Raw genomic sequence first — 115,343 nt, 5'->3', positions numbered from 1 at the left:
ATGGAAGGTGCGATATTTCAGTTTACCTTCGTTTGCACTGGCATAGAGCGCCTCGGCTTGACGAATTTCTTCGGGTGAGGCAACGGTCCGCACAGACATATAACCAGCAATTTCACCGCCTTTTCTCAGCGGCGTGGTGCTGGATTTTACCCAGTAATGGTCGCCATTTTTGCACCGATTTTTCACAATTCCCGTCCAGATATTGCCTGCGCGCAGCGTTTTCCACATATCCGCGAAGGCGGCTGGTGGCATATCCGGGTGTCGGATAAGATTATGGGGCTGCCCCATCAGCTCATCAGTGGTATAGCCACTGACATCAATAAAATCTTTGTTCGCGTAGGTAATATGACTTTCTGGCGTGGTGACAGACATGAGTCTGGTTTTTTCAGAAAGAGGGAGTTGGCGGTCGGTTACAGGGGTGTTATTACGCATAAAGCAGTCCTTGATATGCTGTGTCCGAATACTGATTTAACATGAGGCATACCCACGACAATGAATCAGCGGATAGCGGTAATGGTTCAGGTTGCTCATTGCTTTTTTAAGGCGATGCGGGCAGAAGGAGATAATCCTGATATCCACCCGTAAACGCTTTGTTCATGATGAGATAACGTGATTCATTACAAAATATAACCTCACTTAAACATTTTACCACGAAAGGGTAATGAGTAAGTACGCACAATAGTGGTAAATGTGAGTTGGATAGGATTGTTTGTTAACAAAAAGAGCGATTTGTGAATGAATAATCGGCAGAGTCATACAGGACGAATTTTACCGCTATTGAACAGGATGCTTAACTCGCGCTAATGATTAAAAAACGTGCACTTTCAGTTGCTTTCCTGCTCGCCGCCTTGCTGTTTCTTTCCTGGCGAGCACTGCCGCAGTGGCTACCGCGCCTTGCTAACCTCTGGCTCCCGACGGAGATGTCTTTGACCGTGAATGGGACGCCTGGGTGGCAGGGCGGTGGGCTGCATAGCGCGGGGTTCAGTCTTATGGCCGGGGAGTGCACACTCGTTGACGTACGGAATATGGCGCTGCGTTGGGATAGCTGGCGATGGCATGTCGATATTGATGCCGTGACGGTAAACAGCGACTGCCTACGGTATGTGCCAGCAAGCAGCAGCACTGAGCCAGCGGCGCAGTTGGCGCAATGGCAGCAGCGATTGCCTGCGGCCGATATTCAGGTGAAGACGTTTACGCTACAGCCTTGGCAGGATTACGCCGGACAGGTGCGACTCAGCAGCGACGGCAAGCGGCAACAAACGCTGGATTATCAGGGCGATCAACTGGCGTTTAAGGCAGAACTGAACGATCAGCGTCTGACCCTGCATGAGAGCATGATCGCAACGCCAGCGGGGTTCGCGCGCCTGCTAGTCAGTGGTGAGATGGAGCTGGCCGATACGCTGGATGCCGCACCGGTGCAGGGGCGGCTCACCGGAAAACTGGATTCAGGGCAAACGCCCGATCCGCTTTCGCTCCTGCTGGATTGGCATCATCAAGCGGGTGAACTGGTACTGAATGCGGCGAATGATGAGACACCGCTGATATCGCTGCCGTGGCAACTGACGGATGAGGTGATTCAGGTGACTAACGGTGTCTGGCGCTGGCCTTATGCCGATCAGCCCCTCTCCGGACAGATAGCCATGACATTACAGCACTGGCGACAAGGGCTGGATGCCACCACGATTAATGCGCGGTTGAACATGCTGACCCAAGGGCATAATGGCAAGGCGAACGCCGTGTTGGTGCTGGGGCCGGGCAATATTGGCCTGCTCAACAGCGAATTGCGCTTTCAGCTTACCGGGCAGGCAAACTTACCCGCACTCTCCCTGACGGCGACGCTGCCGGGGGTGTTGCAGGGCTCTATTCTCAATCCCGAACTTTCTCTTTTACCCGGGGCGCTGCTGCGTGCCTGGGGAACGCCTGCGCCGCAAATTTATCTTGAAGAAGCACGCTGGCCGCTGGCGGGCGTCCGAGTCAGTGCGACGGGCGTGAATGGACGACTACAGGCGATTGTGAAAGCGCGGGAAGCATACTGGGGGCGTTTCAGCCTGCACCTTGACGGTCAGGCACAGGATTTCTGGCCGGATCAGGGGCAGTGGCAATGGCGTTATTGGGGCAATGGCCAGCTACCGCCGCTGAAAGGTCAGTGGGACGTGGCTGGTCGAGGCCAGTGGCAGGATACCCTGATAGAAGTCACCCAGCTGTCGAGCGGCTTGGATCAGTTGGGTTATGGCATTGTGACGGTACACCAGCCCCGCCTGACGATCACTGAGCCGATCCGGTGGCAGCGTGCTCGTTCCGGTGAACATTTTCAAGGTGCGCTGCAACTGGCTTCCGAACGGGCGCACTTCAGCAACGGGGGCTACTTGCCGCCTTCGTTGCTAACGCTGACGATGCAGGGGCGTAGCCCGGATGACTTCCAGCTACAGGGGCAGTTACAGGCTGAAGATATCGGGCCGGTTAGGCTGCGTGGCCGCTGGGATGGAGAGCGACTGCGCGGGGGGCGTGGTGGCCGACACAGCCGCTTAAGGTGTTTCAGCCTCTGCTTTCTCCGCTGTTGAAAATGAACATTCGTGCCGGGCAGTTTTACGCGCAGGCGGCATTCTCTGCCGCACGTAAAGAAGGGTTCAGTGCGGGCGGACATTGGGTCGTGAAAAATGGCGGACTGTGGCTACAGGATGGTGAAGTTAGCGGCGTCCACTTTGTCTTGCCTTATCGTCTGAAAGATCAGCGCTGGCAACTGGGCGTCAAGCAGCCTGTTGCGCTGCGAATTGACGTGCTGGACAACCTGTTTCGGATGAGCAATATCCGCGTCGATCTCCAGGGATTTTACCCGTACAGTGAGCGACAGCCGCTGGTTATGTCTCAGGCCGATATGGATGTATTGGATGGGCATATTGGTCTGTCTACGCTACGCTGGCCACAGCGGGAACCTGCGCTATTCACCGTTAAGAGTGTGGATCTTAGCGAACTCATGACGGTGCTGAAGCAAAAGCAGTTTGCTCTGTCCGGGCGCGTGAGCGGCACGCTTCCGCTGAATTTTAATCACCCGACCACGCTGATTGAAGGCGGACGGATTACCAATGATGGCTTCCTGACGCTGCGGCTGGATAACCAACTGGCCGATGAGTTAGCGAGTAAAAATCTGGCAGGCGGGGCGGCGATTGGCTGGCTGCGCTATCTGGAAATTGGACGTTCCTATGCCACGCTTGACCTGACCAATCAGGGCGAGCTGACATTAACGTCGCAGGTGCAGGGGAAAAACCCGCAGCTCAGCGCGAAACGCCAGGTGATTCTCAACTATCGCCATCAGGAGAATATCTTCCAGCTATGGCGCAGCTTGCGTTTTGGCGATAACTTGCGGGATACGCTGGAGCAGCAGGCCAATGAATAAATTCAAGGTAGAACAATGAACAAGTGCGAGACATTGCTGGCGGTAGGTTGCACGGTCGCTTTTCTGACGGGATGCGTGCCGCGTATCGAAGTGGCTGCGCCCAAAGAGCCGATCACCATCAATATGAACGTGAAGATCGAACATGAGATTCACATCAAAGCGGATAAAGAGGCGACGCAATTGCTGCAAAGGTCGGACAATGCGGCTGGCGATGAGATAAAGAAAAGCGCGCCGGAAGGCGCGCAATAATTAAACCAAGTCAATCAATGGCAAGGTTGGTAACACTTATTCGTATGAACAAGGATTCTTTATGCGGTGACCAACTGAGACAGTTGAGTTTTTGCCGCGTCGGTGGCTTTCTGTGCCACATCCGGGCCGTAGCCGTAGCCTTCAGCGAACACAAACTCAAGGTCGGTCAGGCCGAGGAAGCCCAGGAATACGCGCAGGTACGGTTCCAGCAGATCGGTTGGCGTGCCTTTATGGATGCCGCCACGGCTGGTTAATACGATAGCGCGTTTACCTTTCACCAGACCTTCCGGGCCTTGCTCGGTGTAGCGGAACGTCACACCAGCACGGGCAACCAGGTCGAAGTAGTTCTTCAACTGGGTAGGAATGTTGAAGTTATACATTGGTGCAGCGATCACGATAATGTCATGTGCTTGCAGTTCGGCGATCAGTTCGTCGGACAGTGTCAGGGCTTCTTGTTGACGTGGGGTCAGGGCAGCATCGGAAGGACGCAGTGCGCCGACTAATTCGCCATCAAGAACCGGAATCGGTTGAGCAGCCAGGTCGCGGACGGTGATACTGTCGCTTGGATGTGCAGACTGCCACTCGGCGGTGAAGTGGTCGGCCAGTTGGTTTGACTGAGAATAACCTGCCAGAATGCTTGATTTCAGAACCAATACTTTGCTCATTGCCAATTCCTTTAGTGATTAGAAGTGGGCGACAACATAACGCCCCTTGATGTGTCACATCTTATGCGGTGATCTGCAAAGAGAAAAGTGCAAATATTCGAGGTCTTTATTCGATTTTCTTGAATAAGACAAAATGGTGCTATTAGAGCCGTTTATGACAATGTGCTACTATCCACGGCTTAAAAATTTCGTGCCTTGAAAGTAGATTAGGCTCCATCGAGCCAGATTCGGCGGCGAGCATCGCCCCGGCAGAGACAAGAATTAGAGAAAACGATTAAGGAAGAGCAACGTGAAATCACCTCTCAGTGCATTATCTACGCAGTTAAGTGAGCTAATGCTTAGCGATCGGCAACGTCTGCGCCGCCGTTTACAAGGTGCGGCGAAGGTCAGCAGCCCGCAGGCTCAGGCGGCGATCGCTCAGGAAATTGAGGGGGAAATTGCTGCTGCGCGCCAGAAAGTCGAGAACCGACGGGCAAGCTGTCCGGCGATTCACTATCCTGAACAGCTGCCCGTTAGCCAGAAAAAAGACGAGATACTGGATGCGCTGCGTCATCATCAGGTGATTATCGTCGCGGGTGAGACGGGATCGGGTAAAACCACGCAGTTGCCGAAAATCTGTCTCGAACTGGGGCGCGGGGTGCACGGTCTGATCGGTCACACGCAGCCGCGTCGTCTGGCTGCCAGAACCGTTGCTGACCGCATTGCTGCCGAGTTGGAAACGCCGCTGGGTGACAGTGTCGGTTATAAAGTCCGATTTAACGATCAGGTGAGTGACAATACGCTGGTCAAACTGATGACCGACGGTATTCTGCTGGCGGAAATTCAGCAGGATCGCCTGTTGATGCAGTACGACACGCTGATCATCGATGAAGCGCACGAACGCAGCCTGAATATCGATTTTATCATGGGCTATTTGTGCCAACTGTTGCCAAAACGTCCTGATTTAAAAGTAATTATCACATCGGCGACCATCGATCCGCAGCGCTTCTCTCGCCATTTTAATAATGCGCCAATCATCGAAGTGTCCGGCCGGACCTATCCGGTGGACGTGCGCTATCGTCCCGTGGTGGAAGACGCCGATGACAGCGAACGCGATCAGCTACAGGCGATTTTTGATGCGGTCGATGAACTGACGCGCGAAGGGCCGGGGGATATTCTGGTCTTCATGAGCGGTGAACGAGAAATTCGCGATACGGCAGAGGCGCTGACCCGTCTGGACTTGCCGCATACCGAGATCCTACCGCTGTACGCGCGCCTGTCGAATCAGGAGCAGAACCGCGTCTTTCAGTCACATCACGGCCGCCGTATCGTGCTGGCGACCAACGTGGCGGAAACCTCGCTCACCGTGCCGGGGATTCGCTATGTGATCGACCCAGGTACCGCGCGTATCAGCCGCTATAGCTTTCGCACCAAGGTACAGCGCCTGCCGATTGAACCTGTCTCGCAGGCGTCGGCGAATCAGCGTAAAGGGCGCTGTGGCCGTGTCGCTGCTGGGGTGTGTATTCGTCTCTATTCCGAGCAGGATTTCCTGTCGCGGCCTGAATTTACCGATCCCGAAATTCTTCGCACCAATCTGGCTTCCGTTATTCTGCAAATGACGTCGCTGGGGTTAGGCGATATCGCCGCGTTCCCGTTTGTTGAAGCGCCGGATAAACGCAATATTCAGGATGGCGTGCGGTTGCTGGAAGAATTAGGCGCGATTAATCTGGCAGAGAACGGGCATTACCGCCTGACGCCGCAGGGGCAACAGCTGGCGCAATTGCCTATCGATCCACGTTTGGCGCGAATGGTGCTGGAAGCGCGTAAAACCGGCTGTGTGCGTGAAGTGATGATCATCACTGCGGCGCTGTCGATTCAAGATCCGCGCGAAAGGCCGATGGATAAGAAGCAGGCATCGGATGAGAAACACCGCCGTTTTGCCGATAAAGACTCCGATTTTCTGGCTTTCGTCAATCTGTGGGACTATCTGCGTGACCAGCAAAAAACGCTGTCTTCCGGCCAATTCCGCCGCCAGTGCCGCACAGATTTCCTTAACTACCTGCGCGTGCGCGAATGGCAGGATATTTATACGCAGCTGCGTCAGGTCGTGAAAGAACTGGGGCTGCCGGTCAACAGCGAGCCCGCCGATTACCTGAGTATTCACTGCGCGCTGCTTACCGGCTTGTTGTCGCATGTCGGGCAGAAAGATATTGAGAAACAGGAGTTCAGCGGTGCGCGTAACGCGCGGTTTGCGATTTTCCCTGGCTCGGGGTTATTCAAAAAACCGCCTAAGTGGACGATGGTCGCTGAACTGGTGGAAACCAGCCGTCTGTGGGGACGCATTGCTGCACGTATTGAACCCGAGTGGATCGAGCCGCTGGCCCAGCATCTGATTAAACGGAGCTACAGCGATCCTCATTGGGAGAAAGCGCAGGGCACCGTGATGGCGCAGGAGAAGGTGACACTCTTCGGGCTGCCGATTGTCGCGGCGCGCAAGGTGAACTACAGCCAAATCGATCCGACGCTGGCGCGTGAAATGTTCATTCGCCACGCGCTGGTGGAAGGTGACTGGCAAACGCATCACGCCTTTTTCCGCGCCAACCTCAAGCTGCTGGCGGAAGTGGAAGATCTCGAACATAAATCGCGCCGCCGCGACATTCTGGTGGATGACGAAACGCTGTTTGCTTTCTATGACCAGCGGTTGCCGCACGATGTGGTGTCGTCACGCCATTTTGACACATGGTGGAAAGCCGCCAGCCGGGATAATGCCGACCTGCTTAATTTTGAAAAGAGCATGTTGATCAAAGACGGCGCAGAGAAGGTGAGCGCGCTGGATTATCCGAACTTCTGGCATCAGGGCAGCTTGAAATTACGCTTGTCCTATCAGTTTGAACCGGGCGCGGATGCGGATGGTGTCACGGTACATATTCCTTTGCCTATTCTCAATCAGGTGCGTGAAGAAGGTTTTGAGTGGCAGATTCCCGGCGTGCGCCGCGAACTGACGATCGCGCTGATTAAGTCATTGCCTAAACCGTTACGTCGTAACTTCGTACCCGCGCCGAACTATGCCGAAGCGTTTCTGGCTCGCACCACGCCATTAGAGAAAGGACTCTTGGATGCGCTGGAGCGTGAACTGCGGCTGATGACGGGCGTCACGGTGCCACGCGAGGCGTGGCAGTGGGATCAGGTGCCCGATCATCTGAAAATCACGTTCCGCGTTATCGATGAGAAGAATCGGACGCAGCGGGAAGGCAAAGACCTGAATGCGCTGAAAGATCAGCTCAAGGATAAAGTGCAGCAAACGCTGTCATCCGTAGTGGATGACGGGCTGGAGCAGCGCGGTCTGCACGTCTGGAGCTTCGGTTCGCTGCCGGATTGCTATGAGCAGAAGCGTGGCGGCTACTCGGTTAAAGCCTATCCGGCATTGGTGGATGAAAAGGATAGCGTGGCGATTCGTCTGTTTGACACGCCGCACCAGCAACAGCAGGTCATGCGGCAAGGGCTGCGCCGCCTGTTACTGCTGAACATTCCGTCGCCGATTAAGTATCTGCATGAAAAGCTGCCAAACAAGGCGAAACTCGGCCTCTATTTCAATCCGTACGGCAAAGTGTTGGATCTCATCGATGACTGCATCGCCTGTGCGGTGGATAAGCTGATTGAATCATCCGGTGGCCCGGTCTGGCAGGAAGAGGCCTTCCAGCAACTGCATGAAAAAGTGCGTGCGGAGTTGAACGATACGGTGGTGGATATCGCCAAACAGGTTGAGCAAATCCTGACGGCGGTCTTCACCATTAACAAGCGTCTGAAAGGGCGTGTAGACATGGCGATGGCGCTGGCGTTAAGTGATATCAAGAGCCAGATGACCGGTCTGGTGTTCCGTGGTTTTGTGACCGCAAACGGCTGGCAGCGCCTGCCGGACGTACTGCGTTATCTGCAAGCGATAGAGCGCCGTCTGGAGAAACTGGCGCAGGATGTTCACCGTGATCGAGCGCAGATGCTGAAAGTGGAGCACGTTCAACAGGCGTGGCAACAGTGGTGGAATAAGTTGCCTGCGGAGCGACGTGACGACGACGATGTGAAAGCGGTGCGCTGGATGCTTGAAGAGCTGCGCGTCAGCTACTTTGCTCAGCAGCTAGGAACGCCGTTCCCGATCTCGGATAAGCGCGTATTGCAGGCGATGGAGCAGGTGGAAGGATAATTTTCTCGGTATCACATCAGGTCGGCAAGGGCTGCTTTTTGATCTCAAGGTAAGCCGACCTGATGGCTTCTTCACCATACTGCTGTTCCAGACGTTTTATGATGAAATGACCTTTCGCCATGTTTTGGTAGTGGTGAATAAACAGCGTATTAATGGCCGCACCGCTGGCGGCACCAATCACCGGAACAATCTGTGCGGCCATTTTTTCCGTCATGGTTACGCCCAGTCTGGTGGCGACCGCATCAATCAATTTTGCCAGCGTTTTTCCTGCCTGTGAGGTGCTCATTCGAGCAGACGCTTTCCCTGCGCTTTTCTTGCCAGCAATGCCGATTAATTCGCGGCTGGCATGTCGGGTGATATCGGCCAGAACGGCGCGTGACGTGTAATAGGCAGAATCGGCAGCGTCGTCGCTTTCTTGTGTCCCGCCGAGCGCGAAAACTTCTACACAGGCAGCTTTGACGGAAAAATCAGTGAGGGAGAAACCTTCGCCACGGAACGCATCATGATGGTGGTGCTGATAGGCAGTTCAACTAGCAGACCCGCTGCGCCAAAAAAACCGCTGACTGCACCGGAAGCGGCGACGGCCAGCTTGTGTGTTTTTGGTGATGCTACGCGAGCAGGATCATCGTCCAACGTATAGAGTGCGGCGTCTACCGCTTTGTAGAGCGCGGAATGAACCACATCCTGTATTTTGTTTTTCACTAGGGCGGGTAGCTTCGACAGACTCCATTCAATCGGTTTTCCAACCAGATTCGCTGCCTGTATGGTAAAAGAAGGGGCTTCCAGCAGCGCTATGGCCTGTCTGATGGCGAGCGTATCCTGCTGAGTAAGAAGAGTCATAGGCGTTCTCCGTACCGTTGGTTGAATAACCTACCTGACGGGATTGTTATGCAGATGTTTGTGACGAGCGCGCCGCTAACCAGGCGGTAAAAGCGTCGGGTGGGATAGGTCGGGAGAAATAGTAACCCTGTACTTCATCACACCCGAAACGAGCCAGATGTTCGAGCGTTTCTTTATTTTCTACCCCTTCCGCTAGCACAATGTAATTCAGTTTGTGCAGCATGCTGATAATGGATTGCACAATGACACGGCTTTTGCGGTCAGTTTTTATATCTTTAATCAGCGATTTATCCAGCTTTATCACCGTAGAGGGAATATTGCGCAAATAGCTTAAGTTGCTATATCCCGTACCGAAATCATCAAGCGCGATAGTAAATCCGAGCTGTTGCAGCGTTTGGATGGTGGCGAGCGTTTCGGTGCTTCCGATAATGTCCTGCGTCTCGACACACTCGATGTCAATGTCCTGAGGGGTAAGACCGTGATTTTCCAGAATGGTGATGAGACGTGGGATAAAGTCATTCTCGGAAAAATTTCGGGCAGAAACGTTAATCGATACGGGGAACGTTAGTCCCTCCTGACGCCACTGCTTCACCTGACATGCCGCTTCTCGGGTGACCCAGTCCGTTAACGGACGCATCAGCGTAGTACCTTCCGCGAGCGGAATAAACTGGTCGGGATAAATCTCACCTAATTCAGGGTGTCGCCAGCGAATCAGCGCTTCGGCACCAATCACAGTGTTGGTCTTGATACTTAATTTCGGCTGATAAACCAAATAGAGACCCGGCTTCTTGTTCTGTAGCACATCGGCTAGCTCATTGAGCAAGGTAAAGGCGATTTGCTGCGCTTTATCGGCCTCTGGGTCGTAGGCAAACTGGCGAATATTCTTGGTGATGGCAGTGCGCAGTGCGCTCATTGACTCACGCAAGATTTGCTGCGGCTCTTTGGCCGGAATCTGGAATTCGGTGTAGCCAACAAAAAGTTCCAGTTTGAGCGGAATATGGCTGGCGATACTTTCATGGATCCGCTCAGCACAGGCGTCGAGTTCCGCCAGAACTTGATCTTTCCTATCGGCCTTCACCAGTAGCGCGAAACGGCCTACGGCGGCAGAGTACAAATTGTCTGATGAATTTAAGCTAAGACGTAAAAAGACCCCGATATCTTTCAGCAGGCCTTCTACGGTCGGCATACCCAGCGCACACCCCATTTCATAGGCGTAAGAAATGTCGATGGTATCAATCAGAATAAGCAGGTAGGGCTCGTGAATGTCGGTAATGTGGCTAATGTCGTCAATCAGGCGCTGGCGATTGGGCAACAGCGTGACGGCATCAATCAGCCCAATCGCGTTGCGGTATTCCATTAGCACCATCGCAATGGTCGCTAAATCATGCAGGAGCCGCAGTTGGACCTTGCTGAAGGTGCGTGGGATATAATCGATGACGCTGAACGTACCGATGGAATAGCCGTCTTTGGTTTTCAGCGGTACACCCGCGTAAAAACGGATAAAAGGTTCGCTGGTTACGTAAGGGCTGTCTTTAAAACGGTCGTCCTGAGTGGCATCGGGGCAGATAAAGGATTGACCCGTTTGTACGGTAAAATGATCGAAGGAACCGATTTTATCCATATCATCCAAAGGAAAATGGGTTTTCGCTTTAACATGCAGAGATTTGGAACCGGTTAGCGTCACGAGAGCCGTCGGGGTTTCAAGGAGTTGGCAGGCTAATTTCGTGAGTTTGTGAAGAATATCGTCTTGAGATGTATCGGTTTTCTGTAATTCGTCGAGAGTCTGCATGCGTTTTTTTTCGTCATGGCTCAAATGTTTTAACATGTAGACTCTTCCTTTCCGCAATAATAATCGCGACAACATCAATTTAATTTAACGGCGACACAATAACATAGAGGCTAAAAATTGAGGTAACTTATTATATCGCCTTTATCTTTCCGTTAAGGTTCAGACGTTTTTTTGTCTTAAATCATGTTTTCGGTTTTCAGTGTGCTGTATGGATTTATGATATTTCTCCGTAAGTTACAAGTAGAGGTAAGCGGTCTGGCTGAGAAAGTACTCTGCAAATAAAGGGGGAATCCAATTATAAAAAACGGTCGCTTCCATAAGATAAAAATAGCATCCTGATAATTGTTATACCCATTGTAGGGTGACAATATGGATGATTAACCTATCTCTCTGATAAGAATAGAACAGATATTTTTTTATACCATGAAATTGGCGGAAAACGATGTTGCCAGGCGGTATCCCGAATAATGATTTCCGCCTGACGGTGAGGTTCTGTGGGGCGTTAGCGTTACTTTGTTGCCTGCTGTTTTGCCAACGTTTCTAACTGCTGACGAATGGCGGTAACGGAAACGGCGCGATTATCGGCTCTATCGCGTTCACTGGCATCGGGCGCGGAACTTTGGATGCCCATGAGCACCCAGCCTGCTGCTGAATTCAGCATCAGCGGGGAGCCGCTATCGCCAGGCAGCGTGTCGCACTGGTGCGATATAACGGCGGTGTGAACCCAGCCGGTGATCAAACAGTTTTGATGGCGATAAAGCGTTTCCTGATGATCCTCTGGATAACCGGCCTGCGTGACGCGCTGACCGTTGTCCTTCAAAGCCTGCATCAATTCCTGCCGGCTGCCTTGCCAGAGCGGGAGCGGACGAATGTCCGGTGGCGTTTGCTTTAGCCGAATCAGCGCATAATCCAGCGGTGCAGCTGAAGGCGGAACGATCCACCCCTCGCCGTCGGCTTTCAGTTTTTTGGCGAGCGTGTTATTCGCCAGCACTTCAATTTCCGTTGTTTCATACCGCCAGCCATTTTCTGTCGCCAGAAAGCGCAGCGCGACGGGTTTATCTATCTCACCTTTCGGTGGCGTGACTACGCAGTGCCCGGCTGTCAGCGCCAGATGCGGGGAAATCAGCGTTGCGGTACAGAGGTTACCACTGGCGGTTTCCAACTGCCCAATCGCTTGCCACGGCCAGATCGCCGTGTCGGGAACGACATCTCGATCGTCATGGTTAAAAAATAAGATTTGTTGCTGCTTCTGCGCGGCGGTATCCGTCGGTGAGGATTCTGCCCAACTGAGCGGGGCGATAAATGATAATGAACATAACAACCAGGCTGATATGCGCATGCAGTGAATAAACCTTATGAGAGAAACCATCTTGAGGCGCTAAATATAGCGCGTTGAATTAACTATAGATGTATTTGTTGGTGAGGGACTGAAAATTAAAATGTTATCGAGTGTAAAAGGCGTCGGATAACATCATTGCGCTTATTTCATCATAATACCCCTATGCTCAAAACGTGACGCCACGATCTGAAGTGGCGTCGCGTTTTTACATCAACAGTACAGCGAATGACACCTGTTTTATTCGTAGCTGACGATCACGACACGCGCATCTGAACTTAACATTTTCGAACTCACCGAGCCGATGCCTTGCGGCAAAACAGCGTGTTGCGAGCTGTTTTTCATGTGTAGCGTTTGTATTTCACCTTGTCGTTCACAGCTGACGGTCACATTATTTGAGCGTGTTGTCACATCACAGACCGGTTCGACGATGGCACCCGAAAAGCGGATGATACCGGACGATGAAGAGGAAGAGGCGAAGGCATACGATGTTGCAGCCAGCGTGCTCAGCAATAGGGCAGATATTTGCAGGGTTCTTTTCATTATACAGTTCTCGGTATTGCCCGGAGTGTAATGATATAAACGGCGCTGAGTGATAAAACTTTACTGCTCTACAATCTTTATTTGGCGAGCGGTCTGCATTTTTGACGTTTACTGTTTTGGACGTTCAATAACCTCATGATTAATAGCGGTGCGATTAATCACGGCGTGATGCAGCCCCTGCAACTAGAGGAAAAAACTCAGGGTGACAATGCCACAGAGCAGAACGAGGGATAACATAATTTCAAATGAGTAACGTCGCATCATTCTCCCGTCCCCCCATGAAATAAACACCCGGTAAACCGGGTGTTTGATTATTGTTCTACGGCAAGCTCTTAGCGATAGATTTCAAATAGGGCTAACCGAAAGTGACGCCTTCCCCGTAGGGAAGGCGTGGTGCTTACCGATTACGCTGCTGGCGTAGTGGTCGCTGGTTTTGCCGTTTTCGCTTTCTTCACGTGTTTCTTGGCAGCCTGCGCTTTCTGTGCAGGAGCTGGTTTGGCTTTCTTCACGTGTTTTTTAGCAGCCTGCGCTTTCTGGGCAGGAGCAGGTTTGGCTTTCTTCACGTGTTTCTTGGCAGCCTGTGCTTTCTGAGCAGGGGCTGGCTTGGCTTTCTTCACGTGTTTTTTAGCGGCCTGCGCTTTCTGGGCAGGAGCTGGTTGGGCTTTCTTCACCTGTTTTTTATGGTGAGCGGCTTTAGCCGGAGCAGACGTGGTCGCCGTAGGCTGAGCTGGTGCGCTGGTTACGGTATCCGCGGCAAACGCTACAGAGGACAGACCCAGTGCCGCACCTGCGATCATAACTAATACTTTATTCATCTTCATTTCCTCGTTATCTCATTCACGTTTCGTAGCCCTCAGCTGGGCCGGTAGAGAGAGAATAGGAGAAACAGCGGACGGCTTCAGTGAGTGATTGGTTTCGGCGTGTAACCTAATGTACAAGCCAGAAAAAGTGGGAAAGACAGGGAAAAACGGCGGGGTTACCGCCGTCTCGGTGCTAGTGCTGAACGGCGATTGCGGCCTGCGTTGTTGCGGTTTTTACCGGCCAGCAAAAGCGGAAACGGGCACCGCCGAGCGGGCTGTCATCCACGGTAATGCTGCCGTCGTACGCCCGGGCGATAGCATGAACAATCGCCAGCCCCAGCCCACATCCGCCGCTGCTGTTCTCGATACCCGCTTCCAGCCGGACAAACGGTTCAAACACGCTTTCCCGGCTGTCGGGCGGAATACCGGGGCCGTCATCTTCGACGTGCAGACACGCGATGTGCTCGGCGTCGGATGTTAGGCTGATATGCAATCGGCTGTGGCAGAAGCGTAACCCATTGCCGATCAGGTTATTCAGCACTCGTTCCATCAGGCGTAAATCGAGCGCGCCAATCCGTGCCGAATGGGGCATGTCCAACGAGATGTGTTTGTCAGGGTGGATCAGGCGGAAATCGTCAACTTTTGCCTGTAGCCACGAAGGAATATCAATATCGGCAAGATGCAACGTCACCTGCGGTCGGTCGAGTCTGGCATACGTCAGCAGTTCGTCAATCAGCGCTTCGAGTTGGCCAATATCCCGGTTTAACGCCTGCTGTTCGTCTTCTGTCAGGTTGTCGCTCATCGCCAGTCGATAGCGCAGCCTGACCAGCGGCGTACGCAGTTCGTGCGCAATGTTGTCAATCAGCTGCTTTTTACTGTTGATGAGCTGATTCAGGTTATCCGCCATACGGTTGAAGGCGACGCCAAGCCGGTACAGGCTTGAGGTGCTATCGAAGTGAATGCGTTCCTCCAGATGACCATCCCCGAGGCGCTGCGCGGCATTCTCCAGTTTTAGCATGGCCTGCCAGTGTGGCCGCATCCACAAGAAAACCGGCAGCGCCAGCGATAGCCCTATGAGCATCACCAGCAGTAAATCCAGCAGCCGCATTTCATGCAGGAAGAACAAATAAGGAATAGGGCCGACGGCAAGAACATAGTGGCTGCGGGGAATGCGTTGGATAAACGTGTATTCATCATCCAGCGCGATAATCTCTCCCTGATTCAGACGCTGCCGATTCTTGGGGCTCAGCGCATATTTGCTCACCGGTTCGATGTGCAGTTTGAATGACAGGTTTAAATCAAGCTGGCTGATGGTTTTATGCCAGTCGCGAGGCGGAATCGCGCGCAACTCATTACGAATGAGATACAGCGAGCTTTTCATCAGGTCATCCATGGACTGACGCCCGGCGCGTTCGGCTGTGACTTTATAGACCAGCCCGACCAGAAGTGTCATGACGACAAAGCAGGCGAACAGCAATAGAAAAAACTGGACGAACAGCTTTCTCATAGCGTGACGCTCTCCCAGGTATTGGGGGCAAACAGATAGCCTTTGTTGCGCACCGTTTTAATACGGAACGGTTCCAGCGGGTTGTCGTACAGTTTCTTACGCAGGCGGGAGATCGCGACGTCAATGCTGCGGTCCATGCCGTCGTAGGTCACGCCGCGCAGATTTTTCAGCAGCGCATCCCGATCCATGATGTGACCAGCATGGGTCGCCAACTGCCAGAGCAGATCGAAATCCGCGGTGGATAATACAATGTGTTCTTGCCCTAATGTCACTTCCCGATTGACCGGATCGATACAGAGCAGGCCGAAGTGCAGGGATTTGTGCACCTGTAACGCAGCGGGCGCGGCGTTTTCCGTCACGGCCAGTGGCGTCGCAGCGTATTGCCGCAAATGCAGACGCAGGCGGGCGAGCAACACGGCGGGCGGTGTAGTTTTCAGAATGTAATCATCGGCACCCATTTCCAGCGCCAGAATATGATTCATATCGCTGTCCAGCGAGGTCAACAGCACAATCGGGCCGCTGTACTGTGGCCGCAATTCCCGACAGATGGTCATGCCGTCTTTGCCGGGCAGCATGATGTCCAACAGCACAAGGTCGGGCTGCTGCTGTTCAATAAAGGCCAATGCCTGATCGCCCCGCGCTTCAACCTGAACATCAATGTCATGCTTGCCGAGGTAAGCGGCGATCAATTTTCCCACCTCGGTATCATCTTCTATAAAAACAATCTTATGCATGGTATCTACGTTATCCCCAACTCACTGTTGATAGCATAGCCTGATGATAGGCGATAAACGAGAAATGAAGCGTAAATGGGTGTTAAGTGTTTGTTTACTTGCCCAAATTAGATAAGCTGCGGGGCGTGCTTTTTTTAGGCGATATCGCACCTGACTCTCGGCATTTAACGAGAGCAGTCACGACATAATGACCGATTATTCCACTGGGAACCGCGCTGAAGATGAAACCGATTGACCAGATAAACAGCTGGATGCAGGAAGCCTTACGCCCTTATTTTGGGCTAGAACCGCTCTCGTCTGAATGGGATATTTTAACCGTACGTGACGGCTATTTTATCTGCTTTGATGGCGACACGATCCGCAAACGCATTACCGCCACCGAGCTAGATTATCAGGAAGAAGATGTCATTATTCACACGCGTGGCCGTGACGTTATTCTGCCGAGAACCGCGCGCAGTAAAGAAAAAAAGCTGACGTACACCAGTGTTTCTAGCGTCACGGCCGATGGCATTGTGTTTTCCGCGGGCGTCAGAACGCTGAATTCGGGAAGCTACGGTTATATCAGCGCCAGCAATTACCGCAACTCAATCGGACTACCGTTGCCGGAATGCCGTCATTTGACCAGCAAAGCAGAGATTGTCGAGTGGCTGCGATCTTATCGTGAACAATTACCGTCTGACTATGCGCACAAACTGGAACGGCTGATGAGTATGAAAAATCAGCAGCATAAAACGGTTCCAGGCGACATCTTCCGGGTCGAAATAGACTTACATACCGATGGGTATGTTTTGGTTATTGGCAACCTGCGTCAGATGCAAAAGGACGAGCTGTTTGCGGAACACAGCATCTGGAATGATGTGATGACGATGCCGCTGTTTGTCCGACCTTATCTTCTTCGCACAACCGAGCGTAATCTCCCTCTGTCGGAGATTGTGGCATCGTCCTTGTCTGAGAAGTGCTGGATTGTTATGGATAACTCGTTTCTGCGCGGTAACTATGAGTATGTGGGATCGAAAACGTTGTTGGAAGATGACATTCTGTTCCCCGTTGGCTATGGCCCAAGCATCAGTGCACAGAAAAGCGACTATCGTCTGTCGTGGGGACCTTGCTCGATCAATAAAGCCAGTCAGGATACCGCTTTTAAAGCCGGGCGCAGCTATATGAACAATGGGGCTTATAGCAGCGTATCAGCCGAATGCTTCGCTGATAAAGGCTTCTCTGGCTATGATAAAACGCTGCACAACCTGGAGCATCGTGAAGCATGGGAACAGGCACTGGCCGAGTTTGGTTTTCCATCGGATACGACCTACGATGCTTTTGCCCAGCGTACTGGCGGGCTGACACGTACGGCTTATCTGGCGTATGTCGCCGATAATAAAGCGTACCAGCGTAAGGCGCGAGTGAAGAAAAAAGAGACGAAATAATACCTGCTATCTCGGTGCACGTGCTTTCGGGTGCGTGCATGCCAGTGGACTGCGGTGGTGCAATAATTATCGCTAATAATGTATATAGAATACATTAATGTGTGACTGGTTGGTTATTTCTTTATGTAATCAAATGGTTACTCACATGGTTTTTTAATCGATATTGCTTAATAAAATGGAGCTGATTTATTAACCGCAGTGAATTATAAAAACGTGCTAATTTTAACGGTGTGTTTTTGAAAGAACTGGACACGAAAATTTCATCTGGTTACTATCGCTGGCCTGGATTTAAATGCTCTTTTGAGTATTAACTGACATTGGACTGCGATGCGTTTTTCAGGATTTAAAAAGATAACAACAACCATTTTCATGATGGTTATTATCTCATCTTCTTTTTTATTTTCATTAAATGAATTATTGGTTAACCATCAGGAAAGTAAATTAACATTGCGCTCTGAAAAGTTACGCTTCCAGGCTGAAATGTTAGCAGAGCAGGCACTGTCTGCGTTGGGTGATATTAACGCTATTGATGATGATATTTGTTCGCCAAACTACATTGAACAATTAAGAATGATAAGATGGCGTCATCTCAATATTGAAGATGTTGCTTCTTTAAAAGAAAATCGTATTTATTGCAGTGCCTTTTGGGGGAAGTGAATCCTCCTCTGCATATTACTGTGAAAAATGAAACTGAAAATAATAAGCCAGCATTAATTGAAGTGAAAAACAATAGCAAAACGCTGTATAACAATATCGGCCTCTATCAAGGTCATGCTGCGGTATTTGTCGCGCGGGGAACCTATGAAGGTATATTGAATACGGTCACTGATGGATATTTCGTTATGACATCAGTGGATAAAACGCAAAAGTATTTTGAATCGAATTCGAAGGAATATATTGCTTCGGGTAATCCGTTACTGAGTAAAATATTTACCGCCAACACCAGCCTGTGTAGTCCCCAATGGCTGTTTTGCGTGATAGCTCAAAATGCGCGCAGCGGACTGCTGTCGCTCACACCTGGTCTCCTGTCTTTTGTCATGGTGGTTGCATTGATGCTGGGTGGGTTTCTGACTTTCTTCTGTTTAAATATTGTCGATAAAAGACAATCGCTGAAATCTCGCTTGAAGAAATCCATCAAGAGAGGGGATGTGTTTCTTGAATATCAACCGATGGTGAACGCCATTGATGGGAAAATAGCGGGTCTTGAGGCGCTAGTCAGATGGCGTGATAGCGTACATGGCTTTGTTTCTCCTGAGGTCTTTATAAAGGTTTCGGAAAAAATCGGGTTTTACGCAAAAATATCTGATTTTGTAATAAAAACTTCAGTGAAAGAAATGGCTGCTGTTCTCAATGAAAACAGAGAGCTGACGCTGTCTATAAATATAACCGATCATGAAATTAACGAACCGACTTTCATAAGCCGATTGATTGAGGTATGCGCTTTACATGGTGTTGAGCCTGCTCAGATAAAGTTAGAAATATCAGAACGCTGCCAGCTATCGCAAAAGGAAATCCAGCTTTTTGCCGAGCGTGTGGCAAACATGAACATCAAACTGGCGATTGATGATTTTGGCGTGGCGAATTCGAACTTAGCATGGCTTACCGGTTTCAGATTTGATGAAGTTAAACTTGACGGTTCGTTAATGAAAAATCTGGATAACAAGAATAAAGAAAAGATATTGCATGCGATCTGTTTGCTCATTAAAGATATGGGGAAAGACATTGTTTTTGAAGGCGTTGAAGATGCTGAACAATTAGCGATTGCCAGAGAAATTGATGCGGATTGCTTAATTCAGGGGTGGTTTTTTTATCGCTCACTGTCAGCAAAAAATATTGAAAACCTGTTAATCACTCAGGAAAAAAATCACGTAGTGTGTCCCTGATTTTTATACTTGTCCTCCTCACGTTAAGAGCATTAACTTAACGGCCGCACAAGATGCAAGAGAAGAAGACATGGCGTGAAATATCCTGCCATGTCTTTGTGGCGGGGCTTTAACGCAAAGCCCGTCTACCTTCAACGCTCGGTGTTTTCTCCGCATCGAGAAAAATAATGGAAATTGGCCGAATAAATTCGTTCGTTGGTGCGTTTACACGTTGTCTACTTTTAGGAGAACCCTGTTATGACGCGCATCGTTCCCGTTCTGGCCGCCGGGCTGCTCATCAGCCCACTGTTGCACGCTATGCCTCTCAACTACACCATTGCCACGGATAAAACCGCCATCGCGCTTTCATGGCAAGCATTTGGTCACCTTTCACAGGCTTCTCTCGACGGGGTAACGGGCAACATCACACTGGATGCGGAAAAGGAAATAAATGACCGTATTGATGTGAAAATCCCCATCACGACGCTACAGGCTTCCAACGGCTTGCTGACTTACCAGTTAAAAAGCAGCCTGTTTTTTGATGCTGAGCACTATCCCGATATCACGTTCACCAGCAGCAGGGTGGTGGCGCTAGGTCATGGCCATTTTCGGGTTTTTGGTTCACTGTCGGTAAAAAATATTCAACGCCCAGTTATTCTGGACGCCACGCTGGAAGAACATGGCGGAAACGCATCTGGAGAAGAGGCGTTGTCTCTCCATGCCACCACGGCGATTTCTCGCTCGGCCTTTAATATGGATCGCTTTACCGGGGTGGTTGATGATCGCGTGGCAATCAGTATTGATATCCAGGCGAAAGCGCGACACACCGCATAAACGTTTCCCGCCACTCAGGGGAATCAGCGAGTGGCGGGAGCATCAATGGCTAGGCCAGAGCGGTTTGCAACCTGCGCGCGCTTTCAGTCAGTTGCGGTACAGGGTTACGGCCAATTAATACAAACTGATAGCCACGATTGTGCCACCAGACGACATGCATATTATGGCGCTGCTCATTGTTAAGCGCAGAGGCGGTTGCTCCCCGAACGGGAGAAATGCACAACGCCATAGGGCCATGCTCGGCATGCATCCAGGCAATCTGTGCAATAGCGGTGCTGTCATAGCGCAGCATACGCACTATTTTCAGCTCCGCGCCTTGAAGCGTCAGTTGCCGTTCATTGAGTGGCAACCCAATCTCTTGAGTGGCACGAGACAGCCCGCGCTGTAAGGTGGGTAAGGAACTGTCTGCATCAAGCAGGGTTTCGGGGCTGTACAGTGACATGTACTGCGCTTCAAGATCGCGAATTTTCTCACTGTCGTTACGAACAATCGAAACAGGACGCGCAAGGTAGCCTAGCCCCGAGCCAATCACCAGAAAACTGAGTGAGGCTGCAATGAGCGAGCGGCGACTGACATCGGCATGCGATGGCGATTCTACGGATGCCGGATGCGTCGTCAGCAGTTCCTCAAGCCGGGCCTGCATCTTCGCCTGAGGCGCTTTGTTGAGTAACGGCGCGAAAGCCTCTTCAAGATCGAGATGGCTTTTCATCAGCTCGGCGGTGCGCTCGGCAAGTTGTTCGTCTTTCTCCAACTGTGCCGCGAATTGTTGCGCATCGTCGTCATCCATCTCACCATCCAACCAGGCAACGATGGCTTCATCACTGTAGGGGGGTGTAAAACGCATGGGTTTCAAGACCGTTTCTCCTTTGCAGCAGGCAGAGCATCAACTGGTTTTGCCAGCGTACTTCGTGCGGTGGCCAGTCGGCTCATAATGGTGCCGATGGGTACCGATAGCGTGTCTGCTGCCTCCTGATAGGTAAATCCTTCGACGTAAACTAAAAATACGGTATTGCGCTGCGCTTCTGGTAAGGCGCTAACGCGCTGCATGATTTTCTGGTAATGCCGATAATCATCATTCTGCTCTTGGGTATCCGGGGCCAATAGGGCTTCGCTTTCGACAAAACCTTGGCCCAGACGCACGCGACGGGCGCGCAGTTCGGAAATCCATATCGAATGAAGAATGGAGAACAGCCATCTGTCGATTCGAGTGCCCGGGGTAAATTGCTCGCTTTTTTCGAGTGCACGAACACAAGTGGACTGGACTAACTCTTCGGCAACCTCATGGCTGCGCGACAGCACCAGTCCATAGCGCCACAGGCGCGTCAAATGAGCAGTAAGCTGCTGGCGAACGTCGCTGGTGGTGATTGGCTTATCCTCACATTGATACTCAGGGAATTAACGCAACGCCCGTCCACCATCAACGCCTAGCGTTTTCCCGGTGACGTAGCGGCTGCTGAGCAGGTAATCCACCAGTCGGACAATTTCTTCTTCACCGGGGGCAATTTTCATCAATGATTTTTCCAGCGCCTGCTGACGATAGGATTCGTCATCCTTTTCATTAAACAGGATGAGACCGGGGGCGATCGCGTTGACTTTCACCTCGGGTGCCAGCTTGCGGGCAAACGACCGCGTCATGTTATCCAGCGTCGCTTTGCTGGCGGCATAGGCAATGTGCTTATCGCTGCCTTTTTCTACCACGTAATCGGTCAGATGAATGATATCCGCACCCGCGATGCCTTGCCCACGCAGACAAGATTCCAGCAGTTGGTTGAGTAAATAGGGCGTATAGACATGAATTTGCAGCATATCGGCCAGCGTTTTTTCTGGCGGTGTGGTGGGGCTTTCAGGCTCCCAGCGGCTGGCATTGTGAATAATGGCGCGCAACCGCGGCGTGAGCGCCTGGATTTGCTCCGCAAACGCATAGATGTTTTCCGTGGTGGAAAAATCGGCGGTCAGACAAACGGCGCCATCTTGCTGTAGCGTCTCCAGCTCAGGATAAGGTGTGCGATAGCTGATGATGACCGGAATCGACTGGGCCAGAAACGAACGCGCCAGCGCCAGCCCAATACGCCGTGCGCCGCCGGTAATTAACACGGGAGCAGAAGAAAAAGTTGTCACAATTAGGTCTCCTCAACACGCTAGTCAAAAGGGGGCGAAGCGTGACAATATACCTGAATTAACCACCATATAGTTTACGGTTTTATACCCGTCAGGGTAGTGCGCGGCAAACCACTGGCGAAGAGGAGAAAAGGGAATATGGAAAAGTCCCCTGAGTCTACAAGTTCCAGTGAACCACTCTGTCTGGACTACACGGATTATTTAGCAGCATTGTGCAAGAAACGTTGGCGTTTCGTGGATGCGATGTACGGCGTGATGCCGATTTTTGGCATGGTAACCAAGATGGCACCGACTCGGCAGATCGCGCCGAAAGAGCGGCTGAAGGGACTGGCGCTACAGGTGCTTTCTACGCAGGTGAGTGACGAAACCAATATCACCAGGCTGATTACGCTGGCACGTCAGCAAGGTCTGACCGCGTTTGATATCCAACTGCCTTATTCGCTGACGAACGAGCAACTGAGCGCCATTAGCCGCGAATGTGACGACGCGCTGGATTTAACGCTGCGGGACGAACGCCTGTCCGTCCGATTCAAGATGCCAGCCGTGCAGCATTAGCACGGCGTGGCCAGCACGATATTTTACTCTGTTTCTGCTGTGTTGGGGCGTACCGTCGTCGCCTCAATCGCCTGTGCGAGTGAGCCGTAGAAACTGAGCCGCCCTTCAATCGGATGAACCTTCGCCCGCGCCAGCGTTTTTAACGGCTGGAAGGGAATATCGGTGATGATGAGCTGTTTACCTTCAGGTAGCGTTTCACTAAAGCGCAGGAACGCATTGAGTCCGCCAGCATCCAACACTGGCACCGCATCCCACTGTAAGATGATATTTTGATAGCCTTCGCTGCGCACGGTCAGATCGTTGAAGATGCGTTCGGCCGCGGCGAAAAACAGCGGGCCGTTAACGCGCAGCACCAGATGATCTGGGATTTTGGTGTCCGGCAGTTCGCTCAGACGGGTCATCTGCGCGATGCGACGCATGAAGAGCAGGGATGCCAGTACGATGCCGACGGTAATCGCGATCACCATATCGAACAGCACGGTCAGCGACATGCAGAGCAGCATCACGATAATGTCGTCTTTCGGCCCGTGTCGCAGCAAATCCACCACCTTGTGCGCTTCGCTCATGTTCCAGGCGACGATCAGCAGCAGCGACGCCATTGCCGCCAGCGGCAGATAAGACAGCCACGGCGCAAGGATCAGCAGCGCCAGTAACACCAGCAGCGCATGGATCACGGCGGAGATCGGCGAGTTTGCGCCCGCGCGCACGTTAGCGGCGGAGCGGGCAATCGCGGCGGTCGCGGTAATGCCACCAAAGAAGGGGGCGATGATGTTACCGAAACCCTGACCCATCAGCTCCGCATTAGAATTGTGTTTTTTGCCCATCATCCCGTCGAGCACGACGGCGCACAGTAGCGACTCAATCGCCCCCAGCATCGCCATTGAGAACGCCGCAGGCAGCAGCGCGGAAATACTTTGCCAATCCAGCGTCATCGTCTTCCCATCCGGCGACGGAATATCCCACGGCAGGATGAGCTGCGGCAGGATAGGCGGAATCCCTTGCCCCTGCGAACCGTCCGCCAGCATATAGCTGAATCGGGAACCGATGGTGGCCACATTTTCACCAAGCAGCGACATGATCCCCATCACTGCGACGCCTGCCAGCAGCGCAGGCAAATGGCCGGGCAGGCGAATACCGAGTCTGGGCCAGACGATGAGAACCAGCAGCGTCGTTGCGCCAATCAGCGTATCAGCAAGATGCAGGGTCGGCAGCGATTGCGCCAGCGCCGCCACTTTTTCGACGTAATGCTCGGGGACTACCGCCATCTGCAAGCCGAAGAAATCCTTGATTTGCATGGTACCGATGGTGATAGCGATTCCGGAGGTGAATCCCAGCGTCACGGAAAGCGGAATGTATTCAATCAGGCGGCCAAAGCGGCAGAGCCCCATCAGCAGTAGAAAGACGCCGGACAGCAAAGTGGCAACCAGCAGGCCGGATAGCCCGAACTGTTGCGACACCGGATACAAAATGACGACGAAGGCGGCCGTCGGGCCCGAGACGCTGTAGCGTGAGCCGCCGCTGACGGCGATGACAATCCCGGCAATGGCTGACGTATACAGTCCGTACTGCGGAGGAACGCCGCTGGCAATGGCCAGTGCCATCGCTAGCGGTATGGCGATGATGCCGACGGTTACGCCAGCGATAATGTCGTGGGTAAAACGTTGTAGCGTATATTTTTCGCGCCAGCACGCATCGATCAGTGCGCTGAACGGCCTGACGCCGTTAATTCCGTGCGTTTTCATCTAAGCAGAAACCAAAGTAAGGAAGTAAATCAATATGGCGGGCCTGCCGGTCCGTCGACGACAGCCTTACGATACGCCGGACGCGCTCAGAAGATCCAGATATACATCAAGAGAAGTGGTTTTTGGCGAGGCCGACGCGGCGAAAACCGCGTCGGCAGGGGAATTACAGCGTGATGGTGATCAGATAGGCGGCAAAGAGCGCCAGATGCGCGCTGCCGCTCAACACGTTGGTTCTACCGGTGGAGAACGTAATGTGGCACAGCACCAGTACCGACAGCATCACGACAATGTGCGGCATATCCAGACCGAAGTTCAGCGTACGGCCGGTCAGCATGGCGATGATCGTAACGGTAGGAACCGTCAGTGAAATGGTTGCCAGCACGGAACCGAAAAACAGATTCATGGCACGCTGCACCTGATTTTTCAAGACGGCGCGGATCGCTCCCAACCCTTCAGGTGAGAGGATTAATAGCGCGACCAGGAAGCCCGTAAACTGCGTCGGTGCGTTCATTTCGGTCAGCAGCGTCTCCAGCGGCATGGAGTTCGTCTTGGTGACCGCGATAACCGCAATCAGATGAACCAGCAGCCAGGCGGTGTGCCACAGGGAACTGTGCGCGGACGGTTTACCATGGTGCGGATCGTCACCGTCACCTTCGTCTTCATGCTCATACACAAACAGGCTTTGGTGCGTACGCGTTTGAATCAGCAGGAAAACGCCGTACATCGCCGCAGAAATAGCGGCAACAATCAACGATTGCGCTACGCTGAAATTACCACCGGGCAAGGCGCTGGGGAAAACCAACACGATCACAGCCAATGGGAAGATCGCCATCAGGTACTGCTTGATGCCGCTCAGGTTGACGTACTGGGTGGCGAATTTACGGCCGCCAAGTAAGAGAGCGAAACCGACCAGACCACCGGTGACAATCACGATAATGGAATAGAGGGTGTCACGCATCAGGTCCGGGCCAGCGTCACCGGTTGCCATCAGTGCTGAAATCAGGCTGACTTCAAGAATGACGACGGATAGGCTGAGGATCAATGAACCGTAGGGTTCACCCAGACGGTGGGCGAGCACGTCGGCGTGACGCACTACGCTGAAGGCGCTAAACAGTATCCCGGCTAGCGCGATGGCGTTGATGCCGAGAATGGCGATAAAATCTTGTGACGTGCCCCACATGTAGAGCACGGCCAGCGCAATAACAGGAAAAATGAGTGAGTATTCATGATGGCGAGTTTTGACCACCTCAGCATGAGACTTCATTGCGGGAGTTCTCCTTATCCAGAGGAATGATACGGCAAAATATCCCCGTCATATTTCAAGTCAGCCTACTGGCAACTCGAACTATTTAGGGCATAAAGCCATTTATTGTGGTCGTAAAATCCTTTATTCAGGTCGTAAGCCCTTATTAAGGGGGTAGAACAGCAATAAACAGCAAAAGGTTACTAAAAAGTAGTTATAACGTAATAAAACGAACAATATGATAACAGATTGTCATGTTGATGCGGGAAGTTTTACGGATTTTTACGCTTTGAGATGAAATTTAAATGAAAAGGGAGAATCTGCGTGTCTTCTCCCTATCATGATAATATCAAATGTCTTTTTTATGGTTATTCGTCAGGATTATCCATAATATCGTGACGTTTATGATGATAATCCTCTTCATTTAACCCTTCTCGCCAATAAGGCACAGCATACATCTGATTTCGCTCACACCCGCGTTCGCGACGCACGTGGCGGCGAAGTTGAACCACGATGCGATCCTCACCGGCTAACCAGTAAAATGCATTTTCAGCCGACGGAAGTGACTGAAAATGCTGCAACAATACATCGGTCGCGTCCGTTCCGCCGACAATCCAGTGCAACTGAAGCTGTGCTGGTTTAGCAATATCAAGTTTATCCGCCTCGCTGTCGACACGGATTACCGCATGCCCCGTTGCGTCATCAGGCAGGTTCTCCAACAGCGCCATGAGTGCGGGGAACGATGACGGGTCAGCAGCCAGATAATAAGCGGCCGCTGGCGGCAGCATCGGGAGCGGGCCACCGGGTTGTGAAATACCGACCCAATCGCCGGGCTTGGCCTGACGGGCAAAGGTGACGGCAGGCCCGGCGTGCTCATGCAGCGCGAAAACCATATCCAGCTCCGCATCCTCCGGGCGCACCGCACGGACGCTATAGGTGCGAACGATGGGGCGGGCTTCGCCCTCTGGCCAGATCGGGCCGCGTTCGCTAATCGTGGGCAGAGCCGGTTTTTGCTGTCCAGCCTGAGGCAAAAAGAGCTTGATGTGTGCACCGTATCGCTCGGTCGGATAATCGCGCAGCGCGTCGTGATGGAAAGTAATGCAGCGTAAATGAGGGGAAATATCGTGGATGTGTTTAACCTGAACTAAAACAGGCTGACGCGGCGTTGCCATTCAGTGTCTCCGTGGATAGTCGATTCCAAATTAAGAATGATAATAACACGAGATGATAATTATTATCATTTGATGTCTGCCCGTTATTATTCTTGTCACCGCCGATACTTTTTATTGAAGTCGATAGCTTTCACGCCAAGCGTACGACAGGCTCCTGGCCTCACAAAAATGAGGTTTGTATCAAGAATTTGTCAAGTCTAGCGGTGAGTTGCCGATTAGTTGATATAAAGCGTGAGTGAAACATTATCACGAACTTTTTCAGTCTTTGTGACCAGTATCAAACTTGATCGCAAAGCCATAAATGAATAACCTCAATATAGATAGTGTTGTAAAATTAAGCAGATGAAGCAGTTAGGTTTTTACACGCAGGGCGAGAGCCGATCTGACGAGCAGCAAAAGAGTAAGGTTGGGGGTAGTAAGTAGTGTTAACACGCGATTTTTTGCAGAAAGCAGATTGTAGAACGTCTTTTGGTTGTATTGAAGAAACCTTACTGCTCACCCCGCAACAGCGGGCTGACTCGTTGGACAGGACGCTGGCGCTCCGGCCAAATAGCTGTCCTGTCTGGGTATTTGGCTATGGTTCACTCATGTGGAACCCGGTTTTTGACGCCGAAGAAACCTGCCTTGCTACGTTGGCAGGGTGGCAGCGTGCCTTTTGCCTGCGCCTCACCATCGGCCGCGGCACGCTAACGCAGCCAGGGCGGATGCTGGCGCTGAAACCCGGCGGGCAAACGACGGGGTTGGCTTTCCGACTGCCGGAAACCTCATTGCGTGAAGATCTGGAGCTGCTGTGGAAGCGTGAAATGCTGACGGGCTGCTATCGTCCGCTCTGGTGCGAACTGCATCGCAAGAACGGCGCACCGCTGACGGCGCTGGTGTTTGTTTCCGAGCCGGAGCATCCCCTCAACGAAAATGATACCTGCATTCAGAGCGTTGCACCGCTGATTGCGCGTGCGAGCGGTCCGCTCGGCACCAATGCGCAATATCTGTTTGCACTCGAGCAAGAGCTGAAGAATCACGGAACGGAAGACGAAAGCGTGAGTGAACTGGCGCAGCGGGTGAGAATCCTGCAACAGTCGTGTTCTGCGGCAGCAGGGAACGGTTAATAACGAAACCGCGATGAGTGGAAGCATTGAGGTGAACGACGAGATCGCCGTTCACCTTGAGATAATGTGAAGCAACTGACTTACCAGCCGACGCCAACACCCATGGTGTACAGCGTGTCGTCAACATTCCCCTGATTACTTTCGATACGGGTACGTGACACTTTCATGCTCATAGAAGACCAGTCGGTCAGCTTGAAGCGCAGGCCCGCATCCGCTTTCAGATAGATTGGCGCAGTACCATCAAATGAACGACCCAATTCACCGTTGGTGAAGGCTTCAACCGATTTGCTAAACAGGTAGCGGTTGTACGCCCACTTAATCGCACCGGAGTAGAAGTCATCATCGCCTTGATCGCGGTAGACGAAGGTTTGGGAGTTGACCAGCGACGTCAGAGAGAACGCGCCTAAATCGTTATCCCAGAACTGATAACCGGGACCGAGACCGAAAGAGCGGTTGATTTTAATGCTTTCAATCCAGTCGCGTTTGTACTGATAACGACCCTGCCAGAACCAGTTCTCATCCACGAACTTATCCAGTGCATATTCGCCAGCCGCATTCTTGGTGCTCTCGACTTTATCCTCTTTTGCCAAATGGTAGCTGGCATCAAGGTTGTGTCGCCACGTATCGTGACGCGCTTTGGTGTTCAGCGTCACATCGTAGTTGTCGGTTTCTGTCGAGCTTTTCTTGTGCGACATGCCGGCGTCAATGTTGCCTTTCCAGGCTAAATCGGTCACCAGCGGCTTCTGCGCGACGATGGACGTGATTTCGGAAAGCGGCAATGTCTGCGGGCCAGCGGCTTCGTTAGCCAGCGACGGATTTGCGACGATGGCGCGGTTTTCGCCTGCTTTGATCGTCGGATACAGAACGCCTTTCTCGTAGCGTTCACCTTGAATCACCAGGCCATGGTCGGATTCAAAGGTTTTCACCTTATCCCAGGCGACAGAAATAGAGCCGGCATAGTCGGTGTTGATAAAGAGTTTTCCGCCGTCAAGCAGCGTGATTTTCCCTGTAAGCTTGTCGCCGTTGTTCAGCCAAATGGTATCAGCGCGGCTCTGTGTAATGCCAGCAGAGAGGGCGATAACCAGGCTGAGGGAAGAGAGTGCGTGTTTGGATAGTGTCATTATTGCCAAGTAAACAGTGGTGACAGGTAGTGAGATGTCCGTCAAAGACAAAGACGTACAGCCGATGATAACGAACCGGTTTAGTCCGGAACGGCAAACATTAACAGGAATCGTAGTGATGCTCTACCCGAAAACGAAAATTGATTAGAATGTAAATAGTTATAAAAGTGGCTATTGATGATTAACAGCTATAACGCGATATCTGTCACATTTTTGGCTGGCGGAAAGGCGATGGGTCGTGAGGGGATGATGCTCTCTGACCCTGCTTGTTTCAGGCCAGAGAGCGTGTGTGATAGATGACGCTATGCGGTGCGCTGCGTGCGGGATGCGCTGTTGTTGCTCAGGAAACGTGAGGTCAGGAACGTCCTTACGCGGAACACGATCCGTTCCTGGAAGAGAACACAGAGCGTCACGGTGCTGAGCAGGAAAATGATATAGCCCGTCATGGACAGCTGCACCTGACCTGCCGCGGTAATGCACTGGTCCCAATCGCTGAAGCAGGCCATCGGATTACCGCGCACCAGCTGTTCCAGCGTACGGAACAGATTAAAGAGCGGAACGTGTAACGCAAAGATAGACAGCGAGGCTGCTCCCAAACGGGGAGACCAATGCCGCAGCCATTCACTGTTAGGCTCACGGGCCAGTGCACTGAGACAAACCAGACCGACCTGAGCCGGCAGGAGCAAGCCGTTGTGCAGCAAGAAGTACCAATAGGCTTCGCCTTTTGTGAACAGCCAGGTAGCGACAAGGAAGTTCACACTGATAAAGAGGGCGAGTGCGTAGCGCTGGCCTTTGGTCAACGGTAAGCGATCTTTCTGACGATAATGGCGGAACAGCGCATAGCCCAATATCCCGGCCAGGAATTCCGGCAGACGGAAGATCGGCCCACGCTGCAACAGCCCGGTGTACGGCATACCGAACTGCTGTTGCCAAATTACCCAAATCGGCGGCAGCAGATACAGCAGGCAGACGATCCCCATCCACAGCCACGGATGGCGGCTGTTCAACAGACGCGGTGCCAACAGTGGGAACGCCAGATAGAAAAAGAACAGCGTGGAAAGCGACCATAACGGGGCATTGAAGGTCAGGAAGTAAGGATTCCATGCCTGCAACATCAGTACCTGCAATAACCCGTTGAACGCCAACTGTGCATTCGTCATGTAATGGCGCAGCGTTTCGGGGTCGGCTGCGGGATCGTTGGTGTCATAAATGACAAAACGCGCGCTGGCGACTTGTCCTTCCGGCGGTACAGCCAGCCACTGCATCAGCGTGACAACGGCAATTGAAGACAGCAGGGCAATGATATGGATGGGATAAAGATTAAAGAAGCGTTTGGCCCAGAACTGGCGAACGGGTTCACGCAGACGTCCGTCCTTAATGTAGACATGGGCTAGCAAGAAGCCAGACAGGACAAAGAACGTGCTGGTCGCGAAGAACCCCATACTGGTGAGCTCGCTCAGGAAGGGAATGCGCTCACGCTGGGGATAAACGTGTACCGTGTGATAAATCATCACATAGCAACCGAGCAGAAATCGTAACCATTCCAGGCCGATAAACCGCTCCTTACTGACCTTTTTCATGTTGTTCCTCAACGTTAAACTCGGTGTAAAAGCCGAAAAATGCGATTACTAAGTAGTTTAGACGAGAGCAACGTCACATTAATTAGGATAATGGCTATAAATGCCGGTGCCGTTTAGCAACCGTTTAGATTGGGCGGGGTGTTGGTGGTATTTCCAACAATTATTTTCATCAACTACAGCGTTTTCATGAACTACGACGTTTTAATCAGTACGGCGGCATCCTCGCTCACGCGAGGATAATCTCGGACGGAAGGGCGCCAGAGCGCCTTATCCGTACCGCTGACAATCGCGGTATCTTGTGACGATGTGATTAAATCACTTTTTCTTGTAATACCCAGACAGCCGCTTCAACCCGTGATTTTAGCTTCATTTTTTTCAACAGGTGTTTGACGTGAACCTTAACGGTACTTTCGGTAATCGTGAGCTTGCGGGCAATCACTTTATTGGACAATCCCTGAGCTAGCAGCTTCAGAATATCGCGTTCGCGCGGCGTGAGCAGTTGAATGTCTCGGTCGCTGCTATGACGGCTTTCGCGCAGGCTGGCGGCCAGAATCGGCGTCAACGTTTCACTCAGTACCATTTTTCCTGATGCCGCCTGATGCAGCGCAGCCAGCAAATCTTCCGGTTCCATATCTTTCAGCAGGTAACCGTCAGCCCCATTCTTCAGGGCATTGACAACATCGTCTTCATGGTTGGATACGCTAAAGACGACAATACGGCCAGACAGCGATTTTTCCCGCAGACGATTCAACGTTTCCAGGCCATTCATGCCGGGCATGTTCAAATCGAGCAGAATCAAATCCGGGTCCAGCTGTTCCGCTAGCTCGACACCCTGTTCGCCGTGACTGGCTTCACCTGCCACCTGCAATTCTGGGTCCATGCTGATGAGTTGCTTAACACCATTCCGCAACATGGGATGGTCATCAATCAGCAGTAGGGTGGCGGCATCTTCGTTAATCATGAGTTTCTCCTGTTAATGGCAGCCGGTGACGGTATTCGGAGAGGAAGTTGACATTGACTTCAGTGCCCCCCGACGGCCGGCGTCGAACAATGCATTCGCCGTGCAAACCCCGTGCACGGTCGCGCATGATAATAAGTCCATAGTGGTTGGCGCGGCTGGCATCATCCGGAATACCGATGCCATTGTCGGCTACGCTGAGTTCGATGTAACCCTGACGTAGTTGCAGCGTAATATCGACCTGTGTGGCCTGCGCGTGTTTATAAATATTGCTCAGCGCTTCACGCACAATTTGCAGGACGTGAATACCTTGATGCGCGGAGACCGACTGCGGCGGCAGGCGGTAATGTAATTCGATAGGATAGCCCAGTCGCTTACTGAATTCATCGACCGATGCGCGCAGCGCGGCAAGTAAGCCGGATTCCGACAGCTTCAACCGGAACGTCGTCAGCAGCTCACGCAGTTGGCGATAGGCGGTGTTTAACTCTTCCCGCATTTCCGTCAGTAACTGTTGTGAAGCAGGGGGTAAATCGCCGCCCTGCATTTGCAGGCAGCTCACCTGAATTTTCAGGCAGGAGAGGGACTGCGCAATAGAATCATGCAGCTCGCGGGCAATCGTGGCGCGTTCTTCCATCAGCATCAACTGCTGTTGATGGTTGGATTGACGCTCCAGCGCCAGCGTGCTGGTCAACTGTTCCAATAAAGTATTCAGTAACTGGTTTTGATCGCGGCTTAGTACGGTATTGCCCGGCAGCGTAGCTAACACGACGCCATATTGCCCGTGTTTATCATGCAGATCCCAACAGTGAGGCTCACCCGGCAGTTCTTCTCGCTTTACCTGCATACCGCAACTCTGACAGCTGTTATCTGGGCAGTGATCCGGCTGCGACTGGCTGCAATCGCTAAACTGGTGAAACTGTTCCTGATTATTATCTTCATACAGCCGCAGTTGAACATTGCGCAGCGGGGTCAATGACGGCAGTTCGTTCAGGATCGGCATCAGTCGGCTACACAGCGGCGCACCGGTATGCAGGCGTCGACTTGCGCGATAGAGGAAAGAAAGCAGATCATTTTTCTGTTGCAGGTCGGCTGTTTTCTCGGCGACACGCAGTTCCAGACTGTGGTACATGGCGGAAAGTTCGTCCGACATGCTGTTCAGCACCTGTCCCAGCGTGCTCATTTCGTCATGGCCGTTGATGGCGACGCGTTGGGTAAAATCACCTTGCCCGATAGCTTGCCCCATCGAGACCAAACGTCGCCACGGTCTTAACAGGCGGCGACGCAGGTAAAAGAACGTGGTGACCAGCAGAATAAACATGATGCCGATGAAGATGCGTTGCACCAGCGTGACCATCCTCAACCGCTGTTCGGTTTTATGATCGATGGCGGAAACCAGATCGTCCAGCTGTTTCACAAAGCGGGCGACATCCGCCGAGGCATCAGCAGAATTCGTTGCCTGCCGCAGATGCGGTTGCAGGTTCTCCAACCAGAAAACGCGCAGTGCAGTGAATTGCTCACTAAGCCCTTCCCGACGTACTGCCTGCTGTAGGTCACTGCTGATTTCGTCTTCTTCCAGTTCTCGCAGATAAATTTCATTCTCGGCAGAGAGCGGCACCATCGAGAGCAGGCGATAACTCTGCATACGCAGCGAGCCCGCTTTATTAATGGCGTGCGCGTTCCCTTGGATGCTTTGGGACATCCAACTGGAAACCGACATACCTGCAATACCCAGCAAACCGAGTAGCAGCATCAATAAGGCAACCTGATTGACGAGCGACAGCGGCAGCAGGAAACGTTTCAACATAATAAAGCGACCTCTGCTGGAGGAGTAGAAAACCAGTACCGAGAAGGATAACCCTTTTGGCATTTTTCCCGATCCTACATGATAACCCCATACCCACTAGTGAGTACCACCGAATATCCATGCCTTGAAAGGGGATATGACAGTAAGAAAAAATAGAGATATAACAGCTTGAATTATCGTTGCTTATTTTTCTATTTTTATTACTCATTAAGGAGTGTGGTTATTTTTACACGATTTTTTTACCTGACAGCGCGTTGATTTGCATCAACTTTACCTGCGGTGTAATCCCTAATGTTGCGCCTTAATTCTACCGCGTTTTTATTTATCGAGGTTTTTTATGACGCAGCCTTCATCACCCGAAAAAGTATCGCAAAGCACGCTGATAAGGGAATGGAATCCTGAAGATACAAAATTCTGGCAATCTGGCGGACAACGGATAGCACAGCGTAATCTTTGGATCTCTGTACCGTGCCTGCTGTTGTCGTTTTGTGTCTGGATGATTTTCAGCACCGTGGCCGTTAACCTAAACAAGGTTGGATTTAGTTTTAGCACAGACCAGTTATTTTTACTTGCCGCGCTGCCTTCCGTCTCCGGCGCGCTGTTGCGCGTTCCTTACTCTTTCGTCATCCCGCTGGTTGGCGGTCGCCGCTGGACGACGCTGAGTACTATTATTCTGGTCATCCCATGCATCTGGCTTGGGTTTGTCGTACAGAATCCGCAAACGCCGTACAGCGTCTTCGTTACGATTTCTCTGCTGTGCGGCTTCGCCGGTGCTAACTTTGCGTCCAGCATGGCGAACATCAGTTTCTTCTTCCCCAAATCACGTCAGGGTAGTGCGCTCGGCATTAACGGTGGATTGGGCAACCTCGGCGTGAGTGTAATGCAACTACTGGTGCCGGTGGTGATTTTCCTGCCGATGCTGGGATTTTCTGACAACGGCGTGGTGCAACCTGACGGCACACAGATCTGGCTGCATCATGCTGCCTGGATGTGGGTGCCGTTGCTGGTGATTGCCGCAACGGCCGCCTGGTTTGGCATGAACGATCTGCCTATGGCTAATGCGTCGATACGTAAGCAACTGCCCGTTTTGAAGCAAATGCACCTGTGGATACTCAGCTTCCTGTATCTGTCCACGTTTGGCTCATTTATCGGTTTCTCGGCAGGCTTCGGCATGCTGTCCAGAACGCAGTTTCCAGACATCGTGATTCTGTACTACGCGTTCTTCGGGCCGCTGCTGGGGGCGTTGGCGCGTCCGGTTGGTGGCATGCTGTCTGACCGCTTTGGCGGTGTAAAAGTGACGCTGATTAACTTCATCCTGATGACGATTTTCTCAGTGCTGTTGTTCCTGTCTCTGCCGAGTGCGAACTCTGTGGGCTCATTCGGGATGTTCTTTGGCATCTTCATGATGTTGTTCCTGACTGCCGGTCTGGGTAGTGGGTCCACGTTCCAGATGATCGCCGTGATTTTCCGTAAATTAACGGCAGATCGCGTTAAATCGCAAGGCGGCAATGATTCTGACGCACAGCGTGCGGCAGCCACGGACACCGCAGCGGCATTGGGCTTTATTTCGGCCATTGGCGCTATCGGCGGTTTCTTCATTCCTCAGGCCTTCGGAATGTCGCTTGAGTTAACCGGTTCGCCCACCGGAGCGATGAAGGTGTTTGTGGTGTGCTACGTCGTCTGCGTATTGGTGACCTGGCTGTTCTATGCCAGAAAGAAAAATTAGTTTCCTAAAATTCCAGAATATTCTCTGTCTCTGTTTTTTCGGCGTAAAAATTATGCAGCGGTGGGCATGAGCACCGAGTGAGCGGCATGGATGCCGCGAAAGCCTGTGCCGCGTCGGACAAAAACGTCAGAGACGTTTTTGAACAGCACTTGTGCTGACCCGAAGGGCGAGCTCCATTTATGGGGCGAGTAAACGAGTCACTGGCGGCTCGAATCGTGCTCATGAACACCGATGGCACCGCAAAGCGGCATAATTTCCGCCAAAAGCCTGGGGTCTCGGGGCGAGCGGCGTTTGAGCCGTCCCGAGTCGGGCGCGTGCTACGAAGTGGCATGAAAATGACAGTGTTGCTGCGCACGAAACATTCGCAGTATCTGCATAAAACATGAAAAAATGTGACTACGACGCCATCCCTTTCGGGGAGGCGTTTTTTTTGCACTGCATCCAGCTACCCCCTTTACTGAATCTGTACGATTTTTCGTCGCCTTCCGACTACTACCTCTAAATAGTCGTGTGTATGAATTCAGTATAAGCACAAAACGAATGGTTTTATTTTTATCTTTTAAAATCAATTAATTATGTGTTTTTCCTGTAATAATTCTTTGGTGGTAGTTGGCGATATACTCCGTTTTTCACAGGGTGACACTCTTGATCGTTATCAAGTTTGACAACGCGGTTGCTGGATACCCTAGCGCCAACTTGAGCGATGTGTCGTAAGCAAAAACAGATGTCTGCTACGAGCATTTCATAACGACAGGGGCCAGCAGGCTTCGCAGCAGGAGAGTCCGGATGAGCAAATTCCTTGACCGGTTACGTTACTTCAAACAACTGGCCGAACCGTTTTCTGATGGTCATGGCCAGACCCTCAATACCAATCGTGACTGGGAAGACGGCTATCGCAGTCGCTGGCAGCATGACAAAATCGTACGTTCTACCCACGGGGTAAACTGTACCGGTTCATGTAGCTGGAAGATTTATGTGAAAAACGGTCTGGTGACGTGGGAAACGCAGCAGACTGACTATCCGCGTACCCGCCCGGACCTGCCTAACCATGAACCTCGCGGCTGCCCGCGCGGTGCCAGCTATTCCTGGTATCTCTACAGCGCTAACCGCCTGAAATACCCGATGATGCGTAAGCGCCTGCTGAAACTGTGGCGTGAAGCGAAACTGGCGCACAGCGATCCGGTTGATGCCTGGGCATCCATCGTCAACGACCCCGAGAAGACCAAATACTACAAGCAAATTCGTGGTCGTGGCGGTTTCGTTCGTTCTGACTGGAATGAAGTTAACGAACTGATCGCTGCCTCTAACGTTTACACCACCAAGACCTTCGGTCCAGACCGCGTGATCGGTTTCTCACCGATTCCTGCGATGTCGATGGTGTCCTACGCAGCGGGTGCCCGTTACCTTTCTCTGCTCGGCGGCGTGTGCCTGAGCTTCTATGACTGGTACTGTGACTTGCCACCAGCGTCACCGATGACCTGGGGTGAGCAGACTGACGTACCGGAGTCTGCCGACTGGTATAACTCCTCTTACATCATTGCCTGGGGCTCTAACGTTCCGCAAACCCGTACGCCGGATGCCCACTTCTTTACGGAAGTTCGCTACAAAGGCACTAAAACCGTGGCGGTCACACCGGACTACGCTGAAATCGCCAAGCTGTGCGACCACTGGCTGAACCCGAAACAAGGTACCGACAGCGCGATGGCGCTGGCAATGGGCCACGTTATTCTGAAAGAGTTCCACCTCGACAAACCGAGCCAGTATTTCAGCGAGTATGTTCGTCAATACACGGACTTACCGATGCTGGTGCTGCTGGAACCACGTGAAGACGGTTACTACGCAGCGGGTCGTATGCTGCGTGCTTCCGATCTGGTGGACAACCTCGGCCAAGACAACAACCCGCAGTGGAAAACCATCGCGATTGACGATGAAAGCGGCAATCTGACGGCTCCACAAGGGTCGATCGGCTACCGTTGGGGCGATCAGGGCAAATGGAACCTGGAACAGCGCGACGGCGTGAGCGGCGAAGAAGTGAAGCTGCGCTTGAGCCTGCTGGGGTCGCACGACGATGTAGTTGATGTCGGCTTCCCGTATTTTGGCGGCGCGGTCAGCGAACATTTCAACAATGTTGCGCTGGAAGAAATCTTGCTGCACAAACTGCCAGTTAAGCGCCTGACGCTGGCTGACGGTAGCGAAGCGCTGGTTGCCTGCGTGTATGACCTGACAATGGCGAACTACGGCTTGGATCGCGGTCTGGGTGACGACAACTGTGCGCGTGATTACGACGATGTGAAAGCGTACAGCCCAGCCTGGGCCGAAGAGATTACTGGCGTTTCTCGCCAGAACATCATCCGCATTGCACGTGAATTCGCGGATAACGCCGATAAAACGCACGGTCGTTCCATGATCATCGTTGGTGCCGGTATCAACCACTGGTACCACATGGACATGAACTACCGCGGCATCATCAACATGCTGATTTTCTGCGGCTGTGTCGGTCAGAGCGGTGGCGGTTGGGCGCACTACGTCGGACAAGAAAAACTGCGTCCGCAAACCGGTTGGACGCCACTGGCGTTTGGTCTGGACTGGCAGCGTCCGCCTCGTCACATGAACAGTACGTCGTTCTTCTATAACCACTCTAGCCAGTGGCGTTATGAAACCGTCGCGCCGCAGGAACTGCTGTCACCACTGGCAGATAAATCCCGCTTTACCGGCAGCATGATTGACTTCAACGTGCGCGCCGAGCGTATGGGCTGGCTGCCGTCTGCACCACAGCTGAACGTTAACCCGCTGGATATCGCAGAAAAAGCGCGTGCCGCCGGTGTCACGCCGCAGGAATATACCGTTGCTGCGTTGAAATCAGGCGACATCAAATTTGCCGCTGAACAGCCGGATAGTCCGCAAAATTACCCGCGCAACCTGTTCATCTGGCGTTCTAACCTGCTGGGTTCCTCCGGTAAAGGCCACGAATACATGCTGAAGTACCTGCTGGGTACGGAGCACGGCATTCAAGGGCAAGATCTGGGCACGGCGGGCAGCGTGAAGCCTGAAGAAGTGGAATGGCACGATCAAGGCGTTGAAGGCAAACTGGATCTGGTGGTGACGCTTGATTTCCGTATGTCCAGCACCTGCCTGTACTCTGACATCGTTCTGCCAACGGCAACCTGGTACGAAAAAGACGACATGAATACCTCGGATATGCATCCGTTTATTCACCCGTTGTCTGCGGCTGTCGATCCGGCATGGGATTCCAAAAGCGACTGGGAAATCTACAAAGGCATCGCGAAAGCCTTCTCCCGCGTCTGTCAGGGACACCTTGGCCAGGAAACCGATCTGGTTACCTTGCCAATTCAACACGACTCCCCGGCAGAAATGGCGCAGCCGTTCGGCGTGGATGACTGGAAAAAAGGCGAATGCGATCTGATTCCGGGCAAAACTGCACCGCACCTGATGATGGTGGAGCGCGATTACCCGAATCTGTACGAACGTTTCACCTCGCTCGGTCCGTTGATGGACAAGCTGGGCAACGGTGGTAAAGGCATCGGTTGGAACACGCAGACCGAAGTCGATTTCCTGAAAAAGCTGAACTACACCAAGACTGAAGGCGCGGCGGCGGGTCGTCCGAAGATTGAAACGGCGATCGATGCGGCAGAAGTGATTCTGTCTCTGGCCCCGGAAACCAATGGTCAGGTAGCCGTGAAAGCGTGGGAAGCACTGAGCAAATTCACCGGTCGTGACCACGCGCATCTGGCACTGAATAAAGAAGACGAGAAAATTCGCTTCCGTGATATTCAGGCGCAGCCGCGCAAGATTATCTCCAGCCCGACCTGGTCTGGTTTGGAAGACGAACACGTTTCCTATAACGCCTGTTATACCAACGTTCATGAGCTGATTCCGTGGCGTACGCTGTCCGGTCGCCAACAGCTGTATCAAGACCATGAGTGGATGCGCGCCTTCGGTGAAAGCCTGCTGGTCTACCGTCCGCCAGTCGATACCCGTGCTGCTGCACCGGTGATGAATCAGAAACCTAACGGCAACCCGGAAAAAGCGTTGAACTTCCTGACGCCGCACCAGAAATGGGGCATTCACTCCACGTACAGCGACAACCTGTTGATGCTGACGCTGGGTCGCGGTGGCCCGATTATCTGGCTGAGCGAAGACGATGCACGCGATTTGGGTATTGAGGATAACGACTGGATAGAAGCGTTCAACGCCAACGGCGCACTGACGGCGCGTGCGGTTGTCAGTCAGCGTGTGCCAGCGGGAATGACCATGATGTACCACGCGCAGGAACGCATTATTAACCTGCCGGGATCGGAAATTACTCAGCAGCGCGGCGGTATTCACAACTCAGTAACGCGTATCACGCCGAAACCGACCCATATGATCGGCGGCTATGCCCAACTGGCTTATGGCTTTAACTACTACGGCACCGTTGGGTCAAACCGCGATGAGTTCGTCGTAGTTCGTAAAATGAAACGCATCGACTGGCTGGATGATGAAGGTCAGGACTATGTACAAAAAGCGGTACAGCAGGAGAAAGCCTGATGAAAATTCGTTCACAAGTGGGCATGGTGCTGAATCTGGATAAATGCATCGGCTGTCACACCTGCTCCGTCAGCTGTAAAAACGTCTGGACCAGCCGTGAAGGGATGGAATACGCCTGGTTCAACAACGTCGAAACCAAACCGGGCGTGGGCTATCCCCATGCCTGGGAAGATCAGGAAAAATGGAAGGGCGGCTGGATCCGTAAAATCAGCGGCAAGCTCGAACCGCGTATGGGTAACCGCATCAGCGTGTTGTCCAAAATCTTCGCTAACCCGGATGTGCCGGAAATCGACGACTACTATGAGCCGTTCGACTACGACTATCAGAACCTGCGTAAAGCGCCGGAAGGCAAGCATCAGCCTGTCGCCCGTCCGCGCTCGCTGATTACCGGTCAGCGGATGAAGAAAATCGAGAACGGCCCGAACTGGGAAGACGATCTGGGCGGCGAATTCAGCAAACGCTCCAAGGATAAGAACTTCGATCCTGTCCATTTCAACGAAATGCAGAAAGAGATGTACGGCCAGTTCGAAAACACGTTCATGATGTATCTGCCGCGTCTGTGCGAACACTGCCTGAACCCGGCGTGTGTGGCGACCTGTCCGAGCGGCGCGATCTACAAACGCGGCGAAGACGGTATCGTCCTGATCGATCAGGATAAATGCCGCGGCTGGCGTATGTGCTTGACCGGTTGCCCGTACAAGAAAATCTACTTCAACTGGAAGAGCGGCAAATCAGAAAAATGTATTTTCTGCTACCCGCGTATAGAAAGTGGTCAACCGACGCTCTGCTCAGAAACCTGCGTCGGACGTATCCGCTATCTGGGCGTGCTGCTCTATGATGCCGACCGCATCGAGCAAGCGGCCTCTGTGGAAAACGAGAAAGATCTGTACCAGAGCCAACTGGATGTGTTCCTTGACCCGCACGACCCAAAAGTCATCGAGCAAGCGCTGAAAGATGGCATTCCAAACAGCGTCATTGAAGCGGCACAGCAGTCGCCGGTATACAAAATGGCGATGGATTGGAAGCTGGCGCTGCCGTTGCACCCAGAATACCGCACGCTGCCGATGGTGTGGTACGTGCCGCCGTTGTCACCGATTCAGTCTGCCGCGGATGCAGGTCAATTGGCGCACACCGGCGTATTGCCGGACGTCGAAAGCCTGCGTATTCCAGTGCAATATCTGGCGAACCTGCTGACCGCAGGCGATACCGAGCCCGTATTGCTGGCGCTGAAACGTATGTTGGCGATGCGTCACTACAAACGTGCAGAAACCGTAGAAGGCAAAATCGATACCAGCGCGCTGGAGCAGGTTGGGCTGACGGAAGCGCAGGCGCAGGAAATGTACCGCTATCTGGCGATTGCGAACTACGAAGACCGTTTCGTGATTCCATCAAGCCATCGTGAGCTGGCGCGTGAAGCCTTCCCAGAAAGCAAAGGCTGTGGTTTCAGCTTTGGCGATGGTTGCCACGGTAGCGATACCAAATTCAACCTGTTCAACAGCAAGCGTATTGATGCCATTGATGTCAGCAACAAAACGCGCGACATGAACAGCAAAATCATGCGGGAGACGAATCATGATTAGCCTGCGGATTATTGCCCGCCTGCTGGACTATCCCGATAGCGAGCTGTGGGAAAACCGAGCTGAGTTGATCGAAGCGGTCGAGCAAACTGATGCTTTACCGCTGCGTGAGAGCAATCAGCTCATGCAGTTCATCAACACGTTGTGCGCGCAGGATCTGTTGGACAAACAGGCGGAGTATAGCGGCCTGTTTGACCGCGGTCGGGCAACCTCGCTGCTGCTGTTCGAACACGTTCACGGTGAGTCTCGTGACCGTGGTCAGGCGATGGTCGATCTCATGCAGCAATATCAGGATGCCGGTCTGGCACTGGATTGCCGTGAGTTGCCGGACTACCTGCCGCTGTATCTTGAGTACCTTTCTCGTCTGGAGCCCGCGCAGAGTCGCGCGGGTTTGCTCGACATCGCGCCGATTCTGGCGTTGATTGGCGCGCGTTTGCAGCAGCGAGACAGCAGCTATGCCGCGCTGTTTGATCTGCTGTTGGCGTTGTCCGGCAGTGACCTGAAAAGTGACGATGTCACACATCAGGTCGCTGACGAAGCGCGCGACGACACGCCGCAGGCGCTGGATGCCGTATGGGAAGAGGAACAGGTTAAGTTCCTCGGCGAAGAAGGCTGCGCATCGGCCCAACAAACGCAACACCAACGCCGCTTCGCTGGCGCGGTGGTGCCGCAATATCTGAATCTTGACGCGACATCGGCGGGAGGGCAACGCTAATGAGTGCAATCACGAACTATTTTAATGTGTTCTTTTTTGACATCTATCCCTATCTGGCGATGGCTATTTTCCTGATTGGCAGCTGGTTGCGCTATGACTACGGCCAGTACAGCTGGCGTGCCGGTTCGAGCCAAATGCTGGATAAGAAAGGGATGCGTCTGGCGTCTAACCTGTTCCATCTTGGGATTCTGGGCGTCTTTGCCGGGCACTTCCTCGGTATGCTGACGCCGCACTGGATGTACGAAGCCTTCCTGCCAATGGATGTAAAACAGAAAATGGCGATGTTCGGCGGTGGTGCGGCAGGTCTGCTGACGTTTGTCGGTGGCGTGCTGCTGTTAAAGCGCCGTCTGACCAACCCGCGCATTCGTGCCACCTCCAGCGTTGGCGACATTCTCATTCTGTCTTTGCTGGTGATTCAGGCTGGTTTAGGGCTGCTGACCATTCCGTTCTCTGCACAGCATATGGACGGCAGTGAAATGCAGAAGCTGGTCGGTTGGGCGCAGAGCGTGGCGTATTTCCAGGGGGGAGGATCTGCACATCTGGTGGGTGTTGCGCTGATCTTCAAACTGCACATCGTGCTGGGGCTGACGCTGTTTGTTCTGTTCCCGTTCTGCCGTCTGGTTCACATCTGGAGCGCACCGGTCGAGTACCTGACGCGTCGCTACCAGTTAGTACGTAACCGTCGCTAAGTATGATAAAAACGGCGGCGTTATCATAACGCCGCCGTTTTAATGTCTTCCCTCTCATCTTTCCCCGCCAACAACGCTCGTCATCAGCAGCTCTTCGTTGATTACTTACCTCGCGCCGTCGTCCATTGCACGGCGAAGGCACTCGCCAGAACGATCGTCAAACCCAGAAACGCCGTACCGGTTATCGACTGTGAAAGCAACGCCCAGCCTAGCACCACGGCGGTCAGCGGGCTCAGCAACCCCAATGATGCAACGGCAACCGTCGGCAGGCGGGATACGCCACGAAACCAAAGCCCATAAGCGAGCACAGCACCCGCAAGACAGAGATAGGAATAGGCAGCCCACTGTGACAGGGTTAAAGCAGGCAGCGGCGCATCAGCGATCCACGCAACAGGTGCCAGCATCAATCCGCCGAGGAAGAGCTGCCAGCCAGTAAGCGGCAGCACGGGCAAATCAAGTTGCCAGCGACGTGTTAACCAGACTCCAGTAGCCATACATACCGCCCCCAGCAGCGCGGCGGCAACGCCCACGGGCTCAAATGTCGTCTGCGGCGACAGCAGCAAAATAGCCATGCCCGCCACACCGATGATCGCCGACCACAGCGTCGCCAGTCTGGGTGCTCGATGATCCACTGCCCAGACCAACACCATCACCAGCAGCGGTTGGATCGCGCCAAGGACTGCTGCGAGTCCGCCAGGCAAGCGATAAGCCGCGACGAACAGCAGCGCCTGAAAGACGCCGATATTCAGGGCGCTGAGCACGAGCACCCGCCACCAGTCTTGCCGAGCGGGGAAGCGGCGCGTGAATAAGAGCAGCAGCAGACCCGCAGGCAGCACGCGGATAAGCGCCGCCGTAAAGGGGCGATCTGGTGGCAGGATTTCTGATGTCACGATGTAGGTCGACCCCCAAATCGCGGGAGCCAGCGCCGTGAGTATGACGTCACGCCAATAGTGTGGTGAGGATGCAGTGTTCATGACTTTACCTTCAATTCAAGATATCATGATAGTGTTGATTAATTACCTTGAAGTCAAGATAAATGAAAAATCAAACCAGCGAACACGAATATGATGCGGTAGATGCCATCCTTGAACAGTGGCGGCGCGAACGGCCCGATCTGGATGCCAGCCCCATGGGGCCGATTGGACGTCTCAGACGATGTGCCGCGTTCATCGAACTGCGTCTGGAAGCCTGTTTCTCCCGATTTGAACTGAGCAGTTGGGAGTTTGACATGCTGGCTACGCTGCGGCGTGCAGGTGCGCCACATTGCCTTAGCCCGACGGAACTGTTCTCTGCGCTGATGGTGACGTCAGGCACCATGACTCACCGGCTCAAGCGCCTTGAAACTCGAGGATTTATCGAACGTGTGCAGAACGAACAGGATGCGCGCAGTATGCTCGTGCAGCTCACCGGCACGGGGCTTGAGCTGATTAACCGCGCGGTTGAGGCACACATCGAGAATGAACGTCAGGTGCTATCGGTGTTGCCTGCCGATGTGCTGGCTTCTCTTGATGCTAATCTTGCAGCGCTACTTCGAGGGCTGGAGAGTCACGCCGGGCGTGCTACGCCTAAAGAGACGAAGTCGTTAGAGACAAAGTAATTCGCCGGACGAAACCTCAATACGTTATTACAAAAGGAACTGGGCATGTCTGAATACCGTGCGTCAATCTGCTGGCAGCGCAATGGGCAAGATTTTATTGATAACCGCTATAGTCGACTGCATCAGTGGCAGTTTGACGGTGGTATTACGCTGCGCGCCTCGTCATCACCTCATGTCGTGCCGCTGCCTTTTTCGCTGGAAGATGCGGTCGATCCTGAAGAGGCGCTGGTGGCCTCGCTGTCCAGCTGTCATATGCTGTGGTTTCTTTCCATTGCGGCCAAAAAGCGCTTCTGTGTCGATGACTATCAGGATCAGGCGGTGGGAACGATGGGCGTGAATGCAGCAGGAAAAATGGCGATGCTGGACGTCACGTTGCGCCCACAGGTGACATTCAGCGGCGAAAAACAGCCTACTGCCGAGGAATATGCCACGTTGCACGAATTGGCGCATGATGCCTGCTATATCGCTCATTCGGTGAATTTCCCGGTGAACTGCGAGCCGACGTTGGGAACGAAGGGCTAAACTGAATAGGGTGACGACGTGCCGATATCATCGCGAGTCACGCGAAAAGTACCGCCCGACGCGTTCAGATCGGGCGGTGTGACCAATTACGGCCAGCCGAGCATCACCAGCCGGTAATGCGCTGCCAGGTTTCCTGCTCATTCCTGTGCGATTTCAAAACCTGATAGTGCTGATGCATCGCAGCCGTGGCGCAGGCGTGGTTAGGCAATATCCGCAGCCGTGTGCCGACGGGGAAATTGTCGATTGAAAGTCCACTGTCGGCGGGTAGTGCGATAATGCCGTGTTCCTGATTGGTGATCGTCACGCAGAGGTCGTTGTAAGGGCTGCCGTAGAGATCACACACCAGCCCGTAACCGTAATCTTTTGCCTGAGATGCAGTACCGCGATCGCGGGAGAGCGCCATCCACCCTGCATCGATAAACACCCAGCCTTTTTCGCGATTATGCCCGATCACAGTGCTGACGACCGACAGCGCGATATCATCCAGCGAACAGACCCCGACGTTTTTCATCACCAGATCGAACGTGGTGAAAACGCCCGCTCTGACTTCGGTAATCCCCGTTAAATCCTCGGCAAAGTGCGCCGTCGGCGTAGCACCGACGCTGAGCACAGGGCAGGCAATTCCCAGCGCTCGTACACGCTGTCCGGCGGTATTGATGGCTTTACACTCGGCGCGTGCCGCTGCTCTGATCGCCTCGTCCGTACGGCAGGCGTAAGATTCTCCCGCGTGCGCCAGCAGGCCGGTGAGCGTCGCGCCGTTGCCGTCGATCTGCTGTGCCAGCTCAAGTAGTGCGTCGCTTTCCGGTGGGATGCCGCCGCGATGCCCGTCACAGTCGATCTCAATAAAGACCGAAAACGTCACATTATTGGCACGTGCATAATCAGTCACCGCGCGTGCCTGCTCAGGGCTATCCAGCAGAATATGAATATTCACGCCTTTGCGAATTAAGTTGGCGATACGCGGCAGCTTGTGCGGGGCGATCCCCACGGCATAGAGCAGGTTGGTATAACCCGCGGTGGCAAAGGCTTCCGCTTCTGCCAGCGTCGAAACCGTCGCGGGTGATGCCGCGTCTTTGAGCAGATAGCGACCAGCCTCAATCGAGCGTAGCGTTTTGAGATGCGGCCGGATTTGGCTGCCTAATTTTTCCGTACGCTGATACAGCCTGTCGATATTGCGTTGAAAGCGGAACTCATCAATCAGCAAAAAGGGCGTTTCCAGCGCATTAAGCCATTCAATATTGTTCATTATGCACCTTCACTTCGTTTAGCCTGCTGCCAGGCGTCAAGAATGCGTTGGCCGATATATAAGTCCTGAATGGACAAGCCGGAGCTGTCAAACACGGTGATATCGTCCGGCGTTTGTCGTCCTGCTGCGCTTGCGCTAATCACGTCGCCAATGGCGGTCAGCGTCACATTGGCCGGCGCATGTTGGAAGTCACCAATGATTCGCGATTGGGAAGGCAGATCGCAAAACAGGCGGCCTGCGGTAAACAGCTCTGACGGCAGTTCCTGCTTGCCGACGGCATCCGATCCCATGCTGACAACGTGCGTTCCCGCGTTAACCCATTCGGCGTTAAAAAGCGGCGTGCGTGATGGCGTTGCGGTCACGATGATATCCGCCGCGCGACACGCGCTTTCGGCATCGCTGACTTGCGCATCCAGTCCGGCTGCCTTGAATTCTTGCGCCATCTCTGCGGATTTGCTGCTATCGCGCCCGACAATCAGCAGGGTACGAATTGGCCGTATTCTTGCCAATGCGGCGCACTCATAGCGGGCCTGATGACCGGTTCCGAACACGGCGAGAACCGAGGCATCGGGTCTTGCCAGCAAATCAGCAGCAACAGCGTTGGCGGCGGCGGTACGAAAGGCGTTCACCTTTCCGCCTTCAATCGCGACCGCTATTTGCCCGATTTGCTGATCGAACAGCAGAATGAGGGAATTATGGCGGGGTAGCCCGTTAGCGGGGTTTCCTGGCCAGAATGAACCGACTTTTAGTCCCGCGAGTTCATGGGTTGCTGAGGCCTTGATGCTGAATATGTTGACCGGATCGGAACCTTGCCCATGCACCACCGGAAAATTGTGTGCTTCCGGTTTGCTGGCAGCGAGCAGGGCTTCACGAACGGCGTCATAAGCCAACTCATGGCTGATGAGTGCCGCGGATTCTGTTTCAGAAATAAAGATCATCGTTTTTTCCTTAGGTATTGCCGGTCAGAAATGCGCCGTAGCGGCTGATATCGACGTTCCCGCCGCTGATAATAATGCCGATGCGTTTGCCGCGTAGTGATTCACTGAGATTGCGTGCCGCCGCAAAGCTGAGGCACCCCGTTGGCTCCACGACGATCTTCATGCGTTCGGCGTAAAACCGCATCGCGTCAATCAGGTCGTCATCCGTCACGGTCAGAATATCGTCGACGTTCTGGCGAATCAGAGCGAAGGGGTACTGACCCAGATGCTGGATTTGTGCGCCATCGGCGATGGTTTGCGGTGTATCGATATGCACGATATGGCCGCTGCGAAGCGATTGCTGCCCATCGTTGCCTGCGAGAGGTTCGACGCCATAAATTTTGCAGTGTGGAGACAGCTGACGAGCAGAAAGCGAAGATCCCGCCAGCAGGCCCCCACCACCTACGCAGACGAATAAGGCATCCAATTCGCCTGTCTCTTCCAACAACTCTTTCGTTGCGGTGCCTTGTCCGGCAATAACATGCGGATGGTCGAAAGGGGGAATGAGCGTCAGACCATGCTTTTGCGCCAGATCGTTACCGATCTGCTCGCGATCTTCAGTGTAGCGATTATATTGCACCACGTTGCCACCGTAGCCCCGTGTTGCGGCGATCTTGATCGCAGGGGCATCGTGCGGCATCACAATGGTTGCCGGAATGCCGAGCAATTTGGCGGCGAGTGCAATCGCCTGTGCATGATTACCGGAAGAGAAGGTGACTACGCCAGCCGCCTTTTGCGCGTCAGTGAATTGTAATAAGGCATTCATGGCACCGCGAAACTTAAATGCGCCTGTACGCTGGAAGTTTTCACACTTGAAGAAAACCTCTGCGCCGAACAGGTCATTGACCGTGCGCGATGTCATCACCGGCGTTTTATTGGCATAGCCATCAATGCGTTCTGCTGCGGCTACCACATCGTCGAAAGTGGGGAGGCGTAAGTCGCTCATAGTTGGATAATCCGATGTTAGTGGTTATGAATACCGGAGGCCGTTGGCCCCGATATTGTCGAATACCTGATAAACAAAATATATAAAATTAGATAAATTGTCTAACATGATTTATCTTTAGGTTATCGGCTTACGTGAAATACATCTCGTACTGCTGAAACAAGTCGGAACGAGTACGTGTCACGGAACCATGAGCGACCGCTGACGGCAGCGCGTGTGGTACTAAATCAGGTGTACTTACAGTAAACTCAGCGCCAGAAAACGCGCTTGCGCAAGCATGGGTATTGCGCATGGGTAGAGGAATGGGAGGGGAATATGTCTGCATCTGGAGAAGGTCTGCTGCTGACGCAGTTAGATGCGATAGCCAAAGGGTTAAGCGAAACGTTCGCGCCATTCTGTGAAGTGGTTGTGCACGATCTGAAAAAACCAGAACACGCGATACTTTCCATTCACAATAACCTCTCCGGCAGGGAGGTCGGTGCCCCTGCGACGGAACTGGGCCTTGCCCGCATCGCTTCGCCCGAATTTCCTAACATTCTGGCGAATTACGCCAACCAGTTTGCTGACGGGCGTCCAGTAAAAAGCACCTCAGTCGGCATCAAAAATGCGGAAGGCGAATACGTCGCGGCGCTGTGCCTGAACGTCGACATGACGCTATTTCGCGGCATGCAAAATGCGCTGGCGCAGTTCACCCAGCTCGCGTCGGACTCCGTAACGGAACATTTGGAGCCAAACGGCGCGGCGGCGATCAGACAACACATCGATCACTTTGCCGCCCGACTTGCCACCACGCCACGAGCGCTAAAAGCACAGGACAGAAAAATCCTGCTTCAGGAACTGAAAGACAACGGCCTGCTGGAAGTCAAAAAATCGATGGAAACTATCGCCCAGCACTTGGGGGTATCGCGGGCTTCGGTGTATTTGTATGCGAAGGAATAGGGTGTTGTGCTTAATGTGATGACTTTAATACGCTAAGTTATCTGCACGTTGATGAAAGAAGCCACTAGGACTTCTTTCAGGTGTAGTGATAATTAAACGGCAACGGCTTCAACAATCGAGATTAAGCTGCCAGTTTCAATAATGCGATTAATTTTAAGACCCGCGCTGGCAAACAGGTTTTTTAGTTCGCGTTCGGTACGCTCTCTGCCACCGTCAAAGCTCGACAGCAATAAAATATCCATTTCTTTGCCGAAATGCTGGATATTTCCTTCTGGAGGAACCGGGTCCATCACCAATACTTTTCCGCCTGGGCGCATGGCCTTGCGACAATTATTCAGGATAATCGAGGCTTTTTCGTCCGGCCAGTCATGCATAATGTATTTCAGTAAATAAATATCTGCTGCTGGGCAGGATTCAAAGAAACTACCTGGCTGCAATTGCCAGCGAGAATCATCGGTTAGCTCACCAAGACGGTGCCGGGATAACACATGCGGCTGATCGAATAGAATACCGTGTAGTGTCGGGTTGGCTTGTAAAACTTGTAATAATAACCCACCCATTCCTCCTGCGACATCAACTACTGTGGCCCCTTCGGGGAAGTCATAACTACGCACTAGAAATAAATTTTCAAATTCCGACATTGATGACATACCGGAATGAAAATCATAACCTTGGGAATGATCCTTCGACCAATACTCAAAGAATGACATATCGTAAATCTGTCTAAAACTGGAATGACCCCGCACGTTTTCCACCAGTTCACCCAAAGGACGCCAGAAGGTTTCATCAGTCAACATAAGCACGGCGTCACGCAGAGGATGTTTTGCGGAAGCACATAGGCATTCGGCTGGTGGCGTGAGCGCGAATTTGCCCGGTTCTAATTCAGTAAATATATCCCGCGTAGCAAGTAAGCGTAGAATTCGGTGCAAGTTTTGAGCATCTACGCGTAATGTTTTACTGAGTGCCTCAATGGTTTGTGGTCCTGCTTTGAGATGGTCGGCAACACCCAGAAGTGCCGCTGCGCGTAGCGATGCCTGATAGGTATAACCCAACGCCTGTTCTAATAAATACATTGCAGCCGCTTCGTTTTCCGTATGACCAGCACTAATAGTTTTCATACTAATATTTCCTCTATAATAATATTATATTGATTTTAGAGTTACAGTGATTAACTACATCTCGGAATTTACAGTTGGAGTTTTTTCACGAATTAATCAGTATCATCACCAGTATAGTCGGAATTTTTTATTATGGGCTTGTGCGCACCATCCTATTCCACCCTCTGAATATAGAGTGCTAATTATTCTGTTTTATAAAAAATACAATTATGGGTAATTGGTTTTTTTATAGATTGGTTCTGGGTTTGTTTCGATAAATTAGAATTTCTGAAAGTTTTTTAAATTAACTTCCACCCGTAATTATTTGACGATCTCTTGGTTTTTCAAGCTTGGTGTCATTATTCTTCCAAGCCATTAATATAAATTATTCAGGGAAGTAATACATCGTGCTGTGAGTTGCGAAACTGTGATGGATAATATCTATTACTTTGATATTGTTATTATTCTATGGTCCGCTTGATAACCAACTGAATTATTGTATGGAGTTTATTGCTACTGCAAGTAAAGCTGGTGTTGTGGCACGATCGTCTGGAGACGTGGCTGAACATGATTTCACCAACAAACGATATGCACTTTCGATCATCCTGTTGCTCCAAATCACCATTTCCCCAATCCTCACCTATACTTGCTTCACTGCCCGATCTGCCAGTGTGTGGCAAAAGAACGGGTGTGGTGAAAACGAAAACGCGAGGAGTAGGTATGGGTATTCTGTCCTGGATTATTTTTGGCTTGATTGCGGGGATTCTGGCTAAGTGGATTATGCCCGGTAAAGACGGCGGCGGCTTTATCCTGACGGTGTTGCTCGGGATTGTCGGTGCGGTCGTGGGTGGCTACATCAGCGTTTTCTTTGGGTTCGGTCGGGTCGATGGCTTTAACTTCGGGAGTTTTGTGGTGGCGATTGTCGGCGCGATTGTCGTGCTGTGGGTGTACCGCAAGATTCGGGACTAGCTCTGTGTCCGTTGCCCCTCTTCAGGGGCAACGTTCTCTTTCCTATTTTAGTGTTTTCCCTGCATTCCTTGATGCCGTCAGTGCGCCACGCTTAATGCGTGATGATGCTATCCAGCGCGCGTAGGTGCTCCGGCTGCCATGACAGATTGACTTCGGTACCGGCTTTCCAGTGTGGTTGAATCTCGCTGGCGGGGAGTTTCACCATAAACTGCGGCTGACCTGCCACTTCTGTCATCATCCTGACGTGATCGCCCAGATAGATGAACTGCTGAATGCGGGCTTTGACGTGCTGCATGCCGTCATCGACGTGAGCTGCGTTGACGTGAATGCGTTCCGGACGGATGCAGAGGGTGATTTTTCGGCCCGGTGAACTGGGGCGGACTTTCAGCGCGCGCAGCGAAGTGCCGTCGTCCAGCGTTGCCCGATAGAATGCGCCTTCGGCCTCGGCACGCGTGGCGAGCAGCGTATTGTTTTCGCCGATAAACTGCGCCACAAAAGCGTTCTCCGGTTTTTCATAGATGTCGCTAGGGCTATCCATCTGCTGAATCACGCCATCGTTAAACACGGCGACGCGGTTGGACATGGTCATCGCTTCGCTCTGGTCATGGGTGACATACACCACGGTTAATTCCAGCGACTGATGCAGCTCCTTGATTTCTAGCTGCATATGCTCGCGCAGTTGTTTATCCAATGCACCCAGCGGTTCATCCATCAGCACCAGCTTTGGTTCGAAAACCAGTGCGCGAGCCAGCGCCACACGCTGCTGCTGGCCACCGGACATCTGGGCAGGGTAGCGATCGGCCAGGCTGGTGAGCTTCACGCGATCCAATACCCGATCCACTTTCTCTTTGATATCGGCACGGTTCAGACGGCGGATGGAGAGCGGAAACGCCAGATTCTCCGCTACGGTCATGTGGGGAAACAGGGCGTAGTTCTGAAACACCATACCGATGTCGCGCTGGTGCGGCGGGAGATGGTGCAGCGGGGCGTCGCGCAGCATAATTTCCCCCTGCGTCGGGGTTTCAAACCCGGCGAGCATCATCAAACTGGTGGTTTTTCCCGAGCCGGATGGCCCAAGCAGGGTCAGAAATTCACCTTCACGGATGTCCAGATTGAGGTTTTTGACGATCAGGCGGTCGCCGTCATAGGTCTTCTGAACATTCCTGAAGCTGACATAATTTCTCATTTTTCACTCTCCGGCAGTCACTGTTATTCATAAGAATGCATAAACCATGCCGGATGCCTGGGGAGCAGAAAATACCGCGCTGCAAGGCGTCATAACGCCACCGTTCATCATAACGGGTGCGCCGTAATAGGGCGAATTGAGGGAGGATGGCACCGTAGTGGTGCGATGAAGCGAGTATAAAAACGGGGACTGTCAGACGTCAGAATAAGGTGTGTTTAGCGCCTGAATGCACGCCACAATCACGGAGAAAGCCTGCGTCATGTGGCTCTCTTCCACGCTGGCGTAGCCCAGTAATAAACCGCGCTGCTGCGTCGGTTGCAGATAGTAGCTGGAAAGCGGTTTGACCATCACGCCACGGCGCAAAATCGCAGCGCTCAGCACGACATCATCGATGTGGGAAGGCAGGCTGAGCAGCATATGCAGCCCGGCGTTGCTGTTGTCCCCGACGTAATCTGCGCCCAGATGCTGTTCGATCAGTGACGTCAATAGCGCGCGGCGTTTGGCATACAGCAGACGCATACGGCGGATATGCGCGGCGTAGTGGCCTTCGCGGATAAATTGCGCGAGCGTCGCCTGCGTGAGCCAGTGCCCGCCGCGATAGAGCTCGGAATGTGCCGTCTTCAGCGACTGCGCCAGCAGCGGGGGCAGCACCATGTAACTGACGCGCAGGCCGGGATAGAGTGTTTTGCTGAATGTGCCGATGTAGATCACCGGCGATTGCGTCTGTAGCCCTTGCAGCGCGGGGATCGGGCTGCCGGAAAAACGAAACTCGCTGTCGTAATCATCCTCAACGACCCAGCAGCCATGCTCCTGCGCCAGTGCCAGCAGCCGCTGACGACGCGCCAGACTCATCACCGCGCCTAGTGGATATTGATGTGACGGTGTCACGCAAATCAAGCGTGGAGCGGCGTCAGGCAAGAGCGTTTCCGGCGGCGCCAGCCCCTGTTCATCAACATCGATGGGAGCAACGCGCAGGCCGTTAATCGTCAGGACATTACGAATGCCCCAATAGCAGGGATCTTCAATCCAGGCCAGATCGCCGGGGTTGCACAGCATTTTAGCCAGCAGATCCATTGCCTGATGGGTGCCTTCGGTAATCAGAATCTGCTCCGGCGTACATTCAACGGAGCGGGCGACGCGCAGGTAATCCACCAGGGCGAGTTGTAGTTCGGGGCAGCCGCCAATCGGCGAATAGGAAAGCTGTTCGGGGCGAACGCGCCGCGTCAGGCGCGTCTGAATCCGTCGCCATAAATCGTGAGGGAAACTGGCGATATCCGGGATGCCCGGCATAAATGCGCCCCATTGTCGGGCGGAGGCACCGGCATAACCCAGCAGATGCATACCGCGCCGCGACAGCTCATGCTTAGGCTCGCGTATCTCCCCGGCATTGTCGCTGCTCACCGGTTGCATATTGCCATCGGGGAGCTGCTCCGTGACGAAGGTTCCGCTTCCTTTGCGCGCGTCAATATAGCCTTCCGCCAGTAGCTGTTCGTAAGCCGTCAGCACGGTATTGCGCGACAGCGACAGCTGCTGCGCCAGATCGCGCGACGACGGCAGACGCTCGCCAGCGGCGATCGCGCCATCAAGAATCGCCAGCCGAATGCTGTCGTACAAACGCTTGTTCAGCGCGCCGTCTTGCTGATTGGCTAAACGCTGAAGCAATAAATCGGTCAGAAGTGAGCGCAAAAGTGGATCCTTTAAATATTCAAAACTGGCACTGGATTATAGAACCATCTCGCGTCTAAATGACATCATCATCTTGCAACTACACTAACAGTTACCGTTCGATTCACCATCGTTCAACGACTAACCGATGTGTTTGGGATACCGGAGCAGACCATGAAGAATAGCGAACTGAATCAACGCCGTCTGGCCGCCACACCACGTGGTGTGGGCGTCATGTGTGATTTCTATGCCGAGCGTGCGGAAAACAGCACCCTGTGGGATGTGGAAGGGCGGGAATTTATCGATTTCGCCGCCGGGATTGCGGTACTGAACACTGGCCATCGCCATCCGAAGATTGTCGCGGCGGTGCGCGAGCAGTTGGATCGCTTTACCCATACGGCCTACCAGATTGTGCCTTACGGCAGCTATGTCACGTTGGCTGAGCGCATCAACGCGCTGGCGCCGATTGAGGGCGCGGCAAAAACCACGTTTTTTACCACTGGCGCTGAAGCGGTAGAAAACGCGGTGAAAATCGCCCGTGCGTACACCAAACGCCCCGGCGTGATCGCCTTCAACGCGGCGTTCCACGGCCGTACGCTGCTGACCATGACGCTGACGGGCAAAGTGGCACCGTACTCCACAGGATTTGGGCCGTTCCCCGGCTCTATTTTTCACGCGCTTTATCCGAATGAGAAGCAAGGCATCACCGTTGAGCAGGCGCTAGAAAGCGTCGAACGTCTGATGCATACCGACATCGCCGCCGATCAGGTTGCCGCCATTCTGCTGGAACCGGTGCAGGGTGAAGGCGGTTTCCACGTTGCGCCGCCAGCCTTTATCCGCGGGTTGCGCAAACTGTGCGACGAGCATGGCATCCTGCTGATTGCCGACGAAGTGCAGACCGGCTTTGCTCGTACCGGTAAGCTGTTTGCGATGGAATATTACGCGGAGAAAGCGGATCTGATCACCATGGCGAAAAGCCTAGGCGGCGGCTTCCCGATCTCCGGCGTCGTCGGCCGCGCTGACGTCATGGATGCCCCTTCTCCGGGTGGGCTGGGCGGCACCTATGCGGGTAACCCGCTGTCGGTCGCCTCTGCGCTGGCGGTATTGGATGTGATTGAAGAAGAGAAATTGTGCCAACGAGCACAGCGTCTGGGTGCCACACTGGTGGAAACGCTGGAGAAGATAAAGGCGCAGTGCCCGGCACTGGTGGCGATTCGTGCACAAGGGTCGATGGTGGCGGTCGAATTTAACGATCCGCAGACCGGTAAACCCTCGGCAGAGATTACCCGTCAATTTCAGAAAAGCGCGTTGGAAGCTGGCTTGCTGTTGCTGACCTGTGGCGTGCATGGCAACGTAATTCGTTTCCTGTATCCGTTAACGGTGCCTGACGATCAGTTCAGCAAGGCCATGAGCATCCTGACGCGCGTATTAACACGATAGAAGAGAAACTATGCAACTGGAACAGTTACTGAAACAACAAGCTTTATTCCGTCAACAGTGCCTTATTGACGGCGAGTGGCAAGATAGCCAAAACGGTGAACGTCTGAACGTCACCAATCCGGCGACGGGCGAGGTGCTGGGTAGCGTACCGCTAGTGACGGTGTCACAAACTCAGCAGGCGATTACCGCCGCTGAACAGGCGCTGGTTGAGTGGCGCAAGAAGACAGGAAAAGAACGTGCCGCGCTATTGCAGGCGTGGGCACGCCTGATTATGGACAATCAGGAGGATCTGGCTGCGCTGCTGACGGCGGAGCAGGGAAAACCGCTGGCGGAAGCGCGGGGCGAAATTGCCTACGCGACCAGCTTTATCGACTGGTTTGCGGAAGAAGCCAAGCGCATTGAAGGCAGCGTACTGCAATCCCCGCAGGGACAGCAGCGCCTGCTGGTCATCAAGCAGCCGATTGGCGTGTGTGCGGCGATTACGCCGTGGAATTTCCCCGCGGCGATGATCACACGTAAGGTCGGGCCCGCGCTGGCGGCCGGCTGCACAATGATTGTCAAACCCGCCGAGCAGACGCCATTCACCGCACTGGCGCTGGCGGAACTGGCGCATCAGGCGGGTATTCCGCGCGGCGTGTTGCAGGTCATCGTCGGCGATGCACAGTCGGTCGGTAAAGTGCTGTGCGATAGCCCGGTGGTGCGCAAGCTGAGCTTCACGGGTTCGACGGAAGTGGGTCGCATCCTGATGGCGCAGAGTGCGCCAACGGTGAAAAAGCTGTCGCTGGAGCTGGGCGGCAACGCGCCGTTTATCGTGTTCGATGATGCCGATGTGGATCAGGCGGTAAAAGGCATTCTGGCCTCCAAGTTCCGCAACAGCGGGCAGACCTGCGTCTGCGCCAACCGGATCTACGTGCAGAACGGTATTTACCCGACTCTGGTCGAACGGCTGGTTGAGGAAGTGCGCAAGTTGAACGTCGGCGACGGTACGCAGCCGGGCGTGACGCAAGGGCCGCTGATTGATGCCGATGCGGTTAGCAAGGTTGAACAGCACATTGCTGATGCGTTATCGCACGGTGCGACGCTGCTGCTGGGTGGGAAACGCCATGAACTGGGCGGCACGTTCTTCACGCCAACCATCGTCGGTGGGGTGACGCGCGAGATGCGTTTTGCCCGCGAAGAGACGTTCGGACCCGTGGCACCGCTGTTTCGCTTCAGTGATGAAGCTGAGGCGATTGCGATGGCGAACGATACCGAATTTGGGCTGGCGGCCTATGTCTATACGCGTGACGCCGTGCGTCAGTGGACGGTGCCGGAAGCGCTGGACTACGGCATGGTCGGCATTAATACCGGGTTGATCTCGAATGAAGTCGCACCGTTTGGCGGCGTGAAGCAGTCTGGGCTGGGGCGTGAAGGGTCACGTTTCGGTATCGAGGATTATCTGGAAATGAAATATCTCTGCGTCGATCTTTCACGGTAGATCGTCGGTAAGAAACGCGTGTCGATAGCCCCTATCGGCACGCGAACACCAGACGCGCAATGTGTCTGGGTGGTGCAAGGCAATGCTGGCTTGCACCACGACATGGCAAAAATGGTGACATGGCATCAGGTGTAAAGGGTGGTTGTGTATCCCTGATGCTTCTCCTCACCGTTCCCGCCGCCGCGGTAGTAAAACATCAATAAAATTTTTGAATTGGCACAATTTATGCTCATATTTTTTTGCGTGATTATCATGATACATGATGCATCAAAAATGCAGCGCACAAAATTGTGGTTCGTATTTGACCTTATTACGTTGGCTAACACTCCAGGAGCGAAAAGATGTCCAAACTCAACAACACATCCAAAGCGAAAGGCCTCTTCAACCGTCCGGTACTGAAGAAAATAGCGGCCACGGCTTTTCTGGTGACGATGGCCTGTCAGGCGCAGGCAGAATCCGTCACGGTGATCTCATTCGGCGGTTTGAACAAAGATGCGCAGGATAAGGCGTTTTACAAACCGTTCGCCGCGGCGGGCAAAGGCACGGTAGAAGCCGGTGAGTATAACGGTGAAATGGCGCGTATCCGGGCGATGGTGGAAACCGGACAGGTAGGCTGGGACGTCGTGGAAGTCGAAGGTCCAGAGCTGATGCGCGGCTGTAACGAAGGGCTGTTTGAACCGCTGGACTGGTCAAAATTGGGCGATCAATCCCAGTTTGTTAAAGGCGCAGTCAGCGAGTGTGGGGCGGGGATCTTCCTGTGGTCTACCGTACTGACCTATAACGCGCAGAAGCTAAAACAGGCACCGAAAAGCTGGGCTGATTTCTGGAATGTGAAGGATTATCCCGGCAAGCGTGCGCTGCGTAAAAGCGCCAAATTTACGCTGGAAATCGCGCTGCTGGCCGATGGCGTGAAGCGTGAAGATCTCTACACGGTGTTGGCGACGCCAGAAGGTGTCGAACGCGCCTTCAAGAAACTGAATCAGATCAAATCGAACATTCAGTGGTGGGAATCCGGCGCACAGCCGCTGCAATGGCTGGTATCGGGCGATGTGGTGATGACCTCCGCGTATAACGGCCGCGTCGCGGCGGCGCAGAAAGAGGGGCATGACTTCAAGATTGTCTGGGCCGACAGCATTTACGATCTGGATAGCTGGGCGATCGTCAAAGGATCCAAGCACAAGGCATTGGCGGAGCAGTTTATTGCGTTTGCCAACCAGCCGGAAAACCAGAAAGTATTCGCCGAAAACATTCCGTATGGCCCGACGCACGTCAAAACCACCAGCCTGTTAGCTCCGGCCGTCGCGGCTAATCTGCCGACCGCACCGGATAATCTGGCACAGGCCTTGCAGGTCGATACAGAGTTTTGGATCGATCACGGCGAAGAGCTGGAGCAACGTTTTAATGCCTGGGCTGCGCAGTAAAGCCGCAGTGAGTGACCGTACGTGATGATGGAGAAAGAGCCTATGTCCCAGAGCGATGTCGTCGCCGCTGTAGCGTCTGGCGGAAACGAAGAAAATTCAACCTTAAAGCAGCAACTGTGGCTCGCGCAGAAGGCCTATAAGAAACGCTCTCTGCTGCTGATTGCGCCGCTGTTTCTGTTTATCGTGGTGAGTTTTCTCTTCCCGATCACCTCGATTTTGGGGAAAAGCGTCTCCAACCCGGAATTGCGTGACAATATGCCACAGACCATTGCCGCGATGCGGCTTTGGTCGGGCAACGATGTACCGGATGAAGCGGTCTTTCGGGCGCTGGTTGGTGATCTGCGCGATGCCCGCAGCAGCGGTAAGCTAAGCACGATCACCAAACGGTTAGGGTATGAAGGATCGGAATACCGTACGCTGATTACCCGCACACTGCGTAAGCTGCCCGCCGAGGGCAGCAGCGACATGCGTGCTCAACTAATACGCGAACAGCCAGTGTGGGGCGAGTTGGCGACCTGGCAAACGTTCGATCGCGCCGCGCGGCCTTTCACCAGCTATTACCTATTGGCGGTGTTTGACCACAAAGTCGATGCCAGCACGCAGCAGATTGTCCCGCAGCCTGCCGATCAGGCGCTGTATGTCGACGTGCTGTTGCGTACGCTGCTAATGGCGGGCGTGGTGACGCTACTGTGCGTAGGGCTGGGATATCCACTGGCCTATTGGCTGGCAAAACAGCCGTCTAATCGTGCCAATCTGTTACTGATTCTGGTGCTGCTGCCGTTCTGGACATCGCTGATCGTGCGGACGGCGAGCTGGATTGTGCTGTTGCAGTCCGGCGGGCTGATCAACCGTTCGCTGATGCACATCGGTATTATCGACGAGCCGCTGGTGCTGGTGTTCAACCGCATCGGTGTCTACATCTCAATGACTCACATCCTGCTGCCGTTCTTCATTCTGCCGTTGTATGCGGTGATGAAAGGCATTTCCCCGAACTATGTCCGCGCGGCGATTTCGCTGGGGGCGCATCCGTTTATCGCCTTCTGGCGGGTTTACGTGCCGCAAACCTACGCGGGCGTGACGGCGGGAGCGTTGTTGGTCTTCATGATGGCGATTGGTTACTACATTACGCCAGCGCTGTTGGGTGGGCCGAGTGACCAGATGCTGAGTTATTTTGTCGCGTTCTTCACCAATAGCACCATGAACTGGGGAATGGCGGCCGCGCTGGGGACGCAGCTGCTGATCATCGTGACGCTGCTGTACGTCGTGTATATCCGTGTCACGCGTACCAATGCAGAAGCCGCGGCGCACTAAGCACACCTTAATTGGGGAGATAACAAATGAGACAGCAGGGTGAAGTGGGTATCCGTCTGTGGAACACGTTCTTTAATTTCTACGGAGCGGCGATGCTGTTGTTTTTGATCGTGCCCGTGCTGGTGATTGTTCCGCTCTCATTTAATGCCGGTTCGTTTCTAAGCTATCCGCTGACGGGATTTTCCCTGCGCTGGTATCGCGAATTTTTCAACTCCAGCGAGTGGCTGGGCGCGCTGGGTAACAGCCTGCTGATTGCGCCGCTGGCCACGCTGCTGGCGACGGTGCTTGGTGTGTTGGCATCGGTCGGGCTGGTACGCGGTGAATTTCGCGGTAAGTCGCTGGTGATGGCCGTGCTGATTTCACCGATGATTGCGCCGGTGGTGATTGTTGCGGTGGGGATGTTTTTCTTCTTCGCCAAACTGTCGCTGCTGAACAGCTATCTGGGGTTGGTATTGGCACATGCGATGCTGGGCGTGCCGTTCGTGGTGATTACGGTCACCGCGGTATTGAAGAACTACGATCACAACCTGACGCGTGCCGCCGCCAGCCTGGGCGCTTCGCCGCTGCTGGCTTTTCGCAAGGTCACGTTCCCGCTGATTGCCCCCGGTGTGTTCTCCGGGGCGCTCTTTGCTTTCGCGACCTCGTTTGATGAGGTAATCGTCACGCTGTTCCTCGCCAGCCCGCGCCAGCGCACGCTGCCGCTACAGATGTTTGCCGGTATCCGCGAAAACCTCGACCCGACGATAGCCGCCGCCGCCACCATGATGGTCGGTGCCGCACTCGTCCTGCTGATCGTGATGGAGATTCTGCGCCGCCGCTCGGAGCGATTAAGAAGTGGGACTTAATCTAGCGCATGCAGGGTATGAGTTATGTTTCGTGCGGGTTGATTCTTATGTGCCGTTTCTTACATGGAATTAAGTAAAGTCCAAATAGGGGGCATCATCCGGCGTAAGAAATTATGCAGCGGTGAGCATGAGCACCGAGTGAGCGGCATGGACGCCGCGAAAGTCAGTGCCGCGTCTGACAAAAACGTCGAGACGTTTTTGAACAGCACTTGTGCTGGCCCGAAGGGCGAGTCCCATTTATGGGGCGAGTAAACGCGTCACTGGCGGCTCGAATTGTGCTCATGAACACCGATGGCATCGCGCAGCGACATAATTAGCGCCGAAAAGCCAGGGTTCGCAGGGCGACGGCGATTGAGCCGCCCTGCGTCGGGCGTGTGATGAAGTCGCAGAGAAATATCGCTATTAATACGCACGAAACTTTCACACTAGGGTGCATACAGTGGTGAAAGGACAACACCAAATTTCGCTGAAATTTTCTTCAGCTTTTTTTAAAACCAAAATCATGATGCATCAAACACCATTTTTATGTGTGCTGTGTAAAACGATTATGTACAAAGGCTCAGGAGATTCGGTATGACAGTGCAAAAAACACTCTTGTTGACCGGCGCTAGCCGGGGAATCGGGCATGCTACCGTTAAGCATTTTCACGCGGCGGGGTGGCGGATCTTTACCGCGTCGCGCCAAAACTGGGCGGAAGAGTGCCCGTGGGCGGAAAAGCTGCTTAATCACATTCATCTCGATTTGGAAGATATCGACAGCCTGCAACAGACGCTGCCGCTGATTAAGGAAAAGCTGGGCGGGCGGCTGGATGCGCTGGTCGATAACGCAGGGATTTCACCAAAGGGTGCCGACGGGCAGCGTCTGGGCGTGCGCGACACGGACTATGCGACCTGGCTGCGGGTCTTCAACGTCAATCTGTTTTCCTGCGCACTGCTGGCAAACGGCCTGTTCGACGAACTAAAAGCGTCACAGGGCTGCGTGATTAATGTGACCTCGATTGCCGGGTCGCGCGTTCATCCCTTTGCCGGCGTGGCTTACGCCACGTCAAAAGCGGCACTGTCCGCGCTGACGCGGGAAATGGCCTTTGATTTTGGCTCACACGGTGTTCGCGTCAATGCGATTGCGCCGGGAGAAATTGAAACCTCGATTCTGTCACCTGGGACGGACGACATAATTGAGCGGCAGGTGCCGATGCAGCGTTTAGGTAAACCCGAAGAAGTGGCAAGCCTGATTTATTTTCTCTGCACCTATGGGGCTTCTTATGTTAATGGCGCGGAAATCCACGTTAACGGAGGGCAGCATGTCTGACGGACAACACACGGCACTGTTTCCCGCGTTTCCCTACGCGGCGTCCAATCAGCCGGTTTTTGCCGACGTTGCATCGCACGGCGACGAGCTGATGACGCAGGCCGCTCCGCAGGTTTCCTGTCAGCAGGCATTGGCTATCGCGCAGCAAGAATATGGCTTGTCTGGGCAGATGGCGCTGCTTCAGGGCGAGCGTGATATGAATTTCTGCCTGACGGTCACGCCCGATGAACGCTACATGCTGAAAGTCATCAACGCGGCGGAGCCCGCCGACGTCAGTGATTTTCAGACTGCGCTGCTGCTGCATCTTGCTCAGCAAGCTCCCGAATTGCCCGTACCGCGCATCAGGCCGACAAATGCGGGTCTGTCAGAAACGAGCGTTGAAATTGATGGTGTACTGCTGCGCATGCGGCTGGTGAGCTATCTCGCAGGGATGCCGCACTATCTGGCTTCGCCTTCAACGGCACTGATGCCGCAATTGGGGAGCACGCTGGCGCAGTTGGACAACGCGCTTCACGGTTTTACGCATCCGGCGGCGAACCGTTTACTGCTGTGGGATATCAGCCGCGCAGAGCAGGTGCGTCCTTATCTCGATTTCGTTACTGAACGACAGCAGAATCAGCATCTTCAGCGCACTTTTGACCGTTATGACAGCTATGTCGCACCTGAATTGACGACGCTACGCCGTCAGATCATTCATAACGATCTGAATCCGCATAACGTGCTGGTAGACGGTTCGTCGCCGACGCGGGTCACTGGCATTATCGATTTTGGCGATGCTGTATTTGCCCCGTTAATCTGCGAAGTGGCGACGGCGCTGGCGTACCAGATTGGCGATGGCGCGGATCTGCTGGAACAGGTTGTGCCGTTTATTGCCGCGTATCACCAGCACAGGCCGCTGACACCGGCGGAGATCGCGCTGTTGCCGGATTTGATTGCGACCCGCATGGCGCTGACTTTGACGATTGCGCAGTGGCGGGCATCACGTTACCCCGACAATCAGGCGTATCTGCTGCGCAATGTACCGCGCTGCTGGCACAGTTTGCAGCGCATCGCGACCTATTCTCATGCGCAGTTTGTGACTCGCCTACAGCAGGTTTGCCCGGAGAACGCGCGATGAATCAGAGAGAAATCACGCCTGAAATGACCACGACAGAGGCATTGCTGGCGCGCCGTCAGCGGGTATTGGGCAGCGGCTACCGCCTGTTTTATGAAGAACCTCTGCACGTTGCGCGCGGCGAGGGCGTGTGGCTGGTCGATCATCAGGGGAAACGCTATCTGGATGTCTATAACAATGTGGCCTCGGTCGGGCATTGTCATCCCGCGGTGGTGGAGGCGATGGCACGACAGAGCGCACAGCTCAATACCCACACGCGATACCTGCATCCTGCGATTGTTGATTTTGCAGAAGATCTGCTGAGTGAATTTCCTACTGAGTTGAACAACGTGATGCTGACCTGTACCGGCAGTGAAGCTAACGATTTGGCACTACGCATTGCCCGACATGCGACGGGGGGAACGGGCGTGTTGGTGACGCGCTGGGCGTATCACGGCGTGACCAGCGCGCTGGCAGAACTGTCGCCGTCGCTGGAGAATGGCGTGGCGCGCAGCAGTCACGTGAAGCTGATCGAGCCGCCGGATACCTATCGCCAGCCCGGCGCATTTCTTCGCAGTATTCGTGATGCGCTGGCGCAGATGCAGCAGGAAGGCATTCGTCCTGCCGCGCTGTTGATCGATACGATTTTTTCCAGCGATGGCGTGTTCTGTGCACCGGAAGGCGAGATGGCGCAGGCGGCGGCATTGATTCGTCAGGCGGGCGGACTGTTTATTGCGGATGAGGTGCAGCCGGGCTTTGGGCGCACCGGGGAGTCAATGTGGGGCTTTGCGCGTCACGGTGTTGTTCCGGATCTGGTGAGTTTAGGGAAACCGATGGGCAACGGGCATCCCATTGCTGGATTGGTTGGGCGCTCCGCGCTGTTCGATGCATTCGGGCGAGATGTGCGCTATTTCAATACGTTCGGCGGCAATCCTGTGTCTTGCCAGGCGGCGCACGCGGTGCTGCGAGTGATTCGGGAAGAGCAGTTGCAGCAGAATGCCCAGCGAGTTGGTGATTATCTGCGGCAAGGATTGCAGCAGTTAGCGCAAGATTTCCCGCTGATTGGTGATATTCGGGCTTACGGTCTGTTTATCGGCGTAGATCTGGTCAGCAATCGCGAAAGCAAAGCGCCGGCAACTGAATCCGCATCGCAGGTGGTGAATGCGATGCGTCAGCGCGGCGTGCTGATCAGCGCGACGGGGCCAGCGGCAAACGTGCTGAAAATTCGCCCGCCGCTGGTGTTTCAGGAAGAGCACGCCGATGTATTTTTAACCACGTTGAGCGACGTGTTAACGATCATCGACACCCGCACGTGGGAATAATCCATCGTGCGGGTGACGTGAAAAGGTAAGGTGACTAGATACGGAACGCTGCAACGGCATGGCTGAGTTCACCCGCCCGTTCGGACAGCGAACTGGCTGCTGCCGCGGCTTCGTTTACCAACGCGGCGTTTTGCTGCGTGACCGTTTCCATCTGTGAAATCGCGGTATTAATCTGCCCGATGCCCAGACTTTGTTCATTGCTGGCGGTGGAGATTTCGGTCACGATCGAGGCCACGCGTTTGATGTCTTCCACCACGCTTTGAATCATGGTGCCCGCGTCGATGACGGCATGGTGTCCATGGTTTGCCTGTTCGACAGACGTCCCGATCAGTTCTTTGATCTCTTTAGCCGCGTTGGCACTGCGCTGTGCCAGCGTGCGTACTTCGCCCGCGACCACCGCAAAGCCTCGTCCCTGTTCGCCCGCTCGAGCGGCTTCCACGGCGGCGTTCAGCGCGAGGATGTTGGTCTGGAACGCGATGCCGTCGATCACGCCGATGATATTGGTGATTTTCTCTGCGGATGACACCATTTGCTGCATTGCTGATGTCACATCGCCCATCATCTTGCCGCCGTCAACCGCGCGCTGTGAGGCGGTGGTTGCCAACTGGCTGGCGTGAGCGGCATGGGTGGCATTCTGTTTGACCGAGGACGTCATCTGTTCCATTGATGCCGCGGTTTCTTCCAGTGAACTGGCCTGCTGCTCGGTACGGGAGGAGAGATCGATATTGCCGCTGCTGATCTGGCTGGATGCCGTCGCAATAATGTCGGCGTTACCGTGTACGCGCTCTACGATATCGGTCAGGTTCAGCACCATTTCCCGCAGTGCGGTTTGTAGCTGTCCCATTTCATCGTTCGAGGTAATTTCGATGCGATGCGTCAGATCGCCGTCTGCCACTTTTCTGGCTAAATCCACGGCATTTTTTATCGGTACGGCAATCGATATAATCAAGCGCCAGCCGGATAGGGCAACGATAACTATCCCGATCAGAAGGGTAATCACTACGGAAAATAATATATTACTGAAACTACTTTGTGATTCAGAATAGAGTTCCTGGCCCACATCAGATTGTAATTTAATCAATTGATCGGCAGTCTTTTGCAGCGGTGCATATTCGCTTTTTAAGGTGTGATTAATAATATATTCTAATGCGTCTTTATCATTCTTCTTAATTGCATTAATGGCGGGAATAACGACTTTATCGTTGTACTGCTTGTATAACATTGCAAACTGTTCTTCTAATAATTTCTCGTCGCCCGTTAAATACGTCTTGCTGTATAAATCCCACTGTGCATCATAAATTTTTTGTGCTTCTGCAATGTGCTCCAGTCCAGTCTTGACATCGCTCGGCTGTGAGAGGTCAACGCTGGCGACTTCAAACATCACGGTGTTCACCTGTCTGGTGATGTTGTCCAGATAACCCAGTGCTATCAGCCGATCCTGATACAGGGTTTTCATCGATTGGTTGGTGTTATTCATGCCAAACAGCCCTATAAGGGAGACAACCAACAGCAATAATGCCATTAACACCATAACCGAAATTAATTTAAGTTTAATGCTCATAAGTACCTCTAAATTACTCCCAGGTGAGGAGCGGTATTTCTATATCGACGGAAGAAAGAGAATATTTATGTTGAGACTAACTAAAATTAAAAAATGGCATCAGGGGACTTGCGACAGCGTTGATTTACATTGATTTACAAAGCGATTGGCATTCTATGCTAGTTGGGTAATTATTATGGCTATATTATTCTGGCCGGAAAGTTACCGTTACAGCTAACTAACGAAGATAATATTTAAGGTGACGCCATCATTGTCATTTTTTTAAAAAACCAGAGGCGTTAATTTTTAAAAAAAATGAAACAAAACCGAGGTGAGGATGATAACTCGGATAATAATTTTCCGTTATTAACTTTCCGTTATTAACTTTCCGTTATTAACTTTCCGTTATTAAATCGTATCCCTGTGTGACGATCCTCTTCCCCGCGCAGGAAAAGGCGGGGAAGAGGAGAGCCGTTACCGATGCTGAGCTAACTGCACGGCGTCATGCAGATTGAGGCGCTGCCAGAAATTCTGTGGGCCTTTATCGCCCGGTGCGCCGGAGAGCGGGTAACCGTCAGCCAGCGCGGTTTTCACCATCAGGTTTCTGCGCTCGGTAACGGAGAGATGCGGAAGCACAGGGTCGAGCAGGACTTCTGCACCTTCGGGAATGCTAACCGGAGACGCCGCGCCAGGTTGGGCTGGCAGACCGTACGTCATCGTGTAGCGATAAAACGTCTTCATCTCCGGCGCGGCGTAGGGATCGTCCTGTGCCGTATTCTGAGCACAGGCGCTCAGCGTTGTGCCACAGGCTTTCTCTAATGCGCTGCGCAACTCCGTCTTCGCCTGTTCAAACAGCCGACGATACTGTGGATCGTTGAGGTAGTGCGCCACATTGCGCTCGGCGATCATCCGTGAACCGATCACATCTAATGGATAATGCACGCCCAGCACGATGCGCGAATAGCCATAGCGCGCGCCGCGATCGATCAACGGGACGAAGCGCTCGGGGAGCATTTCCGCTAACAGCAGCGCATCGGTGTAACCCGCGTTGGTATGCCCGCTTGGAAACGCGCCGCCGGAAGCGGTGTAGGGTTTGTTATCGCCAATCACGGCGGTATCCGGCACCAGATGAATGGTGTTATTCGGCTGTAGGAAAGGGCGAGGGTAGTCGAAATGCTGTTTAGCGGCGGACGTACTGACTTCAGAAGTCTTGATTAAGGCTGCGGCTTTGCGCAGTTCACCGCGATTATAAGCGCTGATAAATGCATGGCCGAGCTTTGGGCCCAATGCATCAGCCAGATAGTAGAGATATCCTTGAGCCTCGGCGTCCACCAGTGCCTGTTCGCGTTGCCCCTTGGTCGCTTCGCGATTAATGCGCGTCACGATAGCCATGTTTTGCTGCAACACAGCGGTAGAAAGGTGTGAGAAGGAATCCAGCAAAGCAATGCCGGCCTGCTGGTTGGCCTTCACGGCGAAGTCATAACCGCTGGCGTTTAACCACTCGGTATCTGCCATCAGTGACGTCTGTTTCGCCTGTTCTAGCTGCGCGCGGGTCAGCTTCGGTGCATCGCCCTGGATTGCCTTGCGCAGCGCAGCCTGAATGGATTGTTCCAGTTCAACAACGCGAGGGCTGCTACTGGCCTGCGTGGTGGAATCCACAATGGCGCGGAGACTGGCGCTATCCGGCTCAGGCGCTGCTGCAAACCCAGAAAACGGTAACAGGAAAAGACTGACAACAGGCAGCAGCTTGAGCGCGGGTAACACATGAGTTTTCGGTAATACATTGGTTTTCGATAACTCATTAGGTTTCGATAACACTGTGGTTGCGGGTCGCAGCATAGGGCGATAACGCATAGTGGCATCCTTAATTGGGAGGATAAACGTCTGTCGGTACGGGATCAGGCTAGGCGCTGATTGTGATGGTAATGTTTCAGGATATATTTTGAGATGCTTATCAACGCATTATCATGATTTTTTATGTTTGGTGACGTCGTGAACCTCACGCGGTAACCGAGGACAACAGTTTCTTATCTGGTTGCTTATATAGAAGAAAAAGACATAAAAAAGGTTCTAAAAAACAGAAAGGTGATTTGCTTTTTTTATCATTGACGCAAAGCTCATTTCTCTCTACTTTAAACAGACGATTATTTTTTAATATTTAATTGATTTATAAGTAATTAATCTAATTATAACAAAAATGACAGACATAAATAGCCCGGTTATTCCTCAACGCAAAAAGGCGATGGCGAGCCTCTCCCTGTTAAAAATGGCAAGTGAAACAGTCCTGTGGGATAGGTTCAACGTCAACTAATGCGAAATAATTTTACCCACGAGCCAATGTTTACCTACGAACAATAGTCTTACCCAAGAACAATGGTTTTACCTACGAATAATGGTTTCCCTACATCAAACAGACATACGTTTGCGTATGCCAATAAAATAGTCAGTAACAGCAGGAGTGAGTCAGGTAATGATTCGGTTAGAAAACGTGAGCGTTGATTTCCCCGCCGGTAAAGCAGCACAGTCCAGGGCGGTAAACAACGTCAACCTGACCATTCAACAGGGTGAAGTTTTTGGGATTGTCGGCACCAGCGGCGCAGGAAAAAGTACGCTGTTGCGGACGATCAATTTATTGCAGCGCCCAACAGAAGGGCGCGTGTTTCTGGGCGATACGCTGATTAGCAATGCGTCTGGCCGCGAACTGCGCCAGCATCGGCAGCGTATCGGGATGATATTCCAGCATTTTAATCTGATGCATACCCGCAATGTGTATGACAACGTGGCGTTCAGCCTGCGTGCTGCGGGGAAGGGTAAAGAAGAGATTGCCTCGCGCGTGCCGGAAATCTTGGCGCTGGTCGGGTTGCAGGACAAAGGGACCGCCTATCCGGCGCAGCTGAGCGGCGGACAGAAACAGCGTGTGGGCATCGCCCGTGCCATCGCCAACCATCCCGAAGTGCTGCTGTGTGATGAACCGACCTCGGCGCTGGATTTGGAAACGTCGGCGTCTATTCTGGCGCTCTTGAAAAGTATCAATGTCCGGTTAGGCATCACGATCGTGCTGATTTCCCATGAAATGAGCGTGATTAAAAGTATTTGTCAGCGCATGGCGGTGATGACGGGCGGAAATATTGTGGAAGAGGGCGACGTCTTTACGATCTTCTCTGCGCCGCAACACGCCTACACCAAACAGCTGGTTAGCCATACCAGCCCGGTCGAATTACCTGAACGCTTTAAGCAGAATAATAAAGGCGTTTTGCTGAAAATACTTTTCGCCGATGATTCGGTAGAACAACCGATATTATCCGACGTGGCGCAGCAGTTTCAGGTATCGGTCAATATTCTGCACGGCAATATTGAATACATTAACGATCGCGCGCTGGGGCATATTATCGCTCAGATTTCATACCGTGACGATCCGACAGCGGATAATTTAGCCGCTGCTATTGCTTATATTCGACAGAATACCTTTGGGGTGGAGGTCATCAATGACTGATTTAATCGGTGAATTAATCTTCGCCTTCGGTGAAACCTTCACGATGGTGTGTATTTCAACGCTCTGTGCGGTGATATTCGGCCTGCCGTTAGGTATCGCGATTTATGTGACCGATCGTCATTTATTCTGGCAGAACCGTTTTGTCTATCTGGTCTCGACCATTCTGGTGAATATCATCCGCTCGATCCCGTTTGTGATCCTGCTGGTGCTGCTGTTGCCATTAACGCAGCTGCTGCTGGGGAACACAATTGGACCAGTTGCGGCGGCGGTGCCGATGTCCGTCGCGGCGATTGCGTTTTATGCGCGTCTGGTGGATTCCGCGCTGCGTGAAGTCGATCCGGGCATAGTGGAAGCGGCGGAGGCCTTTGGTGCCAGCCCAACGCGTATCATCGGGACTGTGTTGTTGCCGGAAGCGCTGGCTGGATTGTTACGCGGCCTGACGATCACGCTGGTCAGCCTGATTGGCTACTCGGCGATGGCCGGGATTGTTGGCGGCGGCGGTGTCGGCGATCTGGCGATCCGCTTCGGCTATTACCGCTATGAAACCGAAGTGATGGTGGTGACCGTGATTGCGCTGGTGGTGTTGGTGCAGGTCGTGCAAACGCTGGGTGATATGTTATCGCGTCGGGCGAATAAGCGCGAACGCCGCTAAACCAAGACCGAATAGGGTATTCAGGGCAGCAGAGAGATGTCATGAAAATAGACAAAATTGTATTAAGAAAAATGAAAATGGCGCTGAAAACGCCATTTACGACCAGCTTTGCGACGCAGACGGAGAAACACTTCTCCATCGCGGAAGTCCACGCTGGCGGGCACATTGGTTACGGCGATTGCTCGGCAATTTCGCTGCCGTTTTATAACGAAGAAACCAACGTCACCGCTTGGCATATTATGCGTGACTTCCTGATCCCGATGATTAAGCAGGCCGGAGATATAGAGCATCCTTCACAGGTGCGCGATATTTTCGCCCCGGTAAAGCGTAATAACTGCGCTAAAGCGGCAATCGAAGGCGGTATTTGGGATGCTTACGCGAAGATAAAAGGCGTGCCGTTGCATCAATTACTGGGCGGCGTGCGAAATAACGTCGAAGCGGGTGTGAGTATTGGTATTCAGGAAACGCCTGATAAATTAGTCAGCGTGGTCGATAATTTCCTGAACGAAGGCTACAAGCGCATCAAAATAAAGATCAAACCGGGAAAAGATTACGACTATATTCTGGCGCTGCGTCAGGCATTTGGTGATATCACGCTGATGGTGGATGCCAATTCTGCCTACACGCTGGACGATATTGATTTCTTTAAGCGCATTGATCAATTCAATCTGCTGATGATCGAACAGCCGCTGGCGCACGACGACATTATCGACCACCGCAAACTTCAGGCGGCGGTAAATACCCCTATCTGTCTGGATGAAAGCATTGCGTCGGTAGAGGATGCGCGTAAGGCGATAGAGCTGGGCAGCGCCAAAATCATCAATATTAAAGTCGCGCGTGTCGGCGGCATTACCGAAACCAAGCTGATTCATGACTACTGTCAGGCGCACAATATTCCGGTGTGGTGCGGCGGTATGCTGGATACGGCGGTCGGTAAAGCGCACAACATCGCGGTATCTACGTTGCCGAACTTTATCTACGCGCACGATATCCCGCCGTCTTCCCGCTACTGGCATGAAGACTTCATGCTGCCGTTTGTCGAATTAGACAAAGACAGCTGCGTCGCAGTGCCAAATAAACCGGGAATCGGCTTCGAGATTAACCCTGAACTGTACGAAAAATATTGCTACGGACAGGAAACCTTTTTGTTTTAAATGATTATTGAATAAGCCTTTTTTAGTAAGGCATGTGAGCAGTAAAGCGTTATCCAACACCAGGGAATAACGTTATAAAAATAGAGAAAAATAATGAGCGATGTTGCATCGCGCGTAAGGGTATGGATTTAGGGAGAAACACGGTGATGAGGTTCCCGCAGGGATGCCTCGCACCGTGGTCGCTCCCGGTATCTCGATCTTAACCGTGGTGACAGACGCCCAACATAACGAGAATGCCGTTAGCAAAACGGCGAAGACTGACTAAATCGGACAGACAGGAACGCGACGATGCGATTGAAAAAACTCATTCCACTCATGCTGGCATTGGGCATCTCTCAGGCTTACGCAGCAGATTCAGGCAAAGAAATCACCATCGGCGTCTCGCCGGGGCCGTATGGCGACATGGTCACGAAAGCGATCAAGCCGGAAATGGTGAAAAAAGGCTACGAGGTAAAAGTGCGCGAATTCAGCGACTACATCCAGCCGAATCTGGCGCTGTCGAACAGCAGTATCGATGCCAACCTGTTTCAAAACCGCCGCTATCTTGATCGTTTCAGCGCGGATAAAGGGTTGAAACTGGCAGAAGTGATCACCGTGCCGACGGCCAGCATGGGCTTTTACTCCAACAAAGTACGCTCGTTGGATGAGCTGAAAGCAGGCGATATCGTAACGCTGCCAAACGATCCATCAAACCTGGCGCGTTCGCTGGATTTCCTGCAAAAATATGGCCTGATCAAGATCAATCCAGACATTACGCCGACGAAAGCCTCGCTGCGTGATATCACCGAAAACCCGAAAGGGCTGGTCTTTAAACCGCTGGAAGCAGCACAGCTACCGCGTGCTTTGGGCGGCGTAACGGGTTCGCTGATTAACGCCAACTTCGCGATTTCTGCTGGTCTGAACCTTTCTGACGCGATTCAACTGGATGTGCTGCCGGAAGATCTGAAAAACATGATCGTTGTACGTGCGGAAGATGCCGACAAACCGTTTGCTCAGGATCTGAAAGCCGCCGTTCAATCTCCGGAATTCGCGGCGTTCTTTGAGGACAAAAACTCCATGTTCCACGCGTTCCAGAAGCCTGAATGGATGAAGAAGTAATTCCCTTTCAAGCCGCCAGTGACCTATGCGCAATAGGTCACTGGCTTCCCCGCTGCAAACGGGTATTAACCCGCAAATCCCCTCTCAGGCAACATACCGTGTTAATTCAAAGATAAGAGAATTTAAAACATTGTAATTTTTTGTATAAATGCCATTCTTTGTAAGATTTATTGACATAACACAACGAGGGTTCGATGAAAAAAATACTTTCTACTGCCGTATTGGCGCTGGTACTGACGGGATGTGCTCAACAAACCTTTACAGTAAAGAATGAGTCTGTTGCAACACCTAAACAGGTGACCACGCATCACTTCTTCGTTTCTGGTATTGGTCAGAAGAAAACCATTGATGCTGCGGCGGTATGTGGCGGTTCTGACAAAGTTGTTCGCACCGAAACACAGCAGACCTTTGTTAATGGCCTGCTTGGGGTGGTAACGTTCGGTATTTATACGCCTAGAGAAGCCCGCGTTTATTGCTCGCTCTAAGCTAAAGCCTGTATTTAATAGAATATAAGGCTGTCTTACGATAAAGCCATCTCCTATCGAGATGGCTTTTTCATGTCGTTTATAGCCGTCATACTTCAAGTTGCCTAGGTCGTACCAACAGAGAGTTGCCTTGCTCCCCCAGTTCCCAGAACAGGCCGGTCATGATCGCTAACCCTTCGCGGGCGACAGATTTCAGCAGGTGTTCGTTGACCGCGTGCTGGCCGCATGCCGGATAGGAATGGGGGATCCACAGCGTCGGCAGGCCGAGGATATCGGCGAAAACGTCATTGGGTAGCGATCCGCCCAAATTCGGTAATAAAGCAGGCTGTTTGCCGCTGATGTGCTGCATCAGTGCCAGCGTCCAGTTCACTAGCGGATCTTCAGGGTTAAAGCGCGTCGCCGGAGAGGTATTAAGCACCTCAACCTCCACCTGCGTAAAGCCGTGCTGGTCGAGGTGTTGGCGCACATGTTGCGCCAGATGCTGCCAGTCGGTGCCAACCACAAAGCGCAATTGGCAAATCGCCGTCGCGTCGGCGGGAATCGCGTTCACCGGCTTGCTCGGGTTGCCGGTAATGAACGACAGCACTTCCAGCGTGTTCCAGCCAAATAGCCGTTCGGCAGGCGTGAGACCGTCTTCGCCCCAGTTTTCATCAATCGCCGGATCGTCCTCGCCACCAGCGGGGTCGATTGTGCTGAGGATTTCCCGCAACGCGGGCGTTAACGGCGGTGGCAGCAGGGCGTCGATCTTCATCCGTCCTTGTCCATCAACCAGACTCGCCACGGCGTTCGCCAGTTGGGTGCCCGGATTGCTTAGCAGGCCGCCCCAGTTGCCAGAGTGATAGGCCTGATCGCGTGCCTGGATGCGCAAACGGAAATTGATGCAGCCGCGAGAACCGAGGAACAGCGTCGGACGCTCTGCGCTGAGGCGCGGCCCGTCGGAGGCGATAAAGATATCAGCAGACAGCGCCTGCTTGTGTTGTTGGCACAGCTCGGCCAGCCCCGGTGAGCCAATTTCTTCCCCCATCTCGAACAGCAGTTTGCAGTTGAAGCCTAAACGCTGCCCACGAGCCTGAAATACCTGCTCCAGCGCCATCAGGTTGATGCTGTGTTGACCTTTGTTATCGGCGCTGCCGCGTCCGTACCAATGGTCACCTTCTTCCACCAATTCCCACGGTTTTAGCCCGTCGCGCCAGTTTTCTTCATCACCAAAAACCACGTCGCCGTGGCCGTAAGACAGCACGGTCGGCAGGCTGGGATCTTCAATGCGTTCGGCCAGCAGAAAAGGGGGATGGCGTTCATCTGGCGAGGTAATCAGCCTTACGCTGAACCCCATCGCCTGCAAGGCGGGCTGGATTTCGTCGGTCAGATAGCGGTTCAGCGCGGGATGGTTACCGGCTTTCTGGCTCTCGCTGGCATGGGCAATACGCCGGGCCAGCGTCTGTTTAAATTCTCCGCGATCGAAACGTTCACAGGCGATACGAATAAGGTCTGCGCTGGTCATGCCTTTCCTTGCTGGATAATGTGCCGAAGTTACCGATATTTAAAGAAAAAACGAGCTTTGCAACAATAATAAAAATTGCAATTAAGCTTTGCTTTTAATATAAACCTGCGAATCCCCCCGCGATGTCTGAAAGGAACGTTGCCATGCACAGCTCCGAGATTCGTTATTTTCTAGTGGTTGCCACCACCGGTTCGCTTAGCGCCGCTAGCCAGCACCTGTTTGTGGCCGTATCTGCGATCAGTCGCCAAATCCAGCGGCTGGAAGAGCGCATCGGCGTGCCGCTGTTCGAGCGTCATGCGCGCGGCATGGTGCTAAACGATGCGGGACGCATTCTGGAAAATCACGTGCGCAAGAGCATGATGGACATGGATGCTGCCGTGGCGGAGATTCAGGGGCTGAAAGCCAGTCGGCGGGCGCTGCTGCGTATCGGCTGCACGGAAGGGATGGCATTTGATCTGCTGCCGACGCTATTTGCACGTTTCCGCCAGCATGACCCGGATACCACCTTTGCGCTGAAAGTGGACTCGGCGATGCAGGTGTCCCAGATGATCCGCAATGGTGAGGTGGATATCGCGCTCCAGTTTGCGCTAGCGCCTGAGCAGGGCGTGAATGTGGAACTGGCGCTGCCTGCGCCGCTGATGCTGCTGATGTCTGACGATCATCCGCTGGCGCAGCAGTCTATTCAACTGGCGGATTTGCATCCTTTCCCGCTGGCCTTGCCGGAATCCTCGACCACGTTACGGCAGCTGTTTGACCTCTCATGCCGCATGAACGGCACCTTTCTGGAACCGACGCTGTGCTGCAACAACTTCACCACGCTTTATTACTATGCGATGAGCACGCCGGGGGCGGTCACCGCCTGTAGTTTCTATTCCGTCATGTACAAGTGCTTACAGCAACCGATGCGGCTGAAACCGCTGAATATTAAGCAGCTTGACCAGCGCTCGCTTCAAATCCAAACGCTGGCAGGCAAAGCGCACGCGCCACAGCAACAGGCTTTCCTTGATTTCATGATGGTGGAGCTGCGGCAGGGAGAGGCGTATTATTTGAGTCAGATCGCGGAAAGCTAAATATCCGCCTTCACTCCATCTCAATAATGTCGCGCTTTTGCTCGTCTTCTAGCTGGCGCAGAACGCGATACACCTGCGCTACCGCCTGAAGCGTTTCGCGCGGAATGTAGTGGCCTTCCGGCGTGGTGCGATACAGCGTGCGGGTCAGCCAGATGAAGCGAATCACCGGAATATCCGCTTTTTGCGCCAGTGCGATAAGCTCCCGCGCCGCGTTATCTTCACCCTTGAATAAAATGCGTGGCAATGGCGTTTTGCCGGGGCGATAGTAAAGCCCCACCGCATAGTGCGTTGGGTTAACCAGCAGCATATCGGCGTCTTCGACCTTGGCTTTGGGGCGCGGCGCGGCAGGTTCGTTCATCAGTTCGTGCGCCAGCGATTTACGGTGACCTTTCATATGCGGATCGCCTTCGGAATCCTTGTGCTCGTTGCGTAAATCCTCGTGGCTCATCCGCTGCTGCTTGAGAAAGAAATACTTTTGCAGGCCGAAATCCAGTGCGGACAACACCAGCAGTGCCGTCAGCGTGGTACGGGCAATGCGCATCAGCAGCGCTTTCACCCCTTGCCAGAAGCCGTGCAGATCGCCATAGGCTAATTCGACCAGTGCTTCCAGCTCCGGTACCACCACTTTATAAAAGACCGTTCCGATCACCACGGCTTTCAGGATATTGGTCAGCATTTCTACCAGCTTACGCATCGAAAACATCTGCTTGAACTGGTTGATCGGGTTCAGGCGGTTGAGATCGAGCTTCAGCGCTTCGGGCGCAAACAGCGGACCATATTGGAGCCAGCCGCCCACCACGCGCAGCAGCACGGCAATCGCGGCAGCTAACAGGCAGAGCGTGCCCGCCAGCACGGCGGCATCGTGAAACACCTCTTTCGCCACCTGCGCAAACGGGGCATCCAGCCGTTGCAGCGGCAGTTGTACCAGCGTTTGCAGTTTCCCCATCGTGCTGTCCGCCAGCGCCAGTACGCACTCCAGCAGGCCGACGCAGATCAGCAGCTTGGGCACATCCTGACTTTGCCCGACTTCCCCTTTACGGCGCGCATCTTCGAGCTTTTTCTCTGTGGGTTCTTCCGTTTTCTCGCTCATCGGTTCCGCCTTTAGCTATTCGATGCGGTAAAAAGCAGCGGGAGCAGGTGCTTGAGATCCGGTAGCCCCTGAAGTTTGTGGTCACCTAAATATTGCAGCACTGGCAGATAGATGATGAAAAACGCCATTCCCACCAGACACTTGGCCGGAATGGACAGGACGAACACCTGAAGCTGTGGACTATACAGGCTGAGTAGCGCAATGCTGAATTCCAACAGCAGCAGCAGCGCCACCAGCGGCCCGGCGTACACCACCAGATGGGTGAAAGTGTCGGCTAGCAGGCTGAGATACACCTCAAACCCTTGTTCTCCCGGCGCAGGTAGCCAGGACAGCACTGGCCAGATCTGGTAGCTGTCCCAAATCAACTGCGTCAGCCCTTTCAGGCCGATACCGATAATCAACAGCAGAATCAGCGTCTGTTTCAGCAGATGGCCGAGCGGCGTGGCGTCCGACCCCAGTGCGGGGTTGAGCTGTCCGCCCATGAGCGCACCGCGCTGGTTATCAAACAGGGCGCCGACGGATTCAAACAGCCAGAACGGCATCGCCAAAATCAACGCGATGAGGAGCCCGACAATAACTTCTTTCAGCAACAGGCCGGGCAGCATCGGCCAGGACAGCGGCGTCAGCAGAAGCTGCTGCTGCACGATGGGAGCGGGCAGCAGCGTCAGGGAAATCACCACGGCGTTGCGCGTCATGCCTTTCAGCACGTTGAGTGAAAAAACCGGCACCAGAATAAAGCAGGGATACAGTCGGGCGATGCCGAGCGTAATGGCGATGATAAAGTCGTAAACGTGCTGAATGGTGGCGATCATGCGGATTTATACTCCGGTGTGCGCAATCATGTTAAATGCGGTGATAGCCAACTGCATCAGCTCTACGCCAATCCAGCGCCCGCAAAGCGCCAGCGCCAGCCCGACAGAAATCAGTTTGACGGCAAAAGGCAGCGTCTGATCCTGTAACTGCATCACCGCCTGTAGCAGCGAAATCAGCACGCCGACGATCACCGCAACCAGCAGCGGCGGCGCAGAGAGCAGCACGACCATCACCATGGCCTGACGGAAAAGCGTAATTATTTCCATCGTGGCCTCACAGGTAGCTGTAGAACAGGCCGTCCAGCAGTCGCGTCCAGCCGTTGACCAGCACGAACAGCAACAGCTTTAACGGCAGCGAGAGCGTCATTGGCGCGACCATCTGCATCCCCAGCGCCAACAGCACGTTTGAGACGATGAGGTCGATGACGATAAACGGGATATAGATCAGGAAGCCGATTTTGAACCCGGCCTGTAGCTCCGACAGCACAAAAGCCGGAATCACCAGCAGCAGATTTTGTGTATTCACCTTTTCGGATAGCGACGCAGGCCACATTTGCAGGCTGTTCTCATGCAGGTGTGTGAGGATATCGGGGTCAACGTTGCGTGACATAAAGGCTTGCAGCGGCTCCAGCCCGTAGGTCACGCTGGCCTGAAGCGACGTGATATCGGTCATATCCAGCGGCTTTTCCTGCACGCGTTTGCTGATGTCCTGAAAGACGGGTGCCATCACAAACAGCGTCGCCGCAAGCGCGATGCCGTACAGCGCCATATTGGGCGGCACCTGTTGTACCCCGATGGCGTTGCGGGTGATCAGCAGCACAATCGCAATCTTCAGAAAGCAGGTGCAGACAATCATCATCAGCGGAATCAGGGAGAGGGCGCCCAGAAAGAGCGCAAACATCAACGGGTCGAATGCGCCGGAAGTCATGGTGCCAGCTCCGGTTCAGCGGCGTGTTCTTCATCTGCTATCGGCAGTATTGGCGTCGGTGCGGAAAAACGCTGGGTAATCTGTAGCCCCAGTCGGCCTTCCACATCGACCAGATCGCCGCTCGCGAGCGCTATATCACCGTGATACAGCCAGGCTTGCCCCAGAACCACGTCGCGCAGCGTCAGCACGCTACCGCTGGCGAGGCATTGCAATTCCGCCAGCGTCATCGTCAGGCTGCCGCAGCGAATATGTAAGGTGACCGGCAGCGGTGGTAAATTTTCAGTGACATTGTCACTCATTTGCGCGAATTCAAGCGCTGATGCCTCTGAGTGGGGATCGGCTAGCATCGTGTCAGTCGTGGATGGGGGCATTGAGACAGTCTCCATGTCGGTAACGGTAAAGGTGTAGGGGGCGAGCTCTGTGAGCTGCAACATGCCGCGTAGGTGCAGCGTGCCGGCTGATAGCGTTCCCTCGCCAGAGGGGGTAAACCACGGGCGATTGGGCAAAATAAGATCGCCCGTACGCAAACGGCGTAACGCGGACAGCGGCAGCACGGCATCAGCCAGCGTGAGCGGAATAGCGATAGTCATTCCTGCGGGTAGCGCGCGGCGCTGGCGCTGCCAGTCAGCACGGGAAAACAGCGCCAGCCAGACGGCGTCAGCAGCCTGCATCCGGCTGCGCACGGTCATGCCGTTCCAGCTCACGCTGAGCCAGACGCAGAGTGCCGCATCTTTGCCGTGTTGCTCTGCTGAATTCTGCTCTTTCTGAGAACGGTCCAGCGGATAGATTTCCCCGACCAGCGCCCGCAGCACGGGGTTAAGCGACTGGTTGTAGAGCGTCCAGTACCATTCCTGTGCCGCGTCATCGTCTTCTGTGAGAGGCAGCAGCGGGCAGTCCGACAACAGGCTGAGTACGGGAAACGGATTGATCAGTGAGATATCGCCGATGTCGCTACGCCAACTGCTGGCTTGCGCGGTGGACGATTCCTCGGCCTGTTCGCGTGCGTTCGCCAGTTGAAGATGCAGGCTGCCAGCTAATCCGTCGCGGATAAACGGCAACGCGAGCCCAGTGGCCAGCGTCGATCGGATACGGGCGTACTGCGCGCGCAGGGTCGGCAGCGTTAGCGGCCTGACGTATGCTGAATGGACGTCGGGTGAATTCGGGCTCATCGCTCATACTCTCTGGCGTCAAAACGCAGGTTTATCGGGCAGTCCAGTGCACTGGAGAGCGAATGACGGCAGGCTTCACGCCGATCTTTTAACTGGTGGTAGCTTTCCCGGCTGAAACGTAGCGAAATATCCCAGCCGCGCGGCACCAGCGCGGCTAACCGCGCATCAATATCGCCCAACTGCGGCAGCTGTAGGCTGAAGGCAAACGGCGGGGCGCAGATGTTGTCCATCGCCTCAATCAGCTCACATTGCAGCGGTTGCCACTGTGACGGTGTCACATGTTGTGGGCTGTCCGGTGCCTCACTTTGCAACGACTGCGGGGCATTGATGGGGCTGCCCGGCGCTAAGGCGACAGGTGATTCCTGATAGAACGCGTCTTCAAAGCCGTCCGAAAACGTGAAGGCTTCCCAGAAATCTCTATGTTGTGGATCGGGTTGTGGATTGTGTTGCGAATCGCCTGCGCGCGAGGACTTGCCGTGCAGCACCGCCTGCGCGTTCTGCGTCGCCTTGGATTCGGATGATGCAATCTGTCGGTTATTCATACGGGCTCCTGAGGTAACGTAAGCAGATATTCCAGTTTCTCCACCGCCTTCTGACATTGGCGGGTGGTATCTCGGGCGTGATCAACCTGACGCTGCTGGTCGTGGTGTTGCTGCTGTGTGGCCTGCACCCGCTGCGTTTCTGTCGCGATTTCGCCGAGTAAGCGCTGTTCGGCGGCAAGGTTTTTTTTCAGGTTTTCCAGCGTTTGGGATTGCCCCTGAGTTTCTCGGGCAAACTGGTCGCGCTGCGTCTGGCTGGCCTGTCGCAGCGCCTCGACCTGCTGCTGGTGATGGCGTTGCTGCTCCGCAATCCTTATCAGCTGTTGTTCTTCCTGCCGCTGCTGACGCTCGCTGCGGCTTAAGCGCTGGCGGCGTATCGGCATCAGCAGGTTCAATACGGTCTGTAATTCGGCATCGCGTTCGGTGTTATGGGGCATAGCGGCTGACTCCGGCGAGCTGTTGTTGAATCACGCCATATGGCATGGGTTCACGCATCGACTGACGCAGAAACTGGGTGATTTCTGCCTGGGCGTTGACCGCAGAATCGGTCAGCACGTCATGGCCGGGCTGGTATTCTCCGAGGCGGATCAGCATCTCGACCTGCTTGTACGCTGCCATCAGACGCCGTACGCCGCCCGCGTTGCGGGTGTGATCGGTATCCACGACGTTGCTCATGGTGCGGCTCAGGCTGGCCAGCACGTCGATAGCCGGATAGTGCCCCTGTTCCGCCAGCCGTCGGGCGAGCACGATGTGTCCGTCAATCAGCGAACGCACTTCGTCGGCGACCGGATCGTTCATAGAATCCTGTTCGATCAGTACGGAATAGAGCGCGGTGATGGCGCCGTCTTCCGTTTGCCCGGCGCGTTCAACCAAGCGCGGCAGCAGCGTATAGACCGACGGCGGCAGCCCGCCGCGCCCCTGTGGCTCCCCGAGCGCCAACCCGATTTCACGCTGGGCGCGGGCGAAACGCGTCAGAGAATCAATAATCAGCAGCACCTGACGGCCTTCGGCACGGTAAGCCTCGGCGATGGCGGTGGCGGTGAACGCCGCGCGGGCGCGCTCCATGCTGCTGCGGTCAGAGGTGGAACACACCAGCACGGTGCGGCTGCGTAGTTCATCGTCCAGTTCGTGATCGAGAAATTCGCGCAGCTCACGGCCGCGTTCGCCAATCAACCCGAAAACGATGGCGTCGCACGGCGTATTACGCGCCAGCTCGGCCAGCAGAGTGGTTTTGCCGCACCCCGCACCGGCGAAAATGCCGACACGCTGCCCCTGACCGATGGTCAGCAGGCCATCGACGGCGCGTAGTCCGGTGGGGAGCGGCTGGCTGATGCGCGGTCGTGAGGTTGGCGGTGGCGCATCGCCCAGCACTGGCTGCGTGCGGCCTGCGGCATGACCGGGTTCGACAAACGCGCTCTCGCCGCCGTCCTCCAGCGCCCGACCAAATCCGTCCAGCACGCTGCCCAGTAAACGTTCCGACACCTGAATGCAGTGCGGCTGATACAGCGGCGTCACGGCGGCCCCCTGTGCGATGCCGTCCAGCGCCCCGAGCGCGGAGAGAAAGGTGTTGTCTGGGCTAAATCCCACAACTTCGGCCATCATCTGGCTGTCGTCCTGACGGGCCACCCAGCACAGATCGCCAATGCGCGCCTGCGGCAGGCTGCATTCCAGCAGGATGCCGCTGACGGCCATGACGCGGCCTTTTTTCTCCACCGGCGCATAGGCTGCCAGATGCTGGCGCTGCTGCGTGACCCACTGGTCGAGCAGCGGAAAAGAAGAAGGTTGTGTCTGCATTACCAGTTCACCGTTATCTGTTGTCTGCCGCTGAATTCAATCTGGTGCTCGTCAATTCTCACCAGACGCAGGTTGTCGATCTCATCGCCGATGAAAAAGCGCTGACCGTCCGCCGTGACGACATTGGCGCGCGACCCACTGGTCACCTGAACGATCTGAAACGGCAGTTGCTCCGTTTTCAGCTGCGTGCGGTTATCCACGGATAGCGCGGTTCTATAACGTTGGTGGAGTTGGGCGAGCATCCGTTCCAGCTTTTTTTGATCGTCCGGCGATAATTGTCCGGTGAGCGTGATGCGATCCTGATAGGCCGCCACTTTCACGGCCGTGCTCAGCTCCCGTTCCTGCAACATAATGCGCAGCGTGCTCTCCAGCTGTGGCAAGGTGCCGAGCGGTTTGCGGGTATCTTGCGGCGACGGGGCGGCAGGCATCGCGACGCTCTCCTGTAGCTGCCAACTGCCCACCATCACCAGCAGCAACGCGCCAAGCAGCAGGTAGCTGGCTTTGGCCCACAGCGGCAGGCGCGGAGCGGGGGCAGGCGTAGGAATCGGCGCAGCGGTATGAACTGGCGGTTGATCGGCAGGCATATCCGCAGGGGGAACGTCCTCTTCCACAGTCAAAGGCGTTTCACTGTCGTCAGGCCAGGGCGTATCGGCGGCTACAACGCAGAGCCAAATCTGCCCCAGCGCAAACGGCGTACCGGGCGGTAGAACGTCAATCTGCTCGACGGTATGGCCTTCCGCATTGCACAGCGCGCCATCCTGTGCGCTGAGCGCCCAGCCGTCAGCGGTCTTCTCCAACTGGCCGTGATATGGTGCAATGCCGGGATCGTAAAGCACGAGATCGGCATCATCGGCCGCACCGATGCGCCAGGCGTTTCCGCAGAGCGGCAGCGCCGCACCGCGATGTAAACCAGTCAGCACGCGTAATTCAAACATGGTGTGTTCCTATGCGCTAAAGGGGTCGGGGGAGTCGTAAAGATCGAGACGTCCAATGACGTTGATCGATAGAGTGGATTCCAGTTCGGTGAAGGACAGCACCGGAACGTGGTGAAATTCGTCCTGCAACAGCGTGCGCAGCGGGCTGCGTAAATCCTGCGCCACTAGCACCAGACTGCGATGCGATGAGAGCGGCGGAAACGCCTGCCGCAGTTGGCCGAGCAGCGTGGCGGCGTAATCCTGCGTCAGGGCGAAGAAGGTTTCGTTCTGCGTCTGACGCAGCGCATCGCGCAGCAGCTCTTCGCTTTCCGGCGTCAGCAGCCAAACGGCGAGGTTGTTTTCGTCGCTGTACTGGTGGCAAATTTGTGATTTGAGCGCCAGACGTACATAGTCGGTCAGCGCCAGCGTGTCCCGTTCGTGCTGGCCGACTTCAATCAGCGCTTCGGCGATGGGGCGCACCGACCGCAGCGGCACGCGTTCGGAAGCCAGCCGTTGCAGCACGCTGGCAAAACGCGAGAGCGGCATGATGCGCTGAAGTTCCTGCGCTAACTCCGGCTGCTCACTCTCCAGCCAGGCCAGAATGGATTTGGTTTCCTGCAAGCCGATGAACTGTGAGCCGGTGCGATGAATAGCCTGTTCCATGCGCGCCAGAATCAGCTCATCCGCGCTCCAGCGCGGCACGTCGTCCGGCTGCTGCGCGACATGTGCCAGCGGTAGCCAGAGCCACTGGCTTTCATCCCGCAGCGTAGGGCCGGGTGTGGCAAGATCAACATCAGTCGGTTCGATTGCACCGCTGGCAACGGCGAGCCGATCGGTGACAAATGTGGCTTTCACATAGGGAATTTCGTAGACGCAAAATTGAAATTCATCTTCCGCTAGCCGATCGCTGAATTCGATATCAAAGGACGGCAGCGTAAAGCCGAAGCGATAGACCAGTTTGTTACGCAGGCGGCGAATATTCTGTACCAGTGCCGTCGCCGTTGGCTGCCCTTGCCAGACCGGATGAAACAGCAGCAAATAGGCGCGCGTGGGGTTAAAACGCCGTAGGTCCTGATAGCCGTTCTGTTCCGCGGGCATGTTGTCCGCTTCCAACTGACTGGCATCTAACTGACCCTGTTGTTTGATACGCCAGAGCTGAAACAGACCGCTGCCGAGCGATGCCAGGCTGATAGTGACAAACACCAGCGTCGGCATCCCCGGCAGCAGCGCAAAACCAAACATGCCGATGGAAGAGATGATCCACGCTTTGGGCTGGCTGGTGAGCTGTTCGGCAATTTCACGGCCAATATTGGCATCCACTTTTTGCCCGTCGGCTGAGACGCGCGTGATGATCATCCCGGCGGTCAGTGAGATCAGCAGGGCGGGAATCTGGGCGATCAGCCCGTCGCCGATGGTCAATACCGAGTAGACGTGCATCGCATCGGAGGCGGCCATGTTGTGCTGCAGCACGCCGATGGCGAAACCGCCGATCATGTTGATGAACACGATCACCAGCGACGCAATGGCATCGCCTTTAACGAACTTCATCGCGCCGTCCATCGCCCCGAACAGCTGACTTTCTTTCGCCAGATTTTCCCGTCGCTGCCGTGCCTGATGGGCTTCGATTAATCCGGCACGCAGATCGCTGTCGATGGACATCTGTTTACCGGGCATCGCATCGAGCGTGAAGCGTGCCGCCACCTCGGCCACGCGCTCGGAGCCTTTGGTGATCACCAGAAAGTTCACCACCGTCAGGATCAGGAAAATAACCAGACCGACTGCCAGATTCCCGCCCACCACGTAGTTACCGAAGGCTTCAACGATATGGCCGCCGTCCTGCTGGAGCAGAATCTGACGCGTGGTGGAAATGGATATCGCCAATCGAAACATGGTGGTCAGCAGCAGCACCGCCGGAAACGTCGAAAAGGCCAGCGGTTTGGGCAGATACATCGCCAGCACGATCAGCAGGGAAGAGACGCAGATATTGAGCGCGATCAGCACATCGATCAGCCCGGTGGGCAGCGGAATGATCATCATGAAGACGATGGACATCACGATGACCGCGCCAACCACCTCCGAGCGCTGCATCGCGCTCAGCGCAATGCGGTTCAGCCAGATAATCAACAGATTCATGGCTGCCCCTTATCCGAGTCGCGCGCATCCTGCTTTTGCCGCGATGCGGGATCACGCTGGGTCAGGTCATCATGCTGAGTACTTTTGGCCTGCTGTTTCTCATATTGAGCAATATCGCCAATCATGCCGCGTATCAGCTGGAGCGCCGTTTGCCGGTTTTTACTGTCGCGCCACAGGGGATGCGGCAGGTCGCTAACGAGCGGCAGCAGGGCGCTGAAAAACATCGCCTGATGCTGTACCTGCGTACCGGCGACTTCCCGACCGAGATTATGCAGATCGCGGGCATAGGCACCGTTGGCGCTCAGGCCGATCAGGCGGCGGGTTAGCTCCACGGCACCGAGCGTAAAGGCAGGCACTTTGTTCGCTAACCGAGTAAGCAGCGTCTGGCTGGATGACAGCGTATGGCTCAGGTGGCGAGAATCGTTGAGGTTGCTCAGCATCTTGCTGAGAACGGCTTTCGAAATCGACGGCGTCAGCGAGGCGATATCCGCCGCCAGCGCGCGCTGCAACGTGCGCAGCCCAATGGAAAACGTTGCGGCATCAAAGCGTTCCAGCAGGGAATCCAACAGCGCGCTGGCCGACTGCTGATGCACGATTTTCTGGTAATACAGATCGCGCATCGCCTGTTTTTGTTCCGGCTGAGTGCTGAACAGCGCAATGGCCGTTGCTGTGTTCAGACCGGCCCGAACTTCCGGCCCTTTCTCCTGATGCAGCTGCTGTAGCGCACTTTCTGCCGCCGCGGTCAGCTCAGGCTGTTGGGGAGACTGCTGCTGGATGTGGCGCAGCAGAATATCACCGCGCGCCGGATCGTTGCCCGCGGCTTCCAGCACCGCCTCAAGAGACGGTGAGCCTTGCTGCATCAGCAGATCGCGCATCCGACTCAACTGCTGATCGAGCGTACTTTGCGACGGATTTTCCAGCATCCTGAACAGTTCGGTCAGTTTCTCAATCCGCTCGACATTGGCGGTGGCGCGCGCGTCCGGCTGCTGGGCGATGTGGCGTCGGTTCAGCGATTTGCTTCTGCGTTCGGCCTGCTCGCCAAACGCCATTGCCACTTCCTCCATTGAGGTGGAGAGCGGCGAACCGGGAGGCGCGTGGTGCGAACTCGTCTGCTGCACCGCAGCCTGTGGCGCGGGATCGTCATCCACCACGACAGGACGCGGCAGGGCGCTGCTAGAGGGAAGAACCGTCGGCATTTTGATCATGATGTCATCCTGAATAAATCGGCTACGTGTCGTGGTGCGAACGTGCAGCGGTATGAATGTATTGCTGTGTGGACGCAGAAAAGAATGGGTTCCCCGATGTGAAGTCATCGGAGCAGGCCGAATTTGATGGCGGATTGGATTAAATGCCGTTCTACTGATTGCAATAACTTGCAATTTCACGCCGCTGGCGTTGGCAATAAGTGGCGTGATAAAAAGCAAAGTGAAAAATAACTGATTAAAAATCAGTGTGATAAAAATTTTTTCGGGCTGGCACAAGGCTTGCTCTTCCGTTTTTGCCAATGAGGCACAACAACGGAGAGTCAGCCAATGGAAATGTCTACCCTGAAACACATCGAACAGACCCCTTCGCTTTACCCAGCGTTATCTGTCGATTGGGAACAGGTGTTTCGTCAACACGGAAAGAAATTGCATAACTTTATCCGCAAGCGCGTCAGCAACCATGACGACGTGGAGGATTTACAGCAAATGACCTATCTGGAAGTGCTCAAACATCAGGATAAATTTGCGGGAGCATCGCGGCCGGAGACGTGGGTATTCGGTATTGCCCTCAACCTGGTTCGCAATTATTTCAAGCAGGCACGCCAGCGCGCTCAGGAAATGGGCGATGAGATGCTGGAACATATCGCGATAGATCTCGATCCCGGCGCTATCACCGAAAGTCAGCGGTCCTTGAAACGCGCGATGGATGCCATCGTCTCACTGCCTGAAGATACCCGTCAGATGCTGATGCAATTGCTGGATACCGATGCCAGCTATCAGGATCTCGCGTTGCAGTTGGAGATCCCGATCGGTACGGTGCGGTCGCGGCTGTCTCGTGCCCGAGGGGTGATCCGTCAGGCCGTTGAATCCTGACGGCATTTCACGGGACGAAAGGACGCGCCTGCACCCGCCGTTTTTCACTGACTGAGTTGGTAACCGCTTTATTTCACTATGGCGGTTGCCGTTCAGTTCGTGGTCGCACGCCGTGATATCAGGTCGCATTGATGCCGTTGCAGGGTTCCCTGTCCATCTTCTGGAATGTTGAGACGCCGTATTGCGCTACCTGCACGGCGGGTGGCTGCACAACAGTCTTAATTCAAATAAGGAGATGGCAATGATGTTCACCCAACCTTTTCGTTCCGATGAGAAAACCAAAGCCCCCGAGCTTGAACTGGTGGATTTTGCATTTGGCCGCATCAAGGATGCGATTTATATCGTCAACGAAGATCAGCGTTTTTGTTACGTCAATGAAGCCGCCAGCCAGACACTGGGCTACAGCATTACGGAATTCATGCATTTGAGCGTTGCCGATATCGATCCCGACTGGGTCGCTGAGCATAGCTCGCCCGATTGGTTTCATGAATACGCATTGGGCGTCGGCACCACGTTTGAAACCAAGCACCTCACCCGCAATGGCATGACGATTCCGGTCGAGGTCAATCTCACGCATTTCCAACACAGAGGACGTAGCTACAACATGTGTGTAGTCAGAGATATCAGGGAACGTAAACATATCGAGCAGTTGGCTTACGCGCGAGAACAGGAATTTCGCGCGCTGGTGGAGAACACGCCGGATTTGATTATCCGCTTTGATGCCAACCTGAACTGCCTGTACGCCAACCCCGCCAGTCTGAAACATCTGGATTTCACCGTAGAGCAACTTCAGGGCCGTATGATTACGGAACTGATGCCCGGCGTGGGCTGTGCGATCCGCATAGAACAGCTGGTGCGGCTGGTTGTCGATACCCGCAGCAGTGCGGAAGGTGAAGTCATGGAAGAGCTGGGGAGAGGTGAGCAGCGTCATCATCATATTCACCATATTCGCTGTGTGCCTGAGTTCGATCAGCACGGCGCGCTGGTGTCCATTCTGACCGTCGGACGGGACATTACGGCGATTCGCTATGCAGAGAAGAAATTGGCCGATTCGCACATGCAACTGCGTTTATTGGCGCGTCAGCGTGAGATTTCACGCGAAGAAGAGCGTAAGCATATCGCTCAGGAAATTCACGATGAGCTGGGGCAACACCTGACCACGATCCGCATGAGTCTGTCGCTCATGCGCATGTGTTTTGCCAAGGAAAACCCAGACATGCAGACGCATTTGCAAAAGCTGATGCAACTGACTGACCAAACGATCCAGGTGGTGCGTAACGTTTCGACCCGGCTCAGGCCGAATGTACTGAATATGGGGCTGACGCCCGCGCTGGAATGGCTGTGCGACGAATTTAACCGGCACTATAGCGCAACCTGTCTGCTGCGAACGTCGGGAGAACCGCTGGTGCTCAATGACGAGAGCACCACGGCGGCCTTCCGCGTCGTGCAGGAATCGTTGACTAACGTGGCGCGCTACGCCGCCGCCACGCAGGTAATCATTACGCTGGATAACCAGCAGGACTGCGTGGTGCTGTGCACCAAGGACAACGGTAAAGGTTTTGATTCCCGCGCTAAAAATAAAAACGCTTTCGGACTCATGAGCATGAAAGAACGCGGACGGATGCTGGGAGGCGAAGTTGTTATAGACAGCGCGCCCGGCAAAGGCACGTTGGTGCAGCTAACGTTTCCTAAAAATGGCTATACCCGCTAACCGCGGGATAAGAATAACAAAAGGAAGAAATGAGCGATGGGCAAACCAATACGTTTAATGATCGCCGACGATCACGTCATCATGCGTGAAGGTCTCAAGCAGATCTTTGCGCTGGATGACTCGCTGAGCGTCGTCGCCGAAGCGGGAAATGGTGCACAGGTGCTGGCGCAACTGCGCAGCGTGACCCCCGACTTGCTGCTGCTGGATATGTCGATGCCGGGCATCAGCGGTGAAGCGCTGATTTCGCGCGTGGTAGCGCAATATCCGCGTCTGCCGATTCTGGTGCTCAGCATGTACAGCGAAGCGCAAATTGCGCAGCATGCGCTGAAGAGTGGCGCCAGAGGTTACATCACCAAAGATAAAGATCCGGAAGCGCTGCTGTCGGCGATCCGACGCGTGGCGCAGGGTGCTCGCTATATCGACCATACGATTGCCGAGCAGCTGGTGTTTTCCAATTATACGGAGGGTGACCGAGCCGCGCACGATGTGCTGACGGCCAGAGAGCACCAAATCATGATTATGTTTGCGCAGGGGATGGGTATCAACGCCATCGCCAATGAGCTGGCCATCAGCAACAAAACGGTCAGCACCCACAAAGCGCGCCTGATGGAGAAAATGCAGTTCAGCACCAATGTGGAAATTGTGAAGTATGTCGTGAGTAAGAAGCTCATTCCTTAGCGGTGGGAATGCGCTGTGCGAAAAATAACAGATAAAAGGGATTCAACAGTCGGTGAATCCCTTTTGCTGAAGCTTACATTTTCCTGACGGTATCTTTTCGTTTTCCTGCTAATTGTTCAGGAAAGTAACAGACTGTTTTTGCTTATGTTGGCCGTTTTTTGTAGGCATTTCCCTACAAATTCCTCTGGAATTCCTACCTGATGTTCAGCGATGCCTGATGGTTTCATTATTCAATGACGGTAATGCTTGTCATCGTTCCACCAGCGATGAATCGGTGTGCGTTATGCGGAGAAACGTCACAGATAGACGGTGGGGCACCACGTTATGGAAGGCAGTCAGTTAGCCCGCTTGGGCTTCAGGAGTAGTTAATGAATAATCATTACCGTCAGGATAGACAGCACGCTTCTTTATTAGAAAATTCGTTCTCAGAGCATTCGTCATTAGCGCCTTCATCATTAGAAAAGCCCGTATTAGAAAAAGCGCGATCATCAGCAGACTATTTCCCGCCATCGTCGGGACATTCCACACACACAGCCGATGATATTCATTCATCGCTCTCACCCATCATCAATGTTATTGCGCCTCTCAATGTCGACATCGTGCTGGAAGGTGAAACTGGTACGGGCAAAGACACGCTGGCGAACCGCATTCATCAACTTTCTCGATGCAGTGGTCCGCTGGTGGCGGTGAACTGCGCCGCCGTGCCGGAAAATCTGGCCGAAAGTGAGCTGTTTGGCGTGGTTTCCGGGGCTTATACCGGAGCTAATCGCTCCCGCGCCGGCTATCTGGAAAGTGCAGATAAGGGAATTCTGTTTCTGGATGAGATCGACAGTATGCCCATGACGCTACAAGCCAAGATGCTGCGCGTGCTGGAAAGTCGTGGCGTAAAGCGGCTGGGAAGCACCCAGTTCACGCCCGTGGATATGCGCGTGATTGTGGCGACGCAAACGCCGCTGCTGCAACTGGTGGAAAAAGGGCTGTTTCGGCGCGATCTCTATTTCCGTCTGGATACGGTAAAGATTCAACTGCCAACGTTGCGTTCCCGCAGCGATCTCATTCTGCCGCTGTTTCAGCGCTTTAGTCAGGAAGCCGCGGTACGCCTGAAAATGGCACTGCCACCAATGACGGCGGACATTGACGAACAGCTGCTGACCCACAGCTGGCCGGGCAATATCCGTGAACTGAAAGCGGCGGCGGATCGCTGGGCGCTGGGGCTGTCGCCTTTAGCCAAAATCCAGCCGCTGCTGCACCCGCGTCCTTTGCAGTTGAAAGATCGCTTAAAGCGGATTGAAAAATTTCTGATTCAGGATGCGCTGCGCCGCCACGACCACTGCATTGACGATGTTATTGTGGAGCTTGGGATCCCCAAGCGGACGCTTTATCACCGCCTGAAAGTGCTGAACGTGACGGCGCGAGAGATGTGCGCAGGGGGTGGGGAAGCCTGTCAGGCATGAGGGCAGATTATCCGCCGTTTACCGATCAGGGTACGGTAGCCAATGACGGCAGGCCGACTTTTGCCAGTCGGCCTGCTTTCAGGTTACACCGTTTCTATTTACATCGTTTCTGTCGGCATTTTTTCTATCGGCGGGCACGGATAGTGATGGATATCCGGTAGATCGTGCAATGCCACGGCCTTACTGAAATACCATCCTTGCATAATCGCCGACGGGCACTGTTGCAGGATGTAGGCGGCTTGCTCGCGTGTTTCCACCCCTTCGATGATCACCGGGACGTCGAGTTTTTTGATAAGAGTAAATAACAGATCGGCCATGGCGGCATTAACCGTGTCCGTGCCGATGGCGTCGACAAAAATCTTGTCGATCTTGATCATATCGAACGGTAAATGGCTCAGATAATCGAGGTTGGAATAGCCCGTGCCGAAATCATCAAGCGCGATCTTATAGCCTGAGCGCCGTAGCGCCTCAAGGCCATCAGCCAGCGTCTTGTGGGACGTACTCGACCGCTCGGTGAGTTCCAACATGACGCGGGTTTTATCGATCGCCAATTCATCACACATTTGCTGTAGGAAGTGATGATAATCCGGCGAAATAATGTCGGAGACGGACAGATTAATACTCAGAAGGAAGGGCGTGTCCTGCGTGAGGTACGGCTGCATGTCACGCAGCGCCTGACGCGTAATGATGCGGGTTAGCTCATCTGAGTAGCCCATTTTTTCAGCCGCGCTGATGAAAAACTCTGGCGAAACGTTGTCGCCACGCTCGTTTTTCCAACGCGCCAGCGCCTCTACACCAATAATGGTGCGCTGCGGCAGGCTAATCAGCGGCTGGTAATGTACCTGAAACCGCTGGTGTTTGATCGCGCGTTTTAGCTGTGAGGGTAAAGTATGGTGCCGATCGTCATAGAGCTGGTAGGACAGGGCAAAACTGCTCCCGAGGAGCGCCCCAACAAAAAATAGCGCAGCGATGATATACCACGGGCGATACAGGATGCCGGCAGAATCCAACTGAGCCAGCACGCAGACATTCAGGGTAGCTGCACAGAAAAACGTCTGGCGTTTTCCCATGGTCAGCCACCCGTTACTCTCATGCCGAGTCTCTTTGAACATTGAGAGGTCGATGTTGCCAAAGGTCTGATAGATATGCCCTAGGTTACGCGTGAGCAGCATCGCGCTGTATTCGGCGGGTGGTTGAGTGAAATGACGAAATGCGGCGGCTGCGGTGACAGTGACGACACCGTTGAGGCTCGCCATATCTGCGGTAATACGCGGATCCACCACATCTTTCATCGCGGTCCACAACTGCACGCCCTCATCGGTCGTCAGGTTCGGCGGCAGCAGATAAATCGGTGGGTTGAGGATGCCCCAGCCCGCGGAACAGATGAGATAGTTGTTCTTGATTCGCCCAATATCACGCAGATAGACGGAGTAAAAGGAGAGCAGGCGTAATTCTTTCAGATCGGCGCTGGAGCAAGGCGTGTTATTTAGCGTCAGCACGCGGTCAATGGTTTCCCGGCTTTCACGGGCGACGGCGGTGCCTTGTTCGAGCACATCCTGGCTATAGTGCTGTAGTTGCGCTTGTTCCAGCCTGGCTAAAATTCCCTGACCAATTAATAGCGCCAGCAATGCGCTGGCAAATGAAATCAAAATAAGTCTGAACCACAATCCGGTATTGGTAGTTAAGGTGAGCATAGCGACCATTTGGCAGCGTGACGGGAATAGTACGGCATGGGTTCAAATATCGCATCCTTGCCAGTTGCACAGCATAAAAACGTTCCTGCAAATCAGAAACAACATACGGCCTTTCGGTAAGGTAATAACGTTTTCTATTATTCTAAAAGAAAATCTATGATGCCTAACGGTCGGAAACACAGAGAAAACTAGGCTAGTTCTTCCCCTCACATCGTTATTGTCGAAAGAATTTCCTTTCCGTTGGAACTCACTGACCCGCTCTCCCACTTAATGAATGAACAAGATGACTGTATGTACAGCATGACAGTTCACTACCGTAAACATTCATCATATTTGGAGATATATCATGGCTTTAGGACTTTCTCAGGTTGCATCTCAGGCGGCTTCTCAGACTCTGGATACCGCGATGGCCGGTTCTCTGACTCGTGCTGCGGGCGCTCAGGCACAGAAAATTGCGCTGGATACGGAAAACTCCATTCTGGATGGTCAGATGGATTCCGCGTCCAAATCACTGAACTCCGGGCAGAAAGCGGCGAAAGCCATCCAGTTCTGATCGTGATGTAACGAGCCGGAGCCTTGCTCCGGCTTTATTTTTATCCCGTCCGCGATGGAATCCACACCATGAAAATCAACCACGCTACTACGCTGCCCCAGCCGGGGGATGCTCCGCTGGCGGACAACGGCACGTCTTTTTCCTCTTCTGCCACTAATCAGGATGTGTCCTGGTTTAGCGCAGCGCTGTCGTCGGCACCGATGACGGCAGAAAGTGGCAACAGTCAGTGGCTGGGCGCGCTGGCGGAAAAATCTCAGGGACTGAACGGCGTCTTTAAATCCGCCGAACGCGATGTGAGCCAGTCGATGCGCTCCAATAATCCAAAAGATGTGCTGGATGCGACCCGAACGCTGTCGTCGTTCTATCTGGAAAGTCTGCTGAGCGCCAAACTGGTGGCGAAAAGTGTGCAAAGTCTGGAAAAACTCACCAACTTACAGTAGCGACCTATGAAAATCGATAAGCGAGTGTTTCTTCTGCTGATCGGGCTATTGACCGGCTGCGGCGAGCCGATTGAGCTGAATCGCGGGCTGTCGGAGAACGATGCCAACGAAGCGATTTCGATGCTCGGCCGCTATCAGATCGGCGCGGAGAAACGGGTGGACAAAACCGGCGTCACGCTGGTGATCGATGCAAAAAACATGGAACGTGCCGTCAATATTCTTAATGCGGCGGGTTTACCGAAGCAATCGCGTACCAATCTGGGCGAGGTCTTTCAGAAAAGCGGTGTGATCTCGACGCCGCTGGAAGAGCGCGCCCGCTATATCTATGCCTTATCGCAGGAAGTGGAGGCGACGCTGGCGCAGATCGACGGTGTGCTGGTGGCGCGGGTGCATGTGGTGCTGCCCGAGCGTATTGCCCCTGGCGAGCCGGTTCAGCCCGCCTCGGCGGCGGTGTTTATCAAATACCGTGCCGAACTGGAGCCCGATGGGATGGAGCAACGCATCCGCCGTATGGTCGCCAGCAGCATTCCCGGCCTGTCTGGCAAAGATGATAAAGAACTGGCAATTGTCTTTGTTCCGGCGGAACCGTATCAGGACACGATCCCCGTAGTTACGCTGGGGCCGTTCACGCTCACGCCGGATGAAATGCGACGCTGGCAGTGGAGCGCGGGGCTGTTCGGTCTGCTACTGGCCGGGCTATTAGGCTGGCGCGTTGGCATGCCTTACCTGCGGCAATGGCAGCAGAAAAAAGCGGGGGCATCGTCGTCACCATGACCACACAAGCGCAAAGCCAGCGGCATGAGTCGGGCGATCTCACCCCGCTTGCCTGGCTGATCTGGTGGGCAGAGGACTGCCTGTTACAGGCCGATCCCAGTTGGTGGAACGGGAAGGTGACATTACCCGATGCGCCGTTGCGTCGCGATTGGCTGCATGTGAATGCCGTACAGCTTCATCGTCACTTTTCTCTGCCGTCGGTGCTGCCGCCGGATCCGCTTGCTTCACTGATGCAAATGGGAGCGCTGGATACGGCGCAGCGCGAAACGGTATTGCGCCTGATGGCACGGGTGTGTCAGCCCGTACGCAGTCCGGATCGCTCGGACGCGGAAGGTATATGGTGCGAGCGGCTGGCAAAGGCGCTGCGGCCGGGTTTATGGCTACCGTCAGCGGTCACCTTTTCTTCCTTATCGTCGGCGTCACCTGCCGCGAGCTATCAGGATGCGCTGACGCTGCTGCGCATTCGCTATGGTGAAACGTGCTGGCCGCGTCTGCGGCTGCTTTTTCCTCGCGATGGGTCCTGTGCTTGCCATGCCCCGACGATGTCATTGCCCGCCGCCCGGCTGAATGCGTTGTGCGATGCCCTGATTTGGAAGGCATCGACCCCCACCTAAAATCGATTTCATCTTGCACAGTAAAGGACGAAGCATGCTGACGACGAAGACGTTTGCGACATTACCCGGCGGTAGTCGGGATGAAACGGTGATTATTCCGGCGGAGCGCGTCGCGGCGCACCGTCGTAGTCGGACACTCTGGGAAGAGGCCAATGCGCAGGCCGACACGATTGTGGCGCAGGCGCACGAACGTGCCCGAACGCTAGGTGAGCAGGCGGTCGAACAGGCAGAAGCGGAATTCTGGCAGCAGGCAAACGCGCTATTACAGGGCGTTCGACAAGACCGAATGGATCTGGAAAAGATCATGATTACGCAAGCCGGACAGCTGCTGCGCGATGCGCTGGCGCATTTGCTGGATAAAATGCCCGCACCGTCGCGCCATCACGCTTTACTGCGGCAGTTGCTGAAGCAACAGCAGGGAGAAAGTCGGGGAACGCTGTATTGCCATCCCGCCCAGCTTGCTGATGTACAACACTGGCTGGATGAACATACACATCTTGAGTGGCGTCTCGCCAGCGATGACGCGCTGGATAGCGATGCCATGAAGCTGATTACCGCACATGGCGTGATGTCGCTGAGCTGGCGGCAGGCGACGGCGCAGCTCCTTCCTCTTGAGTATCCCGCCGCAATATAAAATCATCACCTGCCACTGGGAACTGCACGCTGGGGTTAACCACTCACTATTGAGTCAATGACGAGAACGTTTAGGTTTACGACCAAAAGTTCTCGTCAACGACCCAAACCGTGTTGTGAGGAAAATACCCTATGAGGAGAGCGTGCTATGTCCCTTAACCCCATTCAGCGTCGCCTTGACGCGCATCTGGTCGATTCGCAGCAACAGCTGGATGATATTGCGCTGAACGTTGCAGAAGGTGGAGCCAGTCAGGCCGACAGTTATGCCTTTTTTGAAGCCAGCATGGACTATTCCAATGCCAGTTGGGCGGTCGGGCAGTTGCTGAGCGTGAAACACGGCTTGGCAAAGGCCATCATCAATGACTTCAACTGAGTTGGCCGCGATGTTGGAGCGTTGGCTAAACGGCGGAACGTCGGCGCTGAAGTTGGACATCGATGGCGGGGCGGTGGCGCTTGTGCGGCAGTCGTCGGGCGTGGCGTGCAGTGCGGCCATTCCGCTGCGTGTGTTGCCGGATGAACCGATGTTGGCGCGCGCATTACAGCTAGCCGATGCCGCCCACGCCCAGTTTCAGGATGATACCGCCATCCTGTCGCTCTCTCCGCAGGATGAACAGCTCTGGCTATGGATGCGGCCTGATGCCGATGACGTCATGCAACTGTGTCGCAGCCTGGAAACCTTACTTAACCAACGGGACGTCTGGCTGAGCCTGCTCATGCCGCGGGCGAAAACGCCCGTTTCCGCTCCACTGAATCTGAACACGCTGGCTTTTTTGCAAGGAGAACGACATGCGTAAGGGATTGATACGTCATCGATCGTATAGCACGCTGCTGGCGATCTATCGCTGGTTTTGCTGGGCAGTGGTGCTGATGGGGATTATCCCGGTGAATGGGGTGATTTCGCTGGCGCACGCCGCCACGCCAGCCGACTGGAACAAGGGCGCGTATGCCTATTCTGCCGAGCAAACGCCGCTGTCTGCGATTCTGACGGATTTTGCCAACAGCCACGGTGTGGATTTGGTGCTGGGCAATATTGCGGACAATGAGGTTACGGCGAAAATTCGGGCGGATAACCCCACGCTCTTCCTTGACAGGCTGGCGCTGGAGCACCGCTTTCAGTGGTTCGTGTATAACAATGCGCTGTATGTCAGCCCGCAGGACGAACAGGCGTCGGTGCGTCTGGAAATCTCCCCCGATGCCGCCCCCGACATTAAACAGGCACTCAGCGGTATTGGGCTGCTCGATGCGCGCTTCGGCTGGGGTGAACTGCCGGAAGAGGGCGTGGTGCTGGTCACCGGCCCGCAGGCGTATATCGATCTGATTCGTAATTTCAGCCAGCAGCGGGAAAAGCAGGACGAACGGCGCAAGGTGATGATTTTTCCGTTGCGCTATGCCTCGGTATCCGACCGAACGCTGCAATATCGCGATCAAAAAGTCACGATTCCCGGCGTCGCGACCATTCTCAATGAGTTGATGGATGGTCAGCGTGCGGCACCGGCAGGCGCATCCGGCCCGATGCCCGTGCAGCCGGATAACGGCATGGAAGCGATGCGGGACAGTACGCGTTCGCTGATGACCCGGCTGGCAACCCGTAATAATCCAGGGCGCAGCGGTGAGGCATCAGGCCGCGTGACGCTAAGCGGCAAGATTTCCGCCGATGTGCGTAATAACGCGCTGCTGATTCGGGATGATGAAAAGCGCCGGGCGGAGTATCAGCAGCTCGTCGAGCATATCGACGTGCCACAAAATCTGGTCAACATTGATGCCATTATTCTGGATGTGGACCGAACCGCTATGTCGCGGCTGGAAGCGAACTGGCAGGCGCAGCTTGGCAATGTGAGCGCAGGCAGCACCATGATGATGGGGCGGAGCACCCTGTTTGTCAGTGATTTCAAACGCTTCTTCGCCGACATTCAGGCGCTGGAGGGGGAAGGAACGGCCTCCATCGTCGCCAATCCTTCCGTACTGACGCTGGAAAATCAGCCTGCGATTGTTGATTTCAGCCGGACGGCGTTCATCACGGCGACGGGCGAACGCGTTGCGGACATTCAGCCTGTAACGGCGGGCACCAGCCTGCAGGTGACGCCGCGTGTGATCGGCGAAGGGGCGCAGCGCAGCATCCAACTGGTTATCGATATCGAAGATGGTCAGGTGGAAACGGGGCGCGAAGGTGAGGCCTCCGGCGTGAAACGCGGCACCGTCAGCACGCAGGCGCTGATTGGTGAAAACCGTGCGCTGGTGCTGGGCGGTTTTCACGTTGAAGAGAGCGGTGACCGCAATCGCCGCATTCCGATCCTCGGGGATATCCCGCTGCTGGGGCAGCTGTTTACCTCGACGCGTCATGAAGTCTCGCGCCGTGAGCGCCTGTTTATCCTGACGCCGCATCTGGTCGGCGATCAAACCGATCCCACACGCTATGTTTCCTCCGCCAATCGTCAGCAGTTGAACGGTGCCATGAACCGCGTCTCGCAACGCAACGGTAAAACGGATCTCTACAGCCTGATTGAAGGCGCGTTTCGCGATCTCGCCAGCCGTCAGCTTCCCGCCGGATTTCAGGCCGATAGCAAAGGTACGCGATTGGGAGAGGTATGCCGCTCGCAGTCGGGCCTGATCTACGACAGTTCGCGCTATCAGTGGTACGGCAACGGTCAGGTGCGCCTGAGCGTCGGTGTCGTGCGTAACAGCGGCACACAGCCGCAGCGTTTTGATGAAGCCGCCTGTGCCAGTAGCCGCACGTTAGCGGTGGCGGTGTGGCCGAAAACGACGCTGGCACCGGGGAATCCAGCGAAGTGTTCCTTGCATTGCAGCCCGCGCTAACGTCCCAGCCCGCCCGACGTAACCTGCTGACATCTCAGTAGCGATTTCAACTAAAACAGGAAAGGGTCATGAATCATAAAGCACTGTCCGTCGCGCTGATCGCACTCCTGCTGAGCGCCTGCACTTCCCCGCGGCAGATCGCCAACTGCGCCTCGGTGACCTGTCGTCCGCAGCCGGAAACGCGGCAGCTCATCATCTGGTGGCAGCCCGATTTGCGCAGCAGTCCGGCTGATTACAGCAGAGTCAGCGTGGATGAGTGAGCCAGCGGCAGTATTCGACAATCAGCATGACTTTCTCACAGCGCTGGAGACCGCGACGACGGCATGTTGGCCGGTACAGCCGGGCGTCACGCTGTGGTTGACTGCGGTGTCGGCGCAGAAGGCCATACTCACCTTAACGTTGGCGCCTGCACGACATTACCCCAGTATGCTGCGACAAATTTTACAACGCCGCTTTCTGGAGGCCGATGCGCTGTTTGCCTGCGGCCTGAGCCTGGATGAACAGCAACATCTGCGGTTACATCGCGCGTTATCCACATTGACTGACTCGGCAGCGGCAATCGACGAACTGTGGTGTTTGGCCGGTCTGCCGCCGCGCTGAAACGTGAAAAAGTCATGCGTTTTCGTGCATAAGACGGGAACTGAGTAAGCAAGGAAATCACTTAATGGGGGAGTGTCACAATCACGCGGGCTGACCGCACATCATTGGCGCTTTCATAACCCATTTACTCATTGAGGAAACATTATGCTTAATTCTCTTGGTGGCGGAGCCTCTCTGCAAATCACGATCAAAGCGGGCGGTAACGGCGGTTTATTTCAATCTCAGTCTTCACAGAATGGCGGTTCGCCATCGCAGTCAGCGTTTGGTGGCCAGCGTAGCAACATCGCAGAACAGCTGTCCGATATCATGACAACCATGATGTTCATGGGCAGCATGATGGGCGGCGGCATGAGCGGTGGGCTTAGTGGTTTGGGTAGCAGCCTAGGTGGACTCGGCGGCGGTTTACTGGGCGCTGGGCTGGGTGGCGGTTTAGGTGGCGGTCTTGGCAGTAGCCTTGGCAGCGGACTGGGCAGTGCGCTCGGTGGTGGATTAGGCGGGGCGTTGGGTGCAGGCATGAATGCCATGAATCCATCGGCCATGATGGGTAGCTTGCTGTTTAGCGCATTAGAAGATCTGCTGGGTGGCGGCATGTCGCAACAGCAACAGGGTGGACTTTTCGGCAACAAACAGCCGTCGTCGCCAGAAATTTCTGCCTATACCCAAGGCGTTAACGATGCGCTGTCCGCCATTCTGGGCAACGGCCTGAGCCAGACGAAAGGGCAAACGTCACCGCTGCAACTGGGCAATAACGGTCTGCAAGGCCTGAGCGGTGCGGGTGCGTTCAATCAACTGGGTAGTACACTGGGGATGAGCGTTGGGCAAAAAGCCGGCTTGCAGGAACTGAACAACATCAGCACGCACAATGACAGCCCAACGCGTTACTTCGTCGATAAAGAAGACCGTAAGATGGCGAAAGAGATTGGTCAGTTTATGGATCAATATCCTGAAGTCTTCGGTAAACCGGAATACCAGAAAGACAACTGGCAGACGGCGAAGCAGGATGACAAATCCTGGGCGAAAGCGCTGAGCAAGCCGGATGACGACGGCATGACCAAAGACAGCATGGATAAATTCATGAAGGCGGTCGGCATGATTAAGAGCGCGGTAGCGGGCGATACCGGCAATACCAACCTGCACGCTCGCGGCAACGGCGGCGTGTCTCTGGGCATTGATGCAGCGATGATCGGCGACCGTATCGTCAATATGGGGTTGAAGAAGCTCGCTGATTAAACGAAAAACCATCGGGAGCAGGGCGGAAGCACTGCTCCTTGTTATTGGTTTTAATGTGATTATTTCAATTCAAATCAATTGGTTTGCTCGGTTTTAGTCCTTTTTTTGCGCGATTAGCGCTATGAACATCTTGTTATCCTTTACGCGTACTTTCTTAAAAGGAATAGCGTCAAGGATGCCACATGGAATGTTTTCATCACTCTTCACACCACCGCTTCAATCCTCCGACCTTCTTGTTTCCCACGACGTGAACACACCGAATCTCTGCTCGACTTAAATGTTTTGCGCTTTTCACCCGCGTAGCGTTTTTAGCCAATAGGGCATCTTTATAACGTCTTGTTTTATCAATGTGATGCTCTATCAACATGAACTGTGGTGTGAGCAGACTCAGACCACAGTTTAAGCATTTTGCTTTTCATCAGGGGAGCGGCGGAACGCATCGGCGCATGCGGTAGCCGTGGCAGCAGAGCAAGAATAAAAATAAGGAGAAAGCAGGTGGCAAACAGTACAGGATTACAGTTCACCGTAAAGGTCGGTGCCCTGGAAGCAGGCACTTTCGCGGTGGTGGATTTCAGGCTGGATGAAGGGCTGAACCGGCCTTTCAGTCTGTCGCTGAGTCTGGCGAGCGCGTTGCCGGATGTTGACTTCGGCGCGGTGCTGGACCAACCGTGCGAGCTGATGATTTGGTATGAAGGCGAACTGAAACGTCGCGTCAGCGGGATTGTCAGTGGCTTCACGCAGGGGGATACCGGATTCCGGCGCACGCGCTATCAGGTAGAAGTCCGTCCAGCCCTGTGGCGACTGGGATTACGCACCAATGCCCGTATCTTTCAGGCGCAGAAGCCGGAAGCGATTATCGGGGCGCTGCTGGAAGAGGCGGGCATCACTGACTACGCCTTTGCGCTGCGTAACGAGCATGCAGTGCGCGAATATTGCGTGCAGTATCGGGAAAGCGATTTAGCCTTTATCGCCCGGCTGGCCGCTGAGGAGGGCATGTATTTCTTCCACGAATACGAAGAGGGTAAACACCGGGTGGTGTTTGCCGACGATGCGGGCGCACTGACCAAAGGCCCCGAGCTGTTCTTCAATCTGGCGACGCAGGGGCTGAGTGAGGGCGAATATGTCCGGCGCTTCCACTACGCGGAGCGGGTGAGTACGGCCGAAGTCGAGTTGAAGGACTACAGCTTCAAGACGCCGGCTTACGGGCTGTCGCACAAGAAAATGAGCGGCGAGCTGGAGCACCAGCGCGAAAGCTATCAGCATTACGACTATCCGGGTCGCTATAAGCAAGACCCGAGCGGCAAGGCGTTCAGCGGTTATCGGCTAGATGCGCTGCGCTCAGGGGCGGTAACGAGCGAAGGGGAATCCAACTGCGCCGGGCTGATGCCGGGCAATACTTTCACCCTGACGGAGCACCCGAATGCAACGCTGAATGCGGTGTGGCAGACGGTGAGCGTGACGCACGTCGGGCAACAGCCACAGGCGCTGGAAGAGGAAAGCGGCGGCGAACCGACGACCATGAGCAACAGTTTTGCGGTGGTGAAAGGCACGACGACATGGCGTGCCGCGATGCCGTACAAACCGATGGTGGACGGTCCGCAAATCGCCACCGTCGTCGGCCCGACCGGGGAAGAAATCTACTGCGACCAGTATGGTCGGGTAAAACTGCAATTCCCGTGGGATCGCTACGGTGCGAGCAACGACCAGAGTTCCTGCTGGGTGCGTGTCAGTCAGGGCTGGGCGGGCGGCCAGTACGGCATGATCGCGATCCCACGCATCAGCCATGAAGTGATCGTCAGCTTCCTTGAGGGTGATCCGGATCAGCCAATTGTCACCGGGCGAACCTTCCACGTCACTAATCCATCGCCCTACCCGCTGCCCGCTAACAAAACGCGTACCACGCTTCGTTCCAAAACCCATAAAGGCAAAGGATTTAACGAACTCAGTTTTGAGGATGCGACCGACAACGAAGAGATCTTCCTTCACGCCCAGAAAAATATGGCAGTGCGGGTGCTTAATTCCAAAGATGAGCGCGTGGACTATAACCGCACAACAAGCATCGGACATGATGAAGAACTGGTGGTCGCCAACGATCGTAAAGTCACGGTGGAAGGCAATCAGGATCACAAAACCACAGGCAACCATTTATCGCTGACCGAAGGCGATCGGGGCACACAGGTTAAGGGCGATCTGACGCAGAAAATTAGCGGCGTATTCAGCGTGGACAGCAACGGCGATCTGACATTGCAAAGCGGCAGCAAATTAACACTCAGGGTCGGAAGCAGCTTTGTCGTTATCCACGCTGGCGGGGTGGACATCAAAGGACCGGCGATTAACTTGAACTCAGGCGGCAGCCCGGGTGATGTGGCACTCCCGCCGATCCGGCGATATTGAAAGCGGCCGCCGCCGCAGGGACGATGTTTGTGGCGCACTGTCCGGCAAAGGAGAAAAAAGGTGAGTGAGATAACACACTGGGCAATAGTGGATGCAGCGGCAGAGCCCGAATTATTTTCGATGTTGGAACAATTAGACCCACCCCATGCCAGTTTATACGCGGAGCCAGTACCGGAAGATATTGGGCGATTGGCTCCGCACTTAGTGCGAGTTGACGACGCCATTATTCAGTGGCTTGAACAAAGAAAAACGCCTTGGGGAATACGGCTTGAAAGCCGAGCTGATATGAAAACTCTGCGTCAGCATTTACGTAAATACCTGCATGTACAAATCCCCAATGAAGAAAAACCTGTATTTTTCCGTTTTTATGACCCGCGTAATATCTGGCCATTGCTGTCCGTACTTTCTGACTGGGAAAAGCATACTTTTCTCGGCCCTATTGAGGCGATAAAGACAAACTGGCAGGGAACATCGCAGTATGAAAGCTTTGTGGCCCTACGAGCAACGTTTCAGGCAGGATGTACTTCCCGGCGAAAAATAATGCGATTCTCTCCAGAACAGATGGGTGAGTTAACGCTGATTTTTGAGCAGCGCTATCTCGAAAACCTGGTCAGTAAAATTGAAAGCAGTGACGGAGAAAATAGACCAATCGATTTACAAAAAATTGGCGAGATATTTCGTTGGTTGAAACAACAGGGAATCACTGATGACAGGAGCATTCGTGGGTTGTTCTCTTTATTTCATGAACGGGGATGTCTGATACTGGAGGATATTCCTGCTGACTTTAAGAATGTCCTCTGTACAGAAGGTAAAAAAGGTGTATTTAAAGCAGAAACACTTTTACTCAGGGAATTGGGCTCTGTGCCCCTATAAGGAAAATATATGGTAAGTTTAACGGCGGGATCGCCATCATGTAATTGTGAAAATCCAGATACCTGCATACATGCGTTTTCACTGAAAGTGAAATACTGGACATTTGATTACAGTCAGGATGATTTTGTCACAACGGTAGAAACCATTGATAAAACAGGAGAAGGTGTTCCCGTTTCGCTCGGCCTGACAGGAAAAGGCTGTGTTTCACATAATCAATTATGTCCTCATGGAATCATTTATGATTCCGAGCGACGTCGTGCTCCCAAGACGTTTAGTAGCGGTCTGACAAATTATGTGTGTGATTATGGAGAAAAAGCAGATATTTTTTCAACACACGATGCCATCGATTTCTTGAGAGAGTATGTGTTTGCAAAAGGTATCAAAGCATTGTTGCCTAAGGAGATATATACCCTACGTGTTGGGCAGTGTAACGATGAACCTTTTATCAGTGAATCGCTGGTCTTTCTTAATGGGATATCACAGATATTTAGCTTGCCTTCCAGAGATGCGCTTCGCACAAAAATTATAATCTATCCGGCATTCAGCTGGGATGTCAGTGTCGCTATTGGCACTGCTCAAAAGGTTGAGGAATTCAATAAACGTCAACGAAAAGAAAAACGAAGAGAGGAAAATGCTGCTAATGGGAAACCACAGCACGGTTCCCGTGGATGGCGAAGGATCCCTAAGTATGAAATAAGCAATGCTCTTGAGATGGGCGGGGATTTTACATATACATTAGGAAACAATCCTGAACATAATTACTCTGTTTCAATGGAAAAAGATTTTAAGCGAAAAGCCAAAACCCTGACCTGGCTGAATAAATCAGTTAAAGCAATTGACTTTATCAGTAATTCTCTCTCTACGGCCAAAGGTGAGAATGACAAAATAACGCTGCTGGAAACGGAAATTATCTACCCAACATTAGAGATTAATGCCAAGGGAGAATTAAAAGAAGATAGTGTTTCTGGTGATATTTATATGGAACGGGAACTCTCACTGGGGTTAGCGCCGTTGATAGGGATAAAAATGACGCTGGATCTGCTTCAGGCATTTGCTGCCTGGTATCGCGCAGATGTCCTTCTGGCGGCAATCCGTGAAGGGTTGATGTCTCAGGAGCAGGCTTATCAGGAGGGCCGTAATGCGGCGTTTTTCGGGATGAAATTTTGGTTGGTGGCAGAGGGAGATCTCAACTTCACGCTGGCATTCAAATCAGACGCAAAAAATGAGTGGGAATGGCAAAAAGACGAATCAGCAGAAGCCACGCTCACACTGACTACGGAAGCGAATGTCCGAGCGGGCGTCCGCTTCTATATCGCAGAGGGAGCACTGGAGATTGGTGGAAAGGCGGTGGCAAAAGGATGTTTGGGGCTACATGCGCCTACAAAAGATAAGCTGGATTTGGTATTTTACCATGAAGGAATAACGGCGAAGATTTATGTGAAGTATACGGTTGGGCTTTCTTCTAGTTCGGAGGATAGTGCTGATGATAGTGCTGATGTTTCGGAGAAAAATTCAACTAATAAAACCGCTGACCAAAGTAAACAAGCTGAAAAGGAGTGGGTTATCCATGATAAATTGGAAAAGAGTGATTCAGAATGTCGGTTTAATCTTATTTAATATAAGTTTTTGTTTTTTTCTATTAGGAATGTATCCAGTTAGGGCTGACGAAATGATTAGTGGAAAATATCTATTCTCTTTTAAAACTTATAAAAGCACTTGCCTTCTTCGAGTAAATGATTTCCCTGCGATTGATAATACAAAGATCGATTCTGGAACAATGTCAGCGGGATTTAACTTGACGGCATTTTTAGAAACTGGGAAAAATGATATCGAACTATTAATGGGGCCGCAGAATCATAAAGATCCCAAGACTCTGTATCCTGATTCCTCCTGTCATGTGATAGTCACTAAGGATACCGAAACAAGCAGTACAGAAATCGCCAATTTTAAATTAAGTGTGAATGAAAAAGGCGAGATTACGGCGAGTGAATCAGTCAATACGGCCAATAGCTCCACCATTTTTGAAGGTTATACAAAGAATGAGAAAGACTATGGTTTCTATAAGGTTAGAGGGAGTTTAAAAATCGATAGCCTGCCACGCTGGGCGTGGGTGAATGCGACTCCAGTTACGGAAAACGATCTACCTAAAATCAGGATGGCCTATGCAGACATCTGGACAATGATGAAGGATCGCGATATTGAGGGTTTGAAAAAAATCACACAGACCTCAAACGAAGAGATGGCTTTTGCAGAAGGTGCCACAACAGGAATGATGTTTATTTCAACCGATTTTCCACAGCATGTAGTTGATAAACAGCTTACTCCTCTCCCAATTGAATGGAATAAATATAAAATCATAAAATATCGTGATGGACGTTTATTTCGTTTAGGTGTTGGTTTTTTCCAAAACTCACCACTAAGGTTTATAAATAGTGAAGGTAAAATAGTTTTTGCTTACAGGCCTTATTTCTCAATAATAGATGGTAAGGTAACGCTGGTAAGGTAATTTAGGGTAATAATTCTGTAATAAAGAATCGTTTATTTATTTTCAACGGACGAATTAAAAAATGGGTAACGCAGTTAAATTAGGCGATAGCGATACTGGGCACGGTAGTCATCCGCCGACGCCCGTTGCAGCGGGTTCATCGACGGTTAAGGTGGATGGCATGCCGTTGGCTCGACAAGGCGATCCGCTGGCTCCTCATGGTCATGCTCGGAATATTAGCGGTGGCTCATCCAGTGTATTTATTGATGGTAAACCCGCGGCGAGAACGGGGGATGGTGTGAGTTGTGGTGGCGTGGTGATTGGTGGGGGAACGGTCACCATTGGGTAATGGCTTATTCACGTTCACGCCTGACGTCTATCGAGCTGAGCTAAAAAAAACCAGCACAGGTTTCCCTGGCTGGCTTTTCCCTGATGCGGTAATGGCGCACGTATTACATTTGACGCACCGCAATAAAACGATCGGCGATCAGGCGGGCGACCCAGAACGAGGTCTGCGCCACGTCGCTATGTAGCCCGTTCTTCGTGTGGATGTCGGCCTGATGCAGAAAATCCTGCTCCAGCGAGTCCACAAACGCATCGAACTCGAACTCACCCCGTCGCAGCGATCCTGACTGGCTGAGTACCGTATTCAACTGTGTTCTCACCAGATGGATAGCCTGCGTGAACGATTCGCGTTGCGCCGGCGTAATGTATCCGCCTTGTCTGGCGATATCGGCCCAACGTGTCGGTGCGGGAGATGTCATTGTGTTTGGCATCTTACTTCACCTGTAAGTTGGCGGAATCCGGCACTTTGTAGTGATTATTGACGTTCGTCAGGTTGATGTTGCTACCTTTGACGTTCAACCCTTCACTGTCGCTTTTCACGAACGAGAACTTGCCGTTTTCTGCGTCAATGTTGCTCAGGTTCAAGTTCCAGTTACCTTGTTGCCCACCGTTGGTGCGAACAAACGTACCGAAATCTTTCGCTTTGAAATTATCGATAGTCAGGTTGGCATCCGCGTTCAACTGGAAAATCTTATCGGAAGCGCCCTGAGCGCTACTGTTGGTGATTTCAACATTGGCTGGCTTACCGTTATTTGATTTCACCGTCAGCGCATCTTCACCCACGTTGGTCCAGTGTACGTTATCAATTTTGGCATCGCCGCGAACGTGTACGCCATCCGCCGCATTATCACCAAACACCACGTTTTTCAGCGTTGCGCCTTGAGCCAGCTCAAAGACTGGCTTCTGGCCTTCAGCCTGACCACCGTCGCCTAACTTACTGCCAGCGGTAAAGGTTTTTCCGCCGCCGTCAAAGACCTCACCGGGGCCGACTTTGATGGTGTCATTTACCACGGTGGCATCACCGCTGGCTTTAGGGAATGCCACTGGGCCAGCACCGGCTGTTGAAGTCGTCGGCGATGCTGCCGAACCGCCATCAACACCGGTTGGTGCGGCCGTCAGTGGAGCAGATGCGCCGCCGCCGTTACCGCCAATGGGTGAAGACGGGGCTGATGGTGCCGCAGGGGATCCACCACCGCCAGCAGAGGGTGCAGACGGTGCGGCAGGCGATCCACCGCCACCACCGGATGAAGCCTGCGGTGCGCCCACAGATGGCGAGCCGCCACCTTGTGGCTGTCCTTTTTCTTGCGGCTGACCGAATTCACCTTTCTGTGAATCCATCAGATTGCCGATCAATTCCAGCAGCGCTTTTAACAGATCGTTGCCGCTCAGTTGACCACCGCCGTCTGCGGTTGGGCTGATGGCATTATCTAATGCGCTGCCAGCCGAATCTTGCAGTAGAGAACGGCTCAAATCTTCTGGATTTTGCGCCCCGCCTACACCGCCAGCGCCGGATGAACCCGCCAGCGGTGACGCCCCGCCGTTGCCGCCTGCCGCGCCCGACGAGCCGGAAGAGAGTGGATTCCCCGCTTCCTGGCCATTTTTGCCCTGAATCAGCGTTTCCAGCAGTTTCATCAGCATATCGGCAGGGCTGCCGTTTTGCCCTAACGCCGAGCTGCCACCGTTGCCCGCACCGCCCTGGCCCAGCGGGCTGCCATCGGTTGATGACGGCGTATTGCCCTGCGCATTAGGCAAAAGCGCGCTAAGCAATGTGCCCAGCGCCTCCATGAGCTGGCTATCCTGCTGTGCAGAACGTGGCGAAACCCCGCCGTTGCTGCCTGAAAGCGGGGAATTCAGACCTGTTGATGACAGGCCAGCGCCGGGTTGTATGCTGAGCGTGATCGTCATATCAGCCATAACATCTCCTTGAAAGTGAATAATGTGGGTCATTAACAGGCTTACGTCTGTTGCGTATTAAGTGAGGGAAGGTGTGATGTGGTTCCCGTGTAGGAAAGAGAAAGATGTCGGGAACCAGAAGGAGAAACTGACCACTTAACCGACACGATCACTTCATCACCCTTGGAACCTGTTATGCAGAAAATTCAGCATGTTCAGCCCGGTCTATCCGCGTCGGAAATTGCACCCGCTACGCTAGCTAACACACCGCTATCGCAGGGCAGTAGCACCAGCGCGAGCCAAAAAGGTGCGCAGTCCCTGATCCAGCAAGGTTTGCATGATAAAAATAAACCGCCCGAGCTGGAGCAGGGAAACGGCAGTTCAGTGAAGAGCCAGGACTCGCGCTCGACTACCTTGCGCGAGCTATTCTCATCGGAAGGCGTGAGTCAGAGTGCACCGCGCGCGCCGCGTGATTCGCTGGCATCAGGTGGGCCGATCCAGAGCCTGCCGCGTTTTGCCTCCACTGAAGCTGCTGAGATCAAAATAAGCGGTAGCACGACCGCTACACCCGCCGCGAAATCTGATATCACGCTGGACAGCCACGGTAAGCTTCAGTTTGGTAAAGGCGTGCCGGAGGCGCTGAGCACGCTGTTACAACAGACCATCGGGAAGAATAGCCAGCCGTTCGTGGCTCATCATGAAAATCAGGATGCACAGCAGCACGCGCTAGCCGACAAATCAGGGCGGCTGTTCGTGATTCAAAGCGATGACAATCAGCATATTGCGCTTCACAGCAGCGGCCGCAGCGCGATGCCAGCGGGCAAGCTGAGCGCGAGTAACGTACAGCTGGACTCCACGCCGGAACGTATTTCTCTGAAAACAACCTCGGGCGAATCTACGAGCGTGCCGCTATCTGGACGCATGAACCACGAGTTGCTGACCGGTGTCCACCGACAGCCTGATTCAGCTTCAGGCGCGGGTGAACAACTGCGTCTTCATGACGGTAAGCTTTTTGCACTGAATACCGAGTTCGGAGTCTGGCAGCAAAGCAGCGATGTCGCCCACAGCCAGTTATCCCGGCAGGGAAATGGTCAACTGTATGCCGTCAAAGACGACCACACGCTGAGCAATTTGTCGTCGGGCACGGAGTCATCCACCTTCAGCGATAAGATTACGGCGTTTTCGGCCAACCAGAACGGGCAATCTGCCGTGCTGACCGAGCAGAATCACCTCACGCAGCTGCACCTGATGAGCACGTTGGATGCCACGCCACAGCCGGTGGATCTCAAGCTGGAAAATGGTGAACCTGTGTTTGCGAAAGCGGTGGGGTTAACCGCAGAACACCTGCTGATTGCCGACAATGACGGTAAACTTTACCACGCACCGCTGCCCGAAGCGGGTGAGTCGCACGCTACATTAACCCCTGCCAGCACGCCGGAACTGAATGCGGTGCTGGGCGACGACCATCGTATTACCGGATTTGCCCACGATGAACACGGCCAGACGCAGGCGCTCGCCACCGATCGCCAGGGACAAAAACACGTCGCACCTCTGGGGCAGAATGGGCTGTCCCCCACGCCGGGGTGGAACCTGAGCGACAGTCTGGTGGTGGATAATAAGCTGGGGCTGACCACGGCCGCGCCCGAGGCGAAAGACACCTTAGATCTGGGACGACTGGGGCAGATCGGTCTACAGGAAGGCAAAGTTCATTTTTACAACGGCAATACCAAAAGCTGGGAGGCATCCAGCGTTGAAGCCAGCCAGCTCAAGCGCGGGCTGGACAATCAGGCTTATACGCTAAAAGACGGTGAAATCAAGCCGCTGTCCATTAACCAGAAATCGGACACGTTTACGCACGGCGACAATACCGTGTTTGCGCTGCCGCAGGTGCGTATGACGCCGTCTGCGGGTACCGCACTCCCGGGGATTGCCAAGGACGATGATGTCTCGGCGATGGCGGTGATCAACCGTAATAAATTTATTGCCGTCGATAAGCAGGGCGATCTGCATTTCCACCAGATCAAACCAGGAACGGACAAGCTCGCCGCACCACCGCTGGCGTTGCCTAAAAATGGCTTGGCCGGTGAAATACAGGACATCGCACTGGATCACCAGCAGACGCTCTTTGCCCTGAATAAAGACGGGCAGCTTTTCCAACTGCCGAAAGCCGACTGGCAAAATGCGGCGAATCACGACAGTGCACAATGGCAGCCGATGAAAACGCCGGCAGAGGGGAAAGTGAATTCACTGGGCACGAATGCGCAACATCATTTGCAGGTGGCGCATGACGAGCATGAACTCCATACCTTGCAAGGGAAGGAATGGAAAACGACGGTGCCAAAAGGGGAAGCGCCGTTAACCGCAGAGCCACGTGCCGCAGAAACGGTGTTTGGCAGGCTGGATGTGGCGACAAAAGGGGGAAAAATACCCTTAACCGGGCTCACGTTTAAAGCCGATGTTCAGGTTCTCGGTAAAGCGGGTGAAGAGTCGCAGCAGGTGAAAAGCAAATTGTCAGATCTGCTGCGGGCCCATCTGGTTTCATTCACTCTGGACGTGCCGCGGCCGTTAAAAACCTTTGCCGACCATGTGCAGCATCAGGTCAGCGGGCGTGAAGGTCTGAAGCCTGTTTATGACATGCAAACCGAATTGCTGAAAAAACTGGATGCCACAACGAGCCAGCCTCAGGGCACTGCGATGGATCTGGCGAGTAAGCTAGACAAGCTGGATCTGGGGGAAAAAGGGAAACCGCTGGTGAACCTGCTAAAACAGTTCCATACCGAACTGGAAAGTAGCTCAGCCAAAGCGGCGCTGCTGATTGGCAGGCAGCAGGGCGTGGTGAACGATAACGGTGTCATGAACACGGAAGGCAAATCCGCCAGCTTGCATGGCAGAGAAAAAGATCTGGCTCCAGTGCTGCTGGCGGCGATGGAAAGTCATCCGTCATCGAAAACGAGTACGGCTGGTACGCTGATCAAAGCCTTTGTCGACAGCAAAACGCCGATAGCCCAAAAGCCGAATAGCGAATCATTTGGGCAGCAGCGGGATACCAGCGATGCACTGTCGCTGGCGAAAACGCGACTGGTACTGGATACCCTGGTGCTGGGGACTTGCATAAGCTGACCGATCGCATCGATACGCTATCCGGCACGTCGCCGGGTGAGGCGGAACTGGCATCGATGATGAAGGAGCTTAACGCGCTGCGGCAGGGAGATTACGGCGAAAACCCGGTGAAGAAGATGACCGACATGGGGTTCACCAATCATAAGTCGCTGGAGGCGGATTACGATTCGGTTAAAACCTTTATGAAGGCGTTCCGGAAAGAGGACAACGCCATCAGCGTCACTTCGAAAACCGTGATGCAGGCGGCCAGCCAGACGGACATGATCGATAAAATGAAGGCGACCGTCCTGTCGTTGGACAGCAACGAAAGCATCGCGTTTAACCGGACCTATGGCGGCGGGGCATCCATGTCGTTTGTGGTCAGCGGCACGCCATTACCTTTCCCTCCGGTGCCGGGCGGCGGCGTCAGCGGCGAGCGAAATTACAATCTGAGCTTTTCTCGTGGTGAAAATGGCATCAACGTTGCCTTCGAGCGTTCAGGCGGGATTACCGGGAAAGTGAGTTACTCCGGCGGGTATGACGTCAGCCAGTATCTGACAGGAAAAACCTCGGCGCAGATGACGCAAAGTATCAACAGCAAACACAGCTTCACACCGGACGTTCGTGCCTCTTTCGGCGTATCCGCCAGCCTGCAAATGGCGCAGCAAAACGCCCTGAACTTTACCCTCAGCGAAGAAGAACTGCCGGGGTTTATTGACGGTCTGTCGAGCGGCACGATCAACCCGCTTGCCCTGCTGGATAAAGGGGAACAGCACAGCGTGAAGGCCGGGAAAACGGTCAGCTTCAATCTGGATAGCAATGCTGCGCTGGAGCTGCGTGGCGGAATCAACCTGACGGAAAAAGGTGTGGCGCCCACCAGTGCGACGCTGCGCGGATCGGTTGGCGTGACGGCGAGCGCTAATGTGCTGTCTGCCACGAGTTCGTCCAGCGTTTCACAAGGAGAGAAATCCACAACCTATGCGGAATCTGACAACCGTCTGCGCTTCATGAATCAGGCCACTGCGGGGCTCAATGCCACTATCAGTGCCGGGGCGGCCAGAACGACACCGGATGGCACCGTCCCGTTCTTCACTGCGGCCAGCGTTGGGGTGAATGTGGCGACCGATTCGCGGACTAATCAGTCAATTAGTTTGGGTATGAAAAAGGCTGAACCGCTGGAGAAAAAAGACATTGATGCGTTGACCAAGACACTGGCTTCTGCCTTTAGCGATCCGGCCAGTCAGTTATTGATCGACAGCGTGAAAGGAATGGCGGAACCGGGCGATCAACTGGCCATACTGAATGCGCATTTTGCGGATAAACCGGCAAACACCGACGATCAGCATCAGGGATTAATGAGTTTGAAAAAGCTGAATGTGCAGCAGGATGTCGCACAGCGTGACGGGGCAACGCTGGATAGCGTCAAGCACACGACGTCCTACACCAACCTCAGCAAACTGACGGAAAACGGGCTGTTTCAGGTGATCGGTAACCATTTGGTCTCTTCGCTGCCGCCGAGCAATGCCGATCGCATCAATCAACTGATTGCGGACAATCCGGCGCTGAAGGATATCGTGAGCCGCTTGCAGGATAACGACCGAGCGTCGGTGACGGTCACTCTGGAGCTGAAAGACGACGTGCGGGAAAAGATCGAGAAGGGCATTCAGAACAAAACGCACGGCAAGGATGACGTCATCGCGCTGTTTAAAGACGGCAATAATTTGCGTCTCGCCAGCATTGAAGTCTCGAAAGCGGTGAAAAAGAGCGAAGGATTCAATACCCCGGCGGTCATCATCAATGCGTCAAGCAGCGCGGGCGTCAGCATGAATAAACTGCTCGGCAACGTCAGCTTTAGCTACGGGCAGGATCAAACCGTGCCGCAAAGTTACAAACTGAGCGGCGAGATTGCAAAAGCCAATCCCGCGACCGCCAACGCGTTGCAGCAGCTCCAGCAGGAAGGTTTGCAGCTAAACAGCTAATCGTAAATATCATGCGGTGATTACAGGAGAACAGGATGACACCCACACAACAGCATATTACTCGGCTATTACGCCACTACGGCGCGCTCAGCCGTACCCAACTGGGCTTGCAGGACGGCATCTGTGCGCTACGCGAACCTGATGGTCAGGAGGCGGTGGTGTTGGAAGTCCCCGCCAGCAGCGGCGTGCTGCTATTGCACAGCGATGTGATGCGATTTCAGGGGGAGGTCAGCACGGCGGTGTATCAGTTCATGCTGATGCTTAACTTTGAAATGGCGGCGATGAAGGGCTGCTGGCTGGCGCTGGATGAGAACGCGACGCTGCGCTTGTGCACTCAGCACACCGCAGAATCGTTGGATGAACCGAGCTTTACCGCGCTGCTGCCTGCCTTTATCAGTCAGGCCAAAGAGACCCGACTACTGATTCGCGGTTTATTGCCACGATTTATGGCGGCGTAGCGCGGTTGAGCCACGTCACGCTATTGATCGATGGCAATAAAGGCCAGCATCGTTTCGCTGCCGTCCAGAATATCGGATTGGATGGCCTGTCGAGCGGCGCTGGCATTGTGCTGCTGTAGCGCCACGAAGACCTCTTCGTGATGTTCAATCGCCATCTGCACGGAAAAATGCGCATAGGCCTGCGCAATCAGCGGGCCGGTGCGCATCCACAGGCTACCGATAAACTGCGTCAACAGCGGCATACGTGCCGCCTGCGCCAGAAACAGGTGAAATTCGCTATTTAACCGCAGCGCTTCGCGTAGATTTTTCTCGTCAATCGCCAGACGATTCTGGCGAATATTCTCTTCAATCTGCTCCAGCATCTTTGGCGTAATGTGCGCGGCAGCCTGCTCGGCTCCCGTGCCTTCCAGCGCCAGCCGCAGTGTGCGGATCTCTATAAACTGGGCTTCGGTCAATTGAGGGACGCGGATATCGCGCGGCGTTTTGAGCACCAGTGCCTGTTCTTTCGCCAGTTGCAGGATCGCATCTCGCACCGGCGTGACGCTGGTACCAACCTGTGCGGCGAGTTCCCGTATTCTCAGGCGATCGTCTGGTTTGAGTTGGCCGGTAATTAACGCCTCACGCAGCATGGTATAAACGCTGGAACCCAGATAGCTGTGATTGATCTGCCCAATTGGATAATTCACTGTTCCCCCAGAGAGAAGCGCTGCGCAACGTGATGAGATAAATATGAGTTAGCGCCGCAACGACCCGCGGCGATGAGGCGTTAATATACAATATGATGCATCAACGAGGCTATGGGGTGAGATATCGCACGGGTGAAGAATCGACAAGAAAAGGTCATGAAGTACGCAGTATTGTGTGATGAGGCGTAACCAATCTAAAATTATTGGTTAAGGAAATATTTTATCGCGACTTAACGCAAACCGATTGTCATAAAATTATATATTACCTGACATATTGAGCTTGGTAATTAACGGTTCTACTATGCCGAAAAAATTATTCTCATCAGGGATGAAGCCATGCGTGGTTTTTTCAGGCTGTTCGTTATCGTGCCTGCGCTATTTTCTTATACCGTATTTTCCGCGCCGCTTAATCCGGCAGACAGAAATGACATTCAGCAGCGGCAGGCCGAGGTAATTGACCAATCCCGGCAGCAGCGCGATGCTTTATTACAGTTAAATCAACCGCAAACGACGACAAATCCAACTGGCGGAAGCGATGCCGGGCACTGCTTTTTCATTAAAGATATTAATTATCACAATAGCTCCCTGCTGCGTGAAAAAGATAAAAATAGGTTAAATAAAGATTATATTAATCGTTGTCTTAATGTTAACGATATAAATCAGTTGATTCATGACGTCAGTAATTGGTATATCGAGCGGGGTTATATCACCAGCCGAGCCTTTATTGCTGAACAAGATCTTTCTGGTGGCGTATTACAGATCGATATTCTGGAAGGTCGTCTCGAATCTATTAATCTTAATAACCAATCGACGTGGGCATTAAAACAGGTTTTCCCAGGGCTGGAAGGCAACATTCTCAATCTGCGGGATATCGAGCAGGGTATGGAACAGCTCAACCGCATGCCGACGCAGCAGGTGAGCATCGAAATTCAGCCCGGCAGCCAGCCCGGCTATTCCATCGTCAACCTTACCAATAAGAAACAAATTCCGCTGACGGCAAACATCGGTTTTGATAATAGCGGGCAGAAAAGCACCGGAGAGCGGCAGCTAAGCGGCGGTCTGTGGGCGGATAACGTGCTGGGGCTAGCCGACCAGTGGTTTGTTAACGGCGGGCACAGCAGCGAGTTTCGCGATAGCCGCAATGTCGAAAGCCTGCAGGCGGGCGTGTCGTTGCCCTATGGTTACTGGACGCTCAGCTACGACTACTCCCAAAGCCGTTATCGCAACGATTTCATCAACCGGGATTTTCTCTGGCATTCAACCGGCGACAGCCAGACGCACCGCGCCACGCTGTCACGCGTGGTGTTTCGCAACGGC

Annotated in this window: 95 protein-coding genes and 4 pseudogenes (2 of these 99 only partly in view); 55 read left to right on the top strand and 44 right to left on the bottom strand. The window is 53.8% G+C overall.

Features of this window, described 5'->3' with window-relative positions:
- A protein-coding gene (locus tag BJJ97_RS17055) for a methyl-accepting chemotaxis protein (protein WP_095994729.1) crosses the window boundary here: on the bottom strand, window positions 1-432 show its 5' portion. 1,122 nt of this gene lie to the left of the window's left edge; the window shows 432 of its 1,554 coding nt (coding positions 1-432); the start codon lies at window positions 430-432; its stop codon lies off the left edge, out of view.
- A 371-nt stretch (window positions 433-803) separates the two neighbouring features.
- On the opposite strand from BJJ97_RS17055, the pseudogene BJJ97_RS17050 reads away from it, so the two are divergent.
- A pseudogene (locus tag BJJ97_RS17050) lies at window positions 804-3,394 on the top strand (YdbH family protein).
- Window positions 3,395-3,409: 15 nt separating this feature from the next.
- Window positions 3,410-3,643: a YnbE family lipoprotein gene (locus tag BJJ97_RS17045; protein ID WP_095994728.1), complete on the top strand. Its 234-nt coding sequence runs from the start codon at window positions 3,410-3,412 to the stop codon at window positions 3,641-3,643.
- 59 nt (window positions 3,644-3,702) lie between these two features.
- Here BJJ97_RS17045 and BJJ97_RS17040 read toward each other — a convergent pair whose 3' ends face one another.
- The gene (locus BJJ97_RS17040; RefSeq protein ID WP_039480832.1) at window positions 3,703-4,308 is read right to left on the bottom strand and encodes an FMN-dependent NADH-azoreductase; all 606 of its coding nucleotides are present in this window, start codon (window positions 4,306-4,308) and stop codon (window positions 3,703-3,705) included.
- 289 nt (window positions 4,309-4,597) lie between these two features.
- Between BJJ97_RS17040 and hrpA the strand changes: the two genes are divergently transcribed.
- Window positions 4,598-8,485 carry an ATP-dependent RNA helicase HrpA gene (gene hrpA / locus BJJ97_RS17035; protein WP_095994727.1) on the top strand — a complete coding sequence of 1,296 codons (3,888 nt, stop codon included), beginning with the start codon at window positions 4,598-4,600 and terminating at the stop codon, window positions 8,483-8,485.
- A gap of 16 nt (window positions 8,486-8,501) precedes the next feature.
- Here the strand turns inward: hrpA and BJJ97_RS17030 are convergent.
- The 7 genes and pseudogenes from BJJ97_RS17030 to rstA form a co-directional block, all read right to left on the bottom strand.
- Window positions 8,502-9,325: pseudogene (locus BJJ97_RS17030) on the bottom strand (EcsC family protein).
- Between the two features lie 46 nt (window positions 9,326-9,371).
- Window positions 9,372-11,150 (bottom strand): sensor domain-containing phosphodiesterase, encoded by a 1,779-nt coding sequence (locus BJJ97_RS17025; protein WP_095994726.1) that lies wholly within the window; start codon window positions 11,148-11,150, stop codon window positions 9,372-9,374.
- Window positions 11,151-11,622: 472 nt separating this feature from the next.
- On the bottom strand, window positions 11,623-12,453 hold the full coding sequence (locus tag BJJ97_RS17020) for a trypsin-like serine peptidase (RefSeq protein ID WP_095994725.1): 831 nt from the start codon (window positions 12,451-12,453) through the stop codon (window positions 11,623-11,625).
- A gap of 237 nt (window positions 12,454-12,690) precedes the next feature.
- Window positions 12,691-12,993: a hypothetical protein gene (locus BJJ97_RS17015; protein WP_095994724.1), complete on the bottom strand. Its 303-nt coding sequence runs from the start codon at window positions 12,991-12,993 to the stop codon at window positions 12,691-12,693.
- Window positions 12,994-13,397: 404 nt separating this feature from the next.
- The gene (gene asr / locus BJJ97_RS17010; protein WP_039480818.1) at window positions 13,398-13,808 is read right to left on the bottom strand and encodes an acid resistance repetitive basic protein Asr; all 411 of its coding nucleotides are present in this window, start codon (window positions 13,806-13,808) and stop codon (window positions 13,398-13,400) included.
- 178 nt (window positions 13,809-13,986) lie between these two features.
- A complete protein-coding gene (rstB, locus tag BJJ97_RS17005; RefSeq protein ID WP_095994723.1) occupies window positions 13,987-15,300 on the bottom strand; it encodes a two-component system sensor histidine kinase RstB in 1,314 nt (437 codons plus the stop codon).
- Window positions 15,297-16,034 carry a two-component system response regulator RstA gene (gene rstA, locus BJJ97_RS17000; protein WP_095994722.1) on the bottom strand — a complete coding sequence of 246 codons (738 nt, stop codon included), beginning with the start codon at window positions 16,032-16,034 and terminating at the stop codon, window positions 15,297-15,299. Before rstA ends, rstB begins: the two co-directional genes overlap by 4 nt.
- 221 nt (window positions 16,035-16,255) lie before the next feature.
- Here rstA and BJJ97_RS16995 point away from each other — a divergent pair, with 221 nt between their 5' ends.
- The 4 genes from BJJ97_RS16995 (at window position 16,256) to BJJ97_RS16985 (ending at window position 20,154) form a co-directional block, all read left to right on the top strand.
- Window positions 16,256-17,458, top strand: coding sequence for an immunity 26/phosphotriesterase HocA family protein (locus BJJ97_RS16995; RefSeq protein ID WP_095994721.1), 1,203 nt, complete (start codon window positions 16,256-16,258; stop codon window positions 17,456-17,458).
- Window positions 17,459-17,785: 327 nt separating this feature from the next.
- Window positions 17,786-18,115, top strand: a complete 330-nt coding sequence (locus tag BJJ97_RS22335; protein WP_227003533.1) for a CSS-motif domain-containing protein — start codon at window positions 17,786-17,788, stop codon at window positions 18,113-18,115.
- A 20-nt stretch (window positions 18,116-18,135) separates the two neighbouring features.
- On the top strand, window positions 18,136-19,341 hold the full coding sequence (locus tag BJJ97_RS16990; protein ID WP_227003532.1) for an EAL domain-containing protein: 1,206 nt from the start codon (window positions 18,136-18,138) through the stop codon (window positions 19,339-19,341).
- 237 nt (window positions 19,342-19,578) lie between these two features.
- Window positions 19,579-20,154 carry a YceI family protein gene (locus BJJ97_RS16985; RefSeq protein WP_095994720.1) on the top strand — a complete coding sequence of 192 codons (576 nt, stop codon included), beginning with the start codon at window positions 19,579-19,581 and terminating at the stop codon, window positions 20,152-20,154.
- 49 nt (window positions 20,155-20,203) lie between these two features.
- Here the strand turns inward: BJJ97_RS16985 and BJJ97_RS16980 are convergent, their stop codons facing one another.
- From BJJ97_RS16980 to folM, 3 genes are all read right to left on the bottom strand, one after another.
- Entirely contained in the window at window positions 20,204-21,007 is an 804-nt protein-coding gene (locus tag BJJ97_RS16980) for an anti-sigma factor family protein (RefSeq protein WP_095994719.1), read from the bottom strand.
- Window positions 21,004-21,480 (bottom strand): sigma-70 family RNA polymerase sigma factor, encoded by a 477-nt coding sequence (locus BJJ97_RS16975; protein ID WP_264372046.1) that lies wholly within the window; start codon window positions 21,478-21,480, stop codon window positions 21,004-21,006. The genes BJJ97_RS16980 and BJJ97_RS16975 overlap by 4 nt, the downstream gene beginning before the upstream one ends.
- A 69-nt stretch (window positions 21,481-21,549) precedes the next feature.
- Window positions 21,550-22,272, bottom strand: coding sequence for a dihydromonapterin reductase (gene folM / locus BJJ97_RS16970; protein WP_095994717.1), 723 nt, complete (start codon window positions 22,270-22,272; stop codon window positions 21,550-21,552).
- 138 nt (window positions 22,273-22,410) lie between these two features.
- On the opposite strand from folM, the gene BJJ97_RS16965 reads away from it, so the two are divergent.
- Window positions 22,411-22,827: a hypothetical protein gene (locus BJJ97_RS16965; protein ID WP_095994716.1), complete on the top strand. Its 417-nt coding sequence runs from the start codon at window positions 22,411-22,413 to the stop codon at window positions 22,825-22,827.
- Window positions 22,828-22,850: 23 nt separating this feature from the next.
- Here the strand turns inward: BJJ97_RS16965 and dauA are convergent, their stop codons facing one another.
- The 3 genes from dauA to BJJ97_RS16950 all read right to left on the bottom strand — a co-directional run bounded on the left by dauA (window position 22,851) and on the right by BJJ97_RS16950 (window position 26,984).
- Window positions 22,851-24,569: a C4-dicarboxylic acid transporter DauA gene (gene dauA, locus BJJ97_RS16960; protein WP_095994715.1), complete on the bottom strand. Its 1,719-nt coding sequence runs from the start codon at window positions 24,567-24,569 to the stop codon at window positions 22,851-22,853.
- 163 nt (window positions 24,570-24,732) lie between these two features.
- Window positions 24,733-25,833 (bottom strand): sodium-potassium/proton antiporter ChaA, encoded by a 1,101-nt coding sequence (gene chaA, locus BJJ97_RS16955; RefSeq protein WP_095994714.1) that lies wholly within the window; start codon window positions 25,831-25,833, stop codon window positions 24,733-24,735.
- A gap of 347 nt (window positions 25,834-26,180) precedes the next feature.
- The gene (locus BJJ97_RS16950; protein ID WP_095994713.1) at window positions 26,181-26,984 is read right to left on the bottom strand and encodes a siderophore-interacting protein; all 804 of its coding nucleotides are present in this window, start codon (window positions 26,982-26,984) and stop codon (window positions 26,181-26,183) included.
- A 422-nt stretch (window positions 26,985-27,406) separates the two neighbouring features.
- On the opposite strand from BJJ97_RS16950, the gene BJJ97_RS16945 reads away from it, so the two are divergent.
- The gene (locus BJJ97_RS16945; RefSeq protein WP_052900882.1) at window positions 27,407-28,090 is read left to right on the top strand and encodes a gamma-glutamylcyclotransferase; all 684 of its coding nucleotides are present in this window, start codon (window positions 27,407-27,409) and stop codon (window positions 28,088-28,090) included.
- Window positions 28,091-28,170: 80 nt separating this feature from the next.
- Here the strand turns inward: BJJ97_RS16945 and BJJ97_RS16940 are convergent, their stop codons facing one another.
- From BJJ97_RS16940 to narX, 4 genes are all read right to left on the bottom strand, one after another.
- Entirely contained in the window at window positions 28,171-29,211 is a 1,041-nt protein-coding gene (locus BJJ97_RS16940) for a DUF481 domain-containing protein (RefSeq protein ID WP_095994712.1), read from the bottom strand.
- Window positions 29,212-29,513: 302 nt separating this feature from the next.
- Window positions 29,514-30,791: an acyltransferase family protein gene (locus tag BJJ97_RS16935; RefSeq protein WP_095699629.1), complete on the bottom strand. Its 1,278-nt coding sequence runs from the start codon at window positions 30,789-30,791 to the stop codon at window positions 29,514-29,516.
- Between the two features lie 310 nt (window positions 30,792-31,101).
- A complete protein-coding gene (gene narL, locus BJJ97_RS16930; RefSeq protein ID WP_011093590.1) occupies window positions 31,102-31,752 on the bottom strand; it encodes a two-component system response regulator NarL in 651 nt (216 codons plus the stop codon).
- The gene (narX, locus tag BJJ97_RS16925) at window positions 31,745-33,553 is read right to left on the bottom strand and encodes a nitrate/nitrite two-component system sensor histidine kinase NarX (RefSeq protein ID WP_193438373.1); all 1,809 of its coding nucleotides are present in this window, start codon (window positions 33,551-33,553) and stop codon (window positions 31,745-31,747) included. Before narX ends, narL begins: the two co-directional genes overlap by 8 nt.
- Window positions 33,554-33,890: 337 nt before the next feature.
- On the opposite strand from narX, the gene BJJ97_RS16920 reads away from it, so the two are divergent.
- From BJJ97_RS16920 to narI, 5 genes are all read left to right on the top strand, one after another.
- On the top strand, window positions 33,891-35,279 hold the full coding sequence (locus BJJ97_RS16920; protein ID WP_095994710.1) for a NarK family nitrate/nitrite MFS transporter: 1,389 nt from the start codon (window positions 33,891-33,893) through the stop codon (window positions 35,277-35,279).
- A gap of 786 nt (window positions 35,280-36,065) precedes the next feature.
- Window positions 36,066-39,827: a nitrate reductase subunit alpha gene (locus BJJ97_RS16910; protein ID WP_095994709.1), complete on the top strand. Its 3,762-nt coding sequence runs from the start codon at window positions 36,066-36,068 to the stop codon at window positions 39,825-39,827.
- Window positions 39,827-41,407 (top strand): nitrate reductase subunit beta, encoded by a 1,581-nt coding sequence (gene narH / locus BJJ97_RS16905; protein WP_095994708.1) that lies wholly within the window; start codon window positions 39,827-39,829, stop codon window positions 41,405-41,407. The genes BJJ97_RS16910 and narH overlap by 1 nt, the downstream gene beginning before the upstream one ends.
- On the top strand, window positions 41,400-42,119 hold the full coding sequence (gene narJ, locus BJJ97_RS16900) for a nitrate reductase molybdenum cofactor assembly chaperone (RefSeq protein ID WP_039480771.1): 720 nt from the start codon (window positions 41,400-41,402) through the stop codon (window positions 42,117-42,119). The genes narH and narJ overlap by 8 nt, the downstream gene beginning before the upstream one ends.
- Window positions 42,119-42,808 (top strand): respiratory nitrate reductase subunit gamma, encoded by a 690-nt coding sequence (gene narI / locus BJJ97_RS16895; protein WP_095699626.1) that lies wholly within the window; start codon window positions 42,119-42,121, stop codon window positions 42,806-42,808. The genes narJ and narI overlap by 1 nt, the downstream gene beginning before the upstream one ends.
- Window positions 42,809-42,909: 101 nt before the next feature.
- Here the strand turns inward: narI and BJJ97_RS16890 are convergent, their stop codons facing one another.
- A complete protein-coding gene (locus BJJ97_RS16890) occupies window positions 42,910-43,782 on the bottom strand; it encodes an EamA family transporter (protein WP_095994707.1) in 873 nt (290 codons plus the stop codon).
- 62 nt (window positions 43,783-43,844) lie between these two features.
- Here BJJ97_RS16890 and BJJ97_RS16885 point away from each other — a divergent pair, with 62 nt between their 5' ends.
- The gene (locus BJJ97_RS16885) at window positions 43,845-44,405 is read left to right on the top strand and encodes a MarR family winged helix-turn-helix transcriptional regulator (protein ID WP_095994706.1); all 561 of its coding nucleotides are present in this window, start codon (window positions 43,845-43,847) and stop codon (window positions 44,403-44,405) included.
- A 45-nt stretch (window positions 44,406-44,450) separates the two neighbouring features.
- Window positions 44,451-44,927 (top strand): OsmC family protein, encoded by a 477-nt coding sequence (locus BJJ97_RS16880; protein ID WP_095994705.1) that lies wholly within the window; start codon window positions 44,451-44,453, stop codon window positions 44,925-44,927.
- Window positions 44,928-45,030: 103 nt separating this feature from the next.
- Here the strand turns inward: BJJ97_RS16880 and BJJ97_RS16875 are convergent, their stop codons facing one another.
- From BJJ97_RS16875 to BJJ97_RS16865, 3 genes are read right to left on the bottom strand one after another with little or no spacing between them, the layout of a single operon-like run.
- Window positions 45,031-46,173 carry a DSD1 family PLP-dependent enzyme gene (locus BJJ97_RS16875; RefSeq protein ID WP_095994704.1) on the bottom strand — a complete coding sequence of 381 codons (1,143 nt, stop codon included), beginning with the start codon at window positions 46,171-46,173 and terminating at the stop codon, window positions 45,031-45,033.
- Window positions 46,173-47,111, bottom strand: coding sequence for an ornithine cyclodeaminase family protein (locus BJJ97_RS16870; RefSeq protein WP_095994703.1), 939 nt, complete (start codon window positions 47,109-47,111; stop codon window positions 46,173-46,175). The genes BJJ97_RS16875 and BJJ97_RS16870 overlap by 1 nt, the downstream gene beginning before the upstream one ends.
- Before the next feature lie 10 nt (window positions 47,112-47,121).
- Complete coding sequence (locus BJJ97_RS16865; RefSeq protein WP_095994702.1) at window positions 47,122-48,096, bottom strand: threo-3-hydroxy-L-aspartate ammonia-lyase; 975 nt, start codon at window positions 48,094-48,096, stop codon at window positions 47,122-47,124.
- A gap of 315 nt (window positions 48,097-48,411) precedes the next feature.
- Between BJJ97_RS16865 and BJJ97_RS16860 the strand changes: the two genes are divergently transcribed.
- The gene (locus BJJ97_RS16860) at window positions 48,412-49,035 is read left to right on the top strand and encodes a helix-turn-helix transcriptional regulator (RefSeq protein WP_095994701.1); all 624 of its coding nucleotides are present in this window, start codon (window positions 48,412-48,414) and stop codon (window positions 49,033-49,035) included.
- A gap of 92 nt (window positions 49,036-49,127) precedes the next feature.
- Here BJJ97_RS16860 and BJJ97_RS16855 read toward each other — a convergent pair whose 3' ends face one another.
- Window positions 49,128-50,153 (bottom strand): methyltransferase, encoded by a 1,026-nt coding sequence (locus BJJ97_RS16855; protein ID WP_095994700.1) that lies wholly within the window; start codon window positions 50,151-50,153, stop codon window positions 49,128-49,130.
- Between the two features lie 699 nt (window positions 50,154-50,852).
- On the opposite strand from BJJ97_RS16855, the gene BJJ97_RS16850 reads away from it, so the two are divergent.
- Window positions 50,853-51,101: a GlsB/YeaQ/YmgE family stress response membrane protein gene (locus BJJ97_RS16850; RefSeq protein WP_005972245.1), complete on the top strand. Its 249-nt coding sequence runs from the start codon at window positions 50,853-50,855 to the stop codon at window positions 51,099-51,101.
- A gap of 91 nt (window positions 51,102-51,192) precedes the next feature.
- Here the strand turns inward: BJJ97_RS16850 and BJJ97_RS16845 are convergent, their stop codons facing one another.
- Together BJJ97_RS16845 and pdxR are read right to left on the bottom strand one after the other, a co-directional pair.
- Window positions 51,193-52,287, bottom strand: a complete 1,095-nt coding sequence (locus BJJ97_RS16845; protein WP_010276935.1) for an ABC transporter ATP-binding protein — start codon at window positions 52,285-52,287, stop codon at window positions 51,193-51,195.
- 192 nt (window positions 52,288-52,479) lie between these two features.
- Window positions 52,480-53,973, bottom strand: coding sequence for a MocR-like pyridoxine biosynthesis transcription factor PdxR (gene pdxR, locus BJJ97_RS16840; RefSeq protein WP_095994699.1), 1,494 nt, complete (start codon window positions 53,971-53,973; stop codon window positions 52,480-52,482).
- Window positions 53,974-54,126: 153 nt separating this feature from the next.
- Here pdxR and BJJ97_RS16835 point away from each other — a divergent pair, with 153 nt between their 5' ends.
- The 8 genes from BJJ97_RS16835 to BJJ97_RS16800 all read left to right on the top strand — a co-directional run bounded on the left by BJJ97_RS16835 (window position 54,127) and on the right by BJJ97_RS16800 (window position 64,169).
- The gene (locus BJJ97_RS16835) at window positions 54,127-55,392 is read left to right on the top strand and encodes a 4-aminobutyrate--2-oxoglutarate transaminase (protein WP_095994698.1); all 1,266 of its coding nucleotides are present in this window, start codon (window positions 54,127-54,129) and stop codon (window positions 55,390-55,392) included.
- A 10-nt stretch (window positions 55,393-55,402) separates the two neighbouring features.
- Window positions 55,403-56,869: an NAD-dependent succinate-semialdehyde dehydrogenase gene (locus BJJ97_RS16830; RefSeq protein WP_095994697.1), complete on the top strand. Its 1,467-nt coding sequence runs from the start codon at window positions 55,403-55,405 to the stop codon at window positions 56,867-56,869.
- A gap of 341 nt (window positions 56,870-57,210) precedes the next feature.
- Entirely contained in the window at window positions 57,211-58,290 is a 1,080-nt protein-coding gene (locus tag BJJ97_RS16825) for an ABC transporter substrate-binding protein (protein ID WP_039288812.1), read from the top strand.
- A 42-nt stretch (window positions 58,291-58,332) separates the two neighbouring features.
- Window positions 58,333-59,601, top strand: a complete 1,269-nt coding sequence (locus BJJ97_RS16820) for an ABC transporter permease (RefSeq protein ID WP_095994696.1) — start codon at window positions 58,333-58,335, stop codon at window positions 59,599-59,601.
- 26 nt (window positions 59,602-59,627) lie between these two features.
- On the top strand, window positions 59,628-60,446 hold the full coding sequence (locus BJJ97_RS16815) for an ABC transporter permease (protein ID WP_014700176.1): 819 nt from the start codon (window positions 59,628-59,630) through the stop codon (window positions 60,444-60,446).
- Between the two features lie 573 nt (window positions 60,447-61,019).
- Window positions 61,020-61,754 carry an SDR family NAD(P)-dependent oxidoreductase gene (locus BJJ97_RS16810; protein WP_095994695.1) on the top strand — a complete coding sequence of 245 codons (735 nt, stop codon included), beginning with the start codon at window positions 61,020-61,022 and terminating at the stop codon, window positions 61,752-61,754.
- Window positions 61,747-62,871: a phosphotransferase gene (locus BJJ97_RS16805; RefSeq protein WP_095994694.1), complete on the top strand. Its 1,125-nt coding sequence runs from the start codon at window positions 61,747-61,749 to the stop codon at window positions 62,869-62,871. The genes BJJ97_RS16810 and BJJ97_RS16805 overlap by 8 nt, the downstream gene beginning before the upstream one ends.
- Window positions 62,868-64,169 (top strand): aspartate aminotransferase family protein, encoded by a 1,302-nt coding sequence (locus BJJ97_RS16800; protein ID WP_095994693.1) that lies wholly within the window; start codon window positions 62,868-62,870, stop codon window positions 64,167-64,169. Before BJJ97_RS16805 ends, BJJ97_RS16800 begins: the two co-directional genes overlap by 4 nt.
- Before the next feature lie 34 nt (window positions 64,170-64,203).
- Here BJJ97_RS16800 and BJJ97_RS16795 read toward each other — a convergent pair whose 3' ends face one another.
- Together BJJ97_RS16795 and BJJ97_RS16790 are read right to left on the bottom strand one after the other, a co-directional pair.
- On the bottom strand, window positions 64,204-65,730 hold the full coding sequence (locus BJJ97_RS16795) for a methyl-accepting chemotaxis protein (protein WP_095994692.1): 1,527 nt from the start codon (window positions 65,728-65,730) through the stop codon (window positions 64,204-64,206).
- 453 nt (window positions 65,731-66,183) lie between these two features.
- The gene (locus tag BJJ97_RS16790; RefSeq protein ID WP_227003531.1) at window positions 66,184-67,563 is read right to left on the bottom strand and encodes an acid phosphatase; all 1,380 of its coding nucleotides are present in this window, start codon (window positions 67,561-67,563) and stop codon (window positions 66,184-66,186) included.
- A 616-nt stretch (window positions 67,564-68,179) separates the two neighbouring features.
- Here BJJ97_RS16790 and BJJ97_RS16785 point away from each other — a divergent pair.
- From BJJ97_RS16785 to BJJ97_RS16765, 5 genes are all read left to right on the top strand, one after another.
- Window positions 68,180-69,202: a methionine ABC transporter ATP-binding protein gene (locus BJJ97_RS16785; RefSeq protein WP_095994691.1), complete on the top strand. Its 1,023-nt coding sequence runs from the start codon at window positions 68,180-68,182 to the stop codon at window positions 69,200-69,202.
- Window positions 69,195-69,854 (top strand): methionine ABC transporter permease, encoded by a 660-nt coding sequence (locus BJJ97_RS16780; RefSeq protein ID WP_039480020.1) that lies wholly within the window; start codon window positions 69,195-69,197, stop codon window positions 69,852-69,854. The genes BJJ97_RS16785 and BJJ97_RS16780 overlap by 8 nt, the downstream gene beginning before the upstream one ends.
- Window positions 69,855-69,895: 41 nt before the next feature.
- Window positions 69,896-71,008 carry an o-succinylbenzoate synthase gene (menC, locus tag BJJ97_RS16775; RefSeq protein ID WP_095994690.1) on the top strand — a complete coding sequence of 371 codons (1,113 nt, stop codon included), beginning with the start codon at window positions 69,896-69,898 and terminating at the stop codon, window positions 71,006-71,008.
- Window positions 71,009-71,296: 288 nt separating this feature from the next.
- Complete coding sequence (locus tag BJJ97_RS16770; RefSeq protein ID WP_095994689.1) at window positions 71,297-72,106, top strand: MetQ/NlpA family ABC transporter substrate-binding protein; 810 nt, start codon at window positions 71,297-71,299, stop codon at window positions 72,104-72,106.
- A 194-nt stretch (window positions 72,107-72,300) separates the two neighbouring features.
- A complete protein-coding gene (locus tag BJJ97_RS16765) occupies window positions 72,301-72,591 on the top strand; it encodes a Bor/Iss family lipoprotein (RefSeq protein WP_095994688.1) in 291 nt (96 codons plus the stop codon).
- An 88-nt stretch (window positions 72,592-72,679) separates the two neighbouring features.
- Here BJJ97_RS16765 and BJJ97_RS16760 read toward each other — a convergent pair whose 3' ends face one another.
- A complete protein-coding gene (locus BJJ97_RS16760) occupies window positions 72,680-74,092 on the bottom strand; it encodes a M20 family metallopeptidase (RefSeq protein WP_095994687.1) in 1,413 nt (470 codons plus the stop codon).
- 143 nt (window positions 74,093-74,235) lie between these two features.
- On the opposite strand from BJJ97_RS16760, the gene BJJ97_RS16755 reads away from it, so the two are divergent.
- On the top strand, window positions 74,236-75,162 hold the full coding sequence (locus BJJ97_RS16755; protein WP_095994686.1) for a LysR family transcriptional regulator: 927 nt from the start codon (window positions 74,236-74,238) through the stop codon (window positions 75,160-75,162).
- A 10-nt stretch (window positions 75,163-75,172) separates the two neighbouring features.
- Here the strand turns inward: BJJ97_RS16755 and sctU are convergent, their stop codons facing one another.
- The 11 genes from sctU to sctW are packed head-to-tail and all read right to left on the bottom strand — an operon-like array spanning window position 75,173 to window position 85,746.
- The gene (sctU, locus tag BJJ97_RS16750) at window positions 75,173-76,252 is read right to left on the bottom strand and encodes a type III secretion system export apparatus subunit SctU (protein ID WP_095994685.1); all 1,080 of its coding nucleotides are present in this window, start codon (window positions 76,250-76,252) and stop codon (window positions 75,173-75,175) included.
- A gap of 11 nt (window positions 76,253-76,263) precedes the next feature.
- Window positions 76,264-77,064, bottom strand: a complete 801-nt coding sequence (sctT, locus tag BJJ97_RS16745) for a type III secretion system export apparatus subunit SctT (RefSeq protein ID WP_095994684.1) — start codon at window positions 77,062-77,064, stop codon at window positions 76,264-76,266.
- A gap of 6 nt (window positions 77,065-77,070) precedes the next feature.
- A complete protein-coding gene (gene sctS / locus BJJ97_RS16740; RefSeq protein ID WP_010302163.1) occupies window positions 77,071-77,331 on the bottom strand; it encodes a type III secretion system export apparatus subunit SctS in 261 nt (86 codons plus the stop codon).
- Window positions 77,332-77,338: 7 nt separating this feature from the next.
- Entirely contained in the window at window positions 77,339-77,992 is a 654-nt protein-coding gene (gene sctR, locus BJJ97_RS16735) for a type III secretion system export apparatus subunit SctR (RefSeq protein ID WP_095994683.1), read from the bottom strand.
- On the bottom strand, window positions 77,989-79,161 hold the full coding sequence (gene sctQ, locus BJJ97_RS16730) for a type III secretion system cytoplasmic ring protein SctQ (protein ID WP_095994682.1): 1,173 nt from the start codon (window positions 79,159-79,161) through the stop codon (window positions 77,989-77,991). Before sctQ ends, sctR begins: the two co-directional genes overlap by 4 nt.
- On the bottom strand, window positions 79,158-79,703 hold the full coding sequence (locus BJJ97_RS16725; RefSeq protein ID WP_095994681.1) for a type III secretion system HrpP C-terminal domain-containing protein: 546 nt from the start codon (window positions 79,701-79,703) through the stop codon (window positions 79,158-79,160). The genes sctQ and BJJ97_RS16725 overlap by 4 nt, the downstream gene beginning before the upstream one ends.
- Window positions 79,700-80,137 (bottom strand): type III secretion protein, encoded by a 438-nt coding sequence (locus BJJ97_RS16720; protein WP_095994680.1) that lies wholly within the window; start codon window positions 80,135-80,137, stop codon window positions 79,700-79,702. The genes BJJ97_RS16725 and BJJ97_RS16720 overlap by 4 nt, the downstream gene beginning before the upstream one ends.
- A complete protein-coding gene (gene sctN / locus BJJ97_RS16715; protein WP_095994679.1) occupies window positions 80,127-81,494 on the bottom strand; it encodes a type III secretion system ATPase SctN in 1,368 nt (455 codons plus the stop codon). The genes BJJ97_RS16720 and sctN overlap by 11 nt, the downstream gene beginning before the upstream one ends.
- Window positions 81,494-82,429, bottom strand: a complete 936-nt coding sequence (locus tag BJJ97_RS16710) for an FHA domain-containing protein (RefSeq protein ID WP_095994678.1) — start codon at window positions 82,427-82,429, stop codon at window positions 81,494-81,496. Before BJJ97_RS16710 ends, sctN begins: the two co-directional genes overlap by 1 nt.
- 9 nt (window positions 82,430-82,438) lie before the next feature.
- Entirely contained in the window at window positions 82,439-84,541 is a 2,103-nt protein-coding gene (gene sctV / locus BJJ97_RS16705; RefSeq protein ID WP_095994677.1) for a type III secretion system export apparatus subunit SctV, read from the bottom strand.
- Window positions 84,538-85,746 carry a type III secretion system gatekeeper subunit SctW gene (sctW, locus tag BJJ97_RS16700; protein WP_095995390.1) on the bottom strand — a complete coding sequence of 403 codons (1,209 nt, stop codon included), beginning with the start codon at window positions 85,744-85,746 and terminating at the stop codon, window positions 84,538-84,540. Before sctW ends, sctV begins: the two co-directional genes overlap by 4 nt.
- Window positions 85,747-86,073: 327 nt before the next feature.
- Between sctW and BJJ97_RS16695 the strand changes: the two genes are divergently transcribed.
- The 4 genes from BJJ97_RS16695 to BJJ97_RS16680 all read left to right on the top strand — a co-directional run bounded on the left by BJJ97_RS16695 (window position 86,074) and on the right by BJJ97_RS16680 (window position 90,462).
- Entirely contained in the window at window positions 86,074-86,619 is a 546-nt protein-coding gene (locus BJJ97_RS16695; RefSeq protein WP_095994676.1) for an RNA polymerase sigma factor, read from the top strand.
- A gap of 241 nt (window positions 86,620-86,860) precedes the next feature.
- A complete protein-coding gene (locus BJJ97_RS16690) occupies window positions 86,861-88,330 on the top strand; it encodes a PAS domain-containing sensor histidine kinase (protein WP_095994675.1) in 1,470 nt (489 codons plus the stop codon).
- A gap of 36 nt (window positions 88,331-88,366) precedes the next feature.
- The gene (locus BJJ97_RS16685; RefSeq protein WP_014915549.1) at window positions 88,367-89,008 is read left to right on the top strand and encodes a response regulator transcription factor; all 642 of its coding nucleotides are present in this window, start codon (window positions 88,367-88,369) and stop codon (window positions 89,006-89,008) included.
- A 368-nt stretch (window positions 89,009-89,376) separates the two neighbouring features.
- Window positions 89,377-90,462 carry a sigma 54-interacting transcriptional regulator gene (locus BJJ97_RS16680; protein WP_095994674.1) on the top strand — a complete coding sequence of 362 codons (1,086 nt, stop codon included), beginning with the start codon at window positions 89,377-89,379 and terminating at the stop codon, window positions 90,460-90,462.
- A 98-nt stretch (window positions 90,463-90,560) separates the two neighbouring features.
- Here the strand turns inward: BJJ97_RS16680 and BJJ97_RS16675 are convergent, their stop codons facing one another.
- Complete coding sequence (locus tag BJJ97_RS16675) at window positions 90,561-92,156, bottom strand: EAL domain-containing protein (RefSeq protein ID WP_095994673.1); 1,596 nt, start codon at window positions 92,154-92,156, stop codon at window positions 90,561-90,563.
- 346 nt (window positions 92,157-92,502) lie between these two features.
- Between BJJ97_RS16675 and BJJ97_RS16670 the strand changes: the two genes are divergently transcribed.
- From BJJ97_RS16670 to BJJ97_RS16595, 16 genes and pseudogenes are all read left to right on the top strand, one after another.
- Window positions 92,503-92,709 (top strand): Hrp pili protein HrpA, encoded by a 207-nt coding sequence (locus BJJ97_RS16670; RefSeq protein WP_009112561.1) that lies wholly within the window; start codon window positions 92,503-92,505, stop codon window positions 92,707-92,709.
- Window positions 92,710-92,777: 68 nt separating this feature from the next.
- Window positions 92,778-93,149: an EscI/YscI/HrpB family type III secretion system inner rod protein gene (locus BJJ97_RS16665; RefSeq protein ID WP_095994672.1), complete on the top strand. Its 372-nt coding sequence runs from the start codon at window positions 92,778-92,780 to the stop codon at window positions 93,147-93,149.
- Window positions 93,150-93,155: 6 nt separating this feature from the next.
- Window positions 93,156-93,923 carry a type III secretion system inner membrane ring lipoprotein SctJ gene (gene sctJ / locus BJJ97_RS16660; RefSeq protein ID WP_095994671.1) on the top strand — a complete coding sequence of 256 codons (768 nt, stop codon included), beginning with the start codon at window positions 93,156-93,158 and terminating at the stop codon, window positions 93,921-93,923.
- On the top strand, window positions 93,920-94,537 hold the full coding sequence (locus tag BJJ97_RS16655) for a type III secretion protein (RefSeq protein WP_095994670.1): 618 nt from the start codon (window positions 93,920-93,922) through the stop codon (window positions 94,535-94,537). The genes sctJ and BJJ97_RS16655 overlap by 4 nt, the downstream gene beginning before the upstream one ends.
- Window positions 94,538-94,571: 34 nt before the next feature.
- Window positions 94,572-95,171, top strand: a complete 600-nt coding sequence (gene sctL / locus BJJ97_RS16650) for a type III secretion system stator protein SctL (protein WP_095994669.1) — start codon at window positions 94,572-94,574, stop codon at window positions 95,169-95,171.
- Window positions 95,172-95,318: 147 nt separating this feature from the next.
- The gene (locus BJJ97_RS16645) at window positions 95,319-95,543 is read left to right on the top strand and encodes a type III secretion protein HrpF (RefSeq protein ID WP_009112566.1); all 225 of its coding nucleotides are present in this window, start codon (window positions 95,319-95,321) and stop codon (window positions 95,541-95,543) included.
- Entirely contained in the window at window positions 95,530-95,964 is a 435-nt protein-coding gene (locus tag BJJ97_RS16640; RefSeq protein WP_095994668.1) for a type III secretion system chaperone, read from the top strand. Before BJJ97_RS16645 ends, BJJ97_RS16640 begins: the two co-directional genes overlap by 14 nt.
- A pseudogene (sctC, locus tag BJJ97_RS16635) lies at window positions 95,957-98,025 on the top strand (type III secretion system outer membrane ring subunit SctC). Before BJJ97_RS16640 ends, sctC begins: the two are co-directional and overlap by 8 nt.
- Before the next feature lie 27 nt (window positions 98,026-98,052).
- Entirely contained in the window at window positions 98,053-98,244 is a 192-nt protein-coding gene (gene hrpT, locus BJJ97_RS16630) for an HrpT family type III secretion system protein (RefSeq protein ID WP_095994667.1), read from the top strand.
- A complete protein-coding gene (locus BJJ97_RS16625) occupies window positions 98,237-98,584 on the top strand; it encodes a type III secretion protein (RefSeq protein ID WP_095994666.1) in 348 nt (115 codons plus the stop codon). Before hrpT ends, BJJ97_RS16625 begins: the two co-directional genes overlap by 8 nt.
- A gap of 144 nt (window positions 98,585-98,728) precedes the next feature.
- Entirely contained in the window at window positions 98,729-99,814 is a 1,086-nt protein-coding gene (locus BJJ97_RS16620) for a harpin HrpZ family protein (protein ID WP_095994665.1), read from the top strand.
- A gap of 495 nt (window positions 99,815-100,309) precedes the next feature.
- A complete protein-coding gene (gene tssI, locus BJJ97_RS16615) occupies window positions 100,310-102,208 on the top strand; it encodes a type VI secretion system Vgr family protein (RefSeq protein ID WP_095994664.1) in 1,899 nt (632 codons plus the stop codon).
- 60 nt (window positions 102,209-102,268) lie between these two features.
- Window positions 102,269-103,081: a DUF4123 domain-containing protein gene (locus tag BJJ97_RS16610; protein ID WP_095994663.1), complete on the top strand. Its 813-nt coding sequence runs from the start codon at window positions 102,269-102,271 to the stop codon at window positions 103,079-103,081.
- Between the two features lie 9 nt (window positions 103,082-103,090).
- The gene (locus BJJ97_RS16605; RefSeq protein WP_095994662.1) at window positions 103,091-104,698 is read left to right on the top strand and encodes a hypothetical protein; all 1,608 of its coding nucleotides are present in this window, start codon (window positions 103,091-103,093) and stop codon (window positions 104,696-104,698) included.
- Window positions 104,649-105,587, top strand: a complete 939-nt coding sequence (locus tag BJJ97_RS16600; protein ID WP_095994661.1) for an IdsF — start codon at window positions 104,649-104,651, stop codon at window positions 105,585-105,587. The genes BJJ97_RS16605 and BJJ97_RS16600 overlap by 50 nt, the downstream gene beginning before the upstream one ends.
- A 61-nt stretch (window positions 105,588-105,648) precedes the next feature.
- Window positions 105,649-105,915: a type VI secretion system PAAR protein gene (locus BJJ97_RS16595; RefSeq protein ID WP_095699578.1), complete on the top strand. Its 267-nt coding sequence runs from the start codon at window positions 105,649-105,651 to the stop codon at window positions 105,913-105,915.
- Window positions 105,916-106,018: 103 nt separating this feature from the next.
- On the opposite strand, the gene BJJ97_RS16590 is transcribed toward BJJ97_RS16595, so the two are convergent.
- On the bottom strand, window positions 106,019-106,342 hold the full coding sequence (locus BJJ97_RS16590) for a DNA-binding protein (protein WP_095994660.1): 324 nt from the start codon (window positions 106,340-106,342) through the stop codon (window positions 106,019-106,021).
- A 1-nt stretch (window position 106,343) separates the two neighbouring features.
- On the bottom strand, window positions 106,344-107,825 hold the full coding sequence (locus BJJ97_RS16585; RefSeq protein ID WP_095994659.1) for a pectate lyase: 1,482 nt from the start codon (window positions 107,823-107,825) through the stop codon (window positions 106,344-106,346).
- Between the two features lie 174 nt (window positions 107,826-107,999).
- Between BJJ97_RS16585 and BJJ97_RS22485 the strand changes: the two are divergent.
- Window positions 108,000-112,882: pseudogene (locus tag BJJ97_RS22485) on the top strand (AvrE-family type 3 secretion system effector).
- 35 nt (window positions 112,883-112,917) lie between these two features.
- Window positions 112,918-113,340, top strand: a complete 423-nt coding sequence (locus BJJ97_RS16575; RefSeq protein WP_095994658.1) for a type III secretion system chaperone — start codon at window positions 112,918-112,920, stop codon at window positions 113,338-113,340.
- Window positions 113,341-113,360: 20 nt separating this feature from the next.
- On the opposite strand, the gene BJJ97_RS16570 is transcribed toward BJJ97_RS16575, so the two are convergent.
- Window positions 113,361-114,026: a GntR family transcriptional regulator gene (locus BJJ97_RS16570; RefSeq protein WP_095994657.1), complete on the bottom strand. Its 666-nt coding sequence runs from the start codon at window positions 114,024-114,026 to the stop codon at window positions 113,361-113,363.
- A 336-nt stretch (window positions 114,027-114,362) separates the two neighbouring features.
- Between BJJ97_RS16570 and BJJ97_RS16565 the strand changes: the two genes are divergently transcribed.
- Window positions 114,363-115,343, top strand: partial view of a ShlB/FhaC/HecB family hemolysin secretion/activation protein gene (locus BJJ97_RS16565; RefSeq protein ID WP_095994656.1) — the 5' portion only. It continues 684 nt past the right edge of the window; only the first 981 of its 1,665 coding nucleotides appear in the window; its start codon is at window positions 114,363-114,365; the stop codon falls past the right edge of the window.

The sequence above is a fragment of the Pectobacterium polaris genome (assembly GCF_002307355.1).
GTDB lineage: Bacteria > Pseudomonadota > Gammaproteobacteria > Enterobacterales > Enterobacteriaceae > Pectobacterium > Pectobacterium polare.
The sequence above is the reverse complement of the archived record's forward strand: the minus strand, read 5'-3'. Positions and strand labels throughout refer to the sequence as shown.

What these genes read in the sequence shown, in the direction of transcription:
- BJJ97_RS16875 (WP_095994704.1), bottom strand. Translation starts at nt 46,173, where the DNA reads ATGAACAATATTGAATGGCTTAATGCGCTGGAAACGCCCTTTTTGCTG.
- BJJ97_RS16680 (WP_095994674.1), top strand. Translation starts at nt 89,377, where the DNA reads ATGAATAATCATTACCGTCAGGATAGACAGCACGCTTCTTTATTAGAA.
- BJJ97_RS17015 (WP_095994724.1), bottom strand. Translation starts at nt 12,993, where the DNA reads ATGAAAAGAACCCTGCAAATATCTGCCCTATTGCTGAGCACGCTGGCT.
- BJJ97_RS16965 (WP_095994716.1), top strand. Translation starts at nt 22,411, where the DNA reads ATGGAAAAGTCCCCTGAGTCTACAAGTTCCAGTGAACCACTCTGTCTG.
- BJJ97_RS16995 (WP_095994721.1), top strand. Translation starts at nt 16,256, where the DNA reads ATGAAACCGATTGACCAGATAAACAGCTGGATGCAGGAAGCCTTACGC.
- BJJ97_RS16800 (WP_095994693.1), top strand. Translation starts at nt 62,868, where the DNA reads ATGAATCAGAGAGAAATCACGCCTGAAATGACCACGACAGAGGCATTG.
- BJJ97_RS16785 (WP_095994691.1), top strand. Translation starts at nt 68,180, where the DNA reads ATGATTCGGTTAGAAAACGTGAGCGTTGATTTCCCCGCCGGTAAAGCA.
- BJJ97_RS16845 (WP_010276935.1), bottom strand. Translation starts at nt 52,287, where the DNA reads ATGAGAAATTATGTCAGCTTCAGGAATGTTCAGAAGACCTATGACGGC.
- BJJ97_RS16860 (WP_095994701.1), top strand. Translation starts at nt 48,412, where the DNA reads ATGTCTGCATCTGGAGAAGGTCTGCTGCTGACGCAGTTAGATGCGATA.
- BJJ97_RS16825 (WP_039288812.1), top strand. Translation starts at nt 57,211, where the DNA reads ATGTCCAAACTCAACAACACATCCAAAGCGAAAGGCCTCTTCAACCGT.
- BJJ97_RS16755 (WP_095994686.1), top strand. Translation starts at nt 74,236, where the DNA reads ATGCACAGCTCCGAGATTCGTTATTTTCTAGTGGTTGCCACCACCGGT.
- BJJ97_RS17020 (WP_095994725.1), bottom strand. Translation starts at nt 12,453, where the DNA reads ATGCGCATATCAGCCTGGTTGTTATGTTCATTATCATTTATCGCCCCG.
- asr (WP_039480818.1), bottom strand. Translation starts at nt 13,808, where the DNA reads ATGAATAAAGTATTAGTTATGATCGCAGGTGCGGCACTGGGTCTGTCC.
- BJJ97_RS16640 (WP_095994668.1), top strand. Translation starts at nt 95,530, where the DNA reads ATGACTTCAACTGAGTTGGCCGCGATGTTGGAGCGTTGGCTAAACGGC.
- BJJ97_RS16850 (WP_005972245.1), top strand. Translation starts at nt 50,853, where the DNA reads ATGGGTATTCTGTCCTGGATTATTTTTGGCTTGATTGCGGGGATTCTG.
- hrpT (WP_095994667.1), top strand. Translation starts at nt 98,053, where the DNA reads ATGAATCATAAAGCACTGTCCGTCGCGCTGATCGCACTCCTGCTGAGC.
- BJJ97_RS16590 (WP_095994660.1), bottom strand. Translation starts at nt 106,342, where the DNA reads ATGCCAAACACAATGACATCTCCCGCACCGACACGTTGGGCCGATATC.
- BJJ97_RS16665 (WP_095994672.1), top strand. Translation starts at nt 92,778, where the DNA reads ATGAAAATCAACCACGCTACTACGCTGCCCCAGCCGGGGGATGCTCCG.
- BJJ97_RS16760 (WP_095994687.1), bottom strand. Translation starts at nt 74,092, where the DNA reads ATGACCAGCGCAGACCTTATTCGTATCGCCTGTGAACGTTTCGATCGC.
- BJJ97_RS16585 (WP_095994659.1), bottom strand. Translation starts at nt 107,825, where the DNA reads ATGGCTGATATGACGATCACGCTCAGCATACAACCCGGCGCTGGCCTG.
- BJJ97_RS16820 (WP_095994696.1), top strand. Translation starts at nt 58,333, where the DNA reads ATGTCCCAGAGCGATGTCGTCGCCGCTGTAGCGTCTGGCGGAAACGAA.
- BJJ97_RS16835 (WP_095994698.1), top strand. Translation starts at nt 54,127, where the DNA reads ATGAAGAATAGCGAACTGAATCAACGCCGTCTGGCCGCCACACCACGT.
- dauA (WP_095994715.1), bottom strand. Translation starts at nt 24,569, where the DNA reads ATGAAAACGCACGGAATTAACGGCGTCAGGCCGTTCAGCGCACTGATC.
- rstA (WP_095994722.1), bottom strand. Translation starts at nt 16,034, where the DNA reads ATGCATAAGATTGTTTTTATAGAAGATGATACCGAGGTGGGAAAATTG.
- narH (WP_095994708.1), top strand. Translation starts at nt 39,827, where the DNA reads ATGAAAATTCGTTCACAAGTGGGCATGGTGCTGAATCTGGATAAATGC.
- BJJ97_RS16780 (WP_039480020.1), top strand. Translation starts at nt 69,195, where the DNA reads ATGACTGATTTAATCGGTGAATTAATCTTCGCCTTCGGTGAAACCTTC.
- BJJ97_RS16625 (WP_095994666.1), top strand. Translation starts at nt 98,237, where the DNA reads ATGAGTGAGCCAGCGGCAGTATTCGACAATCAGCATGACTTTCTCACA.
- BJJ97_RS16855 (WP_095994700.1), bottom strand. Translation starts at nt 50,153, where the DNA reads ATGAAAACTATTAGTGCTGGTCATACGGAAAACGAAGCGGCTGCAATG.
- BJJ97_RS17025 (WP_095994726.1), bottom strand. Translation starts at nt 11,150, where the DNA reads ATGTTAAAACATTTGAGCCATGACGAAAAAAAACGCATGCAGACTCTC.
- BJJ97_RS16600 (WP_095994661.1), top strand. Translation starts at nt 104,649, where the DNA reads ATGATAAATTGGAAAAGAGTGATTCAGAATGTCGGTTTAATCTTATTT.
- narL (WP_011093590.1), bottom strand. Translation starts at nt 31,752, where the DNA reads ATGATTAACGAAGATGCCGCCACCCTACTGCTGATTGATGACCATCCC.
- BJJ97_RS16935 (WP_095699629.1), bottom strand. Translation starts at nt 30,791, where the DNA reads ATGAAAAAGGTCAGTAAGGAGCGGTTTATCGGCCTGGAATGGTTACGA.
- BJJ97_RS17045 (WP_095994728.1), top strand. Translation starts at nt 3,410, where the DNA reads ATGAACAAGTGCGAGACATTGCTGGCGGTAGGTTGCACGGTCGCTTTT.
- sctL (WP_095994669.1), top strand. Translation starts at nt 94,572, where the DNA reads ATGCTGACGACGAAGACGTTTGCGACATTACCCGGCGGTAGTCGGGAT.
- BJJ97_RS16765 (WP_095994688.1), top strand. Translation starts at nt 72,301, where the DNA reads ATGAAAAAAATACTTTCTACTGCCGTATTGGCGCTGGTACTGACGGGA.
- rstB (WP_095994723.1), bottom strand. Translation starts at nt 15,300, where the DNA reads ATGAGAAAGCTGTTCGTCCAGTTTTTTCTATTGCTGTTCGCCTGCTTT.
- BJJ97_RS16575 (WP_095994658.1), top strand. Translation starts at nt 112,918, where the DNA reads ATGACACCCACACAACAGCATATTACTCGGCTATTACGCCACTACGGC.
- sctW (WP_095995390.1), bottom strand. Translation starts at nt 85,746, where the DNA reads ATGATCAAAATGCCGACGGTTCTTCCCTCTAGCAGCGCCCTGCCGCGT.
- BJJ97_RS16910 (WP_095994709.1), top strand. Translation starts at nt 36,066, where the DNA reads ATGAGCAAATTCCTTGACCGGTTACGTTACTTCAAACAACTGGCCGAA.
- BJJ97_RS16675 (WP_095994673.1), bottom strand. Translation starts at nt 92,156, where the DNA reads ATGCTCACCTTAACTACCAATACCGGATTGTGGTTCAGACTTATTTTG.
- BJJ97_RS16830 (WP_095994697.1), top strand. Translation starts at nt 55,403, where the DNA reads ATGCAACTGGAACAGTTACTGAAACAACAAGCTTTATTCCGTCAACAG.
- BJJ97_RS16950 (WP_095994713.1), bottom strand. Translation starts at nt 26,984, where the DNA reads ATGGCAACGCCGCGTCAGCCTGTTTTAGTTCAGGTTAAACACATCCAC.
- BJJ97_RS16940 (WP_095994712.1), bottom strand. Translation starts at nt 29,211, where the DNA reads ATGACACTATCCAAACACGCACTCTCTTCCCTCAGCCTGGTTATCGCC.
- sctR (WP_095994683.1), bottom strand. Translation starts at nt 77,992, where the DNA reads ATGACTTCCGGCGCATTCGACCCGTTGATGTTTGCGCTCTTTCTGGGC.
- narI (WP_095699626.1), top strand. Translation starts at nt 42,119, where the DNA reads ATGAGTGCAATCACGAACTATTTTAATGTGTTCTTTTTTGACATCTAT.
- BJJ97_RS16720 (WP_095994680.1), bottom strand. Translation starts at nt 80,137, where the DNA reads ATGCCCCATAACACCGAACGCGATGCCGAATTACAGACCGTATTGAAC.
- BJJ97_RS16810 (WP_095994695.1), top strand. Translation starts at nt 61,020, where the DNA reads ATGACAGTGCAAAAAACACTCTTGTTGACCGGCGCTAGCCGGGGAATC.
- sctS (WP_010302163.1), bottom strand. Translation starts at nt 77,331, where the DNA reads ATGGAAATAATTACGCTTTTCCGTCAGGCCATGGTGATGGTCGTGCTG.
- BJJ97_RS16890 (WP_095994707.1), bottom strand. Translation starts at nt 43,782, where the DNA reads ATGAACACTGCATCCTCACCACACTATTGGCGTGACGTCATACTCACG.
- BJJ97_RS16725 (WP_095994681.1), bottom strand. Translation starts at nt 79,703, where the DNA reads ATGAATAACCGACAGATTGCATCATCCGAATCCAAGGCGACGCAGAAC.
- sctT (WP_095994684.1), bottom strand. Translation starts at nt 77,064, where the DNA reads ATGATCGCCACCATTCAGCACGTTTACGACTTTATCATCGCCATTACG.
- BJJ97_RS16605 (WP_095994662.1), top strand. Translation starts at nt 103,091, where the DNA reads ATGGTAAGTTTAACGGCGGGATCGCCATCATGTAATTGTGAAAATCCA.
- BJJ97_RS16695 (WP_095994676.1), top strand. Translation starts at nt 86,074, where the DNA reads ATGGAAATGTCTACCCTGAAACACATCGAACAGACCCCTTCGCTTTAC.
- narX (WP_193438373.1), bottom strand. Translation starts at nt 33,553, where the DNA reads ATGTTGAAACGTTTCCTGCTGCCGCTGTCGCTCGTCAATCAGGTTGCC.
- BJJ97_RS16620 (WP_095994665.1), top strand. Translation starts at nt 98,729, where the DNA reads ATGCTTAATTCTCTTGGTGGCGGAGCCTCTCTGCAAATCACGATCAAA.
- BJJ97_RS16645 (WP_009112566.1), top strand. Translation starts at nt 95,319, where the DNA reads ATGTCCCTTAACCCCATTCAGCGTCGCCTTGACGCGCATCTGGTCGAT.
- BJJ97_RS16790 (WP_227003531.1), bottom strand. Translation starts at nt 67,563, where the DNA reads ATGCGTTATCGCCCTATGCTGCGACCCGCAACCACAGTGTTATCGAAA.
- BJJ97_RS16655 (WP_095994670.1), top strand. Translation starts at nt 93,920, where the DNA reads ATGACCACACAAGCGCAAAGCCAGCGGCATGAGTCGGGCGATCTCACC.
- BJJ97_RS17040 (WP_039480832.1), bottom strand. Translation starts at nt 4,308, where the DNA reads ATGAGCAAAGTATTGGTTCTGAAATCAAGCATTCTGGCAGGTTATTCT.
- BJJ97_RS16685 (WP_014915549.1), top strand. Translation starts at nt 88,367, where the DNA reads ATGGGCAAACCAATACGTTTAATGATCGCCGACGATCACGTCATCATG.
- sctU (WP_095994685.1), bottom strand. Translation starts at nt 76,252, where the DNA reads ATGAGCGAGAAAACGGAAGAACCCACAGAGAAAAAGCTCGAAGATGCG.
- BJJ97_RS16595 (WP_095699578.1), top strand. Translation starts at nt 105,649, where the DNA reads ATGGGTAACGCAGTTAAATTAGGCGATAGCGATACTGGGCACGGTAGT.
- sctJ (WP_095994671.1), top strand. Translation starts at nt 93,156, where the DNA reads ATGAAAATCGATAAGCGAGTGTTTCTTCTGCTGATCGGGCTATTGACC.
- sctQ (WP_095994682.1), bottom strand. Translation starts at nt 79,161, where the DNA reads ATGAGCCCGAATTCACCCGACGTCCATTCAGCATACGTCAGGCCGCTA.
- BJJ97_RS16985 (WP_095994720.1), top strand. Translation starts at nt 19,579, where the DNA reads ATGACGCGCATCGTTCCCGTTCTGGCCGCCGGGCTGCTCATCAGCCCA.
- BJJ97_RS16815 (WP_014700176.1), top strand. Translation starts at nt 59,628, where the DNA reads ATGAGACAGCAGGGTGAAGTGGGTATCCGTCTGTGGAACACGTTCTTT.
- BJJ97_RS16880 (WP_095994705.1), top strand. Translation starts at nt 44,451, where the DNA reads ATGTCTGAATACCGTGCGTCAATCTGCTGGCAGCGCAATGGGCAAGAT.
- BJJ97_RS22335 (WP_227003533.1), top strand. Translation starts at nt 17,786, where the DNA reads ATGCGTTTTTCAGGATTTAAAAAGATAACAACAACCATTTTCATGATG.
- BJJ97_RS16885 (WP_095994706.1), top strand. Translation starts at nt 43,845, where the DNA reads ATGAAAAATCAAACCAGCGAACACGAATATGATGCGGTAGATGCCATC.
- BJJ97_RS16795 (WP_095994692.1), bottom strand. Translation starts at nt 65,730, where the DNA reads ATGAGCATTAAACTTAAATTAATTTCGGTTATGGTGTTAATGGCATTA.
- sctV (WP_095994677.1), bottom strand. Translation starts at nt 84,541, where the DNA reads ATGAATCTGTTGATTATCTGGCTGAACCGCATTGCGCTGAGCGCGATG.
- BJJ97_RS16805 (WP_095994694.1), top strand. Translation starts at nt 61,747, where the DNA reads ATGTCTGACGGACAACACACGGCACTGTTTCCCGCGTTTCCCTACGCG.
- BJJ97_RS16920 (WP_095994710.1), top strand. Translation starts at nt 33,891, where the DNA reads ATGACGCAGCCTTCATCACCCGAAAAAGTATCGCAAAGCACGCTGATA.
- sctN (WP_095994679.1), bottom strand. Translation starts at nt 81,494, where the DNA reads ATGCAGACACAACCTTCTTCTTTTCCGCTGCTCGACCAGTGGGTCACG.
- narJ (WP_039480771.1), top strand. Translation starts at nt 41,400, where the DNA reads ATGATTAGCCTGCGGATTATTGCCCGCCTGCTGGACTATCCCGATAGC.
- BJJ97_RS16670 (WP_009112561.1), top strand. Translation starts at nt 92,503, where the DNA reads ATGGCTTTAGGACTTTCTCAGGTTGCATCTCAGGCGGCTTCTCAGACT.
- BJJ97_RS16870 (WP_095994703.1), bottom strand. Translation starts at nt 47,111, where the DNA reads ATGATCTTTATTTCTGAAACAGAATCCGCGGCACTCATCAGCCATGAG.
- BJJ97_RS16770 (WP_095994689.1), top strand. Translation starts at nt 71,297, where the DNA reads ATGCGATTGAAAAAACTCATTCCACTCATGCTGGCATTGGGCATCTCT.
- chaA (WP_095994714.1), bottom strand. Translation starts at nt 25,833, where the DNA reads ATGAAGTCTCATGCTGAGGTGGTCAAAACTCGCCATCATGAATACTCA.
- menC (WP_095994690.1), top strand. Translation starts at nt 69,896, where the DNA reads ATGAAAATAGACAAAATTGTATTAAGAAAAATGAAAATGGCGCTGAAA.
- BJJ97_RS16865 (WP_095994702.1), bottom strand. Translation starts at nt 48,096, where the DNA reads ATGAGCGACTTACGCCTCCCCACTTTCGACGATGTGGTAGCCGCAGCA.
- BJJ97_RS16710 (WP_095994678.1), bottom strand. Translation starts at nt 82,429, where the DNA reads ATGTTTGAATTACGCGTGCTGACTGGTTTACATCGCGGTGCGGCGCTG.
- BJJ97_RS16690 (WP_095994675.1), top strand. Translation starts at nt 86,861, where the DNA reads ATGATGTTCACCCAACCTTTTCGTTCCGATGAGAAAACCAAAGCCCCC.